The sequence below is a fragment of the Paenibacillus sp. GCM10027628 genome (assembly GCF_042676385.1).
Classification (GTDB): Bacteria; Bacillota; Bacilli; order Paenibacillales; family NBRC-103111; genus Paenibacillus_E.
The window spans coordinates 1-115,343 of the sequence record NZ_JBHTHA010000046.1 but is presented as its reverse complement, the minus strand read 5'-3'; the positions used below and the strand labels follow the sequence as shown (position 1 = coordinate 115,343).

111 protein-coding genes and 2 pseudogenes (1 of these 113 running past the window's edge) are annotated in these 115,343 nt (G+C 46.2%); 10 read left to right on the top strand and 103 right to left on the bottom strand.

Annotated elements, in window-relative coordinates; translation table 11 throughout:
- Positions 1–220, bottom strand: partial view of a helix-turn-helix transcriptional regulator gene (locus ACFQZT_RS28735; RefSeq protein WP_379305726.1) — the 5' portion only. Its footprint begins 2,024 nt before the window's first position; 220 of the gene's 2,244 nt are visible here — the first part of the coding sequence; the start codon lies at positions 218–220; the stop codon falls past the left edge of the window.
- A 176-nt stretch (positions 221–396) separates the two neighbouring features.
- Here ACFQZT_RS28735 and ACFQZT_RS28730 point away from each other — a divergent pair, with 176 nt between their 5' ends.
- The 4 genes from ACFQZT_RS28730 to ACFQZT_RS28715 all read left to right on the top strand — a co-directional run bounded on the left by ACFQZT_RS28730 (position 397) and on the right by ACFQZT_RS28715 (position 4,955).
- Positions 397–1,368: an ABC transporter permease gene (locus ACFQZT_RS28730; protein WP_379305724.1), complete on the top strand. Its 972-nt coding sequence runs from the start codon at positions 397–399 to the stop codon at positions 1,366–1,368.
- Positions 1,369–1,400: 32 nt separating this feature from the next.
- Positions 1,401–2,285, top strand: a complete 885-nt coding sequence (locus ACFQZT_RS28725; RefSeq protein ID WP_379305722.1) for a carbohydrate ABC transporter permease — start codon at positions 1,401–1,403, stop codon at positions 2,283–2,285.
- 76 nt (positions 2,286–2,361) lie between these two features.
- Positions 2,362–3,969 carry an extracellular solute-binding protein gene (locus ACFQZT_RS28720; RefSeq protein ID WP_379305720.1) on the top strand — a complete coding sequence of 536 codons (1,608 nt, stop codon included), beginning with the start codon at positions 2,362–2,364 and terminating at the stop codon, positions 3,967–3,969.
- A gap of 188 nt (positions 3,970–4,157) precedes the next feature.
- Positions 4,158–4,955 (top strand): putative protein N(5)-glutamine methyltransferase, encoded by a 798-nt coding sequence (locus ACFQZT_RS28715; RefSeq protein WP_379305718.1) that lies wholly within the window; start codon positions 4,158–4,160, stop codon positions 4,953–4,955.
- 486 nt (positions 4,956–5,441) lie between these two features.
- Here ACFQZT_RS28715 and ACFQZT_RS28710 read toward each other — a convergent pair whose 3' ends face one another.
- The 16 genes from ACFQZT_RS28710 to ACFQZT_RS28635 all read right to left on the bottom strand — a co-directional run bounded on the left by ACFQZT_RS28710 (position 5,442) and on the right by ACFQZT_RS28635 (position 21,846).
- A complete protein-coding gene (locus ACFQZT_RS28710) occupies positions 5,442–6,128 on the bottom strand; it encodes a YjjG family noncanonical pyrimidine nucleotidase (RefSeq protein WP_379305716.1) in 687 nt (228 codons plus the stop codon).
- Complete coding sequence (locus ACFQZT_RS28705) at positions 6,125–6,601, bottom strand: DMT family transporter (RefSeq protein ID WP_379305714.1); 477 nt, start codon at positions 6,599–6,601, stop codon at positions 6,125–6,127. The genes ACFQZT_RS28710 and ACFQZT_RS28705 overlap by 4 nt, the downstream gene beginning before the upstream one ends.
- Before the next feature lie 20 nt (positions 6,602–6,621).
- Positions 6,622–7,320 carry a Crp/Fnr family transcriptional regulator gene (locus tag ACFQZT_RS28700; protein ID WP_379305712.1) on the bottom strand — a complete coding sequence of 233 codons (699 nt, stop codon included), beginning with the start codon at positions 7,318–7,320 and terminating at the stop codon, positions 6,622–6,624.
- 45 nt (positions 7,321–7,365) lie between these two features.
- A complete protein-coding gene (locus tag ACFQZT_RS28695; protein WP_379305710.1) occupies positions 7,366–7,791 on the bottom strand; it encodes a DMT family transporter in 426 nt (141 codons plus the stop codon).
- Positions 7,792–7,975: 184 nt separating this feature from the next.
- On the bottom strand, positions 7,976–8,485 hold the full coding sequence (locus ACFQZT_RS28690; RefSeq protein WP_379305708.1) for an SRPBCC domain-containing protein: 510 nt from the start codon (positions 8,483–8,485) through the stop codon (positions 7,976–7,978).
- A gap of 20 nt (positions 8,486–8,505) precedes the next feature.
- Positions 8,506–8,835 (bottom strand): ArsR/SmtB family transcription factor, encoded by a 330-nt coding sequence (locus tag ACFQZT_RS28685; RefSeq protein WP_379305706.1) that lies wholly within the window; start codon positions 8,833–8,835, stop codon positions 8,506–8,508.
- A gap of 268 nt (positions 8,836–9,103) precedes the next feature.
- Positions 9,104–10,762, bottom strand: a complete 1,659-nt coding sequence (locus ACFQZT_RS28680) for a DUF4855 domain-containing protein (RefSeq protein WP_379305820.1) — start codon at positions 10,760–10,762, stop codon at positions 9,104–9,106.
- A 135-nt stretch (positions 10,763–10,897) separates the two neighbouring features.
- Positions 10,898–11,794, bottom strand: a complete 897-nt coding sequence (locus tag ACFQZT_RS28675; RefSeq protein ID WP_379305704.1) for an ROK family protein — start codon at positions 11,792–11,794, stop codon at positions 10,898–10,900.
- The gene (locus ACFQZT_RS28670) at positions 11,791–12,498 is read right to left on the bottom strand and encodes an N-acetylmannosamine-6-phosphate 2-epimerase (protein ID WP_379305702.1); all 708 of its coding nucleotides are present in this window, start codon (positions 12,496–12,498) and stop codon (positions 11,791–11,793) included. Before ACFQZT_RS28670 ends, ACFQZT_RS28675 begins: the two co-directional genes overlap by 4 nt.
- A gap of 53 nt (positions 12,499–12,551) precedes the next feature.
- Positions 12,552–13,820: a Gfo/Idh/MocA family protein gene (locus tag ACFQZT_RS28665; protein WP_379305700.1), complete on the bottom strand. Its 1,269-nt coding sequence runs from the start codon at positions 13,818–13,820 to the stop codon at positions 12,552–12,554.
- A 102-nt stretch (positions 13,821–13,922) separates the two neighbouring features.
- On the bottom strand, positions 13,923–15,596 hold the full coding sequence (locus ACFQZT_RS28660) for a response regulator (RefSeq protein WP_379305698.1): 1,674 nt from the start codon (positions 15,594–15,596) through the stop codon (positions 13,923–13,925).
- 39 nt (positions 15,597–15,635) lie between these two features.
- A complete protein-coding gene (locus ACFQZT_RS28655; protein ID WP_379305696.1) occupies positions 15,636–17,369 on the bottom strand; it encodes a sensor histidine kinase in 1,734 nt (577 codons plus the stop codon).
- A 41-nt stretch (positions 17,370–17,410) separates the two neighbouring features.
- Complete coding sequence (locus tag ACFQZT_RS28650; RefSeq protein WP_379305694.1) at positions 17,411–18,295, bottom strand: carbohydrate ABC transporter permease; 885 nt, start codon at positions 18,293–18,295, stop codon at positions 17,411–17,413.
- Between the two features lie 32 nt (positions 18,296–18,327).
- Complete coding sequence (locus ACFQZT_RS28645) at positions 18,328–19,233, bottom strand: ABC transporter permease (protein WP_379305692.1); 906 nt, start codon at positions 19,231–19,233, stop codon at positions 18,328–18,330.
- Between the two features lie 81 nt (positions 19,234–19,314).
- Positions 19,315–20,997 carry an extracellular solute-binding protein gene (locus ACFQZT_RS28640; protein ID WP_379305818.1) on the bottom strand — a complete coding sequence of 561 codons (1,683 nt, stop codon included), beginning with the start codon at positions 20,995–20,997 and terminating at the stop codon, positions 19,315–19,317.
- Between the two features lie 321 nt (positions 20,998–21,318).
- On the bottom strand, positions 21,319–21,846 hold the full coding sequence (locus ACFQZT_RS28635) for a GNAT family N-acetyltransferase (RefSeq protein WP_379305690.1): 528 nt from the start codon (positions 21,844–21,846) through the stop codon (positions 21,319–21,321).
- A 266-nt stretch (positions 21,847–22,112) separates the two neighbouring features.
- Here ACFQZT_RS28635 and ACFQZT_RS28630 point away from each other — a divergent pair, with 266 nt between their 5' ends.
- On the top strand, positions 22,113–22,757 hold the full coding sequence (locus ACFQZT_RS28630) for a lysoplasmalogenase (protein WP_379305688.1): 645 nt from the start codon (positions 22,113–22,115) through the stop codon (positions 22,755–22,757).
- A 30-nt stretch (positions 22,758–22,787) separates the two neighbouring features.
- Here ACFQZT_RS28630 and ACFQZT_RS28625 read toward each other — a convergent pair whose 3' ends face one another.
- The 51 genes and pseudogenes from ACFQZT_RS28625 to ACFQZT_RS28375 form a co-directional block, all read right to left on the bottom strand.
- Positions 22,788–23,093, bottom strand: a complete 306-nt coding sequence (locus ACFQZT_RS28625) for a DUF2277 domain-containing protein (protein WP_379305686.1) — start codon at positions 23,091–23,093, stop codon at positions 22,788–22,790.
- A 91-nt stretch (positions 23,094–23,184) separates the two neighbouring features.
- Positions 23,185–23,904: an SDR family NAD(P)-dependent oxidoreductase gene (locus ACFQZT_RS28620; protein ID WP_379305684.1), complete on the bottom strand. Its 720-nt coding sequence runs from the start codon at positions 23,902–23,904 to the stop codon at positions 23,185–23,187.
- 139 nt (positions 23,905–24,043) lie between these two features.
- The gene (locus ACFQZT_RS28615; RefSeq protein WP_379305682.1) at positions 24,044–24,790 is read right to left on the bottom strand and encodes a PIG-L deacetylase family protein; all 747 of its coding nucleotides are present in this window, start codon (positions 24,788–24,790) and stop codon (positions 24,044–24,046) included.
- An 18-nt stretch (positions 24,791–24,808) separates the two neighbouring features.
- Positions 24,809–25,798: an N-acetylglucosamine kinase gene (locus ACFQZT_RS28610; RefSeq protein WP_379305680.1), complete on the bottom strand. Its 990-nt coding sequence runs from the start codon at positions 25,796–25,798 to the stop codon at positions 24,809–24,811.
- On the bottom strand, positions 25,798–27,306 hold the full coding sequence (gene argH, locus ACFQZT_RS28605; protein ID WP_379305678.1) for an argininosuccinate lyase: 1,509 nt from the start codon (positions 27,304–27,306) through the stop codon (positions 25,798–25,800). The genes ACFQZT_RS28610 and argH overlap by 1 nt, the downstream gene beginning before the upstream one ends.
- Positions 27,293–28,072 carry a creatininase family protein gene (locus tag ACFQZT_RS28600; RefSeq protein WP_379305676.1) on the bottom strand — a complete coding sequence of 260 codons (780 nt, stop codon included), beginning with the start codon at positions 28,070–28,072 and terminating at the stop codon, positions 27,293–27,295. The genes argH and ACFQZT_RS28600 overlap by 14 nt, the downstream gene beginning before the upstream one ends.
- 70 nt (positions 28,073–28,142) lie before the next feature.
- Positions 28,143–30,668, bottom strand: a complete 2,526-nt coding sequence (locus ACFQZT_RS28595) for an NEW3 domain-containing protein (RefSeq protein WP_379305674.1) — start codon at positions 30,666–30,668, stop codon at positions 28,143–28,145.
- Between the two features lie 88 nt (positions 30,669–30,756).
- Entirely contained in the window at positions 30,757–32,487 is a 1,731-nt protein-coding gene (locus ACFQZT_RS28590) for an ABC transporter permease (protein WP_379305671.1), read from the bottom strand.
- A gap of 15 nt (positions 32,488–32,502) precedes the next feature.
- Positions 32,503–33,585: an ABC transporter ATP-binding protein gene (locus tag ACFQZT_RS28585; RefSeq protein ID WP_379305669.1), complete on the bottom strand. Its 1,083-nt coding sequence runs from the start codon at positions 33,583–33,585 to the stop codon at positions 32,503–32,505.
- Between the two features lie 70 nt (positions 33,586–33,655).
- Complete coding sequence (locus ACFQZT_RS28580) at positions 33,656–34,786, bottom strand: extracellular solute-binding protein (RefSeq protein ID WP_379305667.1); 1,131 nt, start codon at positions 34,784–34,786, stop codon at positions 33,656–33,658.
- Positions 34,773–35,987: an ROK family transcriptional regulator gene (locus tag ACFQZT_RS28575; protein WP_379305665.1), complete on the bottom strand. Its 1,215-nt coding sequence runs from the start codon at positions 35,985–35,987 to the stop codon at positions 34,773–34,775. Before ACFQZT_RS28575 ends, ACFQZT_RS28580 begins: the two co-directional genes overlap by 14 nt.
- Positions 35,988–36,186: 199 nt before the next feature.
- Positions 36,187–36,309: a hypothetical protein gene (locus ACFQZT_RS28570; protein ID WP_379305663.1), complete on the bottom strand. Its 123-nt coding sequence runs from the start codon at positions 36,307–36,309 to the stop codon at positions 36,187–36,189.
- The gene (locus ACFQZT_RS28565) at positions 36,299–36,901 is read right to left on the bottom strand and encodes a dienelactone hydrolase family protein (RefSeq protein ID WP_379305661.1); all 603 of its coding nucleotides are present in this window, start codon (positions 36,899–36,901) and stop codon (positions 36,299–36,301) included. The genes ACFQZT_RS28570 and ACFQZT_RS28565 overlap by 11 nt, the downstream gene beginning before the upstream one ends.
- A 37-nt stretch (positions 36,902–36,938) precedes the next feature.
- Entirely contained in the window at positions 36,939–37,271 is a 333-nt protein-coding gene (locus ACFQZT_RS28560; RefSeq protein WP_379305659.1) for a DUF3024 domain-containing protein, read from the bottom strand.
- Between the two features lie 244 nt (positions 37,272–37,515).
- Entirely contained in the window at positions 37,516–38,232 is a 717-nt protein-coding gene (locus ACFQZT_RS28555) for a histidine phosphatase family protein (RefSeq protein ID WP_379305657.1), read from the bottom strand.
- A 173-nt stretch (positions 38,233–38,405) separates the two neighbouring features.
- A complete protein-coding gene (locus ACFQZT_RS28550; RefSeq protein ID WP_379305655.1) occupies positions 38,406–38,873 on the bottom strand; it encodes an HAD domain-containing protein in 468 nt (155 codons plus the stop codon).
- 264 nt (positions 38,874–39,137) lie between these two features.
- On the bottom strand, positions 39,138–39,590 hold the full coding sequence (locus ACFQZT_RS28545) for a hypothetical protein (RefSeq protein ID WP_379305653.1): 453 nt from the start codon (positions 39,588–39,590) through the stop codon (positions 39,138–39,140).
- A 251-nt stretch (positions 39,591–39,841) separates the two neighbouring features.
- Entirely contained in the window at positions 39,842–40,279 is a 438-nt protein-coding gene (locus tag ACFQZT_RS28540) for a hypothetical protein (RefSeq protein ID WP_379305651.1), read from the bottom strand.
- Positions 40,280–40,499: 220 nt separating this feature from the next.
- Positions 40,500–40,833: pseudogene (locus ACFQZT_RS28535) on the bottom strand (NUDIX hydrolase); the annotation flags it as partial.
- Between the two features lie 522 nt (positions 40,834–41,355).
- Positions 41,356–41,661 carry a hypothetical protein gene (locus tag ACFQZT_RS28530; protein ID WP_379305649.1) on the bottom strand — a complete coding sequence of 102 codons (306 nt, stop codon included), beginning with the start codon at positions 41,659–41,661 and terminating at the stop codon, positions 41,356–41,358.
- Between the two features lie 215 nt (positions 41,662–41,876).
- Complete coding sequence (locus tag ACFQZT_RS28525) at positions 41,877–42,359, bottom strand: hypothetical protein (RefSeq protein WP_379305647.1); 483 nt, start codon at positions 42,357–42,359, stop codon at positions 41,877–41,879.
- Between the two features lie 224 nt (positions 42,360–42,583).
- Positions 42,584–43,312 carry a hypothetical protein gene (locus tag ACFQZT_RS28520; RefSeq protein WP_379305645.1) on the bottom strand — a complete coding sequence of 243 codons (729 nt, stop codon included), beginning with the start codon at positions 43,310–43,312 and terminating at the stop codon, positions 42,584–42,586.
- 227 nt (positions 43,313–43,539) lie between these two features.
- Positions 43,540–44,019 carry a DUF6933 domain-containing protein gene (locus ACFQZT_RS28515; RefSeq protein WP_379305643.1) on the bottom strand — a complete coding sequence of 160 codons (480 nt, stop codon included), beginning with the start codon at positions 44,017–44,019 and terminating at the stop codon, positions 43,540–43,542.
- Positions 44,020–44,250: 231 nt separating this feature from the next.
- Positions 44,251–44,703 carry a DUF4362 domain-containing protein gene (locus ACFQZT_RS28510; protein ID WP_379305641.1) on the bottom strand — a complete coding sequence of 151 codons (453 nt, stop codon included), beginning with the start codon at positions 44,701–44,703 and terminating at the stop codon, positions 44,251–44,253.
- Between the two features lie 264 nt (positions 44,704–44,967).
- Positions 44,968–45,981, bottom strand: a complete 1,014-nt coding sequence (locus tag ACFQZT_RS28505) for a hypothetical protein (RefSeq protein ID WP_379305639.1) — start codon at positions 45,979–45,981, stop codon at positions 44,968–44,970.
- A gap of 410 nt (positions 45,982–46,391) precedes the next feature.
- Positions 46,392–46,610: a hypothetical protein gene (locus ACFQZT_RS28500; RefSeq protein WP_379305637.1), complete on the bottom strand. Its 219-nt coding sequence runs from the start codon at positions 46,608–46,610 to the stop codon at positions 46,392–46,394.
- Positions 46,611–47,336: 726 nt separating this feature from the next.
- On the bottom strand, positions 47,337–47,621 hold the full coding sequence (locus tag ACFQZT_RS28495) for a type II toxin-antitoxin system RelE/ParE family toxin (protein ID WP_379305635.1): 285 nt from the start codon (positions 47,619–47,621) through the stop codon (positions 47,337–47,339).
- Positions 47,609–47,791 (bottom strand): hypothetical protein, encoded by a 183-nt coding sequence (locus tag ACFQZT_RS28490; protein WP_379305633.1) that lies wholly within the window; start codon positions 47,789–47,791, stop codon positions 47,609–47,611. Before ACFQZT_RS28490 ends, ACFQZT_RS28495 begins: the two co-directional genes overlap by 13 nt.
- Before the next feature lie 304 nt (positions 47,792–48,095).
- Positions 48,096–48,401 carry a phosphotransferase gene (locus tag ACFQZT_RS28485; RefSeq protein WP_379305631.1) on the bottom strand — a complete coding sequence of 102 codons (306 nt, stop codon included), beginning with the start codon at positions 48,399–48,401 and terminating at the stop codon, positions 48,096–48,098.
- Positions 48,367–48,873: a phosphotransferase gene (locus ACFQZT_RS28480; RefSeq protein ID WP_379305629.1), complete on the bottom strand. Its 507-nt coding sequence runs from the start codon at positions 48,871–48,873 to the stop codon at positions 48,367–48,369. The genes ACFQZT_RS28485 and ACFQZT_RS28480 overlap by 35 nt, the downstream gene beginning before the upstream one ends.
- A 213-nt stretch (positions 48,874–49,086) precedes the next feature.
- Complete coding sequence (locus ACFQZT_RS28475; protein ID WP_379305627.1) at positions 49,087–49,674, bottom strand: P-loop NTPase family protein; 588 nt, start codon at positions 49,672–49,674, stop codon at positions 49,087–49,089.
- Positions 49,675–49,843: 169 nt separating this feature from the next.
- Positions 49,844–50,269 (bottom strand): NUDIX hydrolase, encoded by a 426-nt coding sequence (locus ACFQZT_RS28470; RefSeq protein ID WP_379305625.1) that lies wholly within the window; start codon positions 50,267–50,269, stop codon positions 49,844–49,846.
- A 610-nt stretch (positions 50,270–50,879) separates the two neighbouring features.
- Complete coding sequence (locus ACFQZT_RS28465; protein WP_379305623.1) at positions 50,880–52,403, bottom strand: amino acid permease; 1,524 nt, start codon at positions 52,401–52,403, stop codon at positions 50,880–50,882.
- A 77-nt stretch (positions 52,404–52,480) separates the two neighbouring features.
- Positions 52,481–52,609: a hypothetical protein gene (locus ACFQZT_RS28460; RefSeq protein ID WP_379305621.1), complete on the bottom strand. Its 129-nt coding sequence runs from the start codon at positions 52,607–52,609 to the stop codon at positions 52,481–52,483.
- Between the two features lie 168 nt (positions 52,610–52,777).
- Entirely contained in the window at positions 52,778–53,716 is a 939-nt protein-coding gene (mdh, locus tag ACFQZT_RS28455; protein ID WP_379305619.1) for a malate dehydrogenase, read from the bottom strand.
- Positions 53,717–53,721: 5 nt separating this feature from the next.
- Complete coding sequence (locus tag ACFQZT_RS28450) at positions 53,722–55,335, bottom strand: amino acid permease (protein ID WP_379305617.1); 1,614 nt, start codon at positions 55,333–55,335, stop codon at positions 53,722–53,724.
- A 229-nt stretch (positions 55,336–55,564) separates the two neighbouring features.
- A complete protein-coding gene (locus tag ACFQZT_RS28445) occupies positions 55,565–55,843 on the bottom strand; it encodes a BMC domain-containing protein (protein WP_379305615.1) in 279 nt (92 codons plus the stop codon).
- A 5-nt stretch (positions 55,844–55,848) separates the two neighbouring features.
- Positions 55,849–56,121, bottom strand: a complete 273-nt coding sequence (locus ACFQZT_RS28440) for a EutN/CcmL family microcompartment protein (protein ID WP_379305613.1) — start codon at positions 56,119–56,121, stop codon at positions 55,849–55,851.
- A gap of 12 nt (positions 56,122–56,133) precedes the next feature.
- The gene (locus ACFQZT_RS28435) at positions 56,134–56,853 is read right to left on the bottom strand and encodes a hypothetical protein (protein WP_379305611.1); all 720 of its coding nucleotides are present in this window, start codon (positions 56,851–56,853) and stop codon (positions 56,134–56,136) included.
- Entirely contained in the window at positions 56,853–57,512 is a 660-nt protein-coding gene (gene pduL, locus ACFQZT_RS28430; RefSeq protein ID WP_379305609.1) for a phosphate propanoyltransferase, read from the bottom strand. The genes ACFQZT_RS28435 and pduL overlap by 1 nt, the downstream gene beginning before the upstream one ends.
- Before the next feature lie 40 nt (positions 57,513–57,552).
- Positions 57,553–57,846, bottom strand: a complete 294-nt coding sequence (locus ACFQZT_RS28425; RefSeq protein WP_379305607.1) for a BMC domain-containing protein — start codon at positions 57,844–57,846, stop codon at positions 57,553–57,555.
- A 28-nt stretch (positions 57,847–57,874) separates the two neighbouring features.
- The gene (locus ACFQZT_RS28420; protein ID WP_379305605.1) at positions 57,875–59,407 is read right to left on the bottom strand and encodes an acetaldehyde dehydrogenase (acetylating); all 1,533 of its coding nucleotides are present in this window, start codon (positions 59,405–59,407) and stop codon (positions 57,875–57,877) included.
- A gap of 60 nt (positions 59,408–59,467) precedes the next feature.
- Entirely contained in the window at positions 59,468–60,118 is a 651-nt protein-coding gene (eutL, locus tag ACFQZT_RS28415) for an ethanolamine utilization microcompartment protein EutL (protein ID WP_379305603.1), read from the bottom strand.
- Positions 60,102–61,190 (bottom strand): ethanolamine ammonia-lyase subunit EutC, encoded by a 1,089-nt coding sequence (eutC, locus tag ACFQZT_RS28410; protein ID WP_379305601.1) that lies wholly within the window; start codon positions 61,188–61,190, stop codon positions 60,102–60,104. The genes eutL and eutC overlap by 17 nt, the downstream gene beginning before the upstream one ends.
- Before the next feature lie 40 nt (positions 61,191–61,230).
- The gene (locus ACFQZT_RS28405) at positions 61,231–62,595 is read right to left on the bottom strand and encodes an ethanolamine ammonia-lyase subunit EutB (protein WP_379305600.1); all 1,365 of its coding nucleotides are present in this window, start codon (positions 62,593–62,595) and stop codon (positions 61,231–61,233) included.
- Positions 62,596–62,816: 221 nt separating this feature from the next.
- On the bottom strand, positions 62,817–64,277 hold the full coding sequence (locus ACFQZT_RS28400; RefSeq protein ID WP_379305598.1) for an ethanolamine ammonia-lyase reactivating factor EutA: 1,461 nt from the start codon (positions 64,275–64,277) through the stop codon (positions 62,817–62,819).
- Between the two features lie 100 nt (positions 64,278–64,377).
- Complete coding sequence (locus tag ACFQZT_RS28395; protein ID WP_379305816.1) at positions 64,378–64,959, bottom strand: ANTAR domain-containing response regulator; 582 nt, start codon at positions 64,957–64,959, stop codon at positions 64,378–64,380.
- Between the two features lie 35 nt (positions 64,960–64,994).
- Complete coding sequence (locus tag ACFQZT_RS28390) at positions 64,995–66,422, bottom strand: sensor histidine kinase (RefSeq protein WP_379305596.1); 1,428 nt, start codon at positions 66,420–66,422, stop codon at positions 64,995–64,997.
- Positions 66,423–66,539: 117 nt separating this feature from the next.
- Positions 66,540–67,055 (bottom strand): EutP/PduV family microcompartment system protein, encoded by a 516-nt coding sequence (locus ACFQZT_RS28385; RefSeq protein WP_379305594.1) that lies wholly within the window; start codon positions 67,053–67,055, stop codon positions 66,540–66,542.
- A gap of 14 nt (positions 67,056–67,069) precedes the next feature.
- Positions 67,070–67,411 (bottom strand): ethanolamine utilization microcompartment protein EutS, encoded by a 342-nt coding sequence (gene eutS / locus ACFQZT_RS28380; protein ID WP_379305592.1) that lies wholly within the window; start codon positions 67,409–67,411, stop codon positions 67,070–67,072.
- Between the two features lie 137 nt (positions 67,412–67,548).
- On the bottom strand, positions 67,549–68,937 hold the full coding sequence (locus ACFQZT_RS28375) for an aminotransferase-like domain-containing protein (RefSeq protein WP_379305590.1): 1,389 nt from the start codon (positions 68,935–68,937) through the stop codon (positions 67,549–67,551).
- Positions 68,938–69,052: 115 nt separating this feature from the next.
- Between ACFQZT_RS28375 and ACFQZT_RS28370 the strand changes: the two genes are divergently transcribed.
- Complete coding sequence (locus ACFQZT_RS28370; protein ID WP_379305588.1) at positions 69,053–69,985, top strand: DMT family transporter; 933 nt, start codon at positions 69,053–69,055, stop codon at positions 69,983–69,985.
- A gap of 69 nt (positions 69,986–70,054) precedes the next feature.
- Here ACFQZT_RS28370 and mreB read toward each other — a convergent pair whose 3' ends face one another.
- A complete protein-coding gene (gene mreB / locus ACFQZT_RS28365; protein WP_379305586.1) occupies positions 70,055–71,101 on the bottom strand; it encodes a rod shape-determining protein in 1,047 nt (348 codons plus the stop codon).
- 353 nt (positions 71,102–71,454) lie between these two features.
- Between mreB and ACFQZT_RS28360 the strand changes: the two genes are divergently transcribed.
- Positions 71,455–72,795: an arsenic transporter gene (locus tag ACFQZT_RS28360; protein WP_379305584.1), complete on the top strand. Its 1,341-nt coding sequence runs from the start codon at positions 71,455–71,457 to the stop codon at positions 72,793–72,795.
- 33 nt (positions 72,796–72,828) lie between these two features.
- A complete protein-coding gene (locus tag ACFQZT_RS28355; RefSeq protein WP_379305582.1) occupies positions 72,829–73,497 on the top strand; it encodes a DUF2642 domain-containing protein in 669 nt (222 codons plus the stop codon).
- A gap of 181 nt (positions 73,498–73,678) precedes the next feature.
- On the opposite strand, the gene ACFQZT_RS28350 is transcribed toward ACFQZT_RS28355, so the two are convergent.
- The 32 genes and pseudogenes from ACFQZT_RS28350 to ACFQZT_RS28195 form a co-directional block, all read right to left on the bottom strand.
- Positions 73,679–74,215 (bottom strand): ATP-dependent Clp protease proteolytic subunit, encoded by a 537-nt coding sequence (locus tag ACFQZT_RS28350; protein WP_379305580.1) that lies wholly within the window; start codon positions 74,213–74,215, stop codon positions 73,679–73,681.
- Positions 74,216–74,312: 97 nt separating this feature from the next.
- A complete protein-coding gene (locus ACFQZT_RS28345; protein ID WP_379305578.1) occupies positions 74,313–74,867 on the bottom strand; it encodes a cob(I)yrinic acid a,c-diamide adenosyltransferase in 555 nt (184 codons plus the stop codon).
- A 15-nt stretch (positions 74,868–74,882) separates the two neighbouring features.
- Positions 74,883–75,743, bottom strand: coding sequence for a 3-hydroxybutyryl-CoA dehydrogenase (locus ACFQZT_RS28340; RefSeq protein ID WP_379305576.1), 861 nt, complete (start codon positions 75,741–75,743; stop codon positions 74,883–74,885).
- Between the two features lie 28 nt (positions 75,744–75,771).
- Positions 75,772–76,947 (bottom strand): acetyl-CoA C-acetyltransferase, encoded by a 1,176-nt coding sequence (locus tag ACFQZT_RS28335; RefSeq protein WP_379305574.1) that lies wholly within the window; start codon positions 76,945–76,947, stop codon positions 75,772–75,774.
- 61 nt (positions 76,948–77,008) lie between these two features.
- The gene (locus tag ACFQZT_RS28330) at positions 77,009–78,292 is read right to left on the bottom strand and encodes a dihydrolipoamide acetyltransferase family protein (protein WP_379305572.1); all 1,284 of its coding nucleotides are present in this window, start codon (positions 78,290–78,292) and stop codon (positions 77,009–77,011) included.
- Positions 78,293–78,324: 32 nt separating this feature from the next.
- Positions 78,325–79,305 carry an alpha-ketoacid dehydrogenase subunit beta gene (locus tag ACFQZT_RS28325; RefSeq protein WP_379305814.1) on the bottom strand — a complete coding sequence of 327 codons (981 nt, stop codon included), beginning with the start codon at positions 79,303–79,305 and terminating at the stop codon, positions 78,325–78,327.
- Between the two features lies 1 nt (position 79,306).
- On the bottom strand, positions 79,307–80,323 hold the full coding sequence (locus tag ACFQZT_RS28320; protein ID WP_379305570.1) for a thiamine pyrophosphate-dependent dehydrogenase E1 component subunit alpha: 1,017 nt from the start codon (positions 80,321–80,323) through the stop codon (positions 79,307–79,309).
- 45 nt (positions 80,324–80,368) lie between these two features.
- Positions 80,369–83,629 (bottom strand): fused isobutyryl-CoA mutase/GTPase IcmF, encoded by a 3,261-nt coding sequence (gene icmF / locus ACFQZT_RS28315; RefSeq protein WP_379305568.1) that lies wholly within the window; start codon positions 83,627–83,629, stop codon positions 80,369–80,371.
- A gap of 165 nt (positions 83,630–83,794) precedes the next feature.
- Complete coding sequence (gene prpB, locus ACFQZT_RS28310; RefSeq protein ID WP_379305566.1) at positions 83,795–84,703, bottom strand: methylisocitrate lyase; 909 nt, start codon at positions 84,701–84,703, stop codon at positions 83,795–83,797.
- Between the two features lie 44 nt (positions 84,704–84,747).
- Positions 84,748–86,196, bottom strand: a complete 1,449-nt coding sequence (locus ACFQZT_RS28305; protein WP_379305564.1) for a bifunctional 2-methylcitrate dehydratase/aconitate hydratase — start codon at positions 86,194–86,196, stop codon at positions 84,748–84,750.
- Positions 86,193–87,344, bottom strand: a complete 1,152-nt coding sequence (gene mmgD / locus ACFQZT_RS28300) for a citrate synthase (RefSeq protein ID WP_379305562.1) — start codon at positions 87,342–87,344, stop codon at positions 86,193–86,195. The genes ACFQZT_RS28305 and mmgD overlap by 4 nt, the downstream gene beginning before the upstream one ends.
- A gap of 18 nt (positions 87,345–87,362) precedes the next feature.
- On the bottom strand, positions 87,363–88,505 hold the full coding sequence (locus ACFQZT_RS28295; RefSeq protein WP_379305560.1) for an acyl-CoA dehydrogenase: 1,143 nt from the start codon (positions 88,503–88,505) through the stop codon (positions 87,363–87,365).
- A 379-nt stretch (positions 88,506–88,884) separates the two neighbouring features.
- Positions 88,885–89,997 (bottom strand): GerAB/ArcD/ProY family transporter, encoded by a 1,113-nt coding sequence (locus tag ACFQZT_RS28290; protein ID WP_379305558.1) that lies wholly within the window; start codon positions 89,995–89,997, stop codon positions 88,885–88,887.
- Positions 89,994–90,236: a hypothetical protein gene (locus ACFQZT_RS28285; protein ID WP_379305556.1), complete on the bottom strand. Its 243-nt coding sequence runs from the start codon at positions 90,234–90,236 to the stop codon at positions 89,994–89,996. The genes ACFQZT_RS28290 and ACFQZT_RS28285 overlap by 4 nt, the downstream gene beginning before the upstream one ends.
- A gap of 1 nt (position 90,237) precedes the next feature.
- Positions 90,238–91,395, bottom strand: coding sequence for a Ger(x)C family spore germination protein (locus tag ACFQZT_RS28280; RefSeq protein ID WP_379305555.1), 1,158 nt, complete (start codon positions 91,393–91,395; stop codon positions 90,238–90,240).
- 55 nt (positions 91,396–91,450) lie between these two features.
- The gene (locus ACFQZT_RS28275; protein ID WP_379305553.1) at positions 91,451–92,872 is read right to left on the bottom strand and encodes a spore germination protein; all 1,422 of its coding nucleotides are present in this window, start codon (positions 92,870–92,872) and stop codon (positions 91,451–91,453) included.
- A 195-nt stretch (positions 92,873–93,067) separates the two neighbouring features.
- The gene (murI, locus tag ACFQZT_RS28270) at positions 93,068–93,841 is read right to left on the bottom strand and encodes a glutamate racemase (protein WP_379305551.1); all 774 of its coding nucleotides are present in this window, start codon (positions 93,839–93,841) and stop codon (positions 93,068–93,070) included.
- A 74-nt stretch (positions 93,842–93,915) separates the two neighbouring features.
- On the bottom strand, positions 93,916–95,886 hold the full coding sequence (locus ACFQZT_RS28265; protein ID WP_379305549.1) for an ATP-dependent DNA helicase: 1,971 nt from the start codon (positions 95,884–95,886) through the stop codon (positions 93,916–93,918).
- 147 nt (positions 95,887–96,033) lie between these two features.
- Positions 96,034–96,912 (bottom strand): radical SAM/SPASM domain-containing protein, encoded by an 879-nt coding sequence (locus tag ACFQZT_RS28260; protein ID WP_379305547.1) that lies wholly within the window; start codon positions 96,910–96,912, stop codon positions 96,034–96,036.
- 58 nt (positions 96,913–96,970) lie between these two features.
- A complete protein-coding gene (locus ACFQZT_RS28255; protein WP_379305545.1) occupies positions 96,971–97,765 on the bottom strand; it encodes a lipid II flippase Amj family protein in 795 nt (264 codons plus the stop codon).
- Complete coding sequence (locus tag ACFQZT_RS28250; RefSeq protein WP_379305543.1) at positions 97,762–98,193, bottom strand: SRPBCC family protein; 432 nt, start codon at positions 98,191–98,193, stop codon at positions 97,762–97,764. Before ACFQZT_RS28250 ends, ACFQZT_RS28255 begins: the two co-directional genes overlap by 4 nt.
- A gap of 109 nt (positions 98,194–98,302) precedes the next feature.
- Positions 98,303–100,147, bottom strand: a complete 1,845-nt coding sequence (locus ACFQZT_RS28245; RefSeq protein WP_379305542.1) for an ABC transporter ATP-binding protein — start codon at positions 100,145–100,147, stop codon at positions 98,303–98,305.
- A pseudogene (locus tag ACFQZT_RS28240) lies at positions 100,144–101,830 on the bottom strand (ABC transporter ATP-binding protein). The gene ACFQZT_RS28245 and the pseudogene ACFQZT_RS28240 overlap by 4 nt, the downstream one beginning before the upstream one ends.
- Positions 101,831–102,201: 371 nt before the next feature.
- Positions 102,202–102,417, bottom strand: coding sequence for a hypothetical protein (locus ACFQZT_RS28235; RefSeq protein WP_379305541.1), 216 nt, complete (start codon positions 102,415–102,417; stop codon positions 102,202–102,204).
- A gap of 28 nt (positions 102,418–102,445) precedes the next feature.
- Positions 102,446–103,870 (bottom strand): dihydropyrimidinase, encoded by a 1,425-nt coding sequence (gene hydA, locus ACFQZT_RS28230; protein ID WP_379305539.1) that lies wholly within the window; start codon positions 103,868–103,870, stop codon positions 102,446–102,448.
- 3 nt (positions 103,871–103,873) lie between these two features.
- The gene (gene preA, locus ACFQZT_RS28225; RefSeq protein WP_379305537.1) at positions 103,874–105,169 is read right to left on the bottom strand and encodes an NAD-dependent dihydropyrimidine dehydrogenase subunit PreA; all 1,296 of its coding nucleotides are present in this window, start codon (positions 105,167–105,169) and stop codon (positions 103,874–103,876) included.
- Between the two features lie 64 nt (positions 105,170–105,233).
- Positions 105,234–106,595, bottom strand: a complete 1,362-nt coding sequence (locus ACFQZT_RS28220) for an NAD(P)-dependent oxidoreductase (RefSeq protein ID WP_379305535.1) — start codon at positions 106,593–106,595, stop codon at positions 105,234–105,236.
- Between the two features lie 44 nt (positions 106,596–106,639).
- Complete coding sequence (locus ACFQZT_RS28215) at positions 106,640–107,521, bottom strand: nitrilase-related carbon-nitrogen hydrolase (RefSeq protein WP_379305533.1); 882 nt, start codon at positions 107,519–107,521, stop codon at positions 106,640–106,642.
- A complete protein-coding gene (locus ACFQZT_RS28210; RefSeq protein ID WP_379305531.1) occupies positions 107,514–108,782 on the bottom strand; it encodes a M20 family metallo-hydrolase in 1,269 nt (422 codons plus the stop codon). The genes ACFQZT_RS28215 and ACFQZT_RS28210 overlap by 8 nt, the downstream gene beginning before the upstream one ends.
- A 7-nt stretch (positions 108,783–108,789) precedes the next feature.
- On the bottom strand, positions 108,790–110,163 hold the full coding sequence (locus ACFQZT_RS28205) for an aspartate aminotransferase family protein (protein ID WP_379305529.1): 1,374 nt from the start codon (positions 110,161–110,163) through the stop codon (positions 108,790–108,792).
- 73 nt (positions 110,164–110,236) lie between these two features.
- Positions 110,237–110,506, bottom strand: coding sequence for an ABC transporter substrate-binding protein (locus ACFQZT_RS28200; RefSeq protein WP_379305527.1), 270 nt, complete (start codon positions 110,504–110,506; stop codon positions 110,237–110,239).
- The gene (locus ACFQZT_RS28195; RefSeq protein WP_379305525.1) at positions 110,454–110,576 is read right to left on the bottom strand and encodes an ABC transporter substrate-binding protein; all 123 of its coding nucleotides are present in this window, start codon (positions 110,574–110,576) and stop codon (positions 110,454–110,456) included. The genes ACFQZT_RS28200 and ACFQZT_RS28195 overlap by 53 nt, the downstream gene beginning before the upstream one ends.
- Positions 110,577–111,827: 1,251 nt before the next feature.
- Between ACFQZT_RS28195 and ACFQZT_RS28190 the strand changes: the two genes are divergently transcribed.
- A complete protein-coding gene (locus ACFQZT_RS28190; protein ID WP_379305523.1) occupies positions 111,828–113,570 on the top strand; it encodes a zinc metalloprotease in 1,743 nt (580 codons plus the stop codon).
- A 779-nt stretch (positions 113,571–114,349) separates the two neighbouring features.
- Here the strand turns inward: ACFQZT_RS28190 and ACFQZT_RS28185 are convergent.
- The gene (locus ACFQZT_RS28185) at positions 114,350–114,601 is read right to left on the bottom strand and encodes a YolD-like family protein (RefSeq protein ID WP_379305521.1); all 252 of its coding nucleotides are present in this window, start codon (positions 114,599–114,601) and stop codon (positions 114,350–114,352) included.
- 32 nt (positions 114,602–114,633) lie between these two features.
- The gene (locus ACFQZT_RS28180) at positions 114,634–114,837 is read right to left on the bottom strand and encodes a YwbE family protein (protein WP_379305519.1); all 204 of its coding nucleotides are present in this window, start codon (positions 114,835–114,837) and stop codon (positions 114,634–114,636) included.
- Positions 114,838–115,043: 206 nt separating this feature from the next.
- Between ACFQZT_RS28180 and ACFQZT_RS28175 the strand changes: the two genes are divergently transcribed.
- A complete protein-coding gene (locus ACFQZT_RS28175; RefSeq protein WP_379305517.1) occupies positions 115,044–115,259 on the top strand; it encodes a hypothetical protein in 216 nt (71 codons plus the stop codon).
- Positions 115,260–115,343 lie beyond the last annotated feature (84 nt).

The window sequence follows — 115,343 nt, the reverse complement described above, 5'->3', positions numbered from 1 at the left end:
GAACACTGTTAAGCAGTTGAAAATACTGCTCGAATCCATTCGTCGTATACGTCAAATTGGCATCGTTGTACTTAATGATTTCATCGTGAATGTTGTTGCGGTACAAGACAAGCGAAATGATATTAAACGAAACGAACAGTAAAATAATCGCCAAAAAGCTAACCAGCAGCTTAAAAAATATAGAACGAGTGTTGAGTTTTACCTGCAAAATGCTCCGCAACGAGCCACCCCTCCTTAAACCTCATAGACATTTTTTCGAATAAGGTACATATTTGCGAAAATCCAGAAAATCGTCGCCTTAGTGGAAAATATTTCGATATTCAGTCCGCTTGGGTTTCTAATACTATAATAGGGTGGCTGCGAGAAATCAAGACTTGCCATTCAGGAGGGGAATCCATGATGGACACAAATGCGGATGCCGATATCCGTACGAACACCATTGCCGTCCGAAAAACGAACACAAAAAAAACGGCATTATCCAGATTATGGAAAGAGCGTTATTTATACTTGCTGCTTTTGCCGGGACTGGCGTACTTCATCATTTACCGCTACATTCCAATGGCCGGCAATGTGATCGCATTTCAAGATTTCAGCGCGTTCCAAGGATTTCTGCACAGTGATTGGGTCGGTTTGAAACACTTCAAAAAGATTTTTGAAGATCAGGAAGTCATTCGTGTTATCTGGAATACGCTTTACTTATCTTTCTTACAAATTATTTTCGCCTTTCCGATGTCGATCGTGCTCTCGATCATGCTGAACGAACTGCGCAGCGAACGGTATAAGCGCCTCATCCAATCACTCGTATACCTCCCTCATTTCCTGTCCTGGGTCGTCGTCGTCGGCATTGTAACTGTGTTTCTGAAAACGGACGGGATCGTAGGTAAGCTGCTGCATATCGGATTCGGCCTTGATCAGGTTTCCTTTCTGACAGAACCGAGCTGGTTTATGCCGCTTATCGTACTGGAAGTGATCTGGAAGGAAACGGGCTGGGGGACGATCATTTTCCTCGCCGCCTTGTCTGGTGTAAATCCCAGCTTGTACGAAGCGGCCGTTGTCGACGGTGCAAGCAGATGGCGGCAAATTTGGCATATCACCTTGCCGGCAATCCGCAGCACGGTCGTCATTCTGCTGATTTTGCGGCTTGGCAGCGTACTTGACGTCGGCTTTGAACAAATTTTCCTCATGCTGAATTCGCTGAACATGGAGATCGGCAACGTCCTGGATACATTCGTGTATTTCAAAGGCATCGAAAAGTCGGATTTCAGCTTTGCGACAGCCGTCGGGCTGTTCAAATCGCTCGTAGGACTCATTCTGATCGTCGGCGCCAACAAGCTGGCCAAGCGTTTCGGCGAAGATGGCGTTTTCTAGTCGACGTTCATTAACTAACGGAGGTGCAATCATTGGTCAAACAACGGTCATTTGCTGAAAAAACATCGAATGTGCTCAATATTGCGTCATTGACAGCCGTCGGGCTTATCATGCTTTTCCCGTTTTATTACATGATCACTATTTCGTTTACCTCGTACTCGGAATATGTAGCGAAAGATTTGGTCCTATTCCCGGCGCACCCGGTGCTCGACGCATACCGGTTTATTTTTAACTCCAAAGCGTTCATGCGCTCGATTGGCGTCACTGCCTATATCACGATGGCGGGCACGTTGTTCAGCCTGCTGCTCACCTCCATGATGGCCTATGCGTTGTCTCGAAACATTTTAGGCCAACGCGTATATTTGTTCCTCGTCTTGTTTACATTCGTCTTTGGCGCCGGCATTATTCCGACCTACATGGTCGTCAAAGCTACTCATCTTCTCGATAACTACTGGGCGCTCATCGTCCCCAGCGCGATCAATTCGTTCAATCTCATCGTCATGCGGCAGTTTTTCCTCAGCATACCGCAGGAATTAACGGAAGCCGCAGTGATTGACGGGGCCAACGATTTGCATATCTATACACGGATCATCCTTCAGCTCTCAAAACCGGCTCTTGCGGCATTCGGTCTCTTCTATGCCGTCGGCAACTGGAACACGTATTTCAATGCGCTTATCTATATTAGCGATCCGGCCAAATGGACCGTACAAGTCATCCTGCGACAAATCGTTATCTTAAGCCAAAAGCTCGATTCACTGTCCGACGGCGGGCAAGCGGCTTTGGCGCAAAATACCCCTCCCGCCGAGACGATCGGTATGGCGGCGATTTTACTGGCGACGATCCCGATATTGATCGTATATCCTTTACTGCAAAAACATTTTGCAAAAGGGGTGATGCTCGGTTCAGTAAAAGGCTGAACGTTCATGTGGCTCTTTAATACTTTACTCGTTTTGGAATTTAAGGGATTATTATTTAAGGAGGGTGTGACAAAAAATGAAAAAACATTTCGTTTCCATCCTGCTCTCGGTCGTCATGACCGGCAGCATAGTAGGTTGTTCTAGCGAACAGGCGGCGAGTCCGAAAGAAAGCCCGAAAGCGGGGGCTGACGGAAAAACGGCAGATAACAAAACAGACAGCAAGAAAAAGTTAACCATCAACTGGTTTGACGGCACATGGGAAAACCCGGTTCCACCGCCGGACAGCGAAGCTGTGAAAGCGATTAATGAAAAATTCAACGTCGATTTTAAATCGCAGTTCATCCCCTTCGATACATACGATGAAAAGCTGGCCGTCAAAATGGCTTCGGGCGATCTTCCGGACGTCATCGGCATGGAAGAAGTCGACGCCAACTATTTGAAGTGGGCGAAACAAGGCGCGTTCTTGCCGCTCGACGAATTTTTGAAGCAATATGAATCGACCAACGTGGTACCGAGTTTTGTGTGGGACTCGCTCAAAGTGGATGGCAAAGTATATGGCATTCCGACTTACTTCTCGGCCAAAGGCGGGAAAAAACCGATTATCCGCAAAGACTGGCTTGATAAGCTTGGCCTTAAAATGCCGACGAATTACGAGGAGCTGAAACAAGTCGTTATCGCCTTCACGAAGAACGACCCGGACGGCAACGGCAAAGACGATACCACGGGTCTCGGACTCTCGAAAAACATCTACTACGATCCGTCGTTCGGGGCTTATTACAGTAACACCACCTGGTATCATAAAAACGAAAGCGGCCAATATATCCCCGGCTACATTTCGAAAGCGAACAAAGAGAAAATCGAGTTCCTGGCCGATCTGCAGAAGCAAGGCATTCTCAATAAAGATTGGGCCATCTTGGCTTATAAAGATGTCTTTAAGGCGTTTAACGCCGGCAAGGTCGGCATTTGGTACGAACAGCCGGGCAATAGCGGCAGCAACGGCGTAATCTTCGATACACTCAAACAAAACGACCCGAAAGCGGAAGTCGTGCCGATTCCACCGTTCAAGACGCCGGACGGCACCCAAGGCCTTACACTCGGCGGCGGCTGGTACCGCATGTACATGATTTCATCCAAACTCAAAAACGATCCGGAAAAAGTGAAGCGTATTCTCGAAATGATCGATTATTTCCATAAAAACGTTCCGCTCGAGGAGCAAAATCCGAAAAATGAATATTTTAACTGGTTGAACGGCGGGGAAGGTAAAGGCTACAAAATGGTTGACGGCATCGCGCAGCCGATTCCGGAAAACCGCTCGAACGTCGCGCCTAATGCCTATATTATGGATAGGGGTTGGGTGATGAACGACGAAGATCTGTTCCAATTCGCCAAAACGGATAAATCGCCGGACGGGAAGAAGTTCAATCAAGCGCTCGCCGACATGCTGCATAATATGAAATTTTACATCAACCCGACTAGCCGCATCATCTCTCCGACTCTGATGGAGAAACGCGATGAGCTGGGCAAGTACATCACAGATGAGACAACCAAGATGATATTCGGCCAACGTCCGATCTCCGATTGGGATAAAATGGTGCAGGAATATATGGTCAAAGGCGGTAAGCAAATGATTGACGACGTCAATAAAGAGCTGCAGGCAAATAAAATTCAAGGTGAGTGGAAATAAGCTGCGGCTAGATCAAGATGATTAGGTTGATGTGGTCACAGCCGCTATGAATAAAGCCGAGAGGGACACAGGTTCAGCGCCTGATCTCCTCGGCTGTTTTTATCTGTCCAATAAAGGTATTTTTAAGTAATCTGCGGAATTTATTTATTTTGGGTGTAATCTTTATCTTTGTAAAAGGACGGATATTTATGAATGATATCATTACCAGGCTTCGTGCCGCAGGCTGCGTCTTTGCCGAAGACGAGGCGCAGCTGCTCATTTCCGCGGCACGGACGCCGGACGAACTTGAAGACATGGTAGATCGGCGTATCGCCGGCCTTCCTTTAGAACACATACTCGGCTGGGCGGAGTTTTGCGGTCTGCGGATCGCCGTAGATCCCGGCGTTTTCGTACCCCGCCGACGCACTGAGTTTCTCGCGAGCCAAGCCATTGCCCTCGCCCGCCAATCTGAGCGCCCTGTCGTCATTGACCTGTGCTGCGGCTCAGGAGCGATAGGCACCGCTCTTATCGCGACCCTGGACAGGGTCGAATTGTACGCCGCAGACATTGACCCCGTGGCGGTAAGATGCGCCCGCCGTAACATCGCCGATGGCGGTCAGGTGTTCGAAGGCGATTTGTATGAGCCGCTTCCTGCTGCTCTTCGAGGCCGTGTCGATATCCTGGTCGCCAACGTGCCCTACGTACCCACCGAGTCGATCGGGATGATGCCTCCGGAGGCACGCCTACACGAGGCCCGAGTAGCGCTCGACGGTGGCGCGGACGGGCTTGTCATCCAGCGACAATTGGCCACTGCCGCAACAACGTGGCTGACACCGGGTGGCCACCTGTTGGTCGAGACGAGCGAGCGCCAGGCGCCGCAAACCGTTGAAATCTTCGCCTGCAACGGGCTTATCCCGCAGGTCGTCAGTTCCGACGAGTTGGACGCGACCGTCGTCATCGGAACAAGGCCTGCAACCTTCAGCTCATCCCCGTCTGATCGCTTCTAACCCTTCGTTTGATTTATAAAAAAACCTGGCCGGTGGCCAGGTCCTTATCTAAAATCGTACTTTTGGGAACGAACTTGACTTTGTCCATCCCCCATCATCTCATCTGTAAAGATGAAAATTATCGTTATGGACACGATTCCAACATCCCCACATGTCTGTTACGATGATAGACATCTTTCCAGCGTCGCTCAGCGTACAAAAATGTATTTTTTCTCGTCTGTAAGTATTCAAAACATCGTTGGAGACATGACAACATATCCCCCTCGCCGCTGTAACGATGAAAAACACCGCTGCCGCTGTTAACTTGTTGTTTGTTGTGCCAATAAAATCGATAGTCTGTTTACATATCATTTATTATGTAAACATGATTCGCAAAATGGTACCATTGAAAGTATTTGCTCGGATCACAATGCACGTAAATTGTCAAAAGCGCCCCATATTCGGAGCGCTCTTGAATTCACTTCTCTATTCGCCTGGATTTTTTTTTCACATTAAAATGCGATCCAACTCATCAAGCCTTTGTATTTGATAGGTTGGAACGATGTCAGTGTCATTAGGCTTCATTTCAGGGTTGTACCAGCATGTATCTAGACCGGCCAGCTGCCCGCCTTTAATATCCGCACTTAAGGAATCTCCGATAATTAATCCGTTTTCCACTGAAAAATTAGGAATTCGTGCAAAAACATAATCAAAATATTCTTTCATTGGCTTTTGAAAACCCGTGTCCTCGGAAACAAAAATGCCTTTAAATAACGGATATAAGCCTGAATCACGCAAACGTTTATCCTGAGTCTTGGAAACACCGTTCGTAACAATATAGAGGTCATATTTATTTTGAAGGTTAGTTATCAGTTCAAATGCACCATCAATGTGCTGATGCCCCTCCTCTAGGTAACCGCGATATTTCTTTTCCAGCAATGTTCCATCAACTTCTTGACCATATTCCTTGAATAACATGTAAAATCGAGTATTCACGACCTCATCGCGATCTATTGTTCCTTCTTCAAAGGACCTCCAGAGCCCTTGATTTATTTTCTTATATTGTGCTTCGATTTCAGTGGTTAAGGAAATTTGTTGCTCTTCGAACAGCAGGCGCAAGGCTAAGTTTTCTGCAGCACGAAAATCCAATAGCGTATCATCTACATCGAATAATAAAGTCTGGTATTTTTTCATAATGATCTCTCCATTTTCTGTATGGACGGGGTGTCACGTCTACCGCTTAATTTAAATACAACAATGCCACCGACAATAACAAGGACACCTATCAATTTGTTGAAAGTAAAAGGAACCTGGTTCAAACCCAGCCACCCAAGCGAATCCCACAATAAAGCAAACCCGAGCTGTGCGGTCAGAACGATAGAGATGGCATACGTTGGACCAAGCAGTCTTATCCCCTGCACCAGACAGGTTACGACGCCGACTCCGATCAAACCGCTGAACCAATACCAAATCTGCATATGCTGCAAGATAAATAAATGCTTTCCTTTAAAGATTAGGCCGAAAATTAGTGAAGCCATAAATCCCATTCCTAGAATGAACGTGGTTGTTGCCCAAGATCCCGCGCGTTCATTCACCTTACTGTTAAATATATTTTGCAGACTGACTAGGGAACCTGCGATTAGCGCCAATGATAATCCAAGAATCATCGATTACTCCCCCAACAAGTTTATTCGTAAATATTGTGGCTTGCCAGCGCACTTAATCCTTTCCTGTCTTTAACATGGATATACCCTTTATTGCGCTCAATCAGACCCTCTTTACAGAACTGCCCAATGACCCTATTCAAATGCCTATAGCTGGTTCCTATTAAATTTGCCGCATCCGGGAGACGGTCGGTACTTAATTGCCCATTAAAAAGTGAATCGGATTCGTCATAGGAAACTGACAATAAATAACTCGCCAATCGCACTTCCACCGGATACATTAAATTAAAGCTCAAAGAATTGGATTTTACATAAAACTTTTGTGTAATGATTTCCAATAAAAATTGCAGCAGCGGCGCATGATCGCTTCCGTATTTTTTCAACCAACGATGATGAATACCTATCATATTGACAGACGATACGGCCTCTACCGTATTAAGAATATCAGTCCCCCGTACGTATTCTATATCCCCGACCAACTCAAGCGGTGTCTTAAAAGAAAGAATAAGTGATTTGCCTTCCGCCGAGGTGGTATAAATTTTAATCTTACCCTTAACTAGCACATACAAAAACTGTGGAGTTTCACCCTGGGAACAGATCAGTTCCCCTTGATCAAAGCTGTAGAGCGACAAATACGGCAATAATAGTTTATTAAACACGGATTCCAATTGATAAACGTGCAAATAATGATTCAGTTGATCACGATCATGAACTTCTTTCATAACTCGGTTCACCTCAAGTTTCTTTCCTGTTACATACACATACTATCAAAATTTTAGGATCAACACACCAGCTATCATCATTCCGATACCGATGAACTGTGGCGCCCTCATCTTCCGCTTCAACACGCCGAACCATCCGTTGATATCAATTAAGAAGGTCAGACATAGCTGAGCAATCAACAGAGCAGATATAGTAAGAGTAATACCGATCTGATGAATAGCCGTAACATTACTGAAAATAATGACTGCCCCAAAAGCCCCGCCACTCAGATATAACGGTTTCACTCGCTTAAACCCTTGCCATTTCCGGTCTCGGACGAACATCAGGATCATCAAGGCCATAATAAAACCGGTTAACTGGGTGATTGCCGCTGTTTGCCACGTGCCGATATCTTGACTAATTCGTGAATTGGCTACCCCTTGCAGTGTAATAAAAGCCCCGCCAAAAAACGCAAATATACTCCCTCTCATAGTTCCGCTCTCCTCAATTTCCATTTATTCATTATTAAAAGATAAATTGAGCTATTGGAAAAGGACATATGTCCTCAGCATGGCCGTTGTCTGCGATGGCCTGCGAGAATAAAGAAAAAGCTGCCATGGCGGCAGCTTTAAAAAGTGGAGAAAGCCAGTTGTCGTCTTCCTCTTATTTTCAAAATTATTGAATGGATTGCAGATGCTCCTCGAGACGATCCCAAGTTTCAGTAATTCCTTGCTCCATTCCCATATCCATGACGGTTTTGAGTGCTTCAGCCGAAGCGTATTTACCCCGGTTGATAAGCTTCGTCTTGCCTTCGTATTCAACAAATGTCATCGTAACCTGTGTCGACGGCATTTCCTGATTTTCATTGCCTTCGGCATCCGAAAAGAAATCGACGTAAGCGATCTTTTCCGCCTCTACAATTTCCTTGTAAACTGCTTTACCCCAAGATTCGAATCCATAAAAATCCCCTTGCTTCTCATCGATACATTTCATGCAATAATGCCAGATGCCACCCGGACGAAAATCGACGTTACAAACCGTAAGCGTCCAGCCGCGAGGCCCCCACCAGTGCTTTAAATGCTCCGCATCGGAGAACGCTTTGAATACAAGCTCGCGCGGCGCATCAAAAATGCGCTCCAGAATAAGTTCTTGACCCTCTACCTTGGTAATCATTTTGTTCGACATTGAAAATCCCTCCATAAAATTTAATTTTGTTTGTTTTCTTTCGTTCGCAGCTTCTGCAGATAAGTCTCAAGAGCATCGAGTCGTTCATCCCACACACCTCGGTAGGTTTCAAGCCACGCGTCCAATTCCTGAAACGGCTCCAATCGGAGCTTGTAATTCCGGCGATTCGCGACAGCCTGCACCTCAACGAGACCGGACTCAAGCAGAACACGCAGATGCTTCGAGGCTTGCGGCTGCCGCAGCCCAAGCCGATCGGCGATATCCCCTACGGTTAAGGGGCCGTCGAGCAGGAGCTCCACAATGCGTAAACGATTGGGTTCAGCCAGTGCGCTAAAAGTTGTTATATCCATGATTCAGATGTTCCTTTGAGGAAACGCATGTAAACATCGGGTACGGCAAAGGCTCTTCTTCCTGTTCCAGTCATCTCAGGCCACCTCATTTCTTTGACAAGTTACCGTACTCACAATTACAATATACCCCAAAAGGAATATTCCTGTCAATGAATATATAAAAATAATTTGGTGTCGTTAATGATACAACCCCCTTCCTGTATGGAAGGGGGTTGCGTGTCGTTCTACTTTGACGGGATCGCAGGTTTTCAATAAAATCTGAGCCGCATTAATTGGAGTACGTACCTTTCGTGAATCGGTATAGCGAGTCGTACAAATTACGGATCTCCGGATCTTGACTTGTAGCCGCTTTCATCAAGACGGGGCCGCTGCCTTTGTAATACGCTTTAAATGCGTTCCCCATATAGCCATATTGGACTCCGCCTTTGAGATAGTCATAGAATCTGTCACGGAACACCTTATCCGTCAGCATCCGATCGTCAAATTCCATTTCCACGCCCATACCGTACGACTTGGCAATGTTCGCAGCATCTTCGATACGGTCAACATTCAGTGGCTCAAAGAAATAGTTCGGTTGAAAAGCAGCTGCATCAAAGCCGACATCTTTCCACATAAAGCTTTTGTACGCCAAGAAGTGAGGGATCCAGAAAGACTTGAGGCCCTGATCATGAACCTGATTATTGACTAATCGGATCATTTCAGGTCCAATTTCACTCGTACTTACCTGCTCATCCAACCAATACATGCCGACAAGCTCGAGATTGGAATAATTTTGTTCCTTCCAACGCTTTTTAACCTCTTGAATCCACCAGCTAACGACTTTCTGTCTGTTGGCCATGGCTGCTTCTTTGCCTACCATGCCATCATTAAAGTTCTCCGAAATCCCGTCACCGTCCACATCGCCGAAATCCGATAAATACTCTCCCGGATTCGGGATCATCATGACGACTTTTGTTTTATGCTTCGGCTGCCCAAGTTGCCCGCCGACTTCTTTGGTCGCATCATTCAGTTGACGCATGTCGCCTTGATCGGAAAGCGTCTTATCGAGATACCATTTCCAATCCGACAGGTTCGTTCCACCGCCGCCAAAGTCTCGCCATTGCGGAGTCATCAAACCGAGTGAAAGGACGCCGTCAAAGAGCCAATCGACCGGTTTCCCTTCCTTATTCATATAGCCGATCTCGGGGATCAGTTTCTCCTTCGTCCAGTTGCCGTCTCCGTTGGCATAATAACCATTGTATAAGAGCGATAAATTGCTAATTCCCGCCGTGTCTTTACCCGCTTGCAAATATGTGAATGGATCGGCTTTCACCTTCTTGGCACCCTTCACTTTTCCGTCGGTACCCCAGATCTCGATTTCATCGATGAACGACCACGCTCTTGAGTGCATGGAAAATGTCACTTTGACATAACGGGCATAAGCCGCCGACGCATCTGGACCGGGTCTTTCTACACCATCCTTGCTCCCATCCCAAACATAGTACTGATCTACCGGAGGGCCGTCGCTCCACAGATGCTCGGTCGCTTTATGGGAAAGCGTTCCCCAATGCTCTTTGTCGTCGGATACGTACATGGAAACCGTCAGAGGAAAGAGAATCGCCGAACCCGGCCAATCTTGCAGAAAATGGGCTTTAATGCTGGAAATGGATTTGGACTCGCCTAGATCAAACACGATTTCGCGAGTTTTCTTATGCAAATTTCCTACCCATGCAGGATCGAGTACGTTCGAGCTGCCAATTTTCCCATCCGTAAGCTTATTCCCGGTATCCGGATAGCCGGGTTCCGGCGCCTCCGACCATTCATAGCTTAAACCTTTGGCGAGATTGCGAAGTTCCGGTTGTTTCTCTGCTGCATGAACATTGGGGACCATGGTGCACATCATCACCGTGCAGACGGCCAGGGACATCCATTTTTTCATCGAAATCATCATTTTCCCTCCTGAATGAAAGTTTTGACTGCTTTACAATCAGATGCGTGAAGAGGCCTCTTCACTGTTAATACTAAGAGACCCGTCACGCCATACAAAGAGATAACTTCTTACTTTTATATACACTTGTTTACTTTATCTTTCTCTCAAAATAAAAATCTGGTTAGCTGCACCGATGGACCCAGCCAGATTGCCGAGTTCAGCGGGTCTGATCACGATGCCTCCCTGCAGCTGCTCCACTTTTGACGTGAGTATACCCCACCATTTCTCTTTGGAATCAACAAGTCCTCCGCCAATTAGAATCGCTTGCGGATTGAGTCCAAGATGAATGTTATAAATGACTATCGACAAGTCGTTCATAAAACGGTCGACCATGCTTACGATTTGCGGTTGACCTTGCTCCAGATCTTGAAGAACTTCCATGCCCGTCTTATATGGAAATTGGGCAGCTTCTCGCGCAGCCGCTACAAAAGCTGTGCCGGAGACATACTGTTCAATACACCCATATTGACCGCAATTGCAAGGACGCCCACCCGGCACAAGAATGACATGCCCCCATTCGCCGCCATTCCACTGCGCCCCGCGGATGAGTTCGCCACGAACCATATTGGCGCCACCAACCCCGGTACCAAGCGTTAACATCGTCAAATCACGATATCCTCTGCCTACGCCAAGCCATGCTTCCCCTAATAAGGCCGCATTGGCATCATTATCAATGGCTACGGGCAGGCCAAATTCAGACTCGAGCCATCCCTTCACATTCGCCCCCTGCCATCCGGGCAAATTCGCAGTCGCATAAACGATGTCTCCGGTCTCGGTGTTGACGCGACCCGCCGTACCGATGCCAATTCCGATCACGTCCGGTTGAGACGCAAGAAGATCCGCAATCACGGATCTTACTTTTCCCCTTATATGATCTCTTCCCTGAGCGGCGTCGGTCGCAATCTTGGTTTGATCCAATAGGTGACCTTGACTATTGATGACGATTCCTTTTATAGAAGTGCCCCCGATATCGATCCCAATCGCGTTCATGTGACATGCGACCCTTCATTACTCGGTTCCGTATGCATAGATAACGCTTGAATAAATCTCTCCGTGATATGCTGCGGGCGCGTTATGGCGCCTCCGATCACAGCGAATTGCGCCCCTGCATCCAAAGCGCGATTGACTTCCGAAGGTTGGCTATATTTCCCTTCCGCTACAACGGGCACTGGCACGCTACTAACCAATCGAGCGACCAATTCGATATCGGGTTCGCGGGTCTGCAGGCTATATGGCGTATATCCAGAAAGTGTTGTCGAAATATAATCAACCCCTAATTCAGCAGCGAATATCCCCTCCTCGTAAGTTGAAATGTCGGCCATAACCGGTATGTTCCGTGCCTTTAATTCTTTAACCGTATCCGTTAACGATCTTCCGTCAGGCCGTGTCCGATCTGTTCCATCAATGGCAATAATATCGGCCCCAGCCGCAAATACCGCCAAAGCGTCCTCGAGAGTCGGTGTAATGTAGACATCGCAACCTGATGTTTTCCTTTTATTTAGACCGATAATCGGTACTTGAATGAATTGTTTCATGACAAATATATCGGCAACCCCATTCGCACGAATCCCGATCGCACCTCCTAACTCGGCTGCTTTTGCCATTTCGGCCATATAATTCGGGCCATAGAGCGGCTCACCTTCGTACGCTTGACAAGAAACAACGATGCCTCTTTCCGTAATTAATTTTCTCATGCCGCTTGACTCCTTTCGACGTTTCGCTTCATCAAGCAATTTCAAGTCATCAATCACGAATTGCCTTCACTTAGCATGTCAGAAAGCTTCACCGCTTGCCCTCCGTGCAATCTCGAATGCTCCGCAGCGAATGCCATGAGATGGCTCTGTAAGGAGGCGCTTGCGGAAGTCAATCCGGCGGCCGGACTGCGGTCGAATAAACGGACATCCTTTACAAATTGGCCGACCATGCGCGCATCGCCGCCACCATGTCCGTCACCACCGGTAAAGCATTGAATGTCGACCTTCTCCCCGGTTGAAAACCGGTATAATGTGAAAGATCCTTCCTCCATGTCGCCACGAATTTCACCGTGTGTCCCCATGATTTGCACCCTTCGCGTACCGCTTTGCGTAAATCCGGACATTGTGAACGTGGCATTGGCTCCGCCTGCAAATTCCAAATTGACGACCTGATGGTCGACAACATTGTTATCACACCTATACACGCAACGTCCAAACGGACCTTCCTGAAGCGCCCTCATAATTCCCTCTTGCGACAAATCATGCGTCATATACCGTGCCCATGGATGGTGCGGTGGCTGGATGTACATCTTCAGCGCAGAGAACGGACAATCTTTCTCCACCTCGCACCCGTCGATGCAGCGGTCCGTCGCTCCCGCAGGCGCGTTCTCCGCCCTAAAATGAAGCAGCGATCCGAAGGAACTGACCGCCGTGCAAGTTTCCCCCATCAGCCATGAAATGATATCCAGATCATGGCATGATTTGGCCAATATCATCGGACTTGTTTCCTCTGCATTGCGCCAATTTCCCCGAACGAAGCTGTGTGCCATGTGCTCATATCCAACATTCTCTGTTAATTGGATTGTCGCGACTGTGCCCAGCTCTCCCGCTTCGATGCACTTCTTGATGCCAGCCCAAAATGGCGAATAACGCAGTACGTGACTGACGATAAGCAGCCGTTCGTATTTCTGCGCGGCTCTTACGAGCATGATGCATTCGTCCGGTTCGGGTGACATCGGTTTTTCCAGCAGCACGTGATAGCCTAATTCAAGCGCCTTCATGGCGGGGACGAAATGCATCCGGTCCAACGTGCAGATAATCATCACATCCGCTATGCGTCCCTGTTCGAACGCTTGCTCCCAAGATGCATAAGCATGCTCCGGGGCGATTCCATGAATTTCAGCAAACCGATTTCTGCGTTCTTCATCGGGTTCCGCTACGGCAACGAATTTGAGTTCATTCGGGTATTTCTCGGCATAAGGCCCGTAGATGTACCGGCCCCTACTGCCGGCACCAAGTATAACTGCTGTTATGGGTTGCATATCTTTCTCCTCCTAGTTGAGTCCGGTTTCAGTCCTAATTGTACTTGGCCAGGCACATCGTCAAAAGAGATCGTTGCTTACTTTCATATACATTTGTTGATATCAAATTTTGGACCGCAGCATCCTGTATTCCTGAGGCGTCGTTTCGTTTTGCTTCTTGAAGAAGCGGATGAAAGCCAACGCCGAATTATACCCAAGCGCGAGGGCAATTTCGTTTACTTTCATAGCGCTATCGAGGAGAAGCTCTTTCGCCTTCAAATTCCGGTAATCGGTAATGTAGTCGGACAATCCGATGCCTGTCATTTGCTTATAGAGCCTGGAAAAATAAGACGGGTTCAGTCCGACATGGTCTGCGATGGCGTTCAGGGAAATATCCGTGGAAATATGGGCCTCGATGTAACGGTGCGCCTTTTGCACAATTTCCGAGGGCAGCTTTGCGCCCTGTACTGCGTTCCAGTCGAATAGGCAGTCAGCGATTTGCATAAAGAATTGCCTCAAAGAAAGCCAAGGTTCTTCTTCACCGTATTGAAAAAGAGGAGCCAAATCATGAGCCGCATTCAAATAGGAGAGCATCTCCGAACTTTTGTTGATGTAGGCAAGAAAAACAGCGGCCATGGCATGGTAGAGCTCCTTCTTCCGTTCGTAAGGGGCTTTCTCCGCGCTCCAAATCTCCGTCAACTCGAGATACAGCTTATAAAATTCTTCTCGATGGCTGTTCTCCAGGCATTTAGCAAGAAGCTGAACGCGTGCATGATGGAAAAAATCGTTCTGCTTATCGGCCGCCGTGCCTTCTTCGGTCCGTCTGATGTCGGAATCACTCAGAATAACCTCGCTTGACATTCCCATCCCGTATGCAAATCCGTATTTCAAACTATGGAACCTTTCGAAAACACATTTCCATGCCACAGACTCGCTGCTTAGCATGAACGATACAGGAAGCTGCAGCAGCTTTTTGCACGTCCGCTGAATCGTCTCCAGCATGCCGCTAACATACGTGGCCGATTTTTTCCACTCCAACATGGATGCATCCTGTTGCGTTTGCGGATCATTCCCGTCTCCAGGTTGGATGAACCAGACGATTTTGGCTTGGTCGTACACATAGGAATAACATCGTACGTACGGTGACAAATATTCCTCCGTAATATTTTGCACAGCGTAAATTAGCAGCGCTTTGTCCGGAGCCGTTATCATCTCCTTCCAGCCATCCACGCGTCCAAGCAGCAAAAATATCGGCACGTCCGCACGCAGCGGCATATCGATATCTTTAAAATAGTTCTCCAATTGACTGTTCGTCACCGGTTTGCCCTGCAGCAGTCCAGCCACATATTCTTTCTGCAGCGAAGGCATCGCCAGCCGCATCCGGTTGTTAGCTCTTTCAAACATGCGCACCTGGTCGTATTCCTCTTCGAACTTTTCGATCGCCCGTTCGACGGACTGAATGATTTTCTCATCGCTTTCGATTTTCAGAATATATTCAAAGCTGCCGTACTTTACAGCGCTCTGTACGTAATGAAAATCATTAAAGCCGGTCAGCAAAATAACTTTGCACGCCGGCCACTGGGCTTTAATTTCCTGCAGCAGTTCAATGCCTTCAAGTCCGGGCATTTTGATGTCGGAAATAACGATATCGACCCGGTTATTCCGAAGTACTTCCAAAGCTTCTTCGCCGGAGTAAGCCTTCAGAAGGTCGAGATCCAGATGATCGGCTTGTTCGAAAAGTTCGATGAGGCCGTCCACGATGATCGGTAGATCGTCGACAATCAGCAATCGGTACATGCAATCCCCTCCCATAAGTGTTTCTGGATGAAATACAGCTCAGCTGCTGCCAAAATGAATCCGGACTTTTAGACCGCCAAGCTCCGAACGCGCCATTGTGATGCCGTATTCGGCACCATAACGGAGTTGGATTCGGCGATGAACGTTGACGAGACCCGTCGTCTCTTCGATGCGGCCTTCGGATCGCCGCAACCTGCTGTTCAGCCGGCTTATATCTTCATCCGTTATGGCATTCCCGTTGTCCTCTACATAGAAAGAGAACCCGTCTTCATTCTTCTCGCTGTGCACCCAAAGCGCACCCTCGGTCCGCATGTTGCCCAGTGCGTGCTTGTAGGCGTTCTCAATGATCGGCTGCAGCACAAGACGCGGAACGGGAAGCTCCGGCACATCGCCGTCAAACCTCGCTTGAATGCGGTCCCCGTAGCAGACCGACTGCATATCCACATAGGTGCGGGAATGCTTGACCTCGAGGGAAAGAGGGATTTCGTCCTCATCGTCCCTCGTGATGAAATGAAAATATTCACCGATATATAAGCAGAACTGGTACGCTTTTTCCTTCTGCCGCTCGGACTTGATCAACCTGCACAAGACAAAAAAGCAATTGTACAAAAAGTGCGGATTGATTTGCGATTGCAGCCGCTTCAGCTCCGATCGCTGGTTGCGGATTTGCTGCTCGTAATTTTCTTCAATTAAACTTCGCAGCGAGCGAATCGTATCGTTAAAGGCCTGGTACAAATACCCGAATTCGTCATGCCCGCGGTCTATGGCAATCGGCACCAACCGGTTCTGCTGAACGTGGCGGAACGAATGAACCAGCCGCATGAGCGGTTTGTAAATGAGCCTGAACAGGAAGTAGGAAAAAAACAAGCTAACAACCACAGCAAGGCCGCAAGCCCACCAAAACCAAACGCGGTATGTTTGGATCGGACCCAGCACGTTCGCTTCGGGTATCAGGCTGATCGAGTACGAGTTCCAGAGCAGAGAGTATTTGTACACCGCCAAATAACTCTTGCCCCCATACTTGACCGTTTGGTAACCCTCCTTTTTTCCTTCCGTTTGAATACCTTTAATAATCGCACTGGCCGTCTCAAGCAGGGCCGGATCGTTATCGCTCTGAATATGCCAGCCCCGGTCTATGTTGAGCAGAATGCTTTTGCCGCCTAGCGTGTTGCCGATTTGAGCCATCGTTTCTTGGATTTGCCGGGCGGACAGCTCGATCCCAATGACAAAGAGCGGCTCACGCCGCGTATTTGCCGGGTACTGCATGGAGATGAACAGCCGGTCGTTCCAATAGATAAACGGTTCCGTGTAAGGCTTGTTTTTCGGTTGCAATGCCGCGTACTCTTCCCTGTCGATCGTTGTGTCATATTTGACGCTCATCAGCGTCCGGCCGATGGAAGGAACGTACGCCCTCGCTTCCTGTATAAACGGGCTGGAGTCCTTCATCAGGACAAGCCGTTTCTGTATTTCGAGTATTTTCTGCGCCCGTTCGTAGTAAGACAAATCATTGCCGGTAGCCGCAAGCTCGATCAAATCGTCGTCCGTCACATATTTCGGCAAATACCGAACGATCCGGTCTGCCTCCTTTTCAAGCGAATCCAGGTAATACCGGGTCGTATTCAGCGTGGACTGCGATATTTCTTTGCGGATGCTCTCCGAGCCTTTCTCGTTGATTTGCCATGTGATGGCCATCAGGGGAAGCATGACGGCCATGAACGCGGCCATGATTTTTTTGAATATCGAAGAGTCCTTCAGTCGGAAAAAGCGCTTCATCGTCCGATCACCCGCTATCCTTGACATAAAAATCCTGAATGTTATTCTTTGACGCTTCCCATCACAATTCCTTTAATGAAAAAGCGCTGCAAGAACGGGTAAACGATCAATATGGGAAAAGCAGCGACGAATATTTGCGCCGCTTTGCTCGTGCGGTCGGACAACTTGCTGATCAGCTCCGCATCCTGTGTTTTAAGAAACCGGAAATCGAGTTTGATAATGATCGTTTGCAGAAACGTTTGCAGCGGGTATTTATCGGGATGATTCATCAGGATCATACCGTCGAACCAGCTATTCCAATGCCATACCATCGTGAACAGTCCTGTCGTTGCAAGGGCAGGAAGCGCTAAAGGCACATAGATTTTCAACAATGTTGCAAAATGTCCTGCCCCGTCGATTCGTGCCGATTCCTCCAGCTCTTTGGGCAGGTTCCGGTAAAAGTTAAGCAGTAAAATAACGTTAAACACCTGCAAGGCGCTAGGCAGTACAAGCGCCCAGATCGTATCGATCAATCCCAGCGCTTTCACCGTCAAGTACCACGGAATGAGACCGCCGCTGAATAAAATTGTAAACACAAACACCCAAACGTAAAATGTCCTAAGCCTAAACTGCCTCGTTTCTTTCGATAACGGATAGGCGGTCAAGATTGTTAGAAACATACTGATGGACGTTCCCAGTATGAGCCGTTCGAGCGAAACCCGAAAGGCGCGCAAATATTCAGGCTTGCCGAAGACGTTGTCATAAGCGGCCGTCGTAAATTCAACAGGCCACAGTGTGACCTTGCCTGCGGCTGCCGCCGATCCGGTACTGAACGATAAGGCCAGTATATGAATAATAGGCATCAGGCAGGCGAAAGAGATCGCTGCCAAGAAAATGGCGTTACCGCTCAAGAACAGCCGCCGGCCGAGTGGCATTTTGTAACGCATGATGTCCTCCCCTCTCTTCCCCGTAACTCTATTTAAAAAATGCGGTAATTCGCGAACCGGTACGCGAGGACATACGAAACCGAAATGAAGATAAACGAAACAATCGATTTCAACAGTCCGACCGCCGTAGCGAACCCGAACTGGGATTGCTCGACACCCATCCGATATACGAATGTATCGATAATATCCGCGCTTTCGTAAACTTGCGGACTGTACAAGTTGAATATTTGATCGAACCCGGCATTGAGAACGTTGCCAATGTTTAATGTAAACATCAGCACGATTATCGGCATCATGCCTGGAATCGTAATGTTCAGCGTCTGCTTCCAGCGTCCTGCGCCGTCGATTTCCGCAGCTTCGTACAGCGACGGATTAATGCCGGTCAATGCCGCCAAGTAAACGATCGTGCCATACCCGAACTCCTTCCAAACGTCCGAAACAACCATTACATAAGGGAACCAGTGATTGTTGCCGAGAAAGTAGATCGGTTTGATGCCAAGCAAACCGAGAGCTTGATTAAGAACCCCGGACGTCGGGGAAAGTACATCGATCAATATGCCGCTGAGCAGTACCCAGGACATGAAATGCGGTAAGTAAACGAGCGTTTGAAACGTCCGCTTGATCCATTCCCTGCTTAGCTCGTTCAGCAGGATGGCGATCGTAATCGGGACAAGCAAGCCTGCAACGATTTTCATAACTGATATAAAGACAGTATTGAAAAAAATTCGGCCAATGTCGGGGTATACGAACATATATTGGAAGTTTTTCAACCCAACGAACGGCGAACCGAACAGACCTTTGGTCGGAATATATTTTTGAAAAGCCATCATAATGCCCGCCATCGGGATGTAACTGAAAACGATGACAAAAATCAGTCCCGGAATCAGCATCAAATGAAGCGGCCATTCGCGTTTCCATATGCGTGAGATCGATTTCATTATGTACCACCACCTGCTTAAATTGCCATTCTTGTTCGAAAAGAAAGAGGGATCGTGCCTGATCCCTCCCGCTGTGAAGAACTATTTGTTCTTCGCGTACCATTCGTTCACTTCTTTAGTGATTTGATCTCCGCCAAGCTTTTTCCAGTCGGCGACGAATTTATCAAACTCATCGATCGATACCTGGTTCATAATAATTTTGAAAAACACTTCATCGCGTTTCTTCTCGAGGATCGCATTCTTCTCCACCATCGTTGGCGTCGGCGCCCCGAAAAACTTCGTTTGATCGAACTGGTTATTCTTTTTCATGCCAGGAACCAAAGAAACAGAGCCCTTAGGACCGGATATCCAATATTCCCACCACATGCTGGTATCGCCGTTCACGTATTTCATGGCCCGCTCAAACCGGTTTTTCTGATCTTTCGTCTTAGGAAGACTCGCGTCTTTATTGGCGATCGCCTTCGGCAGCACTTCGCCGTTATCGTTTGATTGACTGCCAACTCTAAGCGGATTAAGCAGCCAGTAATTGTTTTTCTTTTCTACGCGGTCTTTGCCGTATTCGTACACTTTATTATCTTCCGTCTGGTTGTTATCGACGACAATCCATTGATTCATCAGCTTGATGACCGCTTCCGGATTTTTCGCCTTCTTGGACACGACGTAGTATCTGTCAGCGCCTATTCCGATTTGCGCCTTTGCCGGTTTGTCATCCACGGAAGGTATCGGATATACACCCCATTCCTGCACTTCTTTACCGTCTTTGATCGCACCAGTCGCGAGGTGAGCAGGCACCCATTCAGCGCCGTAAACAAGACCGATGTTGTTGCCGAAAATGAGTTCCGACTCTTTTTGCGTGTCTTTCACGGCGAATTCCGGATCGATCAATCCTTTTTTGAACATGTCTTGAAGCGCCTTGAGCGCTTCTTTCATTTGCGGCTGAACATAGCCCATGACGAGTTTGCCTGTACCGTCATCGATCCAGTGACTCGGATCCCCATTCGTATCCAAATAGGCATGGTAGCCATTCAAGAAACCGATGAGGCCGGTTACTCCGTCTTCTTTCAAATCTTTGTTGAATGCAATGCCGTAAGCTCGTCCGGTTCCTCCAGGATCCTTCGTTTTAAACGCCTCTGCGATGGTCATTACATCCTGCATCGTCTTAGGCTCCGGTAAATTCAGCTTTTTGAGCCAATCGGTACGAACATATAGAAACTGTGCATAGTACGGATTGGATGATCTTGGAATCGCCATCAGCTTGCCGCCAAACGTGGCGGATTTCATTTGAGAACCGCCGTCCATTTTCATGAACTTTTTGGTCTCAGGCGTAGCGACCTTATCATAGACGCCAGTGAGATCCATGATCATATCCGCTTCAATCAATTGCTGAAGCTGGGTCGCATCGACCAGCATAAAGTCAGGAATATCGTTTGACGCGATGGCGATCTTCAGCTTTTCCTTGTACTGGTTGGTATCAGCGGCAACCCATTGATTCGTTATTTTGACCCCGATGTCTTTCTCGTAAGCCGCGTATACGGAATTGTTGTCGAAGGTTTCACCTGCATCGAATTTCAAATACGGATCCCCTTCTCTAACCGTAGATACTTCCAGCACCTTATTCGTTTCCGGCGATTGCGCGGTCGCTTCCGACGTGGATGCGGATGCGGACGGTTTCGGACTCGTTTGCGTTTGGCTGCTGCACGCCGTTGTGGTGATAAGACCGGTGATTAAAGCGGCTGCGAGCACGCCCTTCCCTCTCAGTTTCATATTCATACGACCCCTCCCATATGATTGGCATTCTCTTCAGGATGCTGTATGTTATCAACTTCCTTTGATAGTTTAAGTATAAGAAGCGGAGCGCGATCCTTCCATATACCAGTGTTTACTTTCATATACACCTCTTGATGGAGTCCTCACAGATAAATACGATGTAGCATACCCATGCCCCGACAATAACGCATTGCTGGAAAAAAACAAAGGCGTCTAGAACCGTTTTTCAATCCGGTTTAGACGCTTTTTCTTCTGCAATGTCCTACTATTAATTATTTCACATCTCTCGTCCACTATTGAATGTTTTATGAACCCGGCTTACGTTGTTGTGTTGAGGTCCAGGCGCCAGTCGTTACATCGCATGATGCTTCCCGGCGGATATTCAAAGTCGCACTCGCCAATAAGCTTGAAACCGAGTTTCCCGCAGATTGCGTTTGAAGCAGGATTATCGACGGACGGAAACGCATGAATATACCGATGCTTCTGCTCTGCTTTGGCGCTGGAGATTGCAGCTGCTGTTGCCACGCTCGCTATGCCTCTACCCTGGAAAGACGGCAGAACGCCCCAACCCATTTCATAAACGGTCTCTTCCTGCCAAACGCTTTCCCAATAACCAATATTGCCGACCACTTCGAGCTCCGGATGTAAGACGATTCCAAACATCCGTCCTTTCCCTTTACCGGCGATCTCGACATACCGCTTGTGACGGGCGAGGACCTGCTCCTCGGTCTCAGTTCCTCCCAAATGCTCCAGCATCTCCGGTACATTCATACGAAAGAGCACGGCAAGGTTTGCTTCTGCCCAAGGTTCTATTCGTACTTGCGATGCGTTCGATTGATTTGGCACATTTTAACTCCTATCATCTGAAATAAGAACATATGTTTCTTTAGTATAAAGACAAAAACTATTTTTGTACATATTTTTCTTATAGAAAGATATTTTCCATCGTTACTGATTTGAAGTTGGACCGTTAGGGAAGCCCGAGGCGCCGCATTACTTTTTCAGTGGCCTCGCGAAGCCCCTGACGGTTTTTCTTTTTTTTAAACCAGTTTTAAATAAATGCCTTTATAGTGAGTGTGTGCTACATGATCTATTCAAAAGGAGAGGCTCCCATGTTAAAAAAAATACTCATTGCCGCAATAGTTATTTCCGCACTAGGATACTTAGGGGCGTTAGCAGGGGATGAATTAGTTCTACGCTGGATCCTTAAGCCTGGAACCATCCTGCTCATAATCTTGTATGCTTCCATAGCGACGAAGGGGTTCTCAGCATATAAAAGAATCGTCATAGCCGGTTTACTGGTCTCAGCCGCCGGTGATGCGCTTCTGCTAATGAACGGCAGCAAGTGGTTTATGCTCGGGGTTTTCGTCTTTTTGGTCGCGCACCTTTTCTACATCTGCGCATTTTTCTTGCGCTGGCGTTACACTGTCTTGCACTTGTTGTATCTGATTCCTATCGGAATTTATGCCTTTCTGCTTTTGCAAGGGCTTCATTCGGGAATGCTTGCCAAAGGTGCGATCGGACTATGGATGCCTATCGTAGTCTATGTCATTATCATTTCATGTATGATCTGGAGCGCGATCATTAGTAGAAACGGAATAGCCATCACTGGGGCTATCCTGTTCTTCTTGTCCGACTCATTGCTGGCTTGGAATATGTTCGTCACACCTATGGCTTGGGCAGGCTATGGCGTTATGATAACCTATTACACCGCACAATTTCTAATTGCTCAAAGTACCGTGAGAAAACACCGATAATCGTTTCCCCTGATTTTCATAGTAATATTCTCACTTATTTTTGCTGACCCGAACGACTTGATTTTCTTTAGATCCGAATCTTTTCACATTTCTGGCGTGAGCACGTTCGATTTCGATCTCGCGATTGCGAGGTTCAGCGTTAGTAACAAGTGAGTCCATTAGCTGTTTGGCAACTACAGCCACATCGTTGATGGCTTGGTTAAAAGCCGCCTCATTAGCTTTTGATGGTACGTTGAAGCCTGAAAGCTTTCTAACGAATTGAAGCGAGGCGGCATGTATCTCATCGACGGTAGCTGGAGGGTCAAAATTGAATAGCGTCTTGATGTTTCGGCACATAGCTTGCTCCTTTTTATTACTGTTTTTTTATCAATTTTACTACACGCCAACGCTCCTCGCCAGCCGAAGGCAAATCCCTCTTCCGTTATTATTATGCATTTGTATCCAACATCGCCGGCATGTTGATTTCTTTCACGCAAGAGGCCTTAGAAAGGCCGATAACACATTTAACCATTAAAACGATATCTTGAAGCGGAATTTGTGTGCCTTTATAAGCGGAGAGGACTTTGTCTATCCCCTCTTCATACGGAATTTGCGTGGCAATTTCACCTGGATTGATACAAGTCACACCAATCCCATCTTTCTTTACATGTTCACGTATAGAATGGCTGATACCGCGCAATCCGAATTTTGAAGCTACAAATGATACTTGTGTAAAGCCAGCATTTTCAAGTCCTGCAGTAGAACCAATTAAAATAATTTTGGCATTTTCCGATTTTTTAAGATTAGGCAACAGCCTCTGAATACATGTGATCGTTGAGGTTACATTGGTATGAATAATATCTGCTATTTCTTTAGGATCATCGTTCTCAAAATTATAATCGTCCCTAAATCCATTTTTCTCCCAAATCCCCACATTATAAATGAATATATCTAGGGGATCATCCTGTATAAAACTTGCAATCTTCTCACTTGACGCAGGTAATGACAGGTCAGCTTCTATCCAAATTCGATCGACTCCGTCATTCATATCTAAACTCTCAGGGCGACTTCTGGAAACAATCCAAACCTTATCTCCTTTTTCCGGCAATCCTTTTACAAAAGCATCACCCAATCCCCTGCTTGCTCCAAAAATCATATAATTTTTCATGTTATCATCCCTTCTGGGGGCTAGAAGTATAGTACTTTTAGAATTCAATTAATCCCGCATAATCCCTGCATGGTTGTCAGAAAAAACAAATCAGGACAGCCTTCCCCTTAAGGGGTCAGCTGTCCCTATGCTTTCAAGCTCAATAACATAGTTCTATCTCTGGAATTCCTGCGGTTGATTCCTGAATATCGACATATTGACCGCCAAACCTTACCTTCGTATAGTACTCATAATGGCCGATGACCCCATAGTCGCCTTGCATGACACCTGGATAAGCCCGATTGACAGAGTAGATTTGGCTTCGATGAGCTTGCAGCGCCCTCCCCTTTGCTTCCCGTTGTAGAACAATATTGACTTTCCCGGTTATTGGAACTGCACCCGATGGTGCCGAGTCTGAACAATAATCATAGTAGTGGGGAATCGATGCGAAAAAAAACGAACAAAATTCGCTAGGTCTTAGTTTCTTCTCGGATTGAAGCACCGCTTGTTCCGTGGCTCGGGATATCGCAATGTGATCTCGATGTCCGGTAACTCCATTGGGAGGAAAGGTTACGATGACATGCGGATGCAGCCGAAGGATATAGGTTTCAATCTTTTCTGCCATTTCACCTAAATCTTGGCCGGCTAGACTTCCATCCTGATAACGGAGCATATAGAAGTCGGTTACGCCTAAAACGCTGCATGCTTGGGACAACTCCTGTTCCCTGAGAGTCGCAAGTTCCTGCCGACAGGTTACAAGATACTCGCCTGGTTTCCCCCCACAACCGGAAGTTGCGCAGATCAAATAGATGTCGTGGCCGATTTCTCGATATTTCGCCATTGTTCCTGCACATGCAAATGACTCATCATCGGGATGGGCAAAAACGAACAACAGCCTTTTTTTCATAGGATCCCTCCATATGACTCATTGTTTATCTTTTATTTTATGATAATGATCTAAGGCTAAAGCCATCATTCCGTAAATAGGCTCCTTTGTCGTCCTTTCGATGTGTCCAAAGGGTGCATATTGCTTAAATTGATTCGTGACATAATCCCTCACGAACTCATTATTGTGTAAAACCCCGCCCTGCAAGATGATTTGAAAAGGCTTTGCAGGTAGATTTATTCGCTCCATGACCGCCTTCCCGCTAGCAAATAACTCTTGAGCAGCTTGCAACATGATGGAATGTGCCAATGGATCGCCTTGCAGATGAGCTTGTGAGACGAGACTGGACAGTTCACCTACTTTTTCTACAGAGTAGTTGGTGCTGTAAGTCCAATTAAATAATTCTTCGGGATCCTTAAGTCCCAGATAAGGAAGAATATGATCAGCCAGCTTGTTTGGCGCCACCCTTCCATCCAATGTTTTCAAAATGCGAATGATGGCTTGTTTACCGATCCAATATCCGCTTCCTTCATCTCCGACTCGATGCCCCCAACCTCCCGCTCTAGCGAGTATGCCTTGATCATTCATGCCATAGACAATGGATCCTGTTCCGGCAATCATTAGAATACCGGGCTGACCGCCCGTTGTTCCCATCAGCGCAGCGAAACCGTCGTTTTCGATGATCAAATGTTTAGCGCTTATGCGTAAATGTTGCAGAGCCTCTTTGACAATACCTTCGATGATCTTGCGGTCATAATCGGTGTCCAAACCGGCTAGCCCCAACGCGGCGCAATCCGTTACGAATTCCTCTTCGCGGGCGACCGCGTCCTCGATGAACTCGCTGTCCTCCAAAGCATTGCGAATGGCAAAGATAATCTCTTTCACGGCAGCTTCCCTTCCGACACCCTGATAATTACAAGAACCGGACCTGCCTTGTCCGCGGATTCGGCCATGTTCATCGAAGAGGAAACATATGCTTTTCGTGCCGCCTCCGTCTACGGCTAGAAGTGGAATCTGATGTGCTGACATTATGGGTTCCCCCACTCCTTCATGACCTCATCTAATAACTGCAGTGCAGTTTGGCCTTTATGTTTCGATGAAAGGAGCCACTCGATTAGAGCTTTTTGTTGATGACCACGGTCCTGAATCATGCGGATCATCTCCCCTGGACTTGGCCCACCTGGCAAAGAGCGTATTTGTATAAAATTCACTGGATCTAAGGATTGCTTCAGGGTATCTTTACCCACGGTCAGATTACGATCAATGATCCCGCTGGCGACTTCATTAACTAATTCCCAAGTAATTTCATTTGCAGCTGAACCTGCCGACATCGCTCTTTTTACCACGGAACTAACGATATGGTGTGAGGTTCGAAAAGAGAGATTGTCCGTTCGAACTAAGGTATCCGCCAGTTCAGTAACAGTAGCGAAGCTGCTTTCTGTCCGTTTACGCAGCACTTCTTTATTGACGTCCATCGTCCCTACAACAACGGCCAGCAATCGATAGATCTTGTCCATAAGTTCAAGAGATTTCCATGCATAGGGCTGCATATCGTCCTCGGTATCGACAATATCGCCGAATGGCGTATTGTGCATCATCGTAAGCACTGTCTCTGCATTGCCCACACAACTGGAAAGCAAGGCACGTATATGTTCCAGTGAAACAGGGTTCCGTTTCTGCGGCATTATGGAGCTAATCTGCACATAAGGAGCAGCTACCTTGATCACAGCAAATTCCTGTGTACACCAAAGCAGCAAATCTTGAACCATCCTACCAAGGTTGATAGCCGCTAATTTAGTGGCGGCAGCGACTTCGCCCAGATAATCCGCTCCGCCAATTGCATCGTAAGAATTTTCTACCAGATCGTCAAAAGCCAGAAGCTCTTTCACCCGGTGACGGTCAATAGCAAAGCCTGTCGTAGTGAGCGCTGCCGCCCCCATACTGCTGCGGTTACAGTTATTGAATGCGGCCGTCAACCGGCGTATATCTCTAGTTAATGAGTCAACTACAGCCATGATATAGTGCGCCATCGTCGTAGGCTGCGCCTGCTGGGTATGCGTGTAGCCAATCATAACGGTCTGGACATGCTCTTCAGCAAAATGAAGAAGCTGCTCGCGCAGCTGTAATGCAGATTGCATCGTGACAAGCAGCTTCTCCCTAAGGACCATGCGATAAATGGTGACACCCATATCGTTACGGCTCTTCGCCAAATGCAAATTTCCTGCAATATCGCCTGCATGCTGATGAAGCTGATCCTCCACCTGAAAGAAGAGATCCTCAAACTCTCCTGTATAGTTAGAGTGGCGTAGACTATGAAGATCAAGATTTAGAATGGCTTTCGCTATCTCGTTAACCTCTTCTTGTGTGATCAATTGCTGTTCCTTCAGCATGATCAGGTGAGCCTTGTTCACGGCCATCATGGCATCTAGTAAATGCTTTTTGGCTTCATTATATGCAGGTTCTAGTACGGCCTCGGTGTATGTTTTTCCTGGGAATACTTGGCCTTCGGTTTCCATTATACGTTCACGATTGCCCATCCGGCTGTTCACCTCCGTCTTTCTTTACCGGCTTTTGCAGCCAGTTTTCGATTAATTGATGTAAATTGGCACTCGCTTCCGCGATGATCCAGTTCCCGGCTTGTAAGGATGTCTGCCCGATTTGCCCCGTATATCCATCCCATCCCTCGGGACTGCTTTCCACCAATACATAAGGCAGATTCGATAGAGGAGGACTTGCCGTTAATTGTTCGTCACTGTCCCTTACATGAACCAATTCCGGACGAAATGCTTTGACTACCGACATTTCATAAGGACCTCCATGTCCTCTACCGTGTGTTCCTGTGAAAACTCCTGCTTCTTCAGCATCTTGTGTCGTCACCATTTGCCACCAGTTTACCAAGAGAATACTAGCGTCCATATACGCGGCCGTAATGGCTTCGGCTACTGTTCTAGCAACACCCATATTCCCATCATGTGCATTTAACAACAGCACATTTCGGATGCCCAGCTGACAAATGCCGTCAACGATTTCATATAAATAATTCGTAATGACAGACGGACTCACTGAGATCGTACCTGGATAATGACGGGTCTTGCCAGGACATGCGGTATAAGGAATCGCAGGATAAATAAGCGGCTTAAGCGAAGGATCGAGACGCCCCGCAAACCCGCTCGCCAGAATGATATCCGTACCCAGCGGTGAATGGGGTCCGTGGTATTCGATGGAACCGAGCGGAACGACTGCAAAACGTGCTTCTTCGAGAACGGACTGAATATCCCTACCATGTACATCCATAATATCCATGAGCTTAATTCCCCTCGTTAGGAAAATCGGGAGGCCCATACATTTCGGGGCCCCCCCACTGTTCTTATGGCTATTGCTTTAAGCTGATCATATTCACGAAAAGCCGAATCGCGCCAGGAACCAGGTTCGGAATTTCTCTGTACCACACAAGTGAACTATAGGTGTATGTTCCTTTGCCGTACTTAGCGCTTAAGAAAGTTCCAGTGAATTCTTTCTCCCCCGGATCTCCGTTCGAGATCAGCTCCGTATACTCGCTGCCCCACTCGGATGGGTTGTAAGCCGAACGATCTTGAATCCAGTTGTTCCAATCATCTGCAGTAATGGTATTTGGCGTCGTAAAGATCGGATGATCAGGAGCCAGCATCGTGACTTTCGAGTTTTCATCCGTGACGCGCCACTTAATTAACGGCTCACCGATTTTGATTGGATAAGGAGCAAGCTCAGGCTTCCACTTATCTTCCGGCTTATGATATTGAACGACTAGGTTGCCCCCATTCTCCACATATGAAAGCAGTCTTTGATTGCTGGCCAACAATTCCGGCCGGAAGCCATATGCGCGAATCCCCAGTACGATCGTGTCATATTGAGATAAGTCAGCCGACTGTATCGCTTTCGCATCAAGTTGTGTAACGTTCACACCAAACTGGGTTAAATATTTATCGATATTATCGAACCCGCTGGATACATAACCTACTTTCAACCCTGAAGGAACTTTTAAATCAAAGGCTTGAATCTTTAATTCAGCCGGCTGAATCAAGTAAGTTCTGCCAATATGCGGATACTCGATAACCTGAACGTTCTCCTTGCTCGTATCATCTCCACTCGTTGCTACTGCTGTTACGGTATATTTACCAACTGCTGTTCCAGCAGGAGCTTTGACTTGAAACGTAAGCGGCTTCGTCTCGCCCTTGGCGGCAAAGCTGACTTCCTGGGAAGCGGGAGTTACCGTCCAGTCTTTAGGCACGTTCAATGCAACAGTTGTTTTGGCTGCGCCCGGCGAGTAATTGCGAACCGTAACTTTGACCGGAATCGGCTCTTCGGTCTTCAATGTGTTAAGCACAGTAGCATCAGGGCTTAACGACATAGCAAAAGCCGGCAGCACAGCCACTTGCGTGGATGGGATCACATGTATTTTTCCTGAAACGCCATCCAACTGATACATGACGTCAGCGCTTACCACGGAAGGTTGGTATACCTGGAACTCCGTTGCATTCTTAGGTATTTGAACCTCGTAAGTCGCGGATACCGTCTGATTGTAGGTTAATTGATCAAACTTGGTGGTTCCGGCTGCTTTTGCCGTCCAACCTTCTGGCACATTCAGCTGGAGCTGAATATCTTTCAAATTGCTTTTGCCGCCATTGTAAGCAGTGACCGTCATTTTAACGGTTTGACCTGCAACAATTTCACTGGTTTCCGGCTTCACCTTAACCACCATCGACGTTGCTTCCATACCGGCTTTATTCAGCTGCTCCTCTTTCACCTGAAGGCGATACAGCAGATCTGTCTTGACGCTCGCTTCGAGCGTCGAAGCTTTAATATCGCTTATGGCAGCTTCAACATCCGCTTTCATTTCCTGTACTTCACGAGCTACTTCGGTGAAAACAGGGTACGCTTTTACGACTTCGCCTGCATCCTTGTTCAAGGTACGCAAATCTTTGATCACTTTCTGATCTTTACCCTTTGCTTCGACCTCTTTGGCCAAATCCTCGAACGTGAAGGCGATCCCATCAAAGAAATCATTCTCTTTCCCTGATACAGCGGATGAGCTTAACTTGTAATAGTTGAAGCTCGGGCCTTCATCGACGTGCCTGCCCATTCCTTGGCTTTTATGCATGAAGCGGGATTCTTCGCCTAATTGAACATAAGATGCGCCATAGATTTCATCATAATCTCCTACAGGTACAGCAACGTTGTAATCCTTCTCGTCAGCAGGAAGATAGAGCTTCTTGATTTGCCATGGCTGGAGGCCTTTTTTCAAATGTTCCGGGAACACTTCAGGGTTAGCGGCATCCTTGAAAGCGCGAACGGTTATCACGTTAATGGCACGGTGATGGCCGTGTGTCGATTCTTCATTGAGAAAAGCGGGAATGACCACATCAGGCCGCAGCTCTCTTATTTTCCGGATAAGTCTTTCATAAACGACGGATTCTCCCCACTTTTGCAGCGTCTCGTCCGGGCTTTTGGAGAATCCGAAGTCAAAAATGGGATCATTAATCTGCTCGCTTAATATATTCAGGTTAATATTGGTGATTTTAGAGGCTTCTTGCAGTTCGCGTGTACGAATAATGCCTAGTGCATTGCCTAGCTCACTGCCAATCTCGTTCTGGCCTCCTTCCCCACGGTTGGCAATGACACTTGATGTATTAACGCCTCTTCCTAATGAAAGATAGGCGAGCATGGCACTGTGCTCATCGTCAGGGTGTGCCCCCGTATTCATGGCACTTGCTATCGTGGTAAGCGGCTTAATCGATTTCCAGAGATCAACAACGCCTCTATCGGCGCTGGCAGTCTGCGTCATACCAGGCAGCAGCAAGCTTCCTAGTACAGCAACACTTGTGACGCTGGTTAACACTTTCATCCATGTACCCTTCTTCAAGTTGATTCCTCCTTTTTCACCTCTGAGCGCTAAGACTCTTATCATGCAGCGGTTGTGAACCTTAGGATTCCCGCAGAATGATCAACCTTTAGACAGCCGTCCCCGCTTTGTCGCCGGTTATTTTTTTAGAGAGAAAGAGAACGATAATGATCAGGATGATTTGCAACACGCCATATGCGCAAGCGGTTCCGAATTCAAACGAATACATTCTTTGGAAAATTTCTACGGATATTGGAGCTGTTTTGGATGTAAACAAGAGAATGGATGATACGAATTCACCAATGCCTGTAACGAAGGCCAATAAAGTACCGGCCAAGATGCCACTAAGCGATAAGGGGAAAACGATACGGCGAAAGCTATACCACCATGAGGCCCCCAAGTTACGGGCTGCCTCTTCGATGGACGGATCCATCTGCATCAGCGTAGCCGACGTTGAACGGAACACAAGCGGTAAATGGCGGACAAAGTAGGCTAATGGCAAAATCCAGAATGTCCCGATAAGCACTTGCCCGAAACTGAAGGCTGACGGTGCACTGAAAGCAGTTATCAAATTAATCCCTACGACCGTACCAGGTAAGGCCCAAGGAAGCATGATGAACACATCCAATAACGTCTTTCCTTTAAACTTGAGACGAATCATCGCATACGCGGCTGCAACCCCGAATATCACATTGCCAACCGTAGCAATAAAACTCATTTTGAAACTGTTCGCAATAGGGCGCCACGTTTTTCCGTTAGTAAACAATTCCACATAATGCTTGAACGTATATTCAGGTGGCAGTATTTGTGTCGTCCAGGTACCATCTGTGGAAAAGGAGATAAGAATCAGCACCAAAATGGGTAGGAGCAGAATGATAACACCGAGCGTAGAGAGCAGCATGGCCGTATATTTTCCCCAAACACTCTTGACCTCTGTCCGGTGTACGCTAACGCCTTTGCTCAAGTTTTGGTAGTTGCGCAAGCCTTGATACCAACGCATGATGATTAGAAACACGATCGACACAACGGATAATAAAGTAGACTGCGTTGCCGCCATATCCAAATTCCCGTTGGTGCGCGATAAATAAATTTGCATCGTCATCGTTCTTTCGATTCCAAAGATGAGAGGAGCCGTGTACGAAGCCATGGCGATCATAAATACAAGTAAGGATGAAGCGACGATAGCGGGTGTGAGCATGGGCAGTATGATTCGCCGCCAAATGTAAATTCGTCCTGCTCCGAGGCTTGCTGCCGCTTCCTCCAGCGACGGATCCAACCCTTTGATTGCCGCCGATGCCGTCATGTAGAAGTAGGTGTACATCGTAAAGGTGTGAACCATGAGAACGCCCCAGACGCCTTTTAACGAAAATGGCACGTGGTCCATCTCGAACCACAACTTGAGAGTCCGGGGAATAATGCCGCTTTCTCCATATAAAAAAGTGAACGAGAGCACACCTACGAGTGGTGGCAGCGCCATCGGCACCATGGCGAGAACCGTCAGCACCTTCCTGCCGGGAAACTCATAGCGTTCCAATAGAAAGGCCATGGTAACTCCAACGATCGCGCAAGTTACTACACTTAGAATGGAGATATAAACACTCGTCCAGAGGGCCTCCAAATTGGCGGTATGCTCCAAGCTAAAAAACCGCACATAGTTTTTCAAAGAAAGACTGCCTTCCATTCGAATACTCTGGATAAATGTCTGATACAGCGGAAACAGTACATAAGCAAGCAGCACAAGAAACAAAGGAGCGATTAATATATACACAAAGTAAGGCGATGCTGTGAGAGATGGATGTCTGATATTAGGTGCGGAAGAGCTTGTTTTTTTGAGATTCATCGTCCCATCCTCCGCCTATTCTAAGAAATAAATGCTTTCGCTAGGAATGTGAATCGCAAGCATTTCATCGCGCTGACGAACTTGGTGACCCTGATTGACGAACATCGCTTTCAACGGTCTGTTGGCAGCCTCCGTCAAGTAATTGACATTCACTCCGGTGAATTCGGCAATGACAACTTTTGCTAAGAACGTGTTCTCTGACTGTGAAGCCCCTGTCTGAACTTCGCGCACCGCCTCAGGTCGAATCGACATGGTCGTCTGTGCTCCCACTGTCAGCCGACAATCAGGGGCGCTATTCTTCATGAATCCGCACAGGACCAGCTCAGAAGAAACCCGGACATAGATCTGATCGCCCTCGATCCGCTCAACGATGCCTTCCCACAGGTTTGACTCGCCGATAAATGAAGCGACAAATCGGTTCAGCGGTCTGTTATAGATGTCCTCCGGCTTTCCAACCTGCTGTACAACGCCGCCTTGCATGACCATAATCCGGTCTGACATCGCCATCGCCTCAGCCTGATCATGCGTCACATAAATGGTTGTAATGCCGGATTCGAGCTGAAGCCTTTTGATCTCCAACCGTGTTTCTTCTCTTAATTTGGCGTCCAGATTCGATAAAGGCTCATCCAGGAGTAAAATATTCGGCTCAATGACGAGGGCTCTGGCAAGGGCAACCCGCTGCTGCTGTCCACCCGATAACTGGTCAATGCGCCGGCTGCCGTAACCTTGCAAGTGTACTTGTTGTAAGGCACGCTCCACTCTTCGGATCCTTTCCTCTTTCGGCCGTTTTCTAACCTGGAGGCCAAAGGCTACATTCTCAAAAACCGTCAGATGAGGAAACAAGGCGTAATTCTGAAACACCATCCCCGTATTACGTTTATGGGGAGGCACTGTCGTTACATCCTGATCGCCAAATACAATACGGCCTGAGGTTGGATAGTAAAAGCCTGCGATCATTCTCAGCGTTGTTGTTTTGCCGCATCCGCTAGGGCCAAGGAAAGTGAAGAACTCACCGGGCTGAATCCGAATGTGCACATTCTGAACGCCCGATACTTTCCCAAACTGCTTGGTTACATGTTCTAGAGCGACTTCGATCACGTACGGTACCTCCCTTATAAAGTGCTCGGGTAGCGACTCTAATTCACCGCTGCCCGAGGAGCTGATTCACTTACTTGGCGCCTTTTCCTTTAATATTCTCATCCCAGTACTGCATCCACTCTTTCTCCTTGTCAGCCATGACCGTCCAGTCGAGATTCATTGGCTTGAGCTCGATGCCTTTCAACCAAGCAGGGAGAGAATCTTTACTAATATCTGTGCGCGTAGGGATCTGGAACAATTTGTCGGCCAATTCCACACGAAGTTTGGAGTCGAATAAGAACTCATAAAACTTCTTGGCTGCTTCTTTGTTCTTTGCATTTTTCACCATGCCAACACCGTCTACAAGTATTGGTGCTCCGCTAGCCGGATAAATAAAATCAAACGGCTGATTTTTTAATTGCTTCTGAATCATGATGTCCTGCAAGTTCCAAAGCGACAACGTTCCTTCTTCGCGAGCTAATTTTAAGTAAAGATTGGTTGGATCCTGAGCATATTCTTTCGTATTGGCATCCAGCTTCTTGAGCCACTCATACCCTTTTTTAGGATCGGCAGCGCCTTCCTTGAAAATCATGGCGGAATAGATCGTTCTCATCGTTCCGGATGCAAGAACGCCACGGATGATGACTTTGCCTTTGTATTTCGGATCAAGCAATCCGTCCCAATCTTTAGGAGCGTCCTCTTGTTTGAGCGCTTTGGAATTGTACATGATGACCTCCGGCAGCAGCATCTCGCCATACCAGCGATCCTTAGCGTCTTTATACAGAGCAGGTATGCTGTCAGCGAAGCTTGGTTTGAAGCTTTCCAGGAGATCTTCGTTCGCCGCTGTCATCAATGCGGATTGCGTGCCGCCCCACCAGAAATCGGCTTGCGGGTTAGCTTTTTCTCCGCGAACTCGCTCTAGAATTTGCTGCGCTCCCATCGTTAGTACCTCGGCCTCAATATCCGGATACTTCGCGTTAAACTTTGGAATGATTTCATCGACGACACTTTTGTCTCTTGCCGTATAGATGACCAGTTTTTGCTTCTCCGCAGGTTTAGGCGCTTCAGTAGCAGCCGGTTTGTCAGATGGCTTCGCCTGGGGCGATTCGCTTGTCTTTACATTACTTGGCGCCGAGCCTCCGCATGCAGTAACCACAACCATAAAGATGCTGACTAGAATGCCTGCGAGCAATTTGGACACGTTCCCCTTACTTGTTTTCAATGGAATAACCTCCTGTAAGGTATATTTTGTTGTTGGAATTATCTACGGGGAATGCTTCTAGTGCGCTGTGAATCGCCCCGATGATGCCTGCTTTGTTGCCTAAGGCCGCCATCTTGATTTGAGGCACATAGGGAACCCATTCCGTCAGCATCTCTTGGATTTTCTCTACACCGCTCTTTCCGATGTAAATCATCTCCCCGCTTAAAATCAACAATTCTGGATCGAGTATGCTCACCATGTTAGCGATTCCGTACGCCCAATGCCTATAGATATCATTTAATAATTGGCTAGCCTTTTCGTGGCCATCTTCAGCATGTCGGATCAGCTGGCTCATCACGCCAGACTCACTTTCGAGGGAAGGAAGAGCGTTTCGGGCCTTTTCACGAATCATTGGCGCTGAATAATTTCTTTCAAAAACCCCATATTCACCTCGGCTAAGCTTATCAACCTGCCCCACCATCATATAACCGATCTCTCCGGATGCTTCACGAGAGCCCCGATAAAATTGACCGTCAATAATGATGCCGGCACCGATTCCCGTCCCCACATACATATAAACCTGATTCAGTACACCATGACCAACACCCTTATGAAACTCCCCTAAAGTCATCAGATTAACGTCATTATCGATCATAACAGGCAGACCTAACCGCTCCTCTATCTCCTGCTTAACCGGAAGCCCCATCCACCCTGTGCTTGGCGCATAACTCACGGTTCCATCACGACGCTGTGTAATTCCAGGCAAGCCTAAACCGATCCCAAGCAATCGGGATTTATCGAACCCGCTTCTACTAAGCAAGGTCCGAAGACCCAGTTCCAAACTACGAATGGCCATTTCTCCATTGGTTGGCTGCGGCAAGCGAATATTGTAATCCACTAACAAGTCACCGCTTAAATCAGCGATGGACATATTCAGCATACTTCCCTCAAAGATAGCCCCGACCACACCATAAGCTTGATAATTGTATTCAAGCAGAATCGGTTTCCTACCACCCTTGGACTCGCCAACACCCACCTCATGGATAAGTCCTTCATGGATCATTTCATCAACCAAAGAAGATACACATGGACGGCTTAGCTCAGTAAGCTTTGCCAGATCCGCTCTCGAAACCCGCTTATTCTCCCGAAGCTTTCGAAGAATTTCCTGCCGATTCATTTGTTTCACAAACTTGCTATTTCCTGTCTGATTGCGACCAAGCACCTTGTTCACCCCCTTTGATAGTAAAATTGACTAACAAAGTTTTCTATTACAATTCTTATTAAGAACTTTCTGAAATAAGTACAACTTCACTAAAAACCGGGCAAATAAAAAAAACGCCGAATCAAATTCAAGAATTTGATCCAGCGTTTTTGCCAAGTTAATTAAATTCGCTTTTTGCAATGAGATTGAGGAGTTGCATTTACGGTGTAAAAACCAGTTGTTGCTGCGTAATGCAATGAATACCTCCGCCCAACCAATTGATTTGGATCAGGTTGATTTTTCTCAAATCTTCCCTAACAATACCTTGCCTACTAATGGCCATGCTTGTCCCCTTCGATTCTCCTAAGAAAATCTATGCTCTTTTCTAAACACTCCCTATATTTCTGGAGATCATGGGTTTTATAAAAAGGATTCATAAATCCATGCTCAGATTCAACGATTTCAACTGTTGCTTCCTTCTTCTCCTTTAATTTTCTTTCTAAATCCAGTACATTTACCGACTTTTCATTGCTTGAAAAAAATAATAAAGTTGGACATCTAGGTTCTATCTCTACATAATCTCTAATTCTCGATCCATAAAACCCAATTATTCCATCAATCTCAAGTTCACTACTCATCCATGCAAGAGTTGCACCTATACTAAATCCGATGATATATACCCGATCATATTTATCTTTATTTACCCGCACAATTTGTTTCACATCATCTATAGATTTATTAAAACCAATTTCCATCATAAAATAGGAGTACGCTTTATCTTCTTGATCATAAGGAAATGATTCTCTATGTAATAAATTTGGACTAAATACATCAAAACCTTCATTCATCATCAAATCACAGAAATAATTTATATGATTATTAATTCCATATATTTCATGGAGGATAATCACTAAAGATCTTTTATTTGTACTCATTGAACTTCACATCTCTTTCAAATACTCTTGGTCCATACTACAGCCAAAATATACCTTTACTATCCCGATCTACAATCATTAATTGTGTTTCAAAGCTTTCATCAGATTTAATATCATCCACGAAATGCCACTTGTCTTTACTGTCCTTCCAATATATTTTCCATTTGTTATCCTCTAACCTAAATTGAGCTATAGGCAACTCTACTCGACTGCCAGGAATATATGAAGGTCTTTCTTGAACTAATGTTAAAGTATTGCCTCTGAATTTATACTTGATTTCAAATTCTTCTTTAAGATGTCTAGGTATTTTTCTTTCAATATAATTATCGAGGATTTTTTCTATCCTTTTCTTTGTAAATGCATCTAGCATTATAATCGCTCCAATTTGTTTATTGATTTTTATCAGCAATGATTTCAGTTAACGTTGTTGCATCTGCGAACCCTCTCCGACTTGCATTTATGAGTTCCATTGCGTTTAGATTTCATTTTATCATTTTTTGGTTTCAAAAGCCTTAGATAGAATTTCACTTAACTAGATGTAATCACGAACCCTCCTGGCTTAAGGCCCGGTAGGGGCGGCCGCGATGCGGTTAACCTGTGAGGGTTGTCTGCTGTTAGCAAGTGCCATTGCCTTCTTCGAGCTGATCAAACCAAAGTCTCTTTACTTCTATTAATTTCTGATCTTTAAATTCTAATTTATAAATGTCTGGCATCGATGTTGATTCCCAAAATTCAAATTCAAATTGGTTATTAAAATAATTTAAAATCAAAGTCATGATATCCCCATGTGTCCCAATTACAATTTTCTTTCCTCTATATTCATTTAATATTTTCATTATTGTTTTTATTGCTCTTCCTTGAGCACTAACGTTCGATTCACCATCAGGAAATGAGTAATAAATGTCTTTATAAACTTTCAGCTTCGCTTCCCTAAAATTCATTTCTTTGATCAGGCCTATTTCTCTTTCTCTAAGATCCTCAAATATTACAATCTTCTTAGTTCCAGCTGAGTCTTTAATAGTCTGAATTGCTCTTTCATACGGACTAGAAATAAAAATATCTATGTCTTCATCATTCAAAATTGATTTGATCTTAAGCGCATCTTCTTTTCCTTTATTTGAGAGACCTCTCGTTCTCTCCATACCCTCTATATATGGAGACTCGGCATGTCTGACAAAGTAAATGACGGTTCTCATTATTTTCACTTCTTTCAATATAAGCTCTGCAATGGTTTCATCAAACGTTATTGTATCACGAACCCTCACTTGCTTAAGGCGCGATAGGCCAGGTCCGACGGGCTTACGCAGAGCAATGTTGTCTGCTGATTCCACTTCCTCGATGTACTTCGGGAGACAAAGGGGCGTGAGCCCCGTAGCGTGAATACAGTGTTATAAGATGGTCGGGATTTCTTTACGGGAATAACAATATCAAACAAAACCCTCATATAAAGATTCTTTCATACTGACTGCCAAGCTTTCTTCTACCATTCCTTCATAAGTCGGTGTTAGCTGATGCCGTCGGCTTCTTCGAATTTACTTAAAAAATCTATTACTTGGTTCTTAATATTGTCTGTTATTCCTGTCTTAAATTCCGTTTCTATTAAAAATGTCTTTAAGTCTCCCATTTCTTCTTCGTCATCAATTATTACAAATTTACTTATTTTCATTCCTGATTCTTCTGTATTCTTTAAATACTCTTTAACTTCTCTCCCTCGAATTGCCCCGTCAATTATGGGCGTCATTCCTATAACTTTATTTATTCCATTGATTTCAAAGATCGATTGTAATTGTTTTAATGTTCTTCCTTCTCTCCAAGATGAACTAACAACAATACTCGCATCTGTTTTATGTAATATGTCTTGTAAATTACTAATACAGTCTGGATCAAACTCATGTCCAAAGTATTTGTTGCTCTGAATCATATGTCTTGAAGTTACCATTACTCCGTCTATATCTAAGAATATCAACTTCATAGAATCAACTCTCTTAATAAAATGGGTTCATTGTTTATATAGTGTTTGTTTAATATACGATTTCGACGGTTTCAGCTAACGTTCTTGTATTCACGAACCCGAAAGGCTTAAATTAACGACTGGGTGGCTCCGCCACTTAGCCTTGTAGGGTTGTCTGCATGAATCTACTTCCCTGAATCACTTCTGGCAGACCAAGGGGCGTCAGCCCCTTAGCGTGAATACGGTGTTATCAGATGTTAATGTCCTCGTAGAGCTACTTTCAAGTTATGGGTTTCCATATATGTATTTTATTTTCTTTGTTACTTTCTTTTTTATTTTATATTGTTTGCATAAAAATTCTCCAACTGTCATTCTATTGCTCATATAATATGAAGGTATCTTCAATACTTCCCCATTCTCAAATAGTAACCTATACTCGTCTTCATCTGGACTGGCTATATTAATTCTTATGTACCCTGCTTTTCTTTCACTATAAAATTCTACTGTTTTAATTTCATTAATTTCGATCTCTAAATTGTTAATATTAAAAAAGTGCTTACTCAACTTACCGTCAGAAATACGATAGTTATTTCCTACTATAATCAAACTCATTATTGCTGAAAAAATCACGCTTACAACAAGCAACGTATGTTGCATGTTGAAATATAAAATAACATTGAATCCAATCATTAAGATGTTTAAAAAAATCTTTGCTAATAGGCTTCTCTGAAATATCATCTTAAAAATCATTCCTTAACATTAATTTCTGATAAAGTTTGGTATTTACGATGCTGAGAGACTTAAACGACTGGAGGGAGTTGGTGCGTCAGCACTTAGTCTAGCAGGCTTGTCCGCTGAATCTGCTCCCCTGCCAAAAGCTTCCCGCGGACTGAAGGCGTTAGCCCGACGCGTGAATACTTTTGTTAGACGATGCCATTCGACTTCATAGAAAATACTAACTATATCCTTACCTTATGTTTATAAAATAATTATTTTAGTATTTCTGATACAATTTTAATAACTCTCTTATCGGGCTTACTACAAGTGATATCAATTGCCCTTGCCTTTAATTCACTATCAATACTAATAATCTTATAATCTTGAAAATCATTATATTTAGCTAAATCAGAAAATATCTCATAGGAAAAATTACCATTACCTTTAGTTGTTAAATAAAAAGTGATTTTCTTATTCTTTATTTCAACCTTTTCTAATGTACCAATACTATTAATATATTCCTTTGTTGGATGAACCCATGAACTAATATCTGTAACAACTTCTTTATTATTAATTTCATCTTTTTCCGAAGGGATTGATTGCTCTTTAACTGTATCAACAATCGGTATATCATCTACACTATTAATATCCTTGTTAGTTGAACATCCTTGAAGAATTATTATTAAAATTATTATATTAATATATTTCATTTTTTCTTTTAGTCTCCTATATTTTGAATGGTTTCGTCTAACGTTTTTGTGTTCCCGAACCCTCACCACCCTAAGGCGCGGTAGCGCCGGGTCCGACGGACTTAGCCAGTGCAGGGTTGCCTGAATCCACTTCCTCGAAATGCCTTTGGCAGACCATGGGGCATTAGCCCCGCACTGTGAATACGGTGTTAGAAGATGCCTGCGGCTACTTGAGATACCCTCAAATATTCTTCACATCATTAAACTCAACACAAAAAGGTTGCATTTCAGGTTTTAAACAGTACTCAATTCTTTGTCTGAAATCTTTCCATTCAACTTTTTTTAGTGCTTCTTCTTTCGGAAAATAGCCTGACTCAAAGCTTTCTGATGTTTGTATTAATTCTCCACCTATTGGCTTCGCTAAAAATAGGGTATTACAAATTGAATTTCCTACGTTCTGAAAAATTCCGCAGAATTTTATAATTTCTATGTCTATTCCTGATTCTTCTTTTGTTTCTTATTGCAGCATGAATTAAGGACTCTCCTTCTTCTACTTGACCACCAGGCATCTCCCAGCTGCCGAAACGATATGTTTTGGTGGATTCATCGCTTTACTCCTTAAAAAGATTTTTTATGTATTTATGATCTTAGGTATTTTCGTCTTTAAATGCTCTCCGCAAGTTTCAGCTAACGTTCTTGTATTCACGAACCCAAGAACCTTAAGTGGCTTTAGCGCCAGGTCCGTCAGGCTTAGGCTCGCAGGGTTGTCTGCTGATTCCGCTTCTCCGAAAAGCCTCTGCAGACCAAGGGCCGTTAGGCACGCCGCGTGAATACGCTGTTAGATGAAGTAACCTGGCTACTTGAAATTGCTTACTATTCCTTATTTTTTTAGGGTACTTCAATAGCTATTTTTCCATCTTTCGTAAATGCTTTTACTTTCATTTCATTTATTTCTGCTATCGCATACCAAATTCTCTTCCAATTAGTATCTATAATATTCCCTTCGATAATTTCTCCATGTTTATCTGTAACTTCGATTTTTGTTATATCTGGAGTATCAATTAAACCATATAAGATTCTAAAGCTCTCTTTCAGATCTAAATGAATTCTATCAGCCTCGAGATAATTACTTTGGTAGGCGAATAATAAGAAGATGAATCGATTACCTTCCAACCATCCTTATCATTTCCTTCAAATATTGCTACCCCGATTCCAATATTGCCATTATCAAATGGTGCTTTGAACAAACCTATTTTCTTCTCATCTACTTGGTTTATATAAAGTAGTTCATAGTTTTTATTAGGAGATTGTTTACGAAATGCTTCATCTATCGAATTGCTTTTGCAACCTCCTATGAATAAGCAGAGATAAATAAAAATAATTAGGATTTTAAGTTGTTTCATGTTTTCTCCTATTCTAACAGGTTATTTCATCTAACGTTCTTGTGTTCCCGAACCCTCACCGACTTAAGGCTGATTGGCCGGGCGCGATGCGCTTAGTCGGTGCAGGGTTGTCTGCCTGATACGACTTCCCAGAAATGACTCTGGCAGACCAAGGGGCGTAAGCCACGCAGTGGAAACACGATGTTATACGAGGGATAAGCCAGCCTTGAATTTGCTTACAAAATGTCTTCAAGTACCCATATGGCTATTGCATCTCCAGGACAAGCAACAACTTCCCAAACTTCATTATTGAATTTGTTATTTAAGACCCCTAACTGCCAACTTTCATACTTATCATGATGACCATAAACAAATAATACTTCTCCAGAATCAAAAACGATAAATAAATGAGGCATCGAATCTCCTAATTTAACATTAGTTACATGTTTTAATCTTAAATCACATATTCTTTTTGAATCCTCAAGCCAACTTGAAACCGGCATTTCATCTTCAGATTGAGGAAAGGTTTCTGGCCAAGTATTATAAATAATAAACCTGCTTTCAATATTCAAATATATTTGCCCATCTAAACGATTCTTGTTTGTATCAGATTCTGAGAAGATTACCTTGAGTCCGTAGAAATTTATCCCTTCAATGTATGAACCAACACATAAATATTTTAGTGTCTTTTCTGCAATTTCTTTTAGATGTGTCTCCATGTATCAACCTCTTTTGGTGTATTTATTGATAAGTTGCCTATCTTTCATATAACGTTCTTGTTCCCGAACCCTCACCGACTTAAGGCCGATTGGCCAGGCGCAATTCGCTTAGGTTATGCAGGGTTGTCTGCTTGATACAACATCTCCGAAAAACTACTGGCAGACCAAGGGGCGTCAGCGCCGCAGCGTGAATACGGTGTTATGTGAAGTTCTCTCTCCTATGATTAACTTAAATTGTACTTTAGTTTTGATTCAACATATTCGTTACTACCAATACATTTAATTTGATACATGAGCAAATGAATTCTAAATACATAACCAAATTCTTTATAATTATCTATACCAACTTCAAAATCATCCTTATCTTCGTTGATCTTCCATGAAACACTGAAACTAATTTTCTCAGGGTTATAGTGAATACCAATATAACCCAGTTCTTTCTCTTCATTCTCAACATCTTCATAAATTACAAAATCTAAACCAGAGTGCCATTCTAATAGACTTATAGCAATTTCTAAGGATCTAACTAAAGCATGTACTAATTCAAAGTATAATTCTATTTCATTTATTTTTGGTACTTCATATAGGTGCTCCATTTTATTTCTAATCGTATTCAACTTACTTAAAGACCTAGAACTAAACAATCCTATCTCTTCTATAAATGAAAGCTTCTTTTCAAATTTTAGATTTCGCTTGGAAATATATTCATATAAATTTACCATAGAAAAAAATGTGTCGATCTGGCAATCCATAGCCCTCTTTAAGTTTGACACACAATTAATTAAACTAGCATTCGAACCATTATTTAACCCCTCTTCGGCAAACTTTAAATAATCTCTCGCGAACAACTCGAAGTTAGGTAATTTTAAGGAACTCCCTGATCCACCATCATGTATTGTATTTTTGTAGTACTTAAGGATTATCTTTTCAAATTTTTCAACTTTATCAGTCATTGTATCACTCCTTTTTAGAGAATTTCACATAACGTTGTTATATTCACGAACCCGAAAGGCTTTAAGGAGCGCCAGCGACTGGGTGGCTCCGCCACTTACCCTTGCAGGGTTGTCTACTTGATTCCACTTCCCCGAAAATACTTCTGGCAACCGGGGGCATCAGCCCCAATGCGTGAATACGGTGTTATGCAATGCCAGTGCCTTCTCGAATACACATTCAAGCTCTTCTATTTATTCCTCTCAATAGCCTCTTTAAATACCTGAATCGGTTTTTGATAATTTATCGGTTTATGAATCAACTTATTAAGCCATTTTAGCCGTTCAATGTTATCTTTAAAATCATCTTCGGTAAAAAATGTTGCTTCTTTCATCGTACCTAAAACACTTCTATTGTTGGTTCTAGCAATCAAAAATTCAGATCCTTCTTGAACATACCTATCTATTTTATCCTTTTTAACACCTTCACTTAGTAGATATTCTCTGAGTGTTGTTAGAAACTTTTCTTTCAACATTGATAATTGTCCCGTTCTAATTCCATCTATAATTACACACAAACGAGATAAGTCATTAATAAATACAATGTGCTTTCGGTTATTGAGTTTATAAATGTTAACATGCCAACTCAATAAAGTTAGCTCATCATTAACATCTTCCGGATTGACCTTCATGTCCTTCAACAATGTTTGGGTAAGTCTTAATATAATCATCTAGCTCGTCCCTTTCTAGCTTTGCAGTGGTTTCCCATAACATTCTTGTATTCAAGAACCCAAGAACCTTAAGCCCCAAAGGGGCGGCAGCGACGCGGTTAGGTTCGAAGGGTTGTCCGCCTGATTTCACTTCCTCGAAATTCCTCGGGTGGACCAAGGAGCCGCCAGGCGCCGCAGCGTGAATACGGTATTAGGCGATGTTACAGCCCTCTTCGAATCTACTCACAAACATCACTGTGCTTTAAACATTAAATATATTTCTTGTTTTTCTGAATAGTGTATTCCAATAATTTCTTTACAGTTAGTTAAAATGTATTCAACTCCCCTTGCACTGTCTCCTCTTGTTACATTCTTCTTTTCAATGCTTTTACATGTGGTATCGTATTTTCCTTTTTGTTTTCCACCATGTTTATCTCTTGAGTTATCAAATATATATTCTATTTCCTTCCCATTGAAGTTAAGGTCACTTATTATTGGATCTCCTTCCTCTGTGTAACTAGTAATTCTAATTTTTGATTCTTTCTGTGTTTCAAAATCTTTAATAAATATATCGATTTTATCTAAATTCACAGGGCCAGGATGACCTGGAATTATATCTCCATTTTCTTTTGCTTTATTCGAGTCATATGTATTACATGAAGAAAGCAATAGCATAGAAAGAATAATCAATAATATTCTCCTCATGATATTGCCCCCAGTTTTATCAGGTTTATATGATTTGCTGTAATTTCACCTAACGTTCTTATATTCGCGACGTCCGGCGTCAGCCGGATGTGTCTGCTGATTCCGCTTCCTCGAGATCACTTCTGCAGACCGAGAGCCGTCAGGCTCGATGCGCGAATACAGTGTTATATGATGCCGACGACTTCTCTGAATAATCTTACTACTAGTATTGGATCATTATCACGTTATTAATAAAGCTATGTTGTTAGCTGCCAGGATAAACAACTAGTCTACTAATGTATATTCGAAGTTTAACTCATTCATATTACGTTTGGATAACTGTTGTAGAGTAGCAATTAAAACAGATTGGGCCATTAAGGTAGCATCATAGGAGTCTTTCATAAATTGATCATACTCATCAGATCCATCAAAAAAATGATATTTAACAGGAAAGTTCAAACTTCCATGTATAAATTTTGAACGATAATCGTACATGCCTTTAAACAATTTCTTATAATCGGTTTGTTTTCCAAGAAAAACCTGTGATTTTTCTAACAATTGTTCTTTAATTCCATTATTACTTGTACAATAAAGTGACTCTAGACCTATCATAGTAAAGAATAAATCCATTCCCTCGTTTGTTTCTCCATTAGAACCAAAAAGATAAGTTAATGCTGTAAGTGCCCTATCAACTGGTGTGCCACCTACTCCATCAAGAAATCCGGCCTTTTCTGTGATCCAGTTCCAAACAGTATGAATTTCTAAGTGTTCAAGGACTGGCCATCTTGTTTTTTGAGTAAATAAGAATACTTCTTGAAAATTATTGTTCATCATTTTTAATTTCTGATAAAATTGATTGTCAATGAAAATAACTCCTTGATCTACTCGAATAGAGCCTACCCTTGCTATGTTTATACAAATGATGAAATCATATAGCCGTTTAATGAAATGGTCAACTGAAATCTTACTCCATAAAACAATGGAAGGGATATTCCATGATTCAATTCCTGCAACAGGTTTATCAATAATCTCCATTGTTGTATAAGCTAAAAGAAATATCTTTTTTCTTCCAAGTGTTTCTGTTTTAAAGAAATTTATTCTACTATCACTTTCATCCAACAGCTGAAATTTTACTATAACTTGATATGATGATAATTGCTCAGCTTTTAACGGGAAAATATATTCTGATGAAATTAACTCTTTAATAACTTGATTAGTAATTTCATCAAAATCCAATTCAATTGGAAGTGGTAATAAAATTGGGAGTATAGCTTCAATCCTTTGATTAATGGGTTGCAATGTTTATTTCCTCCTCAATTACATTTTCTATAATCGATTTAATTTTTTCAATCTTTTATTGATAGAGTTCCGTCGGTTTCAAAATAACGTGTCCTGTATTCACGAACCCTCACTGGCTTAAGGCCTGTAGGACCGGCCGTAATGCGGTTAGCCAGTGCAGGTTTGTCTGCCTGATACGACTTCTTCGAAATGCCACAGACGGACCAATGGCCGCAAGGACCGGCGCGTGAATAAGTCGTTATATGAAGTTCCCTTCATCTTCGAAATTTCCCACAGGTTTTTTTATTTCATAGTCTTCTCTTTAATCTCTAGATTTAATTCTTTGAAGTATTCAATAAGTTTTTCTGCTTCTTGTTTAAATCCAATTGAATAACTAACTATCGTCCCATTTAAATTAGTATAGGTAAAACTTAAACCCTTAAATCCACCTCTTGGACCAATATATTTAACAATATCTCTCGCACTTTTATATTCTTCTTGCTTTGTTTTCTTCTTTCTTCTATTTCCAAAAGATATTCTTCGTCAATAATTTCAAGAGATGACCACAATACATCTAATGATCCTATTCCTGGAAAATGTACACCGGTAAAATTATCATTTAGCTCGCGACCACGTCCCGTAATTGCCAATTGTATATCCTTCAGATCCCGCAATCAGTCCCTTCAAATATTGAGTTAGATCTACATTAAGTCTGACTTTTATTCTATCTTTCATATTCAACACCTCCGCTTCGTAAAAGATCTTATAATTTTCTTGGGGAATGTCATATAACGTTGTTGTGTTCCCGACGCCTCACTGACTAAAAGCCCAAAGGGCTGGCCGCGACGCGGTTAGTCGGTGCAGGTGCGTCTGCTGAATATTCTTCCTCGAAATTCCTCTTGCAGACCAAGGAGCATAAGCTCCGTAGCAGGAATATGGTGTTATCGGATGTCCCCGTCTTCTTCGAAATAACCCTCAAATCGTTCTTTAATCATCTTCAAGATGGTCCTGATTATGAAATTCTTATTAATCTTCAGATTTTAATCTTTTTTTCATGTTCTTTATATATTTGATTGGTTTCTTCTTTGTTCATTATTTGTTACCTCTCTTTTTTACATTAGTTTTCAGTGCTTTCGCTTAACGTTCTTGTATTCACGAACCCTCACTGGCTTAAGCCGCGTTAGCGGCGGGTCGAAGACTTAGCCAGTGCAGGGTTGTCTGCCTGATTCCGCTTCTTCGAAATCCCTCAGGCAGACCAAGGGCAGTAAGGCCCGCAGCGTGAATACGGTGTTATCCGAAGCATGCTTGAATCTGCCCGCAAAATAAAAAAACATCATTGATTTCGCTAAAGAATTCATGATGTTCTTAAATTAAAGTCATTTATTAAGTCTTCTAGATTGATGTAAAACCGTTAATACCTCTACTTCATTCTTGCTTATTCTGTAAATTATTCGATAATTCTTATATAGCTTTTCACGTATACTATGTTCTTTAAATTCTGGAACCGCTCTACCTGAGAACGGAAATTCAGTAATATCAACTGTTGAGGTTATTAATTGTTTAATAAAATTACGAGCATTCTCTTCTGAGTCTGGTTTAATATATTCAAAAATAATTTCCAAATCATTTAATGAACGGGGTGACCATGTTAATTTAGCCATTTAGAGATTTTCTCCATTGCTTCATCATGAGGTATTCCTTGACCTAGGTTTACTTCTTTTAATCCTTCTTCAATCCTTGCCCGAACATATAATTTGTAAAGGATATCTTCCATTGTTACATCCTCTGGTAACTCCTGTATGAGCTTAATCACTTCGCCTTTAATACTCATCGTAATTCACCTCGCGCAAATTATTATTTTATTTCATTATAAACCACATCTAATTATGTGTGTTATTATTTATAGGTTTAAATATGGGTTTTTATAAGCTTATCTTCTAATGTTTCGGATAACGTTTGTGCATTCACGAACCCTCACTGCCTTAAGCGACCAACGGGAGCGGCCGCGACGCGGTTAGGCAGTGCAGGGCTGTCCGCTGAAACAGCTGTTTAGGAGATGCTACATGCGGACCGAGGGGCGTTAGCCCCGATGCGTGAGTGCGGTGTTATCTGATGGGGCACCTTCGAAGCGATACTTAAAAGAACTTATACAAACCTTCTTGGAAATACCTATATTCTTCATCTGTTATCCTTAATCTACCATAGGATTCAAAGAATAATTCTTTATCCCCCTTTTGATCAAAAACATTCTGCTTAGATCTGATAGCCAACGCGATATCAAATCGTGGATCACCAAACGCAGCTCTAGGCCAATCGGTAATACCAATTACATTATTGTTGTTAACCAATACATTATTAGTGTGAAAATCGCCATGAATCAGAGTGTTCTCAATCGGTTTGGGTCTATCATTTTTCAGTCGTATAAAATTCTTCAGTGCCATCCACATGATAATTAGCTAGATTGTGACTTGCCTTTATGAGCATAGTATCTAACCAAGGTTGATCATTCTTGCGCAAGACAACAGGGCATTGGCTTTCATGGATTTGCTTTAAACATAAACCATAGTGAGATATAACTTTTTCTCTAACCCAAAGATTAGGTTTACTCCCTAAGAAATGTTTCAAACTAATTCCATCAATGTAATCCATGAGTAGCCATCTAGTTTTGTCCTGAATATGGAAAGCATAGGCCTTTGGAACCGGTAGTCCAGTAGTCGAAAGATATTGTAATGCTTTATGTTCCTCCGTTAACCATTCATTAAATAAGGCATGCTCAGTCTTTTTAATAATGAACTGATGATCACGAGTTTCAATTTTAATAACAAGCGAAGTATGCCCTTGTCGAGGGAATGAGATGTTCTGAATCGCTCCTATTTGATCTACAAATTCAACAGGGATATTATGAATGTCCATTGGCTTGGTCTCTCCTCTTCCTTCCTTCATGCCCTTTCAGATAACGTTGTTGTATTCACGAACCCTCACTGGCTTAAGGCGCGTAGCGCCGGGTCCAACGGACTTAGCCAGTGCAGGGTTGTCTGCCTGATTGAGCTCCCTCGAAATGCCTCTGGCAGACCAAGGGGCGTAAGGCCCGTAACGTGAATACGGTGTTAGGTGATGTCATTGCCTTCATGAAATACCTACAAAATGGACTTCTATGTGTTTGAAAATTTCATTATTATCTTTTATGATAATTCTCTTCTCTGAATATTCATCAGTCAGTTCCAAAATGTCTTTTATTCCATTCTTGTCATATCCTCTATTCCAATTAAAAATTATTGTATATAAATTCCTTATTGTTTGCTTATAATTCCAACTTTCAAAACCCAATCGTGTTCTAACAAATCGCCTGATGACCCGAAAATCCCTCAAATATTTATTAGGGGTTAATAAAAAGATTAAATCAGCTTTATTAATGCTATCTTGACCCCACTTGTAATGAACACCCTCGATAATCCATGATTCTTGTTTTAGTATTTCATTAAGCCTTGAATCTCTAACTTCAATAGAATTTCTGCGGTTTTCCGCGCATCGATCCCAAACGAGATTATCAGTTTCGTAATAATGAATTCCATACTTCTTTGACAATTCTCTCGCAATATATGATTTGCCGCTTCCGCAAGCTCCAATGATTCGGATCTTTATATCAATCACTCCCATGAAAAGGCTTGCATTAAATAGTATTGCAATGATTTCACCTAACGTTCTTGTATTCACGAATCCTCACTGGATTAAGGCGCTAGACCCGGGTCCGACGGACTTAGCCAGTGCAGGGTTGTCTGCCTGATTCCACTTCCCCGAAAATGCTTCTGGCAGACCAAGGGGCGTAGGCCCCGCAGCGTGAATACGGTGTTAGATGATGCCTGCGGCTACTTGAGAGAGACCCTCAAATATTCTTTACATCATTAAACTCAACACAAAAAGGTTGCATTTCAGGTTTTAAACAATACTCTATTCTTTGTCTGAAATCTTTCCATTCAACTTTTTTTAGTGCTTCTTCTATCGGAAAGTAGCCTGACTCCAAGCTTTCTGATGTTTGTATTAATTCTCCACCTATTGGTTTCGCTAAAAATAGGGTGTTACAAATTGAATTTCCTACGTTCTGAAATATTCCGCAGAATTTTATAATTTCTATGTCTATTCCTGATTCTTCTTTTGTTTCTCTTATTGCAGCATGACTTAAGGACTCACCTTCTTCAACTTGACCACCAGGCATCTCCCAGCCTCTTCTTGGTCCTTTGATAAGTAATAATTCGTTATTGTCATTTATTACAATTGCAGCTGCCGAAACGATATGTTTTGGTGGATTCATCGCTTTACTCCTTAAAAAGATTTTTTATGTATTTATGATCTAAGGTATTTTCGTCTTTAAATGCTCTCCGCAGGTATCATGTAACATTGTAGTGTTCCCGACGCCTCACCGACTTAAGCCCGAAGGGCGGCCACGACGGGCCTGACTGATGTAGGTATGCGAAAGTTGGTGCTCCAGCAATTACAGGATATAGCGATGAATATGCTCTGAAGTGACCGATTCAAAGGGGACCACAAGTTGACCCAAAAATCGCTCCCCATGGCCCAAATAAGCTTTCATGGTCTTTAAGCTATAACCCTTTCGTTTCAAAATCTCATGGAGCCGAGCCAAAGCTCTTTGTTCATAGTCCGATTCCTCTCTTGAACAAAAGGCATTTCGATCCATAAAGCCGATTGCTCCCCTATTTTTACAGAAATTTCTTATTGATTAAAATTCGCTTCACCCCCATAATTTCCTCCCTTCAGCATGAAAACAAAAAAGAGACAACCTGTTCCAATCAGTTGTCTCCGATTCTTTCGGCAATATGTATGTTTTTGTCAGTTTCATAATACGTCAGAGCGTTGGCGTTTATCTATATCTTCTCCGTAGTCTCCCCAACCGCAGCAGAAATCTACTCCAATTCCTTTTCCCTGCGAATGATTTCATCCATCGAAGTATTCAGAGCCGCTTGCGGGCCTGGGAAATGTTTCTTGTAGTAGGCAAAGTCCATAATGATCAATAGAATCAGCATGCCTCCCAAGGCGTATCCTGCCATCTGATTCGGCGGAATGACCATGACGACGCAGATGAAAACAATCCAAATAAGTGAAACAACGGAGATAAAATCGCTATACTTGCCAAGGTTCCAAGGGCCGAGATGTTTATCTTGGAACTTCCCTTGTGATTTGGCGATCAACTTGAGCAGAATAGGAATTCCGTATGCAACGTACAGTCCCACGACGCTCACGGCTGTTAAGAACGCTATTGTTGTATATGTAGCATCCGGATTGATCGTTTTGATGATGTAATCGATGAAGGCAAGTAGGAATGAAAGGATAATGGCCAGCCAAATGGCTTTGGCGGGGGTGCGGAATTTTTTGGAGATTTGTGCCCATTGGCTGCTGAACGGCATCCCTTTGTCGCGTGAGAAGGCGTACATCATCCGCGAAAAGGACGTGATGGAAGCCAATCCGCAGAACCACATGGCGGCGGTGACGAGCCAAAGGATGACGGAACCGAATGTACCGCCGAGCGCTTGGCTGATTACGTAGATGAAGGCGTTGCCCGAGCTGGTCGCTGCGGCGGCATCTTTGATCGAAAGTGTGACAAAGGCAAGCATGATGAAGCCGATGACGAAAGAGTAAGCGACGGAAGTGAAAATACCCCAAGGTGCGCGTACGCGTGGGTTGATCGTTTCTTCGATGGTGTGCGCGGATGCATCATATCCCGTGAATGTCCATTGCGCTTGCAAAAGCCCTATGAGGAACGCGAGCATGTAAGGTTTATCGGAATATGTCTCGCCAACTTTGAACAAATAATCGATGCTGTTTAAGCCCCCTTTTGTAAAAAAAGCAAGGGAAACCACCAAAACGGCAACGATGGCGATATGATACCACGCTGAAAAGTCGTTCAGCTTGGCGACAATTCGTATGCCAATATGGTTTAAAATGCCGTGCGTCAGCAGGATGACGGTAAAAGCAATAAGTACGGTCGTATTATTGGACTCGTAACCGAATACACTGCCAAGCAGCGGGTCGGCAAACAAAGCGACGGAATAATCGATACCGGCGACGATTCCGATTTGCCCGATCAGGTTGATCCAAGCTGTATACCAGCCCCATCGTTTGTTTTTCAAAATGGCGGCCCAGTGATAAAGAGCACCGGCTGTCGGAATCGCCGAAGCGAGTTCAGCCATCGCGGCAGCGATGAACATAACGAATAGAGCGACGATCGGCCAGCCAAACCCCATCATACCGGCACCGCCATAGGTCAAACCGTGACCATATAAGGACACCGCACCGGTGAGAATGGAAATGATCGAGAACGAAATCGCGAAGTTGGAGAATCCCCCCATACTCCGCAGCAGCTCCTGCGCATAACCGAATTTGTTCAAATCCTGTTTATCTTTATCGTGGTGGTTAGCATGTGTGCTCATGTTATACCTCCCTAGAGTTTTGCTTTAGCAAAACTTGCATCGTAAGCATAGGCTGAGTTTTTCATAAGAAAAACAGGTTATTTCCCTAGAAAGCTTTCATGCTTACTTTCATCGAAATTCTGAACGTTTCTTCCCGCAATCCGTACAATCCACCAAGCAAACGCACAAGTTAAGACAACCAATAAGATACCGATCACTAGACTCACTCCTGCCCACCTCCTTCTCGTATTCTTGCGGCTCTACCTCCAAATCCATGTTGATCCGCTGCTCTTTCTATTATATTCGCAAGGTTTCTAATAAGACTTCGGCGCTGAACGTTCCAAGAACAGAAAAAGATCAAGTCTCATTAATGAATAGACTTGATCTTTCTCTTTTTAATTAATAATTTGTAAGACGTTACGAACGGATTGTGCCGATCTATCAAGATCTGATTTCTCTTTTTCCGTCAATTGCAATTCTAGTATTTTTTCAATACCGTCCCCGCCGATGATCGTCGGTACGCCAAGGTATAAATCGCGATACCCGTACTCCCCTTCTAAATAGGCAACGGAAGGAAGAACGCGCTTCTTATCTTTAAGGATGGCTTCCGCCATCTGTACTAAAGAAGCTGCAGGCGCGTAGTAAGCGCTCCCATTTCCGAGAAGGTTTACGATTTCACCGCCGCCCTTACGTGTGCGCTCGACAATGGCGTCAAGTCGTTCTCCAGAAATAAGCTTGTCTACGGGAATACCTCCAACACTCGAATACCGAACTAGCGGAACCATATCATCCCCGTGGCCGCCAAGTACAAACCCCGTAACATCTTCTACAGATACATTCAATTCCTGAGCAACAAATGTATTAAACCGGGCTGTATCCAGAACTCCGGATTGGCCTATTACACGATGTTTCGGAAACCCGGTCGTTTTGTAACATACATACGTCATGGCATCTACCGGATTACTCAAGATCAAAATGTAGCTATTAGGCGCATACTTGGCTACATTTTCGGAAACTCCCTTCATGATGCCTGCATTGGTATTCACCAAATCATCGCGGCTCATGCCAGGTTTACGGGCAATGCCCGCCGTAATGATAACCAAGTCCGCATCCTGAATATCCTCAAAATTGGATGTGCCTGTTATATTAGCATTGAAACCTTGCACTGGTCCTGCTTCAAGCATATCTAAAGCTTTTCCTTTTGTGGGGTTTTCCAGATTTGGAATATCAACCAATACAACGTCTCCAAGCTCTTTTTGAGCTAGCATAAGCGCTGCCGTGGCCCCTGTAAATCCAGCCCCGACTACTGCGATTTTCTTCCTTTTAAACGCCATATGGATTACCCCCTCTCAAGTTGTCCACTACTTTTCACAGTTGTATTCCCTGAGTTGAGTCTCTCATTGATTTCTTTATAAGTCCCCAAATGCGGCCCTTTAAAGTGCTTTCTAGCACGCAGCGCATACGTAATGATCAAAATGACAAATAATACGATGAATGCTTTTCCCGTTGCATAGTGAACAGTCCATTGCTCCGTAATTTTAACATCGTTTGGAGCTATGCAAAATAATACATCTAAGAAGAGTACCCAGGCAATTGCAACCACATTCACAAAAACGCTCCAATTTCCTAATGACCACGGACCGTCATCGTCTTTCGTCCAGACACCTCTCATTTGTGCGCGAAGTTTGAGGAAAAGAGGGATTAGATAAGAGCTATGCAAACCAATTACAGTTAACGCGGTTACAACGGCATATACATTATCGAGAAGGCCGCATAAGAAGGCTAAAATAACGGTAATCCAAATCGCATTGGCAGGCGTGCGGAATTTCTCAGAGACTTTGCCCCACAGGTTGGATAACGGTAATCCTTTATCTCGAGAGAAAGCGTAAATCATTCGGGAAGCGGAAGTAACCCCGGATAAACCGCAGAACCACATCGCAATCGTCACCATCCAAAGGATAACCTTACCGAAGACTCCTCCCATTGCTTGCTCAATAGCTACGATAAAAGCATTTCCGCCGCCGGCAGCTACAGCAGCAGGATCCTTAATGGACATCGTGACTAACGCCAGCATAATGAAACCGAAAATGCCGGATACGACAACAGATGTAAATACACCCCAAGGAGCACGTACCTTCGCATCAACCGTTTCCTCACTCGTATGGGCAGAAGCATCATATCCGGTAATCGTCCACTGTGCTTGTAACAATCCCACGATAAACGCAAACCAATAAGGTGTAGAACTGTTCGCCACTGTTGAGAAACTTGTATCAAACAAATAACTAACATCCTGTGTAGGTCCGAAATAAATCAAAGCTCCGATAATCAAACCTACCCCGAGCAAATGATAGAAGGCAGATACATCATTGAGTTTAGATACAATTCGAATGCCAACATGATTTAAACAGGCATGGCTAATCAAAATAATCGCATAAACGAGTAAGGTTTCGGATTTCGTCGGATCTTGGAATAATAGCGAAGATGCAAAACCGGCACATCCATAATCAATACCCGCAACAATTGTAACTTGACCAATCATGTTAAACCATGCAGAGAACCAACCATATCCCGGATTTCCAAGAATAGATGCCCAGTGGTAAATGGCCCCGGATGTTGGAATCGCAGAAGTCAATTCCGCTATGGCTGCCGATAAAAACAAAACAAAGATAACAACAATCGGCCAACCCATCCCCATCATTGCCGGTCCGCCTTGATTAAAACCAAAACCGAATAGCGTAACCGCACCTGTCAGAATCGAGATGACCGAGAAAGAAATAGCGAAATTGGAGAATCCCCCCATATCGCGCATGAGTTCCTGTTTGTATCCGAATGCATTCAGGTCGTCACCAGTATGCCCCTTCAGGCGAGCCAGCTTGACTCCGTTTCGAGCTTTCAAAAATAAAGCAATCATCACAATAAGAGCAACAGCAATTAAAGTCAATCCTAACGTCATACGCAATCCCCCAGTTTTCTTTTACGAATTTAAGAGTGATTATTCGGGCGTCTTCTCTTTCTTGTATTTCCTGTTGGATCGGTCTGCTGATCAGTAGCTGGTTGTTCTTCCTGACTTTCAGTAGTAGTTGTTTCTGCGTTAATCGGCGTTTCTTCTACAACATCAAGAGTTTCAGCGATTTGATCCTGTTTTCCTTGACTTTCTTCAGCTTGCTGAGTGGCGGGAGTTGTCAATTCACTTTTTTTTTTAGAATCGAATCAATACCATCATCCGGTCTAGGAATAAGGTGAGCTGCAACCAATACCCCGACTCGTTTAGCAGCTTCTTTCCCTGCTTCAAGAGCAGCTTGAACGGCTCCAACATCGCCTTCAACCAAGATCGTTACGAGGCCCGCGTCCACTTGTTCTTGTTTAATAAGTTTTACATCCGCCGCTTTAATCATGGCATCGGCTGCCTCGACTGACGCGATAAATCCTCTCGTTTCAATCATACCTAGCGCTTTTGACATCCCCATCACCTGCTTTCTACATCTATTGAGTCTACAATACCGATAATGACGGCATCAATCGGCAAATCCTTATCCTTGAGAACGAACCGGGCCGCGCTCCCTTTGGTCACCATAACTTTATCTCCGATACCTGCGCCAATACGATCCAATGCGACAAAAGGAGCATCAATCGGTGTCCCGGTCGGCCCTTCCGGTTGGACAAATAAAAATTTCAGACCTGTTAAATCATCCTCTTTACGCGTTGCCCACACATTCCCGATTACTGTGCCAACTTGCATGTTTTCACCACCTCATGATTCTTTGACAAGGATCGTCATCCCTTTGTCCCTTGCGGTATCGCGTGCTAACGGGGTAACGAGGGTCGACCGAGAAACAAGAATAGTGGCAACATCGGCAACCTGCACATCTCTCTGGGTCAGTACTCTTTTATCAAAATACAATGTCTTCTCGTTCTGGACGTTATCTTGGTCTGTACTACCGCTATCCCTAGGTGCAACTTGCAATTCGGATGGCCCGGCAAATGTTGCCCCAAAAGAAACGAGCATGTCTTTATGCATACGAATATGCTGTTTATAGCACCTTGCATGCTCTGGCAGTCGTTCTTCATCTGAATTTTCAGGTTGAAGGATCCATAGTAAAGATTGTGAAGGCACCAACGTCACCGGTATTCCATTTTGCAAAATACTTGCCAACAGCTCGCTTGGAGCTGAGTCGGTGAATCCTAATGCTCCCCGGATTAGTATATCCTGGTCAATGTCCAACAAAACCGCATGCTGGATATCGCTTACCACAGATAAAAGATCGGGAGAGCGAAATGACATCGGAGTAACATGCCATTTCGCCTGTAGACCCGCTGCAATGTTGTTGACTTCTTCTTGGTCATGGTTATCATCATGAACGAGAAGCAAGCGTGATTTCTGGTAAATTGATTCCGTTTTCGCCGCTTGCAAATTTTTGATAACTTCTCTGACAATTTGTTCAATGACGGCTTTATCGATGGATAATGTCATTATAAACCCTTCGAATCCGCTGATTTTATTAAAGTCCCGGTATCGCCGGTGGTAAGAAACGCGGCATTCGCTTCATCGGTATCTATGTGCATTTCAAGCTTGTAGCGTTCCGAAACGCGAATGAGCACTTTTTCGAAAATAATCGGTCGCATGCCCTGTGTTTGGACTTGAACCAGTTCGCCATTCTCAACCCCAAATGCAGCCGCGTCATCAGGTGTCATATGAATATGGCACTGGGCTACGATTAACCCTTCAGAAATATGAATGCTGCCTTTCGGGCCCACAATCGTCACGGGCGAAGAACCTTTAATATCCCCCGATTCTCGAAGGGGCGGCTCGAGTCCGAGCTTAACGGAGTCCGTCTTGCTTACCTCGACTTGCGTTGCTCCCCTAACGGGCCCGAGTATTCTAACCCTTTCAATGCTCCCCTTAGGCCCGGCGATGAGCACAGTTTCATTCGCGGCAAATTGACCGGGTTGAGATAAATCCGCCTTCTTCGTTAGCTCATATCCGGAACCGAATAATGCTGCCAAATGCTCTTTCGACAAATGCGCATGTCGTGCAGAGACGCCGATGGGTATAGCTGATTTTATTTTTTCTTCCTGATTGAGATGAAGCACCACTTCATCAACAATCGATTTTATCATTTGCGGGTCCATGATTCGCACACCTCACTTTCCGTTAAGGCATCAGATGCGTTTATTTTTCCAATTCAAATTTAGGCAAAATGCTTTCCAGTTCGTTGTGTGGGCGTGCGATAACATGAACGGATAAAAGCTCACCAACGCGTTGCGCTGCCGCCGCACCTGCATCTGTCGCCGCTTTTACTGCGCCAACATCTCCACGAACAAGCACCGTTACAAGTCCGCCGCCTGCATGGACCTTGCCGACCAAATGAACATTCGCCGCTTTTACCATCGCATCCGCCGCTTCAATAGACGCTACCAGCCCTTTTGTTTCGATCATGCCTAATGCAGTAAGTTCTCTTGTCATTTGAAATTCCTCCTAGAGTTTAATTAAATTAGATTTGGGAAATCACTTGATTGACTAATTTGACGATCGTTTCCTTGTCAACATTTCCTGCTGAACCAAACTTGGCTAAAACTTTGCCTACGACTTCATCGATCTGAGCATCTTTCGAATGCGGTGCCTCTGGTTTTGAATTTGTCGGAGCCTTTGCACTACCGGGTTTAGGGACATCCACATGTTTGATGCCGTAAGCAAGACGTTTAATGTTCATCAAATGATGGGCTGTCAAATTATCAGAGGTAATATTGCCTCCGAACGACCCGCAACCTAGCGTAAATGAAGGTTTGAGTCCAGTCGTTCCGCCAACTGCGCCGAGTGCGGATGGCGTATTGACGACAATTCTTGATACTGGCATTCGTAAAGCAAATGTGCGGGCAATTTCGTCATCCGTTGTATGAATAGCCAGCGTATGCCCTCTTCCGCCTAAATCCAAAAGACGTTCGCAGATATCCAAAGCTTCCTTCGAACCCTCAACGGTATACAAAGCAAAGACTGGAGCCAGTTTCTCTATGGAAAAAGGAATGTCTTTCCCGATATTTGTTTCCTCCGCGATCAACAAGCGCGTATCAGCGGGAATCGTAATGCCTGCCATTTCCGCGATAACTCGCGCGCTGCGTCCCACAATCTTAGGATTGAGTTTGCCGGGAGCAGGAGAAATGACCGGTTCCAGCTTCTTCTTCTCTCCCGCGTTCAAGAAATAAGCGCCTTGATTCTTAAACTCGCAAATGGCCATCTCACGGATGTTCCGATCCACGATAACGGCCTGCTCAGAAGCGCAAATGGTTCCATTATCGAAAGTTTTGCTGTCGACAATTCGCTGTACGGCTTTGGAAATTTCGGCCGATTTTTCAATGTACACCGGCACGTTTCCTGGTCCTACCCCGTAAGCAGGTTTACCGGAGCTATAAGCTGCCCTTACCAAAGCGCCGCCGCCTGTTGCTAAGATCAGATTAACATCTCTATGCTTCATTAAGCCTTCAGTAGCTTCCATCGTCGGCTGAGTAATCCAGCCAATGATTCCTTCCGGAGCTCCCGCATCCACGGCTGCCTGCAAGCAAATCTTGGCTGCTTCGACCGTGCATTTTGCGGCGGACGGGTGGGGACTAAAGACAATAGCGTTTCGCGCCTTCAGCGCAATCAAACTTTTGAAGATAGCTGTGGATGTTGGATTCGTTGTCGGTACAATTCCTGCAATGACACCAAAGGGAGCAGCTAACTCTACAATTTTCTTATCTTTATAATCGTTTATGACTCCAACGGTCTTCTGATCACTAATGGACTGGTACACATCTCGAGAAGCGACTTGATTCTTGATCACCTTGTGCTCGATAACCCCGAGTCCTGTTTCCTCGACGGCGAGAGAGGCAAGCTCGTAGGATTTCTCATAAGCAGCATCCGCCATAGATTTAACGACGCGGTCCACTTCTGCTTGTGAGAAAGCTTGAAACTTCAATTGAGCTTCTTTCGCTTTCTTAACGGCGTCTCTCATTTCCTGAATGGATAGCAAATCCTTTTCCAATAGCATCTTTCGTTAGCTCCTTTCTTCTCATCATTTAAAACTTCTTCTTCTACATGGGCATCACTCCTAATATGAGATAGGATGTTTAGCAATTTCGATAATGCTTTCCCGAAAAGCATCCGCTGCAGCGCGACAAGCCGATTGTGTGCCTGTAAGCAATCCGCCGCCGAAGTTTGTCTCCGAAGGAGGGCCAAAGAACTTGACTAGCCGCACGTCCGCCGCCTTCAAAGCGGCATCGAGTCCGTACATAGCCTCGAGTGGTGGAGCGATTAAATAAGCGAGCGGCTCACCTTCGTTAATGCCCGCCAATTGGGAAAGATAACTGCCGGTTCTCGCTACGACATGCGCATACAAAGCGTGAGTGCGTTCCTCATTTAAGGCTTCGAAAAACGCATCATATTGAATGGTATTTTCGATCGCTTCGATCCCGCTTCTTACCTCGTCAGGATTGGGCCCGGCAATGATTCCGATGAATTCACCCGATAATGGACCGGATGCGTGACTGGCGCCGGCGTAGAAGGAACGGGCATACACGACTTCCACTTCCGCTCTCTTGGTCCCTTCGTCAAGTGCCGTATACCCGATATCGTCAATCGTCGTCGTAAGAATACCCAAGCTCCTAAATCCGGGTTTCAACTGATATTGAGCAGCCAACGACTCATCTACATTAGGAATGATACGGACAGCTAGCACTTCAGCCTTAATTCTGTCTAGCATCGCTGACCGACGCCTCCTTTTGAACGAGTGATATGCCACTCGCTTCATATTTGAGAATTTTCTCGACGACATTTCCCAAATAGGCTCCAGCCTCTACGGGGGGAATGCCTCCCGAATGGATGTTTGAAATGACCATCCGCTCGGCTTCAATCGTTCCTTTTCTAGGCTTATAACACATGTAAGCACTTAATGATTCGGCACTTAGCAAGCCCGGCCGTTCCCCGATGATCAGCACGACAACCTCAGGCTGCAAAACTTCTCCGACTTCATCCATGACCGCAACCCGGCCTTTTTGAATGTAGAACGAAGTCCCATACTCGAGACCAAGATTTTTCAAGGATTGCTGTAGCGATAAAAGCACATCTTCCAGGTTTTTCTCAATCGCTTGTGAACTAAGACCGTTGGATACAATGATTTGTACTTTGGGCTTATGCACACAACGCTTGGAAATGATTTGTATCGCTTCATCCGACAATCGCCTTCCAAGGTCCGGACGACGTATATACTCTTCTTTATCCGAAACCTTAGTCTGCACCGAAAATAAATCCAGACTTTCCAGCAATTCCGGCGAAACTTCCCCATAGACGGCGTCTACCGCAGCGGCATGATCAAGCCGGAAGCGTAACCAAGCTTCTGTTTTCGGCCGTAAACCGGCTCTTCCAATTCCGATTCTGGCGGGCGTTTTACTTTTGAGTGCTGATAATTCCTCTTTATAAAGAGGTTCCTCTATGCCCAAACGGGTTTGTAATTCCGGAAGAATTTCATCGTGCTGATCCAGCAAAAGTTTCTTTTCCTCTAAGGGTTTGGAATCCGATCTATGATCCCAAATTTTCACCATTCCACCCTGATCTTCTGTTGGTTCATAGGGGGAGTTGGTAAAAGGCAATGATGTCTGTACTAACGTGAACGGTTCTTGTGAATCCGTTCCACTTTGCAGATGATTCCAAACCTTGACCATCCCATCCGCATGTGTTGACACTTCTGAGTCTTGGATTGTAGATGGCGTATCTTGGCGGGCATTGATTTTCTCCAGAACGATTTTTGTAATCGCTTCAATGAGCCCTTCATTCATGTTTATCACCTCCTAGCAAAACTGTCATCGTTAGCTTAGGCTAACGAGTAAAAATGGTAGGATCTCCAGCTCTTCTGCTTAATTTACCATCTTCCATAATCCCCATTTTCTCTAACCAGGCTTCGAATATCGGGGCCGGTCTGCGATTCATCGTTTGGCGCAGTGTTGCCACATCGTGATAACTCATGGATTGGTAATTGAGCATGCAGTCATCCCCCATCGGGGTTGCAATAATAAAGTTGACACCCGCAGCGGTAAGCAGTACACCTAAATCTTCAATATCATTTTGATCGGCTTTAATATGGTTGGTGTAACAAATATCTACCCCCATGGAGATCCCATGCATTTTGCCCATAAAATGATCCTCAAGGCCGGCGCGTATCACTTGCTTGCTGTCATACAAATATTCCGGGCCGATAAACCCGACGACCGTGTTTAAAATATAGGGATTATAACGCCGGGCAAATCCGTAATTGCGCGACTCCATGGTCAGCTGGTCAATTCCGTAATGAGCTTCTGCCGACAATTCCGATCCTTGCCCTGTTTCAAAATATAATCGCTCAGGGCCTGTTCCCGTCCCAAGCGTTCTAGCCATATCATCGGCCTCATCCAGTAAAGCGGCTGTGATGCCGAATGAGCGATTCGCGGCCTCTGTACCTGCTATGCTTTGAAAAATCATATCCGCAGGAGCGCCTTGCTCGATGGCCTTCATCTGTGTGATCACATGGGCCAGCACACAATTTTGCGTCGGGATCTCCCAGGTTTTCATAAAATCATGTGTCGCGTACAGCAGCCGTTTGACACTCTCGACAGAATCGTCGACCGGGTTGATGCCAATAACCGCATCGCCCATCCCATACGATAAGCCTTCCTTTAAAGAAGCGATCATTCCGTCAACATGATCCGTAGGATGATTAGGTTGAAGTCTTGAGGCAAGAACCCCTTTTTGCCCAATCGCGATGTTACATTTGGTTATGACTTCAATTTTATTCGCGCTATGAATCAGATCGAGATTCGACATCAGTTTCGCCACTGCCGCAATCATTTCGCTGGTGAGTCCTCTGCTTATCCGCTTTAAATCTTCTCCCGAAGTACGGTCATCGAGAATATATTCCCTCAATTCGGATACGGTCCACCCTTGCATGCTCTTATAAATAGGTTCATTGACTTGTTCCTCAATGATCCGGGACACTTCATCTTCTTCCGCCGGGAGCAAGGGATTGTTGCGAATGTCGCTCAGCAGCAGTGCGCCAAGAACTTGTTTGGCAGCGATCCGCTCTTGAACGGTCTCAGCAGCAAGCCCGGCAAGCCTATCGCCAGATTTTTCTTCGTTCGCTTTGGCAAATACTTCTTTCAAGTTATTAAATTGGTAAACTTGACCCATGAGCGAAGTCTTCAGTATCATGAACCGACCATCCTTTCTTTAAAGGTTGTTTAAAAAGCCCACTTTGATAACGAAGCAATTCAAGAAGCCTAATCGGCATCGAATCTTGAACGAATCCGGGAAGTCCGGTACTCTCGTAGCAAATCTCTACGCTCCGTTCCTCCTTCTCCGGAATTCGTCCAACTTTCTCGGTTCTGAAAGCGGACTTTTTAAACTTTTATTTTAAAAATGAAACTCTCATTTTAAGAATGAAACGCGAGTGTCTTCACAACGACGGGCACGACTTCCGTTTGCAGCTTTTTTCCAATATCCAGGTAATCGCCGTGTTCGACGAGAACTTGATCGATGCAAATAATATCGCGTCCGGGGTTCATTGCCTGCAAAGTTTGGCCTAGAACTTTAGCCATGTCATTGGCCATAATGACAATCAGCGGTTCGAGTTGATTAGGCTGGGCTTGGTAGGATTCAAGCAGCCACCCGGCCAACTGTTGGACTTCGCGAAATCTTAGCACCGATAGACCCGTCATATAGAGAGCAAAATTGATTCCTTCTCTTAGTGGATCATAAATCTGTAACGCCTGTTCTATCGCCTGATGAATGATTTGTTTGCCATTGTCAAGATCTTCACTCAACTGCACATGATAAACTGGCAAGTTTTTAATGGGTAAACGCGAACTCTCGACCTGGATTGTAGCTCCGCTTATCTCCGTTGTTTGCGTACCGGCCCCAAGCACGGTAGCTCTGACAGTTTCTATGGGTGTGATCCACTTCCATCGCTTCAGTGGAGCACTTTGCCGTAATGATTCAGCTAGTATGAAACCGATATCCTCATATTCGACGCTTTGCGCTTGTTCTGAATTTGTTTCCAACCCGTACATACATTCACTAACACCGCCCGAAAACATAATTTCATCGATAGGTATCCCCCAATCAGGCGGGTGTCCTAGAAGGAGTACTTTGTCTATGTTGTCAACTTTCCCTTCGAGAATATGAACAAGTGTACGGACCATGGCGTAGATGACTTCCTTGATCACACTATGAATATCATCCATATGAATGGGATCGCCGGGAGAAAGCGAATGTCCTAAATGGCTAAGCAGGTTTTGTATGGGTGGAGATATGGTTTTTATTCTCTTCTTATCTAGCTCTATTAATCTGCCGCCAATATGCAGCGTACACGTCCCTTTGAAATTTCCGGATTGATAAACAGCAAGATTAGCCGTTCCTCCGCCAATATCTATATTCGCTATCGTCTTGCCCGATTGTTTGGAATACTGATACGCTCCGGATCCTTTCGCTGCAATAATTCCTTCCAAATCGGGTCCAGCCGTGGCGACCAGGAATTCACCCGCTTCTGAGGAAAGACTGTGAATCATTTCCTCTGCATTATGTTTGGTAGCGGTTTCTCCCGTAATAATTACGGCTCCCGTCTTGATATCCTGCGGCCTAACGCCAGCTTTGGCATATTCTTTTTTTACGAGATTTTGAACCGCTTCTAAATCAATTAACACATTCGAGCGTAAAGGCGTCCGATAAATGGGACTTTTATAAAAAACTTGTTTATCGATAATTTCAATCCGCGGCACATGGCTGGTTCCAGCCGTATTCATCAGAGAAAACCGGCTCAAGATGAGCTTGGTCGTACTCGTGCCAATATCGATACCGGCGCTAATAATCGTTTCTGCTTGTTGATGTTGCTTCATATCATCACCCCCCAGAAGAAAAAGACGCCTTTTAGCACTATCTGCTTGAGATAGTGATAAAGGCGTCTTTGCCTAAGCTATTTTTTTTGAATGAAACGGTTTAATACGTTTTTATTATATTTTCATCTAAACTGCGAGTTTTGATCACATCATGTGCGACAGCGATCATCTGAACCTGATGGTTCATACAATAAGAGCGTAATTTTTTATAAGCTCCCTCTTCATTGAGAAGATACGTCTCCATGATAATGCCTTTTGCTTTTTCAATGATTTTTTGATCCTCGATTTTCTGCTCTAGCTTTTTAATATTACCCATTAAAGAATGCAAGCGTTTGGATTGATTGAGCGCAATTTCAATGGCCGGGATCAAATCATTTTCTGTAATAGGTTTCACCAGATATCCCACAATTTCCGCATTTTTGGCCTCTTCGATAAATTCCGTCTGACTATAGGCGGTTAATAATACGACAGGGATTTGCCAAGATTGTTGGATAATGCGACTCGCCTTGATCCCGTTCATACGCGGCATTTTGACATCCATAACAATGAGATCTGGACGATGTTTGGCAGCAAGTTCTATGGCCAATTCTCCCGAATTCGCTTCGGCGATTACGTCATAACCGGCTTCAAGCAACATTTCTTTAATATCCATACGTATAATGGACTCATCGTCAACGACCATAATACGAGACTTGCTCATCGTGATCCCTCCGCAATTTATTCGATTGGAAAGACGACCTTCGCCCTCGTCCCCTTCTCAGAAAGCCGTTCGATTTCAAACTCTCCATTCAGATCGTAGTTCGTCAAATTCCTGACAATCTCAAGTCCCAAATGTTCGGTATCCGTCTGATGTTCAAATCCGACTCCGTCATCTTGAATGATGAGTTGAACCTGCCCGTTATCGACAAGCAATTGAATCGTAATCATGCCTTCCACAAATCCGACAAAGCCATGTTTTACACTGTTCTGTACAAGCTCCGTGAGAATAAGCGCCAATGATACCGCTTGATTGGATGATAATTCAATATCCTCGATATCCAATTGTATGCTTACTTTGCATGGGTCATTTTGAATATTATTCACGAGTATTTTCGATATTTTCTCGATTACTTGATTCATTCGAACCGTTTCAATTCCACTGTAGGAAAGTACTTCGTGGACGGTTGCGATACCCATTATGCGGTTAAGACTTTCTTGAAAAAGGATTTTCGCTTCGTCCGGCACACCGCGCCGGAGCTGAAGCCTTAATAAGCTCGCTACCGTTTGCAGATTATTTTTAACGCGGTGGTGGATTTCTTTAATCACAGCCGATTTCACCATCAACTGACGCTCCTTATCGCGAAGGTCAGTAATATCACGCAGAATTAAGATTCGCATCACTTCATCTTTGTTCTGCAAATCAATGCCGCGAAGAATATACACCTTATCTTTATGAATGGCCTCTCGTTGAATAACACCGTTATTCAAATAGTCATTTTCTTGAATAAAGGGAAGCATCTCGCAAATGGGACTATTAATATAATCTCCATTCGTCAGACTGTTATCACAATGGATTTCCATGAGCCCGATTGCAAAATTATTCGCATACATAATTTTCCCATCCGCTCTTAATAAGACAAGAGCCTCTTCAATCAGATCGGGAATGATGCGATTCTTCGTTATTAAATCAAAGAACGTACGGCTAAATTCTTCGGTTGTCTCTGAAAGAATAGCAAGTTCGTTCTCGTGTCTTACTTGTGCCGTAATATCTTTTTCCAAAATAAGCATGCCGATCGTCTTATTGCTATCATTTTTAATGGGCATTACATTCTGGTTGACATGCACGCCTTCATGCGTGATAGCACGATTGATCAATGCAGGCTTTCCTGTTCGATATACACGGAATACGGCCGGTTCGTAACGTTCGTAGATGATTTTCCCAACAACACTTCCTTTATAAAGTGAATGTGAGGTGGTCGGAATGGCTTCTGCGACTACAAGGACATTACGATCGCCCTTTACCGGACAATCGATAAAAATATTAGCCTGCGCGATATCCGCAATGGCTTGAATGGTTTTACTCTTTTCAATGATAAGATCTACATCTTCATCGCTTAAAGAAGTGTACGTTTTACATAAATGTTGAATCTGCTGAACAGCATTCATCGTCTAAGACTCCTTTAGGAATAAAAAAAGAGCCTTCAACATGGATTCCACTTACTGTTGATGGCGCCTTTGCCAATAAGATATTCATTTATTAAGGATATAATACTTAAAATTCAGTTAAATGTAAAGGCTTTCATGATAAAATATATAATTTGCTGCCGATTGGATGCAATATGTTTTCATGTCCGCTAATGTCGCGCATTGCACCAGCTCTTGGATCTCCTTGATGCCTTGCCCGGTAAACGAGGAAGAAATAACGATAGCCCCCTTCGGAATGGCTTGCTTCAACTGGTTCAAGGCTCGATCCACATTCGCATCTTTCGCATCAGACTTGGTTACAACGCCTATAGGCAGCTTGGTAAACCCTGTAGCGAATCCCGGCGGAAAGATCGTCTTCGAATTCGTAGCATCTTGGATAAATATGACATGAGTAACTTCAAGCGCAGTGGCCATAATACTTTTGTAAAAAAAGGGATTCTCCGTATATTCGCCAGGTGTATCGACAATCCAATCCATATAAACTAAAGCTTGGGTTTTTACGGCATCGACCTTCCGGCCAAGTAACGCATTCGTCATTGTTGATTTCCCTGCGCCAATAGATCCTATAATCATAGCGCGATGATTGGTATTCATGGCATGCACTTCCTTTACGACTTCGTGATACGTGATGGCGTATATCCAAGCTGTTCAGAAAGAAAAGTATTAATTTGCTGCATCGCCACCTCGACTTCGGATACACTTCCTACCAAAACGAGACTTCCGGTAAAACGATCCAGAAACCCGATCGAAACGTTCGCCGCTTTGGTCGCCAGATCGCAAGCAATAATCACCGTTTCACTAGGCGTTAGTGTTAGAATGCCAATGGAACCCGCTTGCGCGATTCCAAGTTTATTAAACAAATCCTCATCGGGATTTGCTATTAAATGACTTAGCGTTACCTGTTTGCCGGGTACAAACTCCTGAATAAATCGTTTTTTCTCTTCTTGCATCGAAAATCACCCCCTCTCCCGAAAAAAAAGAAGCCCCCGTCAATAATGGCGGGGGCTTCTTTGCCGCACTTTTTTTATATTATCTTATCATAAAATTGCTGATTTGCAACAGGTAACGAATCAACTGTCAAAGGTAGTTAAAACTTGCGAGCAATCTCCACAAGCCGCCTAACACCATCACGCAATTGCCCTTCATTTACGAAAGAGTAGCTTAACCGGATCCAAGCATGCATCTCCTTCAACGGGTCGCAGATCGTTCCTGGAACGAAGGAAATGGATTGCCTGATGCATTCATCTAAGAACGGCTCTACAGGAAAAGTGTCCGGCAGCTTTAGCCACAGGTTCAGTCCTCCCTTGGGACTCACCCATTGCCATCCGATTGCAGCCAGTTCTTCCTCCATGATGTCTCTCCGAATTTGTAGAGCCGTCCGAAGCTTCTCCAAATGCTGCTGCATCCGTTCCGACGCGAAATAATGCAGAAAAATCTTTTGATTGACGAGCGGCGTTCCGTTATCCGCAAGTGACTTGGCCGTAATCAAATGCGCAATGACAGACTTTCGGCCAATGATCGCACTAATTCTCAAGCCGGGAGCCACATATTTGCTAAAGCTTCGGATATATACGACCCAGCCTTCCGTGTCATAAGTGAACATTGGCGGAGGCGGCGGCCCCTCGAAATACATATCGTGAAAAGCATCGTCTTCGATCAGGAGGCACTGATACCGTTCGGCCAGCTCGACCAGCAGCTTGCGTTGTGCCGGAGGAATCGTATAGCCCGTCGGATTATGAAAAGTAGGATTCATATAAAAGAATCGCGGCTGATACTGTTTCATCAACCTCTCAACCTCTTCCAAATCATAGCCATCCGCTGATATATCGACGGGAAGAAAACGGGCGCCATAGCTGCGGAAAGTATCGATAGCTGCACTATAAGTTGGTCGTTCTACTAAAATAGCATCCAGTTGACGAATATAGATGCGGGCAAGCAAGTCTATCGCTTGCTGCGCTCCCGTCGTAATCAATAACTGACCGGAAGTTAGTTGAACCTTATGATGACGAACCAAGTGCTGACATAGATGCTCACGCAGCTCTTCATCCCCTTGCGCGGAAGAGTATGTTCCCATTAATTTCGGATAAATATCGAACACTTTCTTCACATATTCGGAAAGAAACAGGTTCGGCAGTAAATTCGGATCAATGAGCGCCTGTGAGAATTGATAGATGACCGGGACTTGGTGAATTTCGGATAAATTGTTTTTGAGATGCCCGGGAGATGGTTCGGTCGCGATCTCCGTGTACTCGGTCTGCAATTGCTTCGACTCACAGGGGCTTACATAGTACCCTGATTTTTCTTTTACATAGGCTCTCCCGTTCAGTTTCAATAGTTGGTACGCTTTGAAAACGGTGAGCCGGTTCACGCCCAGTTCTTGTGCAAGCATCCGGATCGAAGGAAGCTTCTCATCCGCTTGCCACACCTGGCGATCCAGTCGGTTGACGATATAATCATAGACTTGTCTGAAAAGCATGGCAGCCCCCTTCTCTTGTTTTCTTATTGTACACCAATTACCAGAAATCTGTTCTATGTATATTCATCTGTTCTATTCACCTCCATGTATGATACATATCAAAGGAGGAGCAGCTATGATTATTTTTAATTACTTGCTCGTATGTTTGATCTTTGGCACGACTTTCTTAGCGATTAAGATTGGTGTCGACGCCGCTGCACCGCCATTTTTCTCTGCGGGCGCACGCTTTTTCATTGCAGGTTTGGTGTTATTCGTTTGGATGGTCGGAAGGAAAAAAGCAAGCTTCAATCTTCTATTCCGCAAAGAAATGCTCTTTACAGGCATTGGGTTGACCTTCGGCACCTTTGCAACCCTGTACTGGGCCGAACAACATGTCACCTCCGGTATCGCAGCCGTGCTATCGGCTACAGGACCGATCATGATCCTTGTACTTCAGATGATTGTAATGCGGCAAAAACCGGCTGCCCGTTCGTTCTGCGGCTGTATCATTGGATTCAGCGGCGTTATCTTGCTGTTGCTTCCCAGTCTTACTTTCTCCGCAAGCGGCTGGTGGGTAATCGGATGCATCGCGATTATGATCGGCGAATTCTTTTATTCATGGGGCGCCCTGTATGCGAAACGAGTTATCCAACAATTCCCGGAAGCCTCACCTATTGCGCTTAATGCGGCTCAAATGATTTATGGCGGGTTGTTGTTACTGCTGCTGTCCGTTTGTACGGAACACAATCCGTTTGCAAGCTTGCAGTCACCCGGTGCGATTGGTTCGCTCCTTTATCTGATAATCATCGGATCGATGGTCGGACATAGCCTTTTCTACTGGCTCGTAGCCAAAACGAACCCTATCTTCCCTTCAACATGGCTCTATGTCTCGCCGCTGATCGCTCTCATAGTTGGCGTCTTGTTCTATGGCGAATCCATCAGTTGGATAACGATGATAGGCGTAATCACCATTATCGCGGGTGTTGTCGTAGTCAATTTGGACAATTTGAGTCAACTGTTTAGAAAACCGAAAAGCAAGACCAAGAAGCTCAGGGAAGTCCATCCCTGAATCACTCATTCACAACGAAAAAAGCTTAGTCCACGAGCTGTAACCGCTCGGACTAAGCTTTCTTTGTAATCAAGGCTGGGTTGCCATTTCTTCCGTTTTACTCTCTGGCTTTACCGGTCTGTTCTTCACTCTATGCTCACCGAGCATCATTCCAGTCCCGAGTGCTGTGCATGCAAGCGGATCGTCCGCGATATGAACAGCGACACCCGTCTCCGCACGAATCCGCTCATCGATGCCATCCAGTAATGCTCCGCCTCCGCAAAGCAATATCCCCTGCTCCATCACATCACCTGCAAGTTCAGGAGGACAAAGCTCCAAAGTCGCACGAATAGCCTCAATCAGTGTTCCTAAAAAATCATTAACTACTGCATATATTTCACTGGATGTCAACTGAATCGATCGTGGCAAACCGTTGATCAAATCGCGGCCTCGAATGTCGATGGTCCGTTCTTCCACCGTGTTTACAGCCGTGCCAATCTGTTTCTTAATCTCCTCAGCCGTCCGCTCACCAATCTCCATGTTGTACTGCCGTTTCACATAATCCATAATATCGCGGTCAATCGACATCCCTGCACGGTGAATCGTATGACTGGCGACGATGCCTCCAAGCGATAATACGGCAACTTGACAGTTCCCGCCACCGATGTCGAGCACTAAATGCCCTATGGGTTCATCCAAATTAATCCCGGCACCGAGAGCAGCCGCGAGCGGTTCTTCCACTGCGATCGCCTTTTTGGCTCCCTTATGGACGACGGTCTCTTCAATCGCACGCTTTTGTACGTTCGTGATCCCGCAAGGCACCGATATGTAAATTTGTGAGCTCCGCAAGAAAGAGGATCTGCCTTGGATTTTTTTAATAAAATATTGCAGCATGCTGCTTGTCTTCTCGAAATTGGAAATAACGCCATTCATTAAGGGATACGTGATATCCACATGTGCAGGGGCTCGGCCAATCATGGCTTGAGCTTCGGCACCGGCAGCAAGCAACTCGCCCGTGTGTTGATGAAAGGCAACGACCGTTGGCTCGTTGAGCACAATCCCCTTCCCTTTCTCAAATATCACGGTGTTGGATGTACCTAAGTCAATCCCATATAATTTGTCAAACTGTTTAAACATTTACTAATTCCTCCTTTGATCTGTCATTTAAACATGGTTTGGAGGTGGATTACACGTACTCATAGTATTCATCGCCTATCGCGGTTTTGTGGGGGCGCTCCCAAAAATAATTGCTGGAAATATTTAATAGATACATATAGTGCCGAGATATATATCTCCTAGTTAACCGTTGATAATTATAAAGATGAGGAAATCGGCTAGTCCCCTCTATGTTATTTATACATACACTGCAAATGTATATATAAGTCATATAAAGAGGGAGTGAAAACAACTATGTAGTGATCATTCAACCATAATTTTACTAGAGATATAAATGGAGCACCGTGCATCTAAGCGAAAAGAGGTTGAGTCAAATGCTGCAAGATTTTATGGTTCCCATTACGGTCATCACGTTTTTATGTACGATTACATTTATTTTCTTGCGTCCTACGGTCAACGAAGCATACCCAGCTACAGTCGGAGCCATTGTTGTTCTTCTCAGCGGCAGCGTTTCTCTATCGGATTTGGGTAAAATAACGGAAACCATCAGCGGAGCAGCTATAACGATTATGGCGACGATCGTCATGGCGATTGTATTGGAAAGCTTTGGCTTTTTCTATTGGGCAGCTGAGAAGTTAATGGAGAGATCCAGGGGCTCCGGGATACGTCTTTTTTGGTATACGAACCAATTTTGCTTTCTGATGACACTTTTTGTGAACAATGATGGCAGTATTTTAATTACGACACCGATTCTATTGATGCTGCTGCAAAAACTAGGGCTTAAAAATCGCCAAAAGATACCTTATCTTCTTTCCGGAGCTTTAATCGCAACCGCCTCAAGTGCGCCTATCGGCGTAAGCAATATTGTGAATTTGATCGCTCTAAAAATCGTTCATATGGACTTGTATATGCACACTGCGATGATGTTTGTCCCTGCTTCACTTGGACTTGTGCTTCTTTCCTTCCTGCTCTATGTCTGTTTCTATCGTGTCTTGCCGCGTAAACTGCCTGTAATGACGATAGGATCATTGAAGCACTCACATCCTTTAAAAGAAGATGCGTCGCAGATCCTTCCAGAGAATCGCACCAAACTCATGCGTAATATTTTAATTTTTGTATTCTGTGTACGTGTTAGTCTATTCGTTGCTTCATATATCCAGTTCCCTGTTCCACTAATGGCTGTCATCGGCTCTGCTTTCTTATTGGCATGGCGGTGGTATTTTTTGAAAATTTCGCCTGCGGATATGATAAAAAAAACACCTTGGTATATACTCGTGTTCGCCTTCAGTATGTATGTGATTATTTATGGCTTGCATAATATCGGCTTAACTCAGTTCCTCATCCAGTTACTTCAACCGATCGTATCCGGCAGTTTACTTCACGCGAGTATCATGATGGGGGTACTTCTGTCGATTCTATCCAATTTATTCAACAACCATCCTGCCCTTATGGTGGGGACCCTAACCTTGACAAGCATGGGTCTAGACCCCCTTACATTAAAAATCTCATACCTGGCGAGTGTTATTGGCAGCGATATCGGCTCCCTTCTATTACCGATTGGAACGCTTGCAACCTTAATGTGGATGCATATGATCAAGAAAGGAAAAGTCAAATTAAGCTGGGGGCAATACTTGAAGGTGACCATAACCGTAATCCCAATTACCTTGCTTTTCACGCTAGTCGTTCTCGCACTTTGGGTGTCCTGGGTATTTTAATATGGCATTTTTAATAACCGGGAGGTTACTAGGATGAATGTTCTTCAACCATTTTTGGGCAAACAAGTGATCGTCGAAATCTCAGGAAATAATATATGTACAGGCAAATTTATTGACATGGGTTTGGATCTGATCGTAATCGTCCATGAACAACGGTTCTACTACATCCCAATCGTCCATATTCAGAACGTACAAGAGAATTTGGACACGACGATGGAGGAAGAAAATCTCTCAGACGATAAGCCTATTGAATATCAATCGGATAGCCTTTCCTTCCGGAAAATATTAAATCATGCAAAGGGACGATTCGTAGAAATTTATGTGACCGGGAATAAAACGATTCATGGCTATTTAACAAGCATTATGAACGATTATTTCGTCTTCTACTCGCCTGTATACAAAGCGATGTTCGTATCCATGAATCATTTGAAATGGTTAATCCCTTATCGCTCCAATCTTACTCCTTACACGATTAGCAACCAGTCACTGCCTGTTAACCCGGTTCAAATTTCATTAGCAAGAACATTTGAAGAACAATGCAAAAAACTGGAAGGAACTCTGATTGTGTTTGATCTCGGAGATAACACGAATAAGATCGGCTTGCTTAAGAAAGTGGATAACCATTTAGTAGAACTTGTTACCGCCAATGGGAACAGCGTCAGCTGGAATTTGCAGCACTTAAAGACCGTGTATAAGCCGTGAGTCGCGCCAAAACAAAAAAAACGACCTTCAATTTCCAGAAGGCCGTTTACAAAGAAGAGGTTGAATAATGCAATTACGCACACCACATTTTATGTGCATATGGCTATAAATGTCTGGGTGTAATCCCAATATTTTATAAGGTGGCAAAAGCCTCCTTTTTTTTACGTCCGATCGGAAATTACTATGTAATTTCATCAATAATCCCCAATGCCAATGCTTCTTCCGGATTGATAAACCAATCTCTCTGATGTTCTTGAACACTTTTCAGGTCCTCTAACCGAAATTTTGTTTTCGAAATGAGATACTCGTCATAAATGGATTGCAATCGCTCAGTTTCATCAAGCCGGTTTTTCAAATGTTCGAATTGACCGCCAATATGATTGGAGACGGAATGGTACATAAACGTGCTCAATCTTCCCGAGTATCGCTTATGGCCACTAACCGCAATAAGCAGACTCATACTGGCAGCAAGTCCGAAAACATGCGTGTGTACAGGTGTTTTACTGTTATCAATCACATTAATCAGCGCAAGCCCGTCGTATACGCTACCGCCATTGCTGTTGATGATAAGATCAATGGGAAGACGCTTATAATCTTTTTCCTTTTTATCTTTATCATCATCGAATTGGTTAATCTTGATCATTTGTTCAATAATCATCTTCACAGAGCTTTTATTAATCCCTTCGAATAAATATAAAGTTCTTTCATTGGCAATCACGGAAAAGTCCCCCTGTCCCCACGGTGCTGTTACCTACACTATATTCCTCCCTCCTGCACTTTGTAACTATAAATTGAAATACAAAAAAATCTCCGATTTACGGAGACCCGGGTGTGCGGCTTTCATATCGTATATCTGCGATTTGTTCCAAATGATTGACCCATCGCGCAGCTGCAAATAAGAAATCCGACAAGCGATTCATATACTGTATGGCTTCCGGATGAACCGCATGTTGTTTGGATAAACGCACAATGGATCTTTCCGCTCTGCGGCATACGGCCCGGCTCACATGCAATGACGCAGATAACGGAGTCCCGCCCGGTAAAATAAAATAAGTAATTTCCGGGGTTTGTTCGGATAATTCGTCAATGCGCTTTTCCAGGAATTCCACTTTCTCAGTTGAGATTTTGTACACCTTTGGGGAGAACGTCGCCAAATCCACGCCCAGATCGAACAGATCGTGTTGAATCTGCTGTAAGCTCTTTTTGAAGGATGTATGAGGATCATCCCTTATTATACTGACAGCCTGCCCCATCAAACTATTCAATTCATCAACAGTCCCGTAAGCCTCTACACGCAAATTGTCTTTATCGACACGCGCCCCGATAACGCTCGTTTGTCCTTTGTCGCCTGTTTTGGTATACAGTTTCATACAATCCCTCCCGGATCAACGACTTGATGGGTATGGATAAAATCCTTGGCCGGATTTGCGGCCCAAGCGCCCCGCTTTCACATATTTTCGGAGCAGCGGGCAAGGACGGTATTTGGGATCTTTGAAGCCCTCGTATAAGATGTCCATGATGGAGAGACATGTATCGAGCCCGATAAAATCAGCCAGCTCAAGCGGTCCCATCGGATGGTTCATGCCGAGCTTCATCACCTGATCAACCGATTCCACATTGGCAACGCCTTCATAAACGGCGAAAATCGCTTCGTTAATCATCGGCATCAGGATGCGGTTCGACACAAACCCCGGGAAGTCATTCACCTCCACCGGTGTTTTGCCCATCTGTCTTGCGAGGTCATAGACGGAGTCGAACACTTCCTGTGAGGTTTCCAAGCCGCGAATCACCTCGACCAAAGGCATAACGGGTACAGGATTCATGAAATGCATCCCGATGACCTGTGAAGCCCGTCCCGTTACAGCCGCAAGCTCTGTAATCGGCAGCGATGAGGTGTTCGATGCCAAAATGACATGTGCCGGACATATGGCGTCCAGCTTCTGGAATAGCGCCGTTTTTAACGGCATCTGCTCAGTAATCGCTTCAATTACAAGCTCAGCCTGTTGGGCTTGTTCCAAACGCGCAGTAGGCTGTATCCGGCTTAGGATCTCTTCCTTTCGTTCTTCTGTAATTTTCCCTTTCTCGACAGAGCGCGTTAATTGCTTGTTCATTGCAGCCAGACCTTTATGAATGAGTTCTAAGGAAACGTCGTGGAAAAGCACTCGCTTTCCCGAAGCTGCAGCCACTTGCGCGATGCCGCTGCCCATTTGCCCTGCACCTGCAACCATAATCGTTTGAATGTTCATGAGATCGACCTTCCTTTGAGATTGGCGTTTACACGCGTAAAAGAATGGCATCTCCCTGCGCGCCACCGCTGCAAATGGCAGCAATGCCGTAACCTCCGCCGATTCTTCGCAGCTCATGAATTAACGTAAGAATGATTCGGGTCCCGCTAGCGGCTATCGGATGGCCTAGCGCAATCGCCCCGCCATTCACGTTGACTTTATCCAAATCCCAGCCGGTTAACTTTCCGCATGTTAATACGACAGCCGCGAACGCCTCATTAACCTCGAAGCGGTCGATCTGCTCCAAAGACATGGAGGTTTGCTGCAGCAGCTTTTGAATCGCAAGTGCCGGTGTCGTTGCGATATAGCGCGCTTTCTGTCCAATCGTCGTATGTCCGATGATCGTCGCGAGCGGCATGAGCCCTTTGGAGACCGCCTTCTCTTTGGACATGACGACCACAGCAGCGGCACCGTCGTTTACGCCGGGTGCATTGCCGGCAGTTATCGTACCCTCCTTGACGAACAAAGAAGGCAATGCGCTAAGCTTATCAAGTCTAGTGTCTGCACGCGGGGCCTCATCTTGCTCCATATACGTCGTTCCGTTCTTGCTCACAATCGGCATCGGAACGATTTCTTCAGCCCAATACCCCTTGTTTCTCGCATAGATCGCACGCTGATGGCTGCGAAGCGCCCATTCATCCTGCTCGTCTCGCGTGATCCCAAACTCTTCGGCGACATAACTGCCGTGTACAATCATATGAACTTTATCAAATGCGCACTCCAGACCGTCATGAATCATCAGATCAATCAGTTCCCGGTTCCCCATTCTCGCTCCCCAGCGGGCGCCGGGATCCAGATAAGGCGCGTTGCTCATACTTTCCATGCCGCCTGCCAGGATCGTATCCGCATCGCCTGAGCGAATGATTTGATCGGCTAAAGTGACGCTGCGCATACCGGAAGCGCATACTTTATTAATCGTCTCCGTAGTCACATGCCAATTCAAGCCCGCCAGTCTGGCCGCTTGTCGGGAGGGTATTTGACCGGCGCCGCCCTGCAGCACCATGCCCATCATCACTTCATCAATTTCCGCCGGATCGAGCGTTGAACGCTCTATAGCTGCTTTCATCGCTGTAGCGCCGAGCGCAACGGCTTCGATATCTTTCAATGCGCCTCCAAACTTGCCGAATGGCGTTCGCGCACCACTGACAATGACACTTTGTCTCATACGCATCGTCCTCCTTTCTCTTTCATTGCGTGCGGTTACTTTGATCATATGGAGCAAACGGCTAGTAAATAACCGTATCTGGGTCATATTGCTCCAAGTTTTGCTTCACACGCTGCATAAAACAGCCGCAAATAACCCCGTCTAAGATCCGGTGATCAAGCGAAAGGCAGAGATTGACCATGGATCGGACTGCTATCGCATCGTCCTGAATCACAACCGGTTTACGGACAATCGATTCGAAAGTAATGATCGCCGCTTGCGGATAATTAATAATGGGGTAGGAAAGAATCGAACCGAATGCCCCCGTATTGTTAAAGGTAAACGTACCTCCTTGCATGTCAGCCAATGTCAGTGTACCGGCTCGCGCACGCTTGACCATCGCATCCAGCTCTAATGCGAGTCCGGCGATCGTTTTGTGATCCGCATTGCGTATCACCGGTGTGACGACGGAATTCTCTGAGCCGATAGCGATACAAAGGTGAATCTCTTTCTTTATGACAATGTGGTCCGAAGCCCAAGTGGAATTCAATATAGGGAAATCTTTAATGGCATTAACAATCGCTTTCACAACAAAGGGAGTGAATGTTAGCTGTACGCCTTCTTCACTTAGGAAGCGTGCCTTCAGCTTGTGACGTAAAGCGACGAGACGGCTCACGTCCGCTTCAACCATCAGCCAAGCGTGCGGAATCTCGGTTACACTCTGCTGCATGCGGGAAGCGATCAGCTTTCGCAAAGGAGTTACGGGAAGCATCGTATCGGATGAACTTTGCCGGTCAAGTGCCGGTTGCTTTTGTTCATGAGACATCATAGGTTTATCGCTGGGTTCAGCTGACAATGCTGGAACAGCACGTTTAACCACGGTCGGCTCCGGCTTCGCCTGAGAGGGTGACCCCATTTGGTTTTTGACATGTGTCATGATATCCTTACGCGTAATTCTGCCGCCAAGCCCTGTTCCTTTGACCTTCAGCAAATCTGTCCCATGTTCTTTGGCAAGACGGAGAACGGCCGGTGAGTAGCGGGAGCGATGCTCGCCTCCTTCGATTTCCCCGCTTTCGTCTCTTCTCGAAGCTTCCTGAGCGCTTGCCATCTTTTCCGCAGACTCCTGAATGAGGCAGATCGGTGCACCTACATCCGCGCTCTCGCCTTCTTGCACGATGATCTGAACCAACGTACCCTCCAGCGGCGATGGCATTTCCACATTCACTTTATCCGTCAGCAGCTCGCATAAAACCTCATATTCGCGAACGTAATCACCCGGTTGCTTCAACCATTTACCGATGGTTGCCGAAACGAGGCTTTCAGCCAGATGCGGTACGGTTACCTTGCTACCTCGCTCGCTTTGCATGATGTCAATTCCCCCGTTTCTGCTCAGGTCAGTTAAATTTCCGCTAATCGGCGCATGGCCTCCTTCACCATATCGACGCTCGGCATATAAAACTTCTCAATCGTAGGCGCCATGGCTACCGGAGGAATATCGGGCGGGCAGCATCTCATGATCGGAGCATCCAGTTCGTATAAAAGCTCTTCGGCAATGATCGCCGATATTTCAGCGCCGATGCCTCCCGTCTTGTTGTCCTCATGGAAAATGAGAATTTTCCCGGTTTTCGCAGCGGCCTCGCAAATCGCCTGCTTATCCAGCGGGTGCAAGGTGCGCAGATCCAGCACATGCGTGCTGATGCCTTCGTTCTCAAGCTCGACTGCAGCTCTTAGCGCGTAATGAACGGCCAATCCATAGGAAATAACCGTAATGTCTTCGCCTTCGCGCTTCACCTCCGCTTTACCGATGGGAACGATATAATCATTGGCAGGCACTTCATCCGTGATGGAGAGATAACATTTTTTGTGCTCGAAATACAGCACAGGGTCTTCGTCTCGAATCGCCGCCTTTAATAACCCTTTCGCGTCATAAGCGGTCGACGGCGCGACGATTTTGAGTCCCGGCGTGCCAAAAAAGACCGACTCCGGGCACTGCGAGTGGTATAACCCGCCACCGCCAGTCGCTCCATAAGGAGCGCGGATCACAATCGGACAGTGCCAATCGTTATTCGAGCGGTAACGGATTTTCGCCGCTTCGCTGATGATTTGGTTCGTTGCCGGAAAAATAAAGTCGGCAAACTGGATCTCCGCTATCGGCCGCATGCCGACCATAGCGGCGCCAATGGCGACGCCGACGATCGCGGATTCGGAAAGCGGCGTGTCGAGCACGCGAAGCTCGCCGAAGCGGTCGCGCATGCCTTTGGTCGCGTTCAGCACCCCGCCCTTGCCGATATCCTCGCCAAGGACGAAAACGCGCTCATCCCGCTCCATCTCCTCGCTCATCGCAGAGCGGATCGCTTCCAAATAGGTGATGATCCCCATCTCAAGCATCACCTCCAGCTTCATCATCTGCGTACACGTGCTTTAGTGCGTCTTCCGGGGCCGGATAGGGAGCACTATCCGCATACTTCGTCGCTTCATTCACTTCGTTCATAATGGATTCGTGCATGGCGCTATCCATCTCTTCATTTAACAGGCCGCATTCGAATAAATAACGGCGGAAGCTTTCGATACCGTCCTGCTCCTTGTAATAGTCCACTTCTTCTTTCGTCCGGTACAGCATGTCGTCATCCGCCGTGGAGTGCGGCGGAATGCGGTACATCATCGCCTCGATCAACGTCGGTCCGGCGCCACGAATTGCGCGCTCTCTGGCTTCTTTGACAGCGCGATAAACCTCCAGAGCATCGTTGCCGTCTACACGACCCCCGGGAAAACCGTATCCGGCGGCACGATCAACGACGCGACCGGCTACTTGCCGATGAACCGGGATCGATATCGCATACTGGTTATTCTCACACATGAATATGACCGGCAGCTTGAAAACGCCGGCAAAATTGAACCCTTCATGGACATCACCCTGGTTGCTGGACCCTTCTCCGAAGGTTACAAAAGCGACCCTTTCTTCTTTTTTCATCAATGTCGTAAGCCCGATCCCGACGGCATGCAGAACCTGGGTAGCCACGGGACTCGATCCCGAGACGATGTGATGCTTCTTAAAGCCAAAGTGCCCGGGCATTTGTCTGCCTCCGTTGATATCGTCCGCTTTAAAAAACGCGGCCAGCATCAGCTCCTGCACAGTCATTCCGACCGAAAGAACAAATGCGTAGTCCCGGTAATACGGGAGAAAAAAGTCATGCTGCTTTTCTAAAGCAAATGCTGCAGCGACCTGCGCCGCCTCCTGGCCGACGCTGGAGATATGAAATGCAGTCCGGCCTGAGCGTTGTAGCAGCGTTGCGCGTTCGTCGAACTTTCTCGCCATCAGCATGAACGCATACATGCTCACCACTTGCTCATTCGTTAGACCGAGCTGACGATGCTTGGGGACTTGTTGAAAGGACATGGACTCCCTCTCCCTCCTTCGGCGGTTCATCCCATTTGATAAAAGCTACATATTTCGGCGGTATTGGCCTCCAACTTCATAGAGAGCATGCGTGATTTGTCCCAGGCTTGCTACCCTAACCGTTTCCATTAACTCGGCAAAAATATTGCCGCCCGCTAAGGCAGACTGCTGAAGTTTGGCTAGGGCGCTTGGCGCTTCCGCTTGATTTCTGGCGTGAAACGCCATCAAGTTCTTGATTTGCCGCTCTTTTTCAAGAGGAGTTGCACGCGCTAACGGAATATCCAAATCTTTGTCCGCTCGCGGATTCGGATGGCGAAATGTGTTCACGCCGATAATCGGCAGCTCGCCGTTATGCTTTTTCATTTCATACAGCATCGATTCGTCTTGAATTTTGCCCCTTTGATACTGGAATTCCATCGCACCGAGCACGCCGCCCCTCTCACTGATCCGTTCCAGTTCCAGCAAGACAGCTTCCTCAACCAGATCGGTCAGTTCCTCAATTAGGAACGAGCCCTGCAGCATGTTCTCACTTTTTACAAAGCCAAGCTCCTTCGTAATAATCAGCTGTATCGCCATTGCCCGGCGCACTGATTCTTCAGTAGGTGTCGTTATGGCCTCATCATAAGAATTCGTATGAAGGGAGTTGCAATTATCCAGAATCGCCATGAGCGCCTGAAGCGTTGTTCGAATATCGTTAAAATCGATTTCTTGAGCGTGCAGGGAACGCCCGGACGTTTGGATATGGTATTTCAGCTTCTGACTTCGCTCGTTAGCCCTATATTTATGTTTCATGACGATAGCCCATATTCTCCGGGCCACACGCCCGATCACCGTATATTCCGGATCAAGCCCATTGCTGAAAAAGAACGACAAGTTGGGCGCAAAGTCGTCTATGCTCATGCCACGGGACAAGTAGTATTCGACATAGGTGAAACCGTTAGCCAGTGTAAAGGCTAGCTGAGAGATCGGGTTCGCTCCGGCCTCCGCGATATGATAGCCCGAAATGGAAACCGAATAATAATTGCGGACCTCATGATCGATAAAATACTGCTGGATATCGCCCATCATCCGCAGCGCGAATTCGGTGGAAAAGATGCATGTATTCTGACCCTGATCTTCCTTCAAAATGTCAGCTTGAACTGTCCCCCTAACCGATCTAAGCGTTTCCCTGCGAATTCTTTCCCCTTCTTCGGGGGTTGGCGTTCGCCCTTGCTCCTTATTAAACGTTTCAAGCTGCATGTCGATGGCCGCATTCATATACATGGCAAGAATGATGGGGGCCGGGCCGTTGATCGTCATGGAGACGGATGTCATCGGATGGCATAGATCGAAGCCGGCATACAGCTTTTTCATATCATCCAAGGTACAGACACTGACGCCGCTTTCGCCAATTTTCCCATAAATGTCCAAGCGATAATCCGGGTTTTCTCCATATAACGTGACAGAATCGAAAGCCGTGCTCAGACGTTTGGCTGGATCGTTCTGCGACAAATAATGAAACCGCAGGTTCGTTCTCTCCGGCGCCCCCTCCCCGGCGAACTGCCGTTTGGGATCTTCCGCCGTACGTTTGAACGGGAAGACTCCCGCCGTATAGGGAAACTCACCGGGAACATTCTCGCGAGAAACCCAACGAAGAATGTCTCCCCAATCTCGGTAGTCCGGCAAGCAAACCTTAGGGATACTAAGCCCCGACAAGCTTTGGGTCGTAAGCTCAGTCACGATTTCTTTGTCCCTAACCCGAGCGATGAAGGTATCTCCTTTATATAGTCGCTGTATGTCCGGCCAACGGGTCAACAGTTCCTTTGTCTCCTTTTGCATGCTGTTCTCGAGTGTTTCCTTTAGTTTGATCAACGGCGTCAAGCTTGCTTCCGGTTCTTGCTGCTGCAGCGCGAGGATCGCCCCATCAACCCGATAGCAGCTGCTTGCCAGCTCAGCTTCACGTTTCATTAAAGCATGATAATCTCTGACCGTTTGTGCAATTTCCCCCAAATAACGAATACGCTCATTCGGAATTATCACTTGTTTTTTAGCGGCTATTCGTTCAGAAGAAAATTGGGGCGAGGGCCACTGCAGCGAACACTTTCGGTTCAAAACATCGATCAGAGCGCGGAATAAAGCATGTACGCCCGTATCGTTAAACTGACTTGCCATCGTGCCGAATACGGGCATGGTCTCAACATCTTGGTTAAACAAACCGTGATTGCGCTGATATTGTTTTTTCACATCGCGAAGAGCGTCCAATGAGCCCTTCCGGTCGAATTTATTCATCGCGATCAGATCGGCATCGTCGAGCATATCAATTTTCTCTAACTGTGTCGGCGCGCCGAACTCGCTGGTCATGACATAAAGAAAGATGTCGGCAATTTGGGTGATTTGATGATCTCCCTGCCCGATGCCACTTGTTTCCACCATGATCAGATCAAAGCCCGCCGCCTTCACGACTTGAACAACATCCCGGATGGCGTCAGACAGCTCATGTCCCGATCCCCGTGTGGCCAGACTCCGCATATACACCCTATCGGAATGAACGGCATTCATCCGGATCCGATCCCCGAGCAATGCGCCGCCAGTACGCCGCTTTGTGGGATCGACAGATAAAATGGCAATGGTTTTCTCGGGGTAATGACGAAGGAATCGGCGGACTAATTCGTCAGTGAGCGAGCTTTTTCCGCCCCCGCCTGTACCTGTAATCCCAACGATCGGACAGTTTGCAGACACGGCTTGAATTCGACTGAATGCATCAAGCGTCTTGTCGGAAACGAGCAGCGTACCATCGCTTCTATTTTCGGCCAATGTGATAAACTGCGCGATACTGCGCTCTTTTCTTTGCATACACGCGTCCGGATCGAGATCTGTGTCGGTTACTGTGCTATAATCACATTCTTGCATCATCACATCGATCATGCCTTGAAGCCCTAACTCTCTGCCATCATCGGGAGAAAAAATGCGGGCTACCCCATAGGCATGCAGCTTTTTGATCTCAGAAGGAAGAATGACGCCTCCTCCGCCTCCGTAAACCCGAATATGCGGCGCCCCGTTTTCCCGCAAAGCATCGAGCACATAAGTGAAATATTCCATATGCCCGCCTTGATAGGAAGAAATCGCAATCCCCTGGACGTCTTCTTGAATCGCAGCCCGAACAACTTCTTCCACAGACCGGTTGTGCCCGAGATGAATCACCTCGGCCCCGCTTGCCTGAAGCATGCGCCGCATCATATTGATGGATACATCATGGCCGTCAAATAAAGCGGAAGCGGTAACAAATCGCACTTTATGCGTCGAACGATAGCTGGTATCCGATCCCATCAGGACTCTTCCCTTTCGCTCACAATCTGGCAAACTTTAATTAACCATCGGTTAACAAAATAACTCGCAGCAAAAGCCCCTACCGATACTACTGCATCAGCGAGGCCTTCTACCGATCTATGCGGGACTGGTCTGCGATCATAATTTGATGGTCTCTAGTGCCTCTTAGTCTGATTCAGGCAAAACGGTTTTCGCTATCCTTCCATCCAATGCTTCGTAATCGTAATACCCGATCGTCTCATACAATTCTTTCCGGGTTTGCATTTGACCGAGCATCCCCTTTTGAGTGCCGAAGCGGCGAATTTCAGTGAAAATTTGTTCATATGCCTTTGCTGCTACCCTTAGCGACGTTACCGGATAGAGCACCATACGGAAGCCCCACTGCTCGAACTGTTCAGCCGTATAATACGGTGTCCTCCCGAACTCCGTCATGTTGGCCAGCAGGGGGACGTCGACTTCTTGGCTGAATTGCTGAAATTCATCTTCACTTTCGAGCGCTTCCGGGAAGATCCCATCCGCGCCGGCAGCTGCGTACTGTTTGGCTCGTTCGATCGCAGCGTCCATGCCTTCTACACTCTTGGCATCCGTCCGGGCAAGAATAAATAAAGTAGGACAGATTTCTTTGATTGTTCGTATTTTCTGAACCATTTCCTGGCTGGAAATCAGTTTCTTGCCGTTCAGATGACCGCATTTTTTCGGCATCTCTTGATCCTCGATCTGGACCGCTGCCACTTTGGCTTCCACCATTTCCTTGGCTGTGCGGGCGACATTCAGGATGCCTCCGAAGCCGGTATCGATATCGACAAGCAGCGGAAGTCCTGATGCGCGAACCAGCTCGCGTGCTCGTTCCGCCACCTCATTCGAGTAGATGAGGCCAAGATCAGGCAATCCTCTACTAGCAGTATACGCAGCTCCAGACAGATAAATGGCTTTAAAATTGCACTGCTTGGCTATTCTCGCCGCCATGCCATCGTGGGCGCCGGGGATTTGGACAATCGGACCCCTTTCTATTAACTTGCGAAAATCAATCGCCAATTGCTTTTGCTCCGGTTCTTCTTCAATGAGCCAGGTCATGAGGACCGACCTCCAGCTTCCGTCTGATTTGAAATAACCATCGGTCAAATGACGAGATGCGACATAAATTCATGAACAGGCGTTTGAATGAGTCGCTCATAATCCAGAGAAAGCTTAACAATTTCCGCTGCCTTTTTCCGAGGGAAGCGAGTTAACAGATTGGATTCATACTTCTGTACGACCATCGGCAGCCCTTCCTCACGGCGTCTGCGATGCCCGATCGGGTATTCACGAATCACTCTCTTTGTCTCCGTGCCATCCTTGAAAAATATTTGTACGCTGTTGGCGATTGAACGCTTCTCCGGGTCCAAATAATCTTGGCTGTACCGTTCATCCTCTAAGACGGCCATTTTCCCCCGCAATGCATCAATTCTTGGATCATTTGCCACCTCGTCCTCGTAGTGCTCAGCAACTAACGTTCCGAAAATCAGCCCGACCGCTACCATATACTGCAGACAATGATCCCGATCGGCCGGATTATGCAGAGGACCTTTTTTATCGATAATCCGAATGGCGGATTGATGGGTGATGAGTTGGATTTCTCTGATTTCGTCGAGCCGGTTTTTCACTTCAGGATGCAGCTCAATAGCGCATTCGACCGCAGTCTGCGCATGAAATTCAGCGGGAAATGAAATTTTAAACAAAATATTTTCCATGACATAAGAGCCGAGCGGACGACCTAATCTTAGCTCTTGTCCTTTCAATACCACATCCTGAAATCCCCAGGTTTTCGCCGACAGAGCCGAAGCATAGCCCATCTCCCCGCCGACGGCCATCAGCGCCAAACGAACAGCGCGACTCGTTGCATCCCCTGCTGCCCATGATTTACGCGAACCTGTATTGGGGGCATGCCGGTACGTCCTTAAACTGGCACCGTCAATCCAGGCGTTGGATAGCGCATTATGCAGTTCTTCTTTAGTTCCGCCCAACATCGCGGAAACGACAGCCGTTGAGGCGATTTTCACAAAATGAACATGATCCAGCCCCACCCGGTTTAAACTGTTCTCCAAGGCGAGCACACCCTGAATCTCATGCGCTTTGATCGCCATGGTCAGCACATCTTTCATGGATAACGGCGCTTTCCCTTCCGAAACCCTTCTGCGGCTGAGGTAATCAGCGATTGCCAGTATGCCGCCCAGGTTATCGGACGGATGTCCCCATTCGGCAGCGAGCCACGTATCGTTATAATCGAGCCAGCGGATCATACACCCGATATTAAATGCGGCTTGAACGGGGTCGAGTTCGAATTGCGTGCCCGGCACACGGGCTCCTCCCGGCAATACCGCACCCGGAACGACCGGTCCCAAATGCTTCGTACAATCCGGGAACCGAAGGGCTAGCAGACCGGTACCAATGGAGTCGATCAGCACATGCTGTGCGATCCGGAATGCTTCGTCGCTTTCAATTTCATAATGGAGTGCGTACTCAGCAATGTCTACGATTATCTGATCAAATGTCTTCCCCTTGTCCATTGTGTATTCAGTGCCGCTCATAGCTGTCTTCCCTTCTGTTCCAGCGGCTCATTTCGCCTTGGAGGGTGTAAATTCCGCGGACCTGTATAATGGACACGGGGCCTGAACAATCGATTATTTTCGTGCTGTTCGATGACATGGCTACTAATCCCGACGGTGCGCGCAGCGAGGAATACCGGTGTAAATAATTCGATCGGAATCCCCAGCAGATGATACACCGGAGCGGCGTAATAATCCAAGTTAGGATATAGATTTTTTTCGCGTTTCATCAACTGCTCTCCGACGACGCACATTTGGTAAAGTTCAGGCTGATTTTTGGCCTTTGTGAGCTTCTCCAATGCTTCTTTCATCAGGATAGCCCGCGGATCGGCCTTTTTCATATAGACTCGGTGGCCGAAGCCCATGATACGCTCCTTTTGCGCCAGTTTCTTCAGCATCAACGCCTCAAGATTGGCTTCCGAGCCTGCTTCCAGAAGCATCAGCATAACTGCCTCATTCGCTCCGCCGTGTAACGTGCCTTTCAGCGAGGCGACTGCTCCTGTTAACGCGCCATACATATCGGATTGGGTAGACGCTATGACCCGTGCCGCGAAAGTCGAATTCGGCATTTCGTGCTCGCTGTAAACGATCAGCGATTGGTCGAAAATCTCCTCTTCCAGCATGTCGGGCACTTTTCCGGTGATCATATACAAAAAGTTGGCCGTATATGAAAGCTCCTCACGCGGCGCTATAAACGGTTGTTCCGTTAGTGCCCTGTAGCCGTTCGCTACAATTTGCGGCACTTTGGCGAGCAGCCGGATCGCTTTGCGCGAATTGGCCTCTCTTGATCGGTCATCCAATTCACCATCGAAACCTGCGATGGCCGAAATCCCTGTTCGCAAAACATCCATCATATTCGATTGCTCGGAAAGCAGCTGCAGAATGGATAGCACCGGCTGAGGGAATGTGTATTCCGATTTCAATTTTTGTTCTAACAATTGACGCTGCTCAGATGTTGGTAATGCCCCATCGAGCAGCAGCCCCACAATATCCAGATACGTTACATGCTGGGCAAGTTCAATTAAATCGTAGCCCCGTAAGACGATTTCCTCCTGATCTACATCCAGATACGAGATGTTCGTCTCGCTGGCAATAACATTTTCAAGTCCGGGCCGTAATGATTCACTCAACGTTTTCCTCTCCCTTCTTCAATCGGCCAGCAGCATTTTAGAAATAACCAGACGCTGGATTTCGTTCGTGCCCTCATAAATTTGCGTCACTTTTGCGTCGCGCAGATAGCGTTCTACCGGAAAATCTTTGGTGTACCCGTAACCGCCGAAAATTTGCACGGCCTCTACGGTCACCTGCACGGCCGTATCACTTGCAAAAAGTTTGGCATAGGCGGATTCCTTGCCATAAGGCAGGCGGCGGCTCTCCCTCCACGCCGCTTGGTAAGTTAACAGTCTGGCGGCTTCGATTTGGGTTGCCATATCGGCAAGCTTAAAGGCAATCGCCTGCTGCTGCGCGATGGGCTTGCCGAACTGCCTGCGCGCTTTTGCATAGGCGATCGAGGCGTCCAGCGCGCCTTGCGCAATGCCTAGCGCTTGCGCGGCAATGCCGTTACGCCCTCCGTCGAGACTCCGCATGGCGATGGTGAAACCTTCGCCTTCTTTACCGAGAAGGCTTTCTGCAGGCACGCGGCAATTGTCAAAAACAATTTCCATCGTTGGCGAAGAACGGATGCCCAGTTTTCTTTCCTTTTTGCCGAAAGAAAAGCCCGGTGTTCCCTTCTCGACGATAAAAGCGCTGCATCCTTTTTGTTTTTGCTGCGGATCTGTCAAAGCAAATACAATATAAATTTCCGCTTCGCCCGCATTCGTTACAAAAATCTTGGAACCGTTCAAAACATAGCTGTCGCCTTCCCGTTTCGCCGTCGTTCTCATGGCTCCTGCGTCCGATCCGGAGCCGCTTTCGGTCAAGCTAAAGGCGCCTAGCTTTTTCCCTTCGGCTATCGACCGCAAGTACGTCTGTTTCTGCTGTTCCGTACCATACGTATACAGAGACCAGCCGACAAGCGAAGTGTGCACGGAGAGCATAACACCAGTGGAAGCGCAGACCCGGGACAATTCCTCCAAGACCATCACATACGTAATATAATCGGCTCCGAGTCCGCCGTACTGCTCAGGCCACGGGATGCCGGTCAAGCCGAGCTCCCCCATCTTGTCAAACAATGCGCGGTCAAACCTCTCCTCCTCGTCCCGCTGAGCTGCGCTTGGTTCTACTTCATTTTCGGCAAATTCCCTCACCATCCGGCGAATCATTTCCTGCTCATCCGATAAGGTAAAGTCCATGCGATAGCCTCCTTCAACATGCTCGCCGTTCCAATCGTTGCTGCGAAGACTATTCCGTTACCCTAATCCCACCACATTTGAAAGCGATTTCATTTAAAATGGAACTCCATTTATATATACACAGGATTTGCATGCTTAATTCCCCAAGGAAAACAAGAAAAACCGTCAGGGTCTTTCCGCCTTCTATTTCCGACTAAGGTGAAAATTTGATTTGGCATCTGCCCGCTTCAATTCTGTAACGATGAAAAACATCACTGTTGCTTCGCTCTGGTTCACGATACTGCCTTTATCTACTCTGTAACAATGGAGAACATCGCTATTCACTCATTTCCATTTACTTTTACCTCTGTAACGCTGAAAAACAACGTTCCTGCCTCGATCAGCGTCCCCGCACCGTTTCCTGAGAAAAGCGTCGTTTTCTTATTAATGTCAGGCAAGCTAACAGGATAGGGATGACGGTTGTCGGAATCAGCGTGGAAAACGGCAGTATTTCATAGTTGTACATCGCATGATCGGTTACTCGCCCAAAGCTCCTGAACGAAATGGCGAAGAACAACAAACCTATCGGCAAAATGAATGCTCTTGTATGTTTGATGGAGAACAAATGCGCCATCAGCTCCGTGAAAACGTACTGGATAACAATAAGTTCGAACAAAGTGAAAATCGTCCAAATTCCGATGATCGTTATTTCAATTCTTTCCATGTATTCACCGAATTTCACTAACTGAATAGCTGTGAAAAATGGAAATGTAGCGGATCTAGTCAAGCTCATTCCCAGCGAACCGAACGTCAAATAAGTCGCCCACAATAAATAAACACCGGATAAAGCTATACCGATTGTGCCGCCAACGAACATTTTTCTTGTATTTTTCACGCGCGATAAAAGAAAACCGAACATCACCGTTTTTCCGAAAGGAAAAGCGAAAGAAATCATCCCTCCGTAAATGATATTCGTTAGCCGGTTTTGAAACTGCGGAAGAAGCGGATTCATTTCCACTTCACGGAAAATAAACAAACTGATGATGATGCTCGCTAGAATAAAAAACGGCAAAATGACTTGAAGCGTTCTCATGATCGTACCGAGTCCAAGAGAAATGGCATAGGAAGTTACCAGTAAAACCAATAGAATCAGTACGCTAGGCGGGGTATTGGGAAGGATGGCCGTCGTGTAGAACGTAGAGATCGCGCGAGCCGCCAATCCGCCCAATTCAAGAAAATAGGCTAGGTAAATGAGGAAAGCGAATTTGGCTATCCATTTTCCAAGCAATTTCTCGCAAGACTCCGTAAACTTCATATCAGGATGCTTTCTCTGAACATAGCATAGGAGCCATAGCACGCCTATAGCAGCTGCAATGGCCAATACATTGGCCATCCAAACATCCTGTTTCAGGAATTTAGCCTCAAGTAAGAATAAGGTGGAGAATCCGGATAAATAACCGAAACAGAGGCAGCCGAGCTGGACATGTGTTATTTTCTCTTCAGATGGCATCATTGATCCTCCAGCTTTATTTTCATGAGGTTCATCATATAGTGCGAGACCGAACTGTACACAGCCCTGTTCAATGATTCTACAGTAGGCCATCCGCCGGAGAAAGAAGTTAAGTAGCCAGCAGCGACCCCACACAGCAATAAAAGCACAATCCCATCGGACTTGGCTTGTTTTTTCCATAATTCAATAAATCGCACGACCCCGTAACAAAGCGAAAAAAGACAAACGGATCCGATGAACATATCAAGATTCTCCTAAAACTTGGGTCATTCCCAATTTTTCAAATTTAACATCGACATGAACTTGAATGGGCATCTCCGAATAAATGCTTTCCCACTCACTTTCAATCCGCTTCCAGTCTTTGGCATGATTCCTTCTGAGATAGTCAGAAAAACCCAGTACATCCACATTTAAGTCTTTTTGAAAATACTTCAAAGAATCTTTTATCATCAGCTCTACTTGTTTGGCCGCTGCTTGTTCCAACTGCCTGATGGTATCCCGGTTGGTGACCGCCAGATGTTGATTCATATCACCGATAATTGCATTTAGTTTCACCTCAATGTCGAAATGGGGATTTCCACCATCCATTTTGCTGTGGAGTGTTTTCTTGGAAACCCGGTATAGCACTGTTATTCTGGTGGACTTAAAATCCACAGATTCCGTGAATTCAATTTTCTTCCAGATGGCATTATCTGCCAACAGCTGCACAACGATCACATCTTTTCCACCCATCCAACCGATAAATTTCCCTTTACCGAACACTGAGCCGCCTTTTAAAGCAAGCACTTTGTTGTGCTGATCTTGACCATCAGAAGTGCTTAAACGCCCTATTACAAAGCCCCGATGTTGATGCGGAAAACAATTGACAACATCTTTCACTGTAAGGCTGATGCTCTTTCCCCAGTCCTTCTCATTACGGATTTTGCCTAACAATTCATTCGATATAAAATCTCCTGAGCGTGATTTTACTTTTAATTTATCTGCTGCTTCTCCTTCACTGACCATCAGGTAGCTGGTTATTCGGACTTCTCGATTCCTTGACAGAAAATCGACGATTTCATAGATGGATTGACGGGCTGCTTTTTCCCCAATAACGAAAAATTTGTTATGCTGCCAAATCAATGCTTTGCCCGCCTGGCTTCGTAGATTTTTAGCTGCATCTAAAATGGAGTTACCGGCAGCGCTTGCGACCCATTCCGCTTGTTTACCTGGTTTTTCTGCACTTCCCGTCGATGGCAGGACACCATAAGCTGTAAATATATATTTGTCATGCTCTTTGTCATAGTCGATTCCAGTCGCCATGACCAAAGCAATATCGCTGATTTCATGAACATCGGGGGAGCAGCCTGTCATGAAAACAAAGCCTGCGCACACGATCAGGATCCATTTAACGTATTTCATACTCATGCCCTTCGTTCCCATGCACGAAGGAAGCTTGGCTCCGCAGCATTTCCGATCACGGTTCCCTTCTCTTAGATGTGCTTCTGGTTTTTACCGGAAAGAGGAAAAATTTCATCATCGTGTCTCTTAAACGGCCTGAATTGCTCGGATCTAAAAACAGGACTCCGCAGGATTGCAAGGAGCAAAGGTGCAAGAGGATGCAAACCAGTCCCAATGAGAGGCCAAAAACACCCGTTGAAGCCGCTAATAGCATGAGAGGAAACCTCAACATCCGAAATGCGATTCCCGTACTGAAAGAAGGAATGGTAAACGAAGCGATTCCTGTCATGGCGACCACAATAACCATCGGACGCGAGACAATGCCTGATTGCACGGCGGCTTCACCAATGATTAGCGCACCAACGATGCTGACGGATTGACCCACCGTTCGCGGCAGCCGAATGCTGGCTTCCCGCAGCACTTCGAAAGAAATTTCCATCATGAATGCCTCAATAAAGCTTGGAAATGGTATACCGGCTTTCGTGGAAAGAAAGGCAAGCATTAACGGCGTCGGGATCATTTCCAGGTGAAAAGTCGTCAAGGCGATATATAAAGAAGGACCGAATAAGGAAACAAACAACGTAATTAAACGAATGACTCGCAAAAAATTTGCAAATATGAACCTTTCGTACAAATCTTCGCTCGGATGCATAAATTCAAAGAACGTAGTCGGGGCGATTAAAACAATCGGCGTACCATCCATCATAACCGCAATTTTCCCTTTATTGAGGGCGGTAACGACCCGATCGGGCCGTTCCGTATTCAGAATTTGAGGAAACGGCGAAAACGTATGATCCTGAATATATTCTTCAACTTGTGCGCTATCCACCAGCACGTTCAGGTCAATGGATTCAATCCTTCGCATCAATTCGTTCAAAACTGCTGATTCTACCTGGTTATCCAAATAGAGGATCATCACTTTCGTTTGACTCTGCTTACCCAGACGATATAATTTTGACTTTAAATTCGGAGTTTTCAATCGCCTATAAACCATGCCCAGATTGATTTGAATATTTTCGGTGAATCCCTCGCGTGGACCCCGGACATTCAATTCGATTTTGGGCTCTTCAATCGGACGCGTCTCGTATCCAGGTAAAACCATCCCGTATGCTTCTAAGCAGCCCTCGATAAAAATCACAAACCCTGCATCGGCAACAACGCTCGCAACCTCATTCATGTGCGACACCGCTTTAACTTCGCCTAAGGAGTAGACGGATTCCAGAATCGTCTCGGCTGACGGTTTCTTCTGTTGAATAAGATCTTCGCACATTTTCCGGAAAATCTGTTGATTGAAACTTTTTTCATCAATGAGGACATTCAAGTAAACAACACATGCGAAATCATTCAAATCTCGAACAACAAGCAGCTCATTATCTGCAAATTGACTACGAAGCTTGTCCAGGTTCTGGGCAACAGAAATACAGACATGTTCATTCATTTGTTCCACTCCCATCCCCTCATGTACAATTCAGCCACACATGTAACCAGATTTTGCATATAGAGGAAATTATTCGCCGAATGTCTGTGGATTATTCAGTATCATCTAGCACCCCTGATCTCATTTTCATCCGAAAAACGCAAAAAGCCAGTCAAAGTGATCGCTCACTTCGGCTGGCGTTATTGATAAACGGAATCAACCCATGTTTTGAAACAGCGCAAGGGCTCGCTCCATTTTTTGGATATAATCGGGATCATTACTGGAACACAGAAATTTAACCCTCGAATCTCCGTGCGAATTGAACTGCCCCTTCTCGTTCAAGATCTGTGAAAGACGATTAATGGTACCGGCGCCGCCGTCCACGATTTGGATATGATCAGGTAAAAGATCTTGTAAAATATATCTATAAAATGGGTAATGGGTGCAGCCTAGAACAACCGTTCCGTACGTGCTGAGGTCGAACTCCGAAAGAACCCTAGTAAAATATTCATGCAAAACTTCACGATCAAAAATTAATTTCTCGCAAAACTCAACCAATTCCGGTAAAGGTAACGAATCCACAATACTCTGATCATCAACCCGAGAGATGAGCTCCGTATATTTGGTTTGTTTCAGTGTTAAAGCCGTCGCAAAGACGAGTACGCGTTTTCCCGTGGAGCGGTTCATTTCTACGGCCGGCTTTACGGCCGGCTCCATCCCTACGATTGGCACATCATAAATGCGCCTTAAATCGGTCACGGCAATACTTGTCGCCGTATTACATGCGATAACGAGAGCTTTCACATCTTCCTTCATGATCCTAGCTGCTGCGTCTTGAATACATGACTTAACCTCTTCCTTCGATTTAGTCCCATAGGGAACATGAAGCGTATCCGCAAAATATACAAAGTCCTCTTTCGGCAATCGTTTCATGGCTTCGGCTAATACCGTAATACCGCCTATACCCGAATCAAAAAAAGCTATTCTCATTGGTTTCACCTTGTCATTTAGATTTAGATCATGATGTCATTTTATTACGTTTTACCGTACATTTCATTATGATTTTATCCAAGAGATAAAGATTGAGCCTGTCCGTCCGTCAAATGAACACCTTCCGGCAGCACCCGGATAACGTGATCCCGCAGGACCGTGTCACAATGCAGTTCCTCACTGAAAATCGCGATCATACCGCGATCCTCTCGAGACCGGATTAAACGCCCCATTCCTTGTCTAAGCCGCAGCAGCATATAGGGAATATCCACCTCAGCGTATGGATCTGCTGCCGATAGGCGTTTTGCCATAAAAACAGGATCTTGCGGTGGAAATGGCAGCGCCCAGACGATCACATTCGAGAGTGACGGTCCAGGTACGTCTAATCCCTCCCATAAACTGACCGCACCTAGCACGCTAGTTTCCTCTTCCTGGAAAGTTCTAATAAGATGACTAATCTCCTGGTCGCCTTCGAACAAAAAGCGCATCCCTGCACATTCGGCCCGGAGAACGATTTCCCGCTTGAACCGCTGCAGTTCCTCCTGCGTCGGGAAAAGAACGAGCGCTCGTCCCCCTGCCCGTGATAACAGTTTGACCGCGGCCTCCATCTTCTCATCAAATGATCCGCCTGCCGACCATTTAGGCGCAATTACTTCCATTCGTCCCGGATAATCATAAGGAGAATTGACAGAGAAAGATAAATAATTGTCTAACCCTAAACTTCCGGCTACATAGTCAAAAGATCCTTCCACCGATAGCGTCGCCGATGAGAAGACGATTGGCATTTTATTGGCAAACACGCGCTCGCGCAGCACTTCCTTCACCGTTCTTGGCATCACCACCAAGCTGAGTCCGGTTATACTTTCCGTCGCCCAGCAAATGAAAGCTTGATCGTGCTGAAACAAGCCTAGCGCTTTCTGCATCATCTCCAAATGCTCTTCAACGATCCTCAATTGATATTCGTTTAGCGTGAAAAGCTCGCTCTCGAACACCAATTCTTCTTCAATAGCGGTAAGAATGTCGCATAACCGATGGATTTCTTGAAGCAATCGTTCATTCATAACAATCTGCTTGCGATCCGATCCCGCAATGGGCAGGCAACAGCTTTCCAGCACACCGAACATCGTTTCGCTTTGATCGATCGCTTCATCAATGAGAACCGCGAGCGTTTCGCGAACTTCCCCTTTAAGAAGACGTATGACGAGCTCTTCAAACACAATATGCTGCAGCTTGTAGGTTAGAGCCTTCTGTGCGGCCGATTCCAGCAAATGCCCCTCGTCGAAGACGACCGTGCAATGCTCAGGCAGCAGCGGAAGCTGTCCTTCCCGCTTTCTTCCTTCGTAAGTCCACACATGCTCCATATAAAAATCATGAGAACAAATAATCAGATCGCCGGCTCGACGATAGTTGTCCCTTGAAAGCGTCTGGCCGCAGCGATGACGAAGGTCGCAAACAAAGCAATCCTGGAAAGCATCCCAGCCGATCCGGTTCCATTGTTCATCGTTTAAATGCGGGTAGTGTTTACGATCCCCATACGCATGAAAAGATTGCAGCGCTTCACGAGAATGGACGAAATCCGGTAGACTCCGGTGCAGATCTTTGTAGAGCTTCACATCTTCATAACCTAACCGGGCCTCGTCCAGCTTCACCAGACAGACGTATTGGTCCGGCGATTTTGCCAGTCTAGCATCGATGGCCAGATTTAAATGCAGGGATAATTTATCGATATCCCCTCCCGGCTTAACCAGCTGTTCGATGAGAGATTCATCGGCACAAGCGATAATGGCGGGTTTGTTCATATATCGGGCATAGCAGATCGCATAGAGTAAATAAACTAACGTTTTGCCCGTTCCTACGCCGGCTTCGGCAAAGATCGTTTGTTTTTCGGCAAAGGCGCGTTCCAGCTGAAATGCCATATAAATTTGTTCATCGCGGACTTCAAAGCCCGCTTCGGGTAAAATTTCATAAAAGATATCAGCGATCCAATCCGAGACCTGCTGAATATAGGGTTGTCCGCGATCATATGCAAAAGGATACCGTGCCAAGGAATGTGTGCCTCCAGGAAACAGATTTAAGCAAAAGATTATTATCCCATGAACGATACAGAAAAGCAAAGGAATGACCGGAAATCGCCGAAAAGAAGAAAAAGCTTAGCCTAACAGCAGCAACTGCGAGGCTAAACTTCTCTTTTTTTACACGCTAAATCGTTCTCGATATCCGCATTTTCGGCACAGCTCTTCCACCACTTCACGTCTGGAAAAGCCTTCAAACAACCGATTCGCCCGTTCGCCCTCGACGATATCCGAAAAAGGCGTATCGTTGATATTGCCGAGGTTAATGACCCCTTCCCCATCCAGACAGCACGGAATGACGGTGCCATCTACAAGAATGCCAGCTTGGTTGCGCAATGCGTGACAGAACCCCGGTCCTTCAATTTCCTGTGCCTTCAAATCCGGCCATTGAAATTCATGATCCTGATTGAGATAGACCCGATCAGCCAGCTTCACGCCGGTGCCGCGGATGAATTTCTCATCGATTTTATAATCGAGTTCGTATTCCCTCTCGAGCATCTCCAGCACTTCACGATTTCTTTGCCGCTCCAGATTTGTCTGATTATCCGTATCCAAATTCCAGAGCCGATAAGAGATGATGACGTTTGAAGCTGCGACAATTTCCTTGGCGAATCGAAGGATGCTCATCACATATCCCTCTTTATCCTCCGAGCCCTCATGCCCGTCAAAACTATGCAGGGAGAAATTCATTTGCCTCAAAGCCGGTTTACCGAGCAGCTTCTGTTTATTTTTGTTAATTAGCGTACCGTTCGTCGTAATATTGACCTTGAACCCTTTTTCATGGCTGATATCGAGCAGTTGGTCAATCTTCGGATGCAGCAGCGGTTCCCCTTTTACATGCAGGTAAATATGGTCGGTATGCGGTTTAATTTGATCCAATATATTCGTAAAAGTATCAATTTCAATGAAGCCTTTAGCGCGCTGCGTTTGCGGACAAAACGTGCAGGCGAGATTGCAAATGCTCGTAATTTCGATATAAAATTTTTTGAACTTTTTCATTTCAATGACTCCGTTTCTCTCTAGCTGAATCTGCACGATAGTAGCTATTATAACAGAGTTAGACGATCCATTGCACAACCAATCCGATAAAATAAGCAGCCGGGATCAAAACGATCTGCGCCAGCAGTGTCCCCAGGAAGCGCGACGTCATGAGCAGCGCATAGATTTTACCAAGTTGATCGCGGTGCTCTTCGTTATGCAAAGCTTTATCCGTAATGAGGCCTAACTGCGGATCGATGAATATCGTGAGCAATATCGTAGCGATCCCGTTAATGATTCCGGAGGCCTGGGAGGCCGTCGTGCTGTATTGAGGCAATAAATGCGCTGCGAACAGTGAGGACAGCACACCGACCGAGTAAAACGCAGTCACGACGATATTTAACAGGAGAAATCGCTTGGGAATGCCCAAATAACGAAAATGACTCAGCCGGATCGTCGGCTTTTTCAAATAATTTTTCGTGTTCTTGATTTGGTCAATAGTCACACTTGTAATGAGCTTGGGGATGGAACCGGCAACCTCCAATTTGGCAATAATTCTCGCACTGATATTAATAAACGAAGGAAATAAGGCAATGGCGATGATCGTACCGATCGAGGATGCAAATAAAATAATGCGCAAATAGCGCTCCAAATCAAATGCGGCATCGATCTTGGCATAATCGACAAATTTGGCCGTTAGCGGCGCTTGAATCAAGTTGGCGGTTCGTGAAACAAGTACAATAATTCCGGTCAGTGATAGCGCTACCGCGATTTTGTTCAACTTCACTCCGGCAAAGCGGACGGAATAAGACAGTGTCTCCGACGTATGAATAATCATCGTCAGGATGAAGACTACGATCAAGCTGTTCGTCATCGCCCGAATCCTTCTTTAAGCAGCTCTCCAATCGCTGCCAAAGCTTCTTCCCAGCGCAGCTTCATCGCTTCTCTTTGCCTTGCATCGGCCAGTTTCTCCTGATGAAAACTAATCGTTGTTTTCTCCGTGCCGCTTGGCAGCAGACGGACTTGCACCGTTGACGGTTTCGGCCAGCCTGATGGCTGCCATGTCAAACGCAGCTGTTCCATGGGCTTCACGACACGAAATTCACCGCTTGTCCCCTCTGCAGTCCGATAAGCTTGTCCCGCTATGAAGCTGGCCCCCTCCAATTGGCCCAGCCATAACGGCAGACCTCGGGATGATGTTAGCAGCTTCCAAGCTTGTTCTTGTGTCACCGGCAGCGATCTGCGGACGCCGATTTGAAATCCGACTGAAGCTGTTTGACCGACTAATTTTCCGTTTGTCATAATCATCTCTCCTTAACGTTATTCGGTATCAAGACTAGCAGGGGCGCTCGTGTATTTATCTAGGTAGTCTTTTTCTCATCCAACGAATTTGGCCTCTATGATTCACATGTTATTTGGATCTAAATGATTCATTCAGTTCCATCTCCTTCGATGAATGATCGTCGCCGTACCACAGCTCCTGAAACGTAGAGCTGCGCTTGAGAAGCTCTGTAGAAGTACCTTCCGCTTCAATACGTCCATCCTTCATCACGATGATATGGTCGGCCCGCGTCAGTGCGGTCTTCCGGTGGGAGACGACCAGGCACGTCGCGTCGCCGCGCCGCTGAAACAATCGCTCCCACAGCTTCTGCTCCGTCTCGACGTCGAGCGCGCTCGACAGGTCGTCGAACACATACAGCTCCGCGTCGCGCACGAGCATGCGGGCGGCCGCCGTCCGCTGTGCCTGGCCCCCGGACAGCTTCACCCCGCGCGGGCCGATCACCGTATCGAGCCCGCCGGGCAGCTGCGCGACGTCGTACTCCATGACGGCCGCGTAAAGCGCCTGCTGCAAGCTATCCTCTTGCTCCGCTTGCCCCAGCAAAATATTGTTGCGCAGCGTATCGCTGTACAGCCGCGGTACCTGCGCCGTGTACGCGCTCCGCGGCGGCGTGAAGAATGTGCCGGCGTCTTCGACCGGATTGCCGTTCCAGGCAATCGTGCCTTCATCCTTCGGCAGCAAGCCCAGCAAGGTTCGGACGAGCGTCGTCTTTCCGGAACCGATGGTTCCGGTGATGACGGTGAACGAACCTCGCGTAAGGCTGAAGTGCACATCGGCTATGCCCCTGCCCGTATCCGGGTACGCATAGGATAGTCCATGCACATCCAGACGGCGCAAGAAATTCTCATGCTCTGCGCTCACCCCGGCAGCTGATACGATCGAAAGATCGTCAGTCTCTCCATTCTCTGCAGGCAGCAGTTGTCTTTTATCCAGATGCAATGATTTGACCATCGTCAAGATTTTAGCCGAAGTGCCTTGCAGCAGAAAGGTCAACCGTTCCAGAGCTACGCTCATTTGTTTGAAAAATGTAATGAACTTGCCGACATTCGAGATCACCTGCGTGACAAATGTCAGATAATACACGAACAGCGCGAAATCGCCAACCGTAAAAGTGCCGGCTCTCATTTTCTGTCCGGCAAGCAGGAGAATGAGACCTGTCCCCAGATTGACGGAATTGGAGAAAATCGAATCCAACAACTCCGTCATCAGGCGATCCTTCAGCATCGCTTTTCGGCGGGTTTCGCCTAATCGGCGAAAGCGCTCAATCATGCGCTTCTCTGCGCCGGCGACTTGAATTGCCTGCACATTGCCGAACATTTCGCTGATTTCTCCCGTCACTTTGGCGGTCGATTCCCGGCTCGCGGCACGATATTTTTGCAATCGTGTGGTAGCAAGCTGAGCGGCCGAAATCACAAGCACCAGCGGCAGGAAAACGAGCAGCGTCATTTGTGCGTCAATGCGGATGAGGATATAGCTGGACACAGCTGCGAAGCAGGTCAATCCGAACACATCCACCGACCAACTCGCCGCTTCTTCGGATTGATCGACATCGTCGCGGAAATGGCTGATTGCTTCCCCCGGCGATACCGGAATAGCGCGAGCTCCCGGCTGCTTGAGCACGTGCTCGAGCAAATTTCGGCGGAGCAGCATACCCATCCGAAAACGGAAATTAACGTCTGTGATAAAACCAACCACAATAAGCACAATTCTTCCTAAAGCTGCCGCCATAAGGAGCGCAATAATGCCCCAAACGCTATAACCAAGCTTGGAATTCCCGGTCAATGAATCGAAAAACTCCTTTGTCACAAGTCCCGGCACAATCGGCGCCAGATAGATGACCGTCCAAGCAAGCGCATTAATGAAATAACGGACCGGCCTATACATAATAAGCCGCCATAAGTATTGATAAGTATTCATGCCAGCACCTCCTCAAGCCCAGTAGCCAGCAATTGGCTGAATCGCGAATTCGGATCGGCGGCCAACTGCTCCCTTCGACCCGATTCCATCACTTTACCACTGTCTAAAATAAGAATGTGATCCGCCCGCTGAACCGTGCTCAGCCGATGGGCGATTATGATGCAGGAACGCGTCTCCAGCAGCTTGGATACTGCCTTCTCCATACGCTGCTCGGTCAATGGGTCCAATCTCGAAGAAGCTTCGTCCATAATGACCAGCCCTGGGTTGGTCAGAAATACGCGTGCGAATGCGAGCAGTTGCGCCTCACCGGCCGATAGGCTGCCGCCGCCGGATGCCAGCATCGTATCGAGTCCTTCAGGAAGCGATTCATGCCAAGCTCCCAGTCCGAGGTCTTCCAGAACCTCAATCATTCGTTCGTCTGAAATCGATTCGTCATAGAAGGTCAAATTATCACGAACCGTACCTTGGATGATTTCGATATTTTGAGTCACCATGGCTACCCGCTTACGTAACTCCGACAACTTACAGTCGCGAATGTCCGTGCCTCCAAGTGCAATCGTACCGCTTTGCGGATCGTAGAATCGCAGCATCAGCCGTGCCATCGTCGACTTGCCGCTCCCAGTGCGGCCCAGCAGTCCCAGCACTTCACCGGGCTTCAGCTCAAGGTCAAGTTCTTTGATCGTAGGCTGATCCCCGTCGTAGCTGAACGTCACGTCGCGGAATTGAACGCTCAGTGGCCCATTCGGTAGCGGCGCTCCCGGTCCGTCAACGATCGCCGAGCGCGTAGCGAAGAGCTCGCGAATCCGTGAAATACTGGCGTCCGCCTTTTGCAAATCCTCCATCTGCGTACGGATTTTCTCAATCGGCTTGGACAGTAGCTCCGTATAAAAGAAGATCAGATACACAGTGCCTAAAGAAATGCCCGCTGTGCGCCAGAGATACGCGCAAATGGCGAAAGCCATCGCATTTCCAAGCGCGAATACGAGAATCGAAGTATTCCACATCGCGCAGAACCCTAGAAACGCTTTCACGCGCAGCGGCAGCATGCGCCGGAGCATCATGTAGAAGCGGTTCATCACGAAGCCGACCGCACCGTTCGCGCGAATGTCCTCCGTACCTTCCAGGTGCTCGCCGATAAAACCGTAAAATTCCGCATTCGCTTGCCGCCATCCTGTCCAGACGGGAACGGCGAATTTGCGGATCCATTGAATGACAAAGACCGCAAACAGCACGAAAAAAGTCATTCCCGCTCCGATCAGCCAATTCTCACGAAAAAGTAAAACAATAATGCCAACCATCAACAACAAATTGCCGACAAGATGAATGATCATGCTCGAAAAGAAATTCGCCAGCGCGTTGACGTCTCCATCCACCCGTTCAATCAGCGAGCCGGATGTATGGGATTTGTGGAACGTCATGTCGAGTGTCAAGCAATGTTCCGCCAGATTGAATCAGAGAAAATCCGATAAACATTCCCGCTGCGATAACAAGCGGTTGCAGAGCCCCTTGCGCCCCAGCCGTATCGATAAAATAGCGGATAATTTGCGGATTAATGAGCTGCATGCCGATGGATGCGAATAACAGGACAGCTAAGGCAATGAGTGTACCTCGTTGCGGGAGCAAATAACGATAGAGCAGTTCGTAATACGGTCTAATCGAGTGGTTACTTTTGTTGCGTCTCATAAAAAGGTTGTCTCCCTATTCCTCCACATATATGCCCCAAATTAGAAACTATTGGAACTGATATTCTTATAGTATCCTATATCTACCGATAATTTCTAGCTTTTGTAATATGAATTGTATTGCCACAATGAACGATTCAAAGATTTCTGCTCAGCACAAAAAACCGCAAACCACTGCGGCCCTTAGACAGTTACTCCCTTATTCCTCGCGAAAAAATTTCCAAGATTTTTCAGAACGGCTCAAGAAACAATTCTCATTCAAAAAGACACAAGTGCGCTTGCTGAGCCGTTTTATGATGAAATGCATGTTAGTAAACGGATTGCTATTGAGCTTGCTCTGCACGGATATGACAATTTATACGGAGCTATTCTTTAAGCAAGCGTATTTTGCTGCCGAATAAGCAGCACCGCATAATATTTCCGAGCATTTGCTGTCTCCAGGTGCAGGCTCGCGGTTTCCCCACCGGGGTGTTCCAAATCGAGCACGGCGCCGTTCAAGTCTTCTTCCACCCTGACGATCTTGAAGTTCTGGGAAACGAAGTCGTCGAGCTTCTGCTTCTCGCGCATAAACTGTTCATATTCGGACATTTTGCAGCGCTCCTTTCATTTTCAAACTTTAGCTTTGAACGGCTTCCTTTTTTGAAGTAACCCCAAGCGATTCCGAGTTATATGTCCCCCGCTTTACGAACTGGCCGGAGCCCGGCGTACCTACAAACTGTTTATTTTTGATGACGTACTCGCCACGGGACATCACGGTTACGGGTTCCCCGGTAATCACAATGCCTTCAAACGGATTATAATCAACGTTCATATGATGCGATGCCGCCGAAATCGTACGCGTTACGTTCGGGTTGAATATAACGATATCTGCGTCACAGCCTATCGCGATCGTTCCTTTTCTGGGGAACAGCCCGAAAAGCTTGGCAACCCGCGTGGATACGATATCCACGAACTGATTGATCGTGATGCGGCCTTTGGCCACGCCCTCGGAGTACAGAATCGAGAATCGGTCCTCGATAACCGGCCCGCCGTTCGGGATTTTACTGAAGTCGCCAAGTCCCAGGTCCTTTTGTCCTTTAAAATTAAACGAACAGTGGTCGGAGCCGAGCGTCTGCAACTGTCCATTTTTCAAAGCGTTCCACAGCACATTCTGATGATAGGTCTCTCGCAAAGGAGGCGACCAAACGTATTTGGCCCCTTCGAAATCCGGTTTCTCCAAATAAGATTGATCCAGTAGCAAATACTGCGGACATGTTTCACCCCATACATCCACACCCTTATTTCGCGCTTCGGCAATTTGCTCTACGGCTTCCTGGCACGTAACGTGAACGACATAGAGCTGGGAGTTCGCCAGAGCAGTAAGCTTGGCGGCCCTTCCTGTCGCTTCCCCTTCAACGACCGACGGACGCGTCAATGCGTGGTAAATCGGCTCGGTATTCCCCTCTTCGAGTGCCTTTTTAATCAAATAATCGACCACATCGCCATTCTCCGCATGCACCATCACAAGCGCTCCATGCTTCTTTGCTTCAAGCAGCGTGTGGAATAAGGTACCATCGTCGGCTTGGAATACATTTTTATAGGCCATGAAAACCTTCAAAGAGGTGATGCCTTCTTCCAAAATCATTTTCGGCAGCTCCGCCAAAACTTCGTCCGTGATCTCACCGATCATCAAGTGAAACCCATAATCAATGACCGCTTTGCCCGCCGCTTTATCGTGCCAGGTCTGTACGGATTGGCTTAGAGGAACTCCTTTATTCGTCAGACAAAAATCGATGATCGTCGTCGTACCGCCGAATGCAGCCGCCTTGGTCCCCGTTTCAAAATCATCAGCCGTCACCGTGCCGCCGAAGGGCATATCAAGATGCGTATGCGGATCGATGCCACCCGGGAACACATAATGCCCCGAAGCGTCAATGATCTCCGCCTCCTCCGTTTGCAGATTCAGACCGATTTGCTTTATGACGCCATCTTCAATGAGTACATCCGCTTGATATTGATCTGCAGCCGTCACGATCGTTCCATGCTTAATGAGTTTGGCCATCGGCTATACAGCCTCCTTCTTTGTGGTATCCTTATCGGATGACAGTTTAGCAAGCGCTTCCTGCCTTTCGTTCCAAGTCATCGGTGCTTCCGTCGAAGGCACCTCAACCATCGAAATCGCACCGTCCACCGGACAAACGATGGAGCACAAATTACAACCTACACAATCTTCTTCCCGCACTTGCAAGTATGATTTGCCATCTTCACCCGTCAGCATGTCGATACATTGATGCGATGTATCCTCACAAGCAATATGGCACTTGTTGCAGTTAATGCAGGTCTCTGTATCAATGCGCGCCACGACCGCGTAGTTCAAATCCAAATTGCCCCAGTCGGAGTAACGGGGAACGGATTTACCGATCAGCTCGGTGACACTGGCGAGACCTTTTTCATCCAAATAGTTGTTAAGACCGTCAATCATGTCCTCGACAATGCTGAAACCATGATGCATGGCCGCCGTACAGACCTGCACGCCCGTTGCGCCCATCAGCATGAATTCAACGGCGTCACGCCAATTCGAAATCCCGCCGATACCCGAGATCGGTACCCCAACTGCCGCATTGCGGGCGCATTCCGCAACCATGTTCAGCGCAATCGGCTTCACGGCAGGTCCGCAATACCCGCCGTGTGCGCCCTTGCCGCCAACGTGCGGTATGGTGTTCCACGAATCCAGGTCAACGCCGGCGAGCGAATTGATCGTATTTATCAGCGATATCGCATCGGCGCCGCCTCGAACCGCAGCTTTCGCGGTTGCGGTAATATCCGTAATATTCGGCGTCAGCTTCACGATGACAGGCGTCGTCGCGACCTCTTTCACCCACATCGTCTGAGACTCTACCAGATCAGGCTGCTGTCCGGAAGCAGCCCCCATACCGCGTTCAGCCATCCCGTGCGGGCAGCCGAAATTCAATTCTAAGCCGTCTACGCCAACGGCTTCGACTTTTTTGACGATTTCATGCCACTTCTCCTGCTTCGGCTCCACCATAAGCGAAACAACAACAGCATGGTTAGGGAATCGCTTTTTCGTCTCATAGATTTCTTTCAAATTTACCTCAAGCGGCCGATCGGTGATGAGTTCAATATTGTTAAAACCCGCAACGCGCTGTCCATTGAAATGAACAGCCGCAAAGCGCGATGACGTATTAATAATCGGATCTCCCAGCGTTTTCCAAACCGCGCCGCCCCATCCGGCTTCAAACGCTCGCTGCACTTGATATCCTGTGTTTGTCGGCGGTGCGGAGGCCAGCCAGAACGGATTAGGCGATGAAATTCCTGCTAAATGGATGCGTAAATCTGCCATCTCGAATCCCTCCAGTTCAATTAAGCGGTGTTATATGGCCTCTCCTGTTACCTATCGATGAAGATTACGCGGTTTCGATTTGCTGCTTTACAAGCTTATTGTAAATCGCATACGCCGCCTGTTTGCCTTGTTGAGCGGCCGATACGACCATTGCTTCGCCCTGACCGTCGCCGAAAATGACATCGCCGGCCGCGAACACTTTCGGATTCGACGTTTCCCCCGTATGCGTATTCACGGTTACCGTGCCTTTCGTATGGGTCAGGCCGAATTGATCCACGAGCGATGCGTGACGCGTTTGCCCGATCGCCTTCACGACGGCATCCACCTCGATCACAATTTCCGAACCCGCGATAGGTACGGGACGCTTCCGACCGCCAGGTTCGGATTCCTCTAAACTCATGCGGATGCATTCAAGTGCGATCACTTCACCATTCGCGCCTCCGATGATCCGTTTCGGAGCGGTCAGCCATCTGAATTCGACGCCGTCCTGCTTGGCGAAGTCGAATTCGAAATCGTAAGCCGTCATCTCCGCTTGGGTTCGTCGATACACGATTTGCACCTTCTCGGCTCCGAGGCGTACGGAGCATGTCGCCGCATCAATTGCCGTGTTGCCTGCGCCGATGACGGCTACTCGTTTGCCCACCAGATGCGGGTCGAGCGTTGTTTTCGTCGTTTCGACGAAATCGATTGCGTCATATACACCACTTAGATGCTCGCCTTCAATGCCAAGCATCGGCACCTTGGACATGCCTACCGCTAACACACTTGCATCATATTCGTTCAGCAGTTCTTCAGCTGTGATGTCTTCACCCACCCGCGTATTCAATTTGAACTCTACGCCGAGTTTCCGCACTTGTTCCACTTCCCAGAGCGAGATCTCCTGCGGAAGCCTGAAGGAAACGATCCCGTATGTATCCAGACCGCCCGCTTGCGTTTTCGCTTCAAATACGGTCACTGCAAACCCGAATCGCGCGAGCTCTCTCGCCGCCGACAAACCAGCGGGACCTCCGCCGATCACCGCAACCTTCTTGCCGTTGACAGCGCCCGCTTTGAACAGCACTTGCTCGTTTTTGATAGCCCAATCTGTCGCGTATCGCTGCAAATCACCGATCAAAATCGGCTTGGACGATTCGTTAAGTACGCAAGCGCCTTCGCATAATTCCTCCGTTGGGCAAACCCGAGAACAAGACGCACCTACGGGATTCGCTTCCATAATCGTTCGCGCCGAGCCTTTTAGATTCCCCGAGGCAATTTTTTTGATGAAAGAGGGAATATTGATTCCCGTCGGACAGGCACGTACGCACGGAGCGTCATAACAGTACAGGCAGCGGTTCGATTCCTCGATCGCTTCTTTCGGTTTCATACCGGCTCTGACTTCAGCAAAATTACGTTTAAGATCGCTTAATGAAATGAATGTCGTGCTCATTTTTGCTGCGCCTCCCCTTATTCAATAAGAGATTAATAAGTCCACTACAGACTCACGATCTGTTCGTAGGTTTCCGGCCTTCGATCCCGATAAAACTGCCAAATGTTTCGGACCTCACGAATGAGCTCTTTATCCATCTCGCCGATGATGACTTCATCCTCATCACGACTGCCAATGGTGATAATGGACCCGCGCGGATCGACCAAATACGATTGGCCGTAGAACTCGCCCATATTCCAGGGAGCTTCGACGCCAACGCGATTAATCGCCGCTACGTAGTATCCGTTTGCCACTGCATGCGCAGGCTGTTCAAGTTTCCAAAGATATTCCGATGTGCCCGCTACTGTTGCAGATGGATTAAAAACGATTTCCGCTCCATTTAATCCAAGCGCACGCGCGCCTTCCGGAAAATGTCGATCGTAACAAATGTAAACGCCGACCTTAGCAAATGCCGTATCAAAAACCGGATACCCTAAATTTCCTGGTTTAAAATAGTACTTCTCCCAAAACCCGCAGGAACCGCCGCCTGCAGCGACGTGCGGAATATGGTGTTTGCGGTATTTACCGAGATAGGTGCCGTCCGCATCGATCACCGCCGCCGTATTGTAATACGTGGCAATGCCCTCCCTCTCATAGATCGGCAGCACGATGACAACGCCAAGCTCTTTGGCCAGATCCTGAAACTGCTTTGTCGTCGGGCCGTTCGGAATTTCCTCGGCTGCATCGTACCATTTGGTCTTTTGTTCGGCGCAAAAATAAGGGCCGTAGAAAATTTCCTGCAGGCAGATGATTTGAGCGCCCTTTTGCGCCGCATCGCGAATCAGAGTGATATGCTTCTCGATCGCTTTACGCTTATGAAGCTCAACGGATTCATCTCCATGGACGTCATTTGCAGCTTGAATCAAACCGATTTTCACTTTACTCATGGCCCAATCCTCCTGTCGATATGCGAACTGCCGTACGGTATAAGAGCTCTGTGCCAAGAGCAATATCCTCGGGACTGGAGTACTCCTTGGGATTGTGGCTGATGCCATCCTTGCAGCGGACGAAGATCATGCCGTAGTCACAAACATAGGACATGGTCAACGAATCGTGAAAAGGACCGCTCATCAGCTCGGGCGGCGCATAACCGATCTTCTCCGCCTCCTCGCGCATTGCTGCCTTGATCCAATCCGCGCAGTATCGCGGTTCGCTGTTCGTATCCTCGCGAATCGAGTACGCAAGGCCGTGTTCTCTCGCCACGTTGTCGATCACGTTCAGCAGCTCCGCCTCTAATGCATTGCGGCGGGCCAAATCGATATCGCGCAAATCAACCGTGAAGGTCACCCTCTCGGGTATGATGTTGCGCGAGTCCGGAAACACCGTCAATGAGCCGACGGTTCCGACAGTCGGTGCGCCGGGCACCTGCTGAACGAGCTCGTTCAGCGCCACGATCACTTTAGCGCAGCCGACGAGCGCGTCATGTCGCATCGGCATCGGCACCGAGCCGGCATGCCCGGCGAAGCCGGTCATCTCCACCGTGAGCCAAAGCGGTCCGGAGATCCCGCTCACGATGCCGATCGGCGCATCGAGTGACTCCAGTACGGGCCCCTGCTCGATGTGCAGTTCCAGAAAAGCACCGATCCGCCCCTCCTGGAACGTATAACCTTCAAAATTAGCGGGATCACAACCAAATTGGATCAGCGCCTCTCTGCGCGAGATCCCGTTCTTGTCAGTTCGCTCCAGCTCATCCGTTTCAAGCTTGCCGGTCATACCGCGGACGCCGAACAAACCCTTGTTGAACCGGCAGCCTTCTTCATCACAAAAGGCGACAACTTCAATGTTGCACGACGGAACAATGCCTGCCTCCGACATCGTTTGAACGACTTCAATAGCGCCAAGTACACCGATGGCTCCGTCAAATCTCCCGCCGTAAGGTTGTGAATCGACGTGTGATCCCAACATCAGCACAGGAGCATTCGGGTCGCTGCCCCGCTTGACGCCTATCAAGTTTGCGAAACAATCTATGGAGGCTTCCATCCCTGCCTCTTCCATCCATGATTTCACCAGGTCTACACCGGCCCGATCTTCTTTAGAAAGAGCTAGCCGACAGACGCCGGTCTCCCCGATTTTCCCAATCTGCGCAAGCTCATAAATTCGTTGCTGAAGCCTATTAGCGTTAATTTTCAGAACGGGTGCTTGGTTCATGTGTGAATCATCCTTTCCCCTTGTTCAAAGCGAACACATCGACCAAAGTGTCTATGATGAAGGCAACCTCGTCATCCGATGTTGAGAACGGCGGGCTTAATGTCAGTATGTTGGCAAAGCCAGGCACGGTATCGCCGTTTTTGCCTATTAAAAGTCCTTTCTGCTTGCAGCCTGCGATAATCGCCATCACCCTTTCGGCAGTCGCCGGTTCTTTTGTAACCTGATCTTCAACGAGCTCTATGCCAATCGCTGAACCGAATATGCGGATATCTCCGACATTTGGATGATCCTGGAGCGGTTCCAAACCGCGCATCAGCTCCTGTCCAATGTGAGCCGAACGTTCCACAAGATTTTCATTCTCTAAGATCTCGATATTTTTCAAAGCGACCGCGCACGAAACCGGATTGCCTCCGAACGTATTGACATGGCGGAAATGGCTATCAGCTTGTTTTTCTTTAAAAGTTTCATACAACTCAGCCGCAACGGCTGTTGCAGAGAGTGGCGAATATGCGCTGGTCAACCCTTTGGCCATCGTCACGATATCAGGTTTTACACCGTAATTCTGATGCCCGAATTTTTCGCCTGATCTCCCGAACCCGCATATGACTTCATCGACAATGAGCAGAATGTCATATTTGTCGCAAATCTGGCGAACCATGGGCAGATACTCCTGGGGCGGAACAATCATGCCGCCTCCTGTAATCGTCGGCTCCACAATGACGCCAGCTACTGAATCCGGCCCTTCCCACTGAATAGCATCTTCAATCGCTTGTGCGCATTGAATTTGGCACGCACCCTTCGTTTGCCCGAAAGGACACCGGTAGCAATAAGGCGGCGGAACGTGCTGGAACCCAACGCCAAGCGGCTCGTACTTCAGCTTGCGCTGGGCTTGACCCGTAGCGCCTAAAGCGCCCATAGAATTGCCATGATAAGCGCGATGCCTGGAAATGAATTTATGTTTTGTCGGTTTGCCTGTCTGATGATGGTATTGTCGGGCGATTTTAAAAGCGACCTCATTTGCGTCTGAGCCTGAATTTGAAAAAAATATTCGATACTCCCCACCTAACCACTCGTTCAGCTTCGAGGCGAGCTCAATGGCCGGCACATGCGACTGTACGAGCGTTGAATAAGCAATTTTCATCATCTGAGCTGCCGCAGCTTCTGCAATTTCTTTCCTGCCATGCCCGACATTGACGCACCATAGACCTGACATGCCATCCAGATACCTGTTCCCTTCGATATCCTGCACCCAACTGCCCTCACCGGACTCAATGATCATCGGGTGATCGTTGTGAGGGGACATGTGGTGCCATACATACTTGCGATCCTTTTCAAGCAGCCCTTCCTTAGTCACAGCATCGCTGACCTCATCTGCATTCATACAAGCTCTCCTCTCCCGCTGTTGGGAATCGTGAGCCCGATTTTCCTTTCGGTCCACGATCCGCTTCCGGTGATTACTTCGCTCCGTCTACCACTTTGACGACAAGCTCATGGTTCTTATCCACCCAGTCCTTCTTGGCAATGAGCGTATCCTCCAGCATCGCGACTCCAGCATCATCGAAGTTAAACACATTCATATCCGTCTCTTTCACACCGCATCCTAGAACAACGTAATACTCGTTATAGATTGTAGCCGTCTCAACATCAGCTGATCGATATCCGCAGCGCCATTCACAACCTGCTGCTCGATAATGACATCCGGTTCCCCGGCATGATCTCGACATCAATCCCTTCGTCTTTGTAAAAGCCCTTCTCCTTAGCAGCGAAAATACCGGCGAATTGCGCTTGAGGCACCCACTTCAGCTAGATCTTCCCTTTTTTTCCGCGGGTCGCTCGAAGGCGCCTGCTGTTCCATTGGATGCAGTCGGTGTTACTGGTGCTGGAGTAGAAGTTGTCGCTGTTTTCTCTGATGCGCAAGCATTACGATGACAAGTGGGAACGATGCGATGAAGAGTAGGGTAAAACGAACAGCTGGGATTCTCTTTTTCAAACCGACAAATCCTCTCCATATTTAAGTTCTATGATCTAAAAGATGGTGACATCCCTTGATGCTGCTTGTTTTTGAAAAAAACTTGGATTAGCGTTGCGAAACGGACCATGGAGTGGCGATATTTCCTAATGACCACCATTTAAACGCCCTCCACCAAAAATTACACTTTCCTTTGGGAAATCTCTGAACTCTTTCCTTCCCCTCCAAATCAGAAAACCAGATTGTAATGTATTTGTTATTTTAAATTACTTAATATGTTATATTATATAACATTAATTTTCATTGTACATAATGTTTAAAAAATAGGCTCTCGCTTTTTACATACTGTAAAAAGATCGTTGGAATGCAAACAGCCCTGCTCTCCGATGAGACAGGAGTACGGGCAACATATATTTGCATCAAATTGCACAAAGAAAATAAAGTTGTAGCGCTGTATCGGAAATGCGTTCCATATTAAACACGAATCGTACCAGCAGGGCCGCGTTCATGCCGGCTTTGCAATCTACGCTCGTCCCTGATACGTTCAACCCAGGCTTTCCTACTACTTCAATAGTTGCAGTAAACGAACCCAGCCCCCGGACGTTGGCGCCGACTACCTTTATGCCTTGATCCAGAAACCCAGGTTCACCGAAAGAAAATAAATATATAACAGTCAAAAAACCGCAAAGGCTTGATTCTGCGCGGTTTCTGTTTAATTATGGCCGATTCTTTCATTATTCTTTTATTCGGCTAAAGTACACTAATATTTAGAAGTAGCACTCGAATAAGATAGGTGAACAGGAAAGATTCTTTCAGGGTGTACCCTATTTATGACTCATCCTACTTACCTATAATCTGATAGAAAGGAGGGGCTCGTTGCTTCTATTTCGATTTTGAAATTGAACAGGTGAATTTGTCGGAATCTTAATCATTTATTTCATTTTGCGAAGGAGTCCTATTATGCATACCTTAACCGTTCTGGACAATTTTGCTGGTACTTCTTTTCCCTAGTTATCTAAATGCAGTTTGGAATCTGATCTGTTTTCTGAATATAATTTGAACTGGAGGTGTCAAAAATGTGCAGTATACCCCCATCCAGAACAACTCACTCATCCGACCCCATCATGTGTACCCTCAAAGAACTACCTTCCGAACTTCAGTTAGCAGCGGCAGAGAAAGCGATCGAGATTAACCCGGAGAATGCACCGAAAGCCCACCAGATACAACTTTTGTCAAAACAGGAGCAATCAAACCCCATCAAATTGGCTTTACTAACGTTGAAACGTTGGAGTAGAACGGGGGTGAACCTGACCGTAGGATTCATCGGGAACCCGCCGGCTGACTTGCAAGCTCGCATTATCAGTCACATGAATGCGTGGGACGTGACAGGAAACGTTCGTTTTTCGGCATCTTCTAACAATCCGCAGGTCCGCATCAGCTTCGAAAATGGCGGATATTGGTCCTATCTCGGGACCGATATTCTGCTGATCCCTCCTGACAAGGCTACGATGAATCTTCAAGGTTTCAGTATGAATACGCCGGAATCTGAATTCCGACGTGTCGTTCGTCACGAAACTGGTCATACACTTGGCTTTCCTCACGAGCATCTCCGTGCAGAGATCGTGAATCTCATTGACCCAGAGAAGGCAATCGCATATTTCAAAGAGACCTACAACTGGCCTCCTGAGAAAACTAAAGGGCAGGTACTTACGCCTCTCGACCCGAATCTCCTTAGTGAAACGGTGGCAGCAGACCCTAACTCCATCATGTGCTACGGCTTGCCAGCATCCATCATGAAGAATGGTATTGCTATCGCAGGAGGTACTGACATTGTCGCTTCAGACATGGAGGCCGTATCACTTTTGTATCCCAAGGCTAACGCTAGCAGGCGGCTCATGCACACCATGCGTTATTCGGACGGAAGCTGGCAGCCCCTGGTTGATCTATATGAAAAACTAGGTATTCAAGGGTCGATCATCTCTGTTGCAGGAGCGAATGGTGAAAGCGGCGATACTCAGTTTGCATACGTCACGTACTTTGGTGAATTGTGGCACTTGATTCGCCACTCAGATGGCAGTTGGTCGGGGGTGGTCAATCTATCTCAGTTGCTTCAAATTTCCGTAGGTGTTGCAGCAGTCGCAGGGGCGGCAGGGCTAAATGGGACCACACAATTCATTGTTACAACCAGCGATGGACAATTGTTGCATACTGTCCGTGAATCGACCGGGAGTTGGCAGCCGCTAGGCGACCTGAAATTCGTAGATAAGGTGCCTGGGAACGTGGTAGCTCTTGGTGGAACCAGCGGCTCCGATGGGGAAACGCAATTTGTGTTTACTACAAATGACGGACACCTTTGGCACACCATTCGGCATGCTGACGGAACTTGGCAGCAGCTAGGAAACCTTGCCGGCGAGCTTGGATTTTCCGGAACTGTAACCGCGATTGCAGGTGCTGCAGGTGCGAACGGGGAAACGCAGTTTGTCTTCGCAACAAATGACAGACACCTTTGGTTTACTCTTCGTCAAGCGAACGGAAAGTGGAAACGTGTATATGATCTGGGGAGAATGATACTGGATATGGAGACACGAGTCATCGCGGTAGGTGGTTGCCCCGGTTCTGGCGGAGACACTCAGTTCGTCTTTACTACAGAAGATGGGCAGGCGTGGCATACCGTTCGTTATGCTTACGGAGGCTGGCAAAAAGCTTATCCGCTTGACTGGGTACTACCAATCAACGGCTTTGTGCCAGCTTTGACAGGTGTGACAGGCGACAATGGAGAGGCGCACTTTATCTTTAACAGGTACCATTCGCAGGGATAGCGTTTGACGGATTGCTCCAATGATCTCTCCGGTATCGTTTACGAAAGGTCTGGCAATGGGGCGAAGTCGCCCGTTGGGACGCCTATGTGAAGGTCTTGCAAATGAAGATGATTACAACCTAAAAAGTAATAAATAGCCCAGTAGAAAGCCAACGCCATGAATAATGTCATGTCGGTTGGCTTTTTTTCGTAGATCACACGCTAAGACAGCAACACATCGGTGCTGGCGGACAAACTCATTTCGTCTTTCCACTAAATTATCATGCCTGTTATGCTTAGAGAATAAGGGTCGCTATTAGCGCACCTCTTGGACGCAATTTCATTGGAAGCATGTTCCAAATGAGTCTCGAAAGAACAAAGGTCTTTATTGAGATAAACCCCTATCGAGGTCTTTCGAAGATGAGCGACCGCGTTCAGAGGTTGGTTTATTCGCCAATCAGAATGCCGTTCTACGTGCTTAGCGCTCTAAAGAACTTTATCATTCTGATGTGGTCAAAGAACCATATTCGTTATATATGGTCATTTTTTCTTTATTCGATCCAAGACGGAGTTTTCTCCCCTTTTAGCGTCCCTCCGGAGCCTTATTAGAGAACACCGTTCTCTACGGATATAGTCAGCAGTCCAAGGTGACGTGTGCCTAAGCGTAAACATCAACCAAACACACTCGGTTATGAGATTCCAAAATAAATGCTCATTTACCTACAATCAGCATCTTTCATAATTTCCTTTACAATAAAAAAACTGCCGTGAATGCTCGCTGTCAGTTTTTTGAATATATACCTAATCTTTGGGATAATTAACTTGCATGATATCCATGAACGGAACCTTCACCGTTACCCCGTTTCTTTCGATATGTACTTTGCCTGTACGCGAATCCATCGCTGTAATTAGGCCGCGCACCGGTTCTTCTACTCCCCATACCGTCAGTACGATCTCGGAATTTTCCATTTTCGCTTCCGTAAGTTGATTACCAATCTCTTCCAGAACAAATTCATCCCGCGTTGGTCTTTTTGCTACTTTTGCCTTAGCCACGTACATTCCCCCTAAATCATCCAACGATGCAATTAACCCTCGTGTGTTAATATTTGTTTCACGCGTCCAACTTGTCCATCCGTTAATCTGACCTTTATCCCATGCGGGTGGTTAGGCGATTTTGTTAGTATATCTTTTACGATGCCCCGCGTTAATTTACCGCTGCGTTGATCTTGTTTTAATACAATGTCCACTCGGGCTCCGGGCACAATGTCTTTACGGTTTTGACCATTCATCTGGTTGAATTCGCCTGCCTTCTCAGTCAATTGTGGTTCATTATAACATAAAAGTTCCATCAGGCCACAAATTAGGTTTATTCATTCATCTCTATATCAACTCAACTTTGAAACAAAATGTCACAAATTGATCAATCTTTTTTCAAAGATTTCCGCCTGCCCCTGCATAGACTATTCAAGAACATATAAGTAGGAGATGATTATTCATGGTAAGCACAAACATTCATTTTAACGAACAGGCAGTCGCCGTTCATCTGATCGGAACCGATCAAAGGCTGATTCCTTCCCTCGTTACCGCCCTTCGTACCAACAAATTTACCCTACATACCCTCAAGCCCTCACTTGAACGTATCGAACTATTTAGCGCGGAAGCCATCCTTTATTCCGGTAACGGCAATAAAGCTCGAATACCAATCTTCTAAAGAAAAAAGACACCATTTTGGTGTCTTCAGCCTGTTGAGAAACCTCAGCAGGCTTTTCTTCATTCCAATTCTTTATCCATTCAC

Excerpts from the sequence above, each read along its gene's own strand:
- ACFQZT_RS28730 (WP_379305724.1), top strand. The coding sequence starts at position 397 with ATGATGGACACAAATGCGGATGCCGATATCCGTACGAACACCATTGCC.
- ACFQZT_RS28720 (WP_379305720.1), top strand. The coding sequence starts at position 2,362 with ATGAAAAAACATTTCGTTTCCATCCTGCTCTCGGTCGTCATGACCGGC.
- ACFQZT_RS28715 (WP_379305718.1), top strand. The coding sequence starts at position 4,158 with ATGAATGATATCATTACCAGGCTTCGTGCCGCAGGCTGCGTCTTTGCC.
- ACFQZT_RS28710 (WP_379305716.1), bottom strand. The coding sequence starts at position 6,128 with ATGAAAAAATACCAGACTTTATTATTCGATGTAGATGATACGCTATTG.
- ACFQZT_RS28705 (WP_379305714.1), bottom strand. The coding sequence starts at position 6,601 with ATGATTCTTGGATTATCATTGGCGCTAATCGCAGGTTCCCTAGTCAGT.
- ACFQZT_RS28700 (WP_379305712.1), bottom strand. The coding sequence starts at position 7,320 with ATGAAAGAAGTTCATGATCGTGATCAACTGAATCATTATTTGCACGTT.
- ACFQZT_RS28695 (WP_379305710.1), bottom strand. The coding sequence starts at position 7,791 with ATGAGAGGGAGTATATTTGCGTTTTTTGGCGGGGCTTTTATTACACTG.
- ACFQZT_RS28690 (WP_379305708.1), bottom strand. The coding sequence starts at position 8,485 with ATGTCGAACAAAATGATTACCAAGGTAGAGGGTCAAGAACTTATTCTG.
- ACFQZT_RS28685 (WP_379305706.1), bottom strand. The coding sequence starts at position 8,835 with ATGGATATAACAACTTTTAGCGCACTGGCTGAACCCAATCGTTTACGC.
- ACFQZT_RS28680 (WP_379305820.1), bottom strand. The coding sequence starts at position 10,762 with ATGATTTCGATGAAAAAATGGATGTCCCTGGCCGTCTGCACGGTGATG.
- ACFQZT_RS28675 (WP_379305704.1), bottom strand. The coding sequence starts at position 11,794 with ATGAACGCGATTGGGATCGATATCGGGGGCACTTCTATAAAAGGAATC.
- ACFQZT_RS28670 (WP_379305702.1), bottom strand. The coding sequence starts at position 12,498 with ATGAGAAAATTAATTACGGAAAGAGGCATCGTTGTTTCTTGTCAAGCG.
- ACFQZT_RS28665 (WP_379305700.1), bottom strand. The coding sequence starts at position 13,820 with ATGCAACCCATAACAGCAGTTATACTTGGTGCCGGCAGTAGGGGCCGG.
- ACFQZT_RS28660 (WP_379305698.1), bottom strand. The coding sequence starts at position 15,596 with ATGTACCGATTGCTGATTGTCGACGATCTACCGATCATCGTGGACGGC.
- ACFQZT_RS28655 (WP_379305696.1), bottom strand. The coding sequence starts at position 17,369 with ATGAAGCGCTTTTTCCGACTGAAGGACTCTTCGATATTCAAAAAAATC.
- ACFQZT_RS28650 (WP_379305694.1), bottom strand. The coding sequence starts at position 18,295 with ATGCGTTACAAAATGCCACTCGGCCGGCGGCTGTTCTTGAGCGGTAAC.
- ACFQZT_RS28645 (WP_379305692.1), bottom strand. The coding sequence starts at position 19,233 with ATGAAATCGATCTCACGCATATGGAAACGCGAATGGCCGCTTCATTTG.
- ACFQZT_RS28640 (WP_379305818.1), bottom strand. The coding sequence starts at position 20,997 with ATGAAACTGAGAGGGAAGGGCGTGCTCGCAGCCGCTTTAATCACCGGT.
- ACFQZT_RS28630 (WP_379305688.1), top strand. The coding sequence starts at position 22,113 with ATGTTAAAAAAAATACTCATTGCCGCAATAGTTATTTCCGCACTAGGA.
- ACFQZT_RS28625 (WP_379305686.1), bottom strand. The coding sequence starts at position 23,093 with ATGTGCCGAAACATCAAGACGCTATTCAATTTTGACCCTCCAGCTACC.
- ACFQZT_RS28620 (WP_379305684.1), bottom strand. The coding sequence starts at position 23,904 with ATGAAAAATTATATGATTTTTGGAGCAAGCAGGGGATTGGGTGATGCT.
- ACFQZT_RS28615 (WP_379305682.1), bottom strand. The coding sequence starts at position 24,790 with ATGAAAAAAAGGCTGTTGTTCGTTTTTGCCCATCCCGATGATGAGTCA.
- ACFQZT_RS28610 (WP_379305680.1), bottom strand. The coding sequence starts at position 25,798 with ATGTCAGCACATCAGATTCCACTTCTAGCCGTAGACGGAGGCGGCACG.
- argH (WP_379305678.1), bottom strand. The coding sequence starts at position 27,306 with ATGGGCAATCGTGAACGTATAATGGAAACCGAAGGCCAAGTATTCCCA.
- ACFQZT_RS28600 (WP_379305676.1), bottom strand. The coding sequence starts at position 28,072 with ATGGATATTATGGATGTACATGGTAGGGATATTCAGTCCGTTCTCGAA.
- ACFQZT_RS28590 (WP_379305671.1), bottom strand. The coding sequence starts at position 32,487 with ATGAATCTCAAAAAAACAAGCTCTTCCGCACCTAATATCAGACATCCA.
- ACFQZT_RS28570 (WP_379305663.1), bottom strand. The coding sequence starts at position 36,309 with ATGGCCATTAGTAGGCAAGGTATTGTTAGGGAAGATTTGAGAAAAATC.
- ACFQZT_RS28565 (WP_379305661.1), bottom strand. The coding sequence starts at position 36,901 with ATGAGTACAAATAAAAGATCTTTAGTGATTATCCTCCATGAAATATAT.
- ACFQZT_RS28560 (WP_379305659.1), bottom strand. The coding sequence starts at position 37,271 with ATGCTAGATGCATTTACAAAGAAAAGGATAGAAAAAATCCTCGATAAT.
- ACFQZT_RS28550 (WP_379305655.1), bottom strand. The coding sequence starts at position 38,873 with ATGAAGTTGATATTCTTAGATATAGACGGAGTAATGGTAACTTCAAGA.
- ACFQZT_RS28545 (WP_379305653.1), bottom strand. The coding sequence starts at position 39,590 with ATGATATTTCAGAGAAGCCTATTAGCAAAGATTTTTTTAAACATCTTA.
- ACFQZT_RS28540 (WP_379305651.1), bottom strand. The coding sequence starts at position 40,279 with ATGAAATATATTAATATAATAATTTTAATAATAATTCTTCAAGGATGT.
- ACFQZT_RS28530 (WP_379305649.1), bottom strand. The coding sequence starts at position 41,661 with ATGAAACAACTTAAAATCCTAATTATTTTTATTTATCTCTGCTTATTC.
- ACFQZT_RS28525 (WP_379305647.1), bottom strand. The coding sequence starts at position 42,359 with ATGGAGACACATCTAAAAGAAATTGCAGAAAAGACACTAAAATATTTA.
- ACFQZT_RS28520 (WP_379305645.1), bottom strand. The coding sequence starts at position 43,312 with ATGACTGATAAAGTTGAAAAATTTGAAAAGATAATCCTTAAGTACTAC.
- ACFQZT_RS28515 (WP_379305643.1), bottom strand. The coding sequence starts at position 44,019 with ATGATTATATTAAGACTTACCCAAACATTGTTGAAGGACATGAAGGTC.
- ACFQZT_RS28510 (WP_379305641.1), bottom strand. The coding sequence starts at position 44,703 with ATGAGGAGAATATTATTGATTATTCTTTCTATGCTATTGCTTTCTTCA.
- ACFQZT_RS28495 (WP_379305635.1), bottom strand. The coding sequence starts at position 47,621 with ATGGCTAAATTAACATGGTCACCCCGTTCATTAAATGATTTGGAAATT.
- ACFQZT_RS28490 (WP_379305633.1), bottom strand. The coding sequence starts at position 47,791 with ATGAGTATTAAAGGCGAAGTGATTAAGCTCATACAGGAGTTACCAGAG.
- ACFQZT_RS28485 (WP_379305631.1), bottom strand. The coding sequence starts at position 48,401 with ATGGCACTGAAGAATTTTATACGACTGAAAAATGATAGACCCAAACCG.
- ACFQZT_RS28480 (WP_379305629.1), bottom strand. The coding sequence starts at position 48,873 with ATGGACATTCATAATATCCCTGTTGAATTTGTAGATCAAATAGGAGCG.
- ACFQZT_RS28470 (WP_379305625.1), bottom strand. The coding sequence starts at position 50,269 with ATGAATCCACCAAAACATATCGTTTCGGCAGCTGCAATTGTAATAAAT.
- ACFQZT_RS28465 (WP_379305623.1), bottom strand. The coding sequence starts at position 52,403 with ATGAGCACACATGCTAACCACCACGATAAAGATAAACAGGATTTGAAC.
- mdh (WP_379305619.1), bottom strand. The coding sequence starts at position 53,716 with ATGGCGTTTAAAAGGAAGAAAATCGCAGTAGTCGGGGCTGGATTTACA.
- ACFQZT_RS28450 (WP_379305617.1), bottom strand. The coding sequence starts at position 55,335 with ATGACGTTAGGATTGACTTTAATTGCTGTTGCTCTTATTGTGATGATT.
- ACFQZT_RS28445 (WP_379305615.1), bottom strand. The coding sequence starts at position 55,843 with ATGTCAAAAGCGCTAGGTATGATTGAAACGAGAGGATTTATCGCGTCA.
- ACFQZT_RS28440 (WP_379305613.1), bottom strand. The coding sequence starts at position 56,121 with ATGCAAGTTGGCACAGTAATCGGGAATGTGTGGGCAACGCGTAAAGAG.
- ACFQZT_RS28435 (WP_379305611.1), bottom strand. The coding sequence starts at position 56,853 with ATGACATTATCCATCGATAAAGCCGTCATTGAACAAATTGTCAGAGAA.
- pduL (WP_379305609.1), bottom strand. The coding sequence starts at position 57,512 with ATGGACCCGCAAATGATAAAATCGATTGTTGATGAAGTGGTGCTTCAT.
- ACFQZT_RS28425 (WP_379305607.1), bottom strand. The coding sequence starts at position 57,846 with ATGACAAGAGAACTTACTGCATTAGGCATGATCGAAACAAAAGGGCTG.
- ACFQZT_RS28420 (WP_379305605.1), bottom strand. The coding sequence starts at position 59,407 with ATGCTATTGGAAAAGGATTTGCTATCCATTCAGGAAATGAGAGACGCC.
- eutL (WP_379305603.1), bottom strand. The coding sequence starts at position 60,118 with ATGCTAGACAGAATTAAGGCTGAAGTGCTAGCTGTCCGTATCATTCCT.
- eutC (WP_379305601.1), bottom strand. The coding sequence starts at position 61,190 with ATGAATGAAGGGCTCATTGAAGCGATTACAAAAATCGTTCTGGAGAAA.
- ACFQZT_RS28405 (WP_379305600.1), bottom strand. The coding sequence starts at position 62,595 with ATGATACTGAAGACTTCGCTCATGGGTCAAGTTTACCAATTTAATAAC.
- ACFQZT_RS28400 (WP_379305598.1), bottom strand. The coding sequence starts at position 64,277 with ATGAAGCAACATCAACAAGCAGAAACGATTATTAGCGCCGGTATCGAT.
- ACFQZT_RS28395 (WP_379305816.1), bottom strand. The coding sequence starts at position 64,959 with ATGGTCGTTGACGATGAGTCCATTATACGTATGGATATTAAAGAAATG.
- ACFQZT_RS28390 (WP_379305596.1), bottom strand. The coding sequence starts at position 66,422 with ATGAATGCTGTTCAGCAGATTCAACATTTATGTAAAACGTACACTTCT.
- ACFQZT_RS28385 (WP_379305594.1), bottom strand. The coding sequence starts at position 67,055 with ATGAATACCAATCATCGCGCTATGATTATAGGATCTATTGGCGCAGGG.
- eutS (WP_379305592.1), bottom strand. The coding sequence starts at position 67,411 with ATGCAAGAAGAGAAAAAACGATTTATTCAGGAGTTTGTACCCGGCAAA.
- ACFQZT_RS28375 (WP_379305590.1), bottom strand. The coding sequence starts at position 68,937 with ATGCTTTTCAGACAAGTCTATGATTATATCGTCAACCGACTGGATCGC.
- ACFQZT_RS28370 (WP_379305588.1), top strand. The coding sequence starts at position 69,053 with ATGATTATTTTTAATTACTTGCTCGTATGTTTGATCTTTGGCACGACT.
- mreB (WP_379305586.1), bottom strand. The coding sequence starts at position 71,101 with ATGTTTAAACAGTTTGACAAATTATATGGGATTGACTTAGGTACATCC.
- ACFQZT_RS28360 (WP_379305584.1), top strand. The coding sequence starts at position 71,455 with ATGCTGCAAGATTTTATGGTTCCCATTACGGTCATCACGTTTTTATGT.
- ACFQZT_RS28355 (WP_379305582.1), top strand. The coding sequence starts at position 72,829 with ATGAATGTTCTTCAACCATTTTTGGGCAAACAAGTGATCGTCGAAATC.
- ACFQZT_RS28345 (WP_379305578.1), bottom strand. The coding sequence starts at position 74,867 with ATGAAACTGTATACCAAAACAGGCGACAAAGGACAAACGAGCGTTATC.
- ACFQZT_RS28340 (WP_379305576.1), bottom strand. The coding sequence starts at position 75,743 with ATGAACATTCAAACGATTATGGTTGCAGGTGCAGGGCAAATGGGCAGC.
- ACFQZT_RS28335 (WP_379305574.1), bottom strand. The coding sequence starts at position 76,947 with ATGAGACAAAGTGTCATTGTCAGTGGTGCGCGAACGCCATTCGGCAAG.
- ACFQZT_RS28330 (WP_379305572.1), bottom strand. The coding sequence starts at position 78,292 with ATGCAAAGCGAGCGAGGTAGCAAGGTAACCGTACCGCATCTGGCTGAA.
- ACFQZT_RS28325 (WP_379305814.1), bottom strand. The coding sequence starts at position 79,305 with ATGGGGATCATCACCTATTTGGAAGCGATCCGCTCTGCGATGAGCGAG.
- ACFQZT_RS28320 (WP_379305570.1), bottom strand. The coding sequence starts at position 80,323 with ATGTCCTTTCAACAAGTCCCCAAGCATCGTCAGCTCGGTCTAACGAAT.
- icmF (WP_379305568.1), bottom strand. The coding sequence starts at position 83,629 with ATGGGATCGGATACCAGCTATCGTTCGACGCATAAAGTGCGATTTGTT.
- prpB (WP_379305566.1), bottom strand. The coding sequence starts at position 84,703 with ATGACCTGGCTCATTGAAGAAGAACCGGAGCAAAAGCAATTGGCGATT.
- ACFQZT_RS28305 (WP_379305564.1), bottom strand. The coding sequence starts at position 86,196 with ATGAGCGGCACTGAATACACAATGGACAAGGGGAAGACATTTGATCAG.
- ACFQZT_RS28295 (WP_379305560.1), bottom strand. The coding sequence starts at position 88,505 with ATGGACTTTACCTTATCGGATGAGCAGGAAATGATTCGCCGGATGGTG.
- ACFQZT_RS28290 (WP_379305558.1), bottom strand. The coding sequence starts at position 89,997 with ATGATGCCATCTGAAGAGAAAATAACACATGTCCAGCTCGGCTGCCTC.
- ACFQZT_RS28285 (WP_379305556.1), bottom strand. The coding sequence starts at position 90,236 with ATGTTCATCGGATCCGTTTGTCTTTTTTCGCTTTGTTACGGGGTCGTG.
- ACFQZT_RS28280 (WP_379305555.1), bottom strand. The coding sequence starts at position 91,395 with ATGAAATACGTTAAATGGATCCTGATCGTGTGCGCAGGCTTTGTTTTC.
- ACFQZT_RS28275 (WP_379305553.1), bottom strand. The coding sequence starts at position 92,872 with ATGAATGAACATGTCTGTATTTCTGTTGCCCAGAACCTGGACAAGCTT.
- murI (WP_379305551.1), bottom strand. The coding sequence starts at position 93,841 with ATGAGAATAGCTTTTTTTGATTCGGGTATAGGCGGTATTACGGTATTA.
- ACFQZT_RS28260 (WP_379305547.1), bottom strand. The coding sequence starts at position 96,912 with ATGAAAAAGTTCAAAAAATTTTATATCGAAATTACGAGCATTTGCAAT.
- ACFQZT_RS28255 (WP_379305545.1), bottom strand. The coding sequence starts at position 97,765 with ATGACGAACAGCTTGATCGTAGTCTTCATCCTGACGATGATTATTCAT.
- ACFQZT_RS28250 (WP_379305543.1), bottom strand. The coding sequence starts at position 98,193 with ATGACAAACGGAAAATTAGTCGGTCAAACAGCTTCAGTCGGATTTCAA.
- ACFQZT_RS28245 (WP_379305542.1), bottom strand. The coding sequence starts at position 100,147 with ATGAATACTTATCAATACTTATGGCGGCTTATTATGTATAGGCCGGTC.
- ACFQZT_RS28235 (WP_379305541.1), bottom strand. The coding sequence starts at position 102,417 with ATGTCCGAATATGAACAGTTTATGCGCGAGAAGCAGAAGCTCGACGAC.
- hydA (WP_379305539.1), bottom strand. The coding sequence starts at position 103,870 with ATGGCCAAACTCATTAAGCATGGAACGATCGTGACGGCTGCAGATCAA.
- preA (WP_379305537.1), bottom strand. The coding sequence starts at position 105,169 with ATGGCAGATTTACGCATCCATTTAGCAGGAATTTCATCGCCTAATCCG.
- ACFQZT_RS28220 (WP_379305535.1), bottom strand. The coding sequence starts at position 106,595 with ATGAGCACGACATTCATTTCATTAAGCGATCTTAAACGTAATTTTGCT.
- ACFQZT_RS28215 (WP_379305533.1), bottom strand. The coding sequence starts at position 107,521 with ATGAGTAAAGTGAAAATCGGTTTGATTCAAGCTGCAAATGACGTCCAT.
- ACFQZT_RS28210 (WP_379305531.1), bottom strand. The coding sequence starts at position 108,782 with ATGAACCAAGCACCCGTTCTGAAAATTAACGCTAATAGGCTTCAGCAA.
- ACFQZT_RS28205 (WP_379305529.1), bottom strand. The coding sequence starts at position 110,163 with ATGAATGCAGATGAGGTCAGCGATGCTGTGACTAAGGAAGGGCTGCTT.
- ACFQZT_RS28200 (WP_379305527.1), bottom strand. The coding sequence starts at position 110,506 with ATGTCGAGATCATGCCGGGGAACCGGATGTCATTATCGAGCAGCAGGT.
- ACFQZT_RS28190 (WP_379305523.1), top strand. The coding sequence starts at position 111,828 with ATGTGCAGTATACCCCCATCCAGAACAACTCACTCATCCGACCCCATC.
- ACFQZT_RS28180 (WP_379305519.1), bottom strand. The coding sequence starts at position 114,837 with ATGAATGGTCAAAACCGTAAAGACATTGTGCCCGGAGCCCGAGTGGAC.
- ACFQZT_RS28175 (WP_379305517.1), top strand. The coding sequence starts at position 115,044 with ATGGTAAGCACAAACATTCATTTTAACGAACAGGCAGTCGCCGTTCAT.